This window comes from Giesbergeria giesbergeri, assembly GCF_054779375.1.
Map to the genome: position 1 here is coordinate 1 of NZ_BAAGYJ010000005.1, position 115,343 is coordinate 115,343.

Sequence of the window (115,343 nt, forward strand, 5' to 3'; positions counted from 1 at the left end):
CTCAGTAGCGGTGGCTTTGACCGCAGCATCTTTGGAAGCATGCAGACGGTTGCTGAAACTTTAGAGATACATCTAACCTATCGCTCAAGCGGACAGCTTACAGCTGCCGCTTACCTTAGTTCGTTAGGCAGTGAACCTCACCAGATTGCTCATAACATCTAACTTGAGAAAGAAAAAGTGAAAACGCAAATTGAGAGAATAAAAGAATTGGCATCGACTACTACGTCAGTAGTTAATAAAAATTTTTCAACAGTACAAGATACCGCTAATAGGATAAGTGCCACTACATTAGCCGCTGGAAAATCAGCCCAACAATCGATTAAAGAAATTGTTGAGCATGAAAACACAAAGGCAGCTGTGATCAAGGCCAAGGGGCTTGCTACATCTTCAACGAATGAAGCAAAAAAAACTTACAGCTAGTGTCATGGATAAAGTTAAAGAGGCTAATGAAAATCATAAGGAAATAGCGGACAAAGTAGAGACGGTTTCTATGGGGTTAGGCATTACTTCTGGCGTTGCAGCTGCTGGTGCAGCACTGGCTGCACCAACTGGATTAAGTGCATTAAGCGTTGCTGTCGGATTAACTAGTGCTCCTCTTATAGTAACCGCCGCTCCTGTCATAGCTGTTGCGTCTACTGTCGTTGGTGTTGTTTCTGGGGGCGCATACTTTTATTCCAAGTGGAAAACAAAGAAAATTGAAGATGCCTCAGATGGTAAGTAAATGCCTAACCCATCGCTGAAGCGGACAGATTCCAGCTGCCGCTTGCCTTATTTCGTTAGCGGTATTGATATGGCGACTTGGAAAAAGGTTGTTTTAGGGCTGTTAACTATTGCAATTGTCACGATTGGTGGCTGTATCGTATGACTCCATTAATCTTTTTCTGTCATGTGTGCAACAACCGTAATTGATCAAGCAGCATCACCAAGTGGGAAACTTGAAGCTGTCGTATTTCAGATCGACTGTGGTGCTACCACTGATTTCAGTAGCCAAGTGGCGATTGTTCTGGGGAATGAGAACATTTTGGAGAAAGACGACGCACTACCCAAAAGCTTTTTTGCTGCGAATAGCGATCATGGCAGGAATCCCGAGGGCAAGGCATGTGTGCCAGAGCTTCGACTGAATTGGTTGTTTGACAGCAACTTAGAAATACAATACCATGAGTTCTCTCGCATCATACGTGCAGAAAGATCCCCAAAAGGTGTCGCTGTTGATTACCGCTCATTCCGCACAAGTACATACTTTTTAACGTAGAAGTAACCGGCGCTGCGCGGCTTCATCGCGCAGCGTCCAGCGTCCGAAGGGAGCGAGGTTGACTCCTAGGTTAGCAGTTTTTATCGAGCTTACTGAGCAGGAAGCCTGCAATGGTACCAACCATCTCAATGGCTGCCGTAGCTTCTGTGTTTGTAATCGAAGACAACCATGGACGACCATGCCCAGTACCTTCTTTTTTTCGGAGACGATTTGTAGCGCAAGCCGTTTGAAACATTGCGCGTTCAAGTGCTTTGGTTGGAGACTCGCTCGGTTGTGCTGCCTGCTCAGGAACAGTAAGCCCGAGCGCCATGTAGGTTTGCCCAAGTAAACCTTGAAAGTTGGCTCCGCTTGAATATAACCCCCATTTAGTCTGAAGGATGTGTGCAGCCGTTGCCTCAAGAAGGTCTTTGCCAGTACCGGAGAGTAGTGCTGCGTTTTGGGCACCTTTTTGAGCACGGCGAGCATATGTCTGAAGCGCTAGGGTTAACTCCCGGCCTTTTAGGCTTTCCAGAACTTTTGGCCGAATGTCACCATCTTTAGAGAGTTCATAACCCTCGGCATCAAAAGTAAAAATGGCATTGAGAATAGCCTCTGAACCTACAAAGTTAGCTGACTGTTCTCGAAATCCACCTGATGCTCGAACCTTGGATAGGAGTTGTTCAATGAGTTTTGAACCAGCATTGGGATTGTTGTCGATTGCCCATGACAGGATTGCTGTAACTCTCTTTGCTTTCCCAATTACTTGACCTTGAGCTTTGGGATCTGCCGAAGTTAAGCCGGTTCGTCCAACGTAAAACTCAATATCGAAGTGAGATGGCTCGCGATATTCTCCATTGGATTTCGAATCGTCTACGAGTTGTGCTAACGCAGCGATTATGGTGTCGGTAATTGGTAGTGTCATATTCTTGAGCCGCTAACTGCTTGGCCCCGACCGCCGTTGAGTCGAATGCCTTCGCATACCCGACGTCCAGCAGTCCGATCAGGGCCAACATCTATTGCCATGGACTCGCTTTGCAGAGTGCAGCTCAATCCCCTTCAAGCAAACTCTTCCGCATGGCCTTGTAATCGCCTTGCGGATCAAGGCGAACCGCGTCGGGCATGGCCCAAGTGGTCGGCACCTTGAGATGCTCTGCCACAGGGGGCGAACCCAGCGCGACTGAGCTCCCCCAAAGTGCAGCCACGCAGACTGACACCGACAGTTGCGAGTGCAAGCGCCACACGCAAGAACGAGTCTTTGTCAACGTCATAGGACGATGCGAGAGTCGGATAAGTTGTACGGTACAGCGAGAGCATCAATGCCAACTCAGGACGCAAAGATTTTTTGTGTCCCGTCTGACGCTCCAGTTCCAGCCCTTGCAATGACCAGAGCGGTAATCGCACAAAAACATCCGGAAACACCCGATGCAGTGCGTGACGCAAGTCATCGGCGCTACGTCTTTGCAGACGCAGGGCCATAGCGCGGCGCTCGGCCTCAATCAGCAGCAAATACCACACCTGCGCGTGCAAGCTCTGGTCTGATGGATAGGTACGCAGCAGTTCCAACGCTCGGCGCACCGTTGACGGCAAATCGCGTGAGGTCACTCTTTCCATCTCGACCTGTGCCTCGGAAAGATATGCGCCTTGCAACTTGCGAAGTTGTGGACGCAGGACGTAGCCCTTCAGTCCCTTCTTGGCGCGCGCTGTAACTGATTCGGCGTCGCCCTGTTCACCATGCGACTCGCCAAGGTCGTCCAGTTGCTCGTCGCGCTCGCCCGTTTCGCCCAACATGTCGGCGGCCACACCCAAAACATCAGCTACCATCCAGCCCACGTGCCACAGATCTGTACGCGCCTTGGGCACCATCACAGATGCGACCCGATCATCCTGGTCGTGGTACCAAGCGCTTGCGCCTAGCAACTTTCTAGGAACGCCATCAACAAGCAGATGCAAAGTGAATGTGAAGCTTTCCCCTGACTGAACAGCTGTGGTCTGAAGGGGACGTAGGCATCCTTGCTATCCTGTCCGGTCACGTATTGATGAATAGCCAGCAGGGCGTAGAACAGGCGCACCGCTCTTTGGGTGACGGGTTGGTTCACCTCAGTCGTACCCAGTGCGCAAAGATCGCTCCAGCGTTGCGTATTTTCGCTTACGTCGACGACAAGCCTAACTGCGTCGGACGCGCTTTCCACAAAGCGTAGCACATGCACACGCGGCCCAATAGCACGACACTGGTCAGTCAGGCACGCCATGAACGCGCGCTAGCATTAGCCAAACGGCCGGAATATGCCCTGATCTGATGGGGTCTTGTCGCCTTCCGAGACATCCATATCAACCTCTGATAGCCGAAGCTCAAGGTCTCGGGCTCGTCCCGCTCGATGTCGGGCTCATTGAGTAAGTCAAACGGCCCGGTTACCTCCACCGCTTGCCGAGAAGCGTACCAACGCACTGCGGGAATACCAGACGAAAAGACATTGCCGCTGGCACCTAGTCGGTCATGCCACTGTGTGAGCAATTCGTTGAGCAGGATTTGGTGTACATGCAGATCGGCTGGATGCGGCATGACCTTAAGACGCGGATCTCCTAATACCTTCGGATCAGCCGTGAGCTTGCGAGGAAGATGCACGGCATGGAGTGGTGCGGCTTGGCGTCATGGCTTCGCATCGGCGATAGTGGATCGGAGCCGCGCGAAGGTCGTCTGATCGAACAATCGCTCGTTGCCGCTCAAGGTTTGCCACGCCTCCTCATCGGAGGGCAGTTCACCCCGGTGCGAGCCATGGTAAGCCAAGGCGCGCGCCAATACAGCGCGCGGATTGCCTTCATCGAGATACATGCTGCGGCTGCTGGGACGCGCACTCCCGCCAAGGTCACCCATCACGGCGTGTAGCTCTTGCGCCCAAACCAAAAGGCTTTCTTTGAGGCGTTCCGCAACACTTTCTGGTGAGCGACAGCCGTGCAGTTTGCTGACGGTCAGACCTATCCGGAACAAGGCTCGCTCGCGTGCGAGCGACGCCAGCTGACTCCAGCGTGGCATATAAAGCTGCGATGCATCTTGGCTCCCTAAGGCTGATGCAAGCAGAACCACCTCAGCAGGCAGGTTGTAGCGCTTCAACCAAGCAGCAGCCTCGTCCGGCGTGCTCAAGCCACGCAGACAGGAATCAGGATCCTTGCCCAATACGGGTTCAGTACGCCAGGGCATGCCCACCCACCGTATGTCCACACCAGTGAGCCCCAGCAATCCGCGCGCCAAACGGTCTGCGCCGCCAAAACCGGCGGGGTCGTTGTCGATAAAGATGCAGTACGTGAGGGGAGTCGTTCCTGGCATCTTCTGTGACAGATTCGTCAGTCGCTCGAACTGCCCCTTGCCGAGGCTGATACCCATCAGCGCCACAGCCGGTTGTCCTAGGGATTGCAGTCGTAGCGCATCCAGGAAGCCCTCCACCAGATAGAGTCTTGCTGGCTCGTTGTTCTTCAACGCCTGAGTAACAGCCCTGAATACTTCGGGCTCGTTGAAAAGGTACTCTGACTTCTCAAAGCCCGGCGTGAGTAGGTATTTGGCCATGCCCTCGGGTGGAGCACTTTGCAAGCCGTGTCCAGCCAATCCGACCACCTCAATCCGCTTAGCTTCACCACTGCGGATCGGAATGACGACTCGGCTGTCATGAAAGCAGTCCTGGAACTGGTCGAGCAGGTTCAGCTTGCCTTGCCCGGTCGCGGAGTAAGACCGCAGACGCTTGATCAGACCCAGACTTTCAAATTCGTCAATCAGCTCGGCGCGCTCGCCTACGGGCTCTGCTTGTAAACTCTCGACCAACACGCCTCGGGTAATGCAGCGTAGGCCCTTGGCCATGCAAAAATGCGGGATCGAAACCGCGCTCGTCGCACCAGCTCCGGAACTGTTCTACGTCGTGCCGCGCGTCAAAAATTCGTTGTGCAAACTCCTGAGCCGTTTCGCTTCCAGCGGTGCGTCTGACCCGCCGCGATATCTGGTTACGTATGGGCCTGATGCTGAACTGTCGGGCTAGTCACTGAACGGTCGGCAGAAATTCCAGTCCTTCAACCTGCTTGACCAAGTCAATGGCGCTGCCATGGGTACCGCAGGCAAAGCAGTGGTAGTGCGCCGGGGAACTACCGTCTGCTGGATAGAGACGGTCGGGTATCTTTGTGAAATGGGCTGAGTCCCCGAGTTGTTCGGCCGCGTCGCTTGGTCTCGATCCCGGGTCGTGTAACTAAGTCTTCGAGCGAAGCTTTTGTTAGCAAATCGCCAATATCGTATCGATCCACATGCCCTCCGTACCTTTAGATACATTGGACAAGCTTATTAGGCACATATCACTGAATCGCCTCGAAGACTTTTACGGCCCGCTCTTACTCGCAGCGGTCATTTGTCGGTGGCCGGTCGATCGGCAGCTCACAGCCTCAAGTTGCCCTTTGAGATAGGCGACAGTTTTTATTGATTCAGCGGCCAAGGTCGGGCTTCTCTTCCCGTCAAACCAAGCTCTGTTAGCTCATAAGCTGGAACCAAGGTCTAGCTAGGTGGGAGAAATTGGCGCTTACTGCGCTCGCGCATATCTAACCCCAGCCAACACGAGTCAGTCAAGGTTGGAAACTGCGTCCAAACTGCTTTCAGATAGTCCTCGATATCGACCGCAGGCAACACATGGGCGCGACCACTATCCGAGCATTTTTTGAGGATTTGAACAATGTGAACGCTTGTAATCTGAACTGATGCTGAATATCCTTCTTACCTGTCGAAGCATTTTGGATGCATCCCTTGGCTGCGGGTGTTTCTAGGCGCTACAGGCCTGCATTTTTTGAGAGCTGGGGGCGCTGGATGGGCTTTTTGGGCCCTTTGTCCAGCTCTGCCGCTTCTTGGAAGGTGTAAAACCTTGCCGAGTAGATGGGTAGATGACTAATAAGCAATTTTTAACCGCAACATCTATTTTCCTTAAAGGCTTCAAGGAGCCTTATCTGCGCGCCAACGAACGGCCGTTCATTAAGTTGTTGAACTGGTACACGGGCATCGGCAAGACATACAACGCTGCGGCCTTCGGCATTGAGCTGTTCCTGAAGTGTGATGTTATCCCCGTCTTTATTGCACCGTTGCAATCCTTAGTGACTCAATTCAGTAGTGAGGTGCTCAAACATCAAGAGAATCGGAGCTACGCCGACGAGCTTGAGGAGGCGATCCGAGATCACGGCGCCGGCATTCCGATCTACCGGCTGTATTCCCGCGACTACCACGTCAACGACCGTACTTTCTTTAGTGCCTGCCTTGCGTTGGTGAAGTGGTTGGAGCGTCACCCCTACGTTGTCAATCAGATGGAGCGATCGCCCAAGCATGAGGGCAGTGATAAGAGTGTCCGTGCGCGCATTCAAGAGCTGCGCGTAAAAGCCGCCTCTTGTGAGCAGTCCAATTTTCTTGGAATGTCAACTGCAGACGAGAGCTACGAGGATGCTCGTGCAGCATATATCAAGTCTGCGCAACAGGCTCGTAGCTTGGCGGATCGGTTTGTATGGAAGCTTATTCAGCTGGATGTTCAGAGTAGGCCCGCCAAGCGCGATGAAGATCGCTATATGCAAGCCCCAGAGATCGCTGAACTGGTTTACCGACTCCACCCGCTGCAGGCGTTCCTTGATACTCCCGGCATCATCGTAAGCACAGCTTCCAAAGCGCAGGTGGCGCACAAAGTATTCACCGTTGATGGCAAGGGCGGCTTTCGGCAACGCGACTGGGAAAATCTTCCTCAATTCTTGGAGGAGTTGAACCAGAATGACAGTACTTTGGGACGGCTGGTGTCGAGACGGCCTGATTCTGCAAGGGTGATCACATTTGTCGACGAGGAAGAGGACTCCTATTGGTACCTTTTCGATCAGCGCAAATCGGTGGTTAACTCTGGAGGCCGCAACGATCTGAACCTTGTCATCTCGGAATTTTTTCAGTACTTTGACTTGAAGTGGCCTATGGCCTTCGAGCGTCTGGAGCGAGATGGTCCTCGCCGTGGTTTGGCCAAGAAAGTGTACGAACACCTCGAGGAATTCGCGGCTATCAGCAAGTCTGTCGAAGACGAATTCCGGTTGGAGGTTGAGCGTACACGTGCGTCTTTCATCGCACCGGCGCGAAAGGTGGCGATCCTGCGCGAAAAGCTCGAAAAGCAGTTCCCGAAGACTGTCCAGTGGTTCAACGATGCCGAGCTGTTGGCTGTCCTCACGCAATTGCACGAACGCAACGATGCGCACGCGGGCTTCAAACGTTTTCGTCAGAAGGCCCGGGTACTGGCAAGCATCCGCTCCTACGTTGAGCAAATCGCGCCGCGCGACCAAGGAACCACTTACGACGTATTCGTCAAAATTCACGACTTGGTGGCAAACAAGAAATTCTTCACTATGAGCCGTTCCACCTACGGTGAGGTGTTGGATCAACCTGGCCAGACTTTTTTCACCGAATCGGCCAGCGTGATGGACACCGAATTCTTGCGACAGGTCCAGCTCACGAAGGACACTGCGGAACAGACTATCCGCTTGCAGTATCACGACGGAAAAACGCCTGATGGTGCATACACCCTCTACGATTACCTGCGTCTGGTAGTGTTCATGGCCCGGGTGCTGGCCGTGACCAGTGGCGAAGAGGCCATAGAGATGTCCAAGGTCGACCAAAAGAGGTACCCGAGCCTGGACGAATTCCGCTCCGATGTTCGTCGCCTGTTCAACGGCCAGACCACTTCCGAGGGGCTTGAGACGGAAGTGAGCGATAAAGAGCTACTCACGGACTCCTTCCTCTTTGAGCATACCAAGTCAGTGGTGACGTTGGAGGAAAGTCGCAACCAGGCCGAGGAGTACAACAAGGAGGCCGATGTTTGCCTCACATTGACCATCACGTCACTGCGTGCTACCCCTGAAGAGGACATTGTTCGGGCACTGGGTCGTACCAACGGTGTGTATCTGATGAGCGCCACGGGTGGACTCGATTCCGCGTCTTCGGGTGCGTTCAACACGAAGCATCTGCGCCGTTATCTGGAAGAACGCGGCGGGCTCTTCTCGCAGATGAGCGACGATGAACTAGCAGTGGTTGGAGCCAAGGCTGTTGAGTTTCTGAACAAACGGGATCGGGAGGTAGTTATCCTGAACGATGATGAACCGGCGTCTACTTTTGAAGTGTCGACTGCCTTCAAGGGGCTGTACCAGCAGTTCGACGAGGCGCGCCCCAAGAAGGGCGATTTCGGTTATGCGCAACTCAACCGACACAAGCGCCACGAACTGCAAGGGCTGGTGGCCAGCTTGGACAAGCTAATGGCAACCAGCATTCGCTCTGGCTTGGTGCTGTGCCAGACGACTGAGCATGTGAAGAAGTGTCTGCAGCGGATGGCGAATTCATCGCTGGGCTTGGTTGAGCACATGGACAACACCGGCGACCACTTCATCATTAAGCCGGGAGCGATGCCCACATACAACGGTTATAGCCAAAAGGAGGATATCCACATCGTCTTGTACTCTGCCGAACGCTTTCGCAAAAAGGATCGCTCCAAGACCGGCGCAGTTGATCTGGAAGACGATAAGGGTCAGTTCAGCAAAGAGCTGGAGGATGCCCTCGACATCAGTCGGAAAAAAATCCTGCTCTGGAGCGCCTATGCATCGGCGTCCCGCGGCATCAACTTTCTGACGAAGCAACACGGAACAGAACGTGATTTTGAGCTGTTCTGCCTGTTGAACGATCCCTACTACACCCGGCACACTCGACCAAGCGCCAGCGGTTTTTCCATGGAAATGTTCCAAAGCTTCGCCCAAGTGCTTAGGGATGAGCCCGGATGGGCAGCCATGTCTAAAGGCGAGCTACTGTTCGAGTACTCCCGCAACCGGTGGAAGCGCCTGCGCAAGGAACATGTCATCGACATTACCCGGACCGTATTTCAAGCTTTAGGCCGCGGCGAGCGTCGACCTTCTGTCCAGATGCCAAAGCAACACCTGTACATCAGCTCGGAAGCTGCACGCATGGTGCACCTAGGGTTGCGACATGCGCCAGAGTTGCGCAAACGCGCTTCACCAGCGCAGCGAGCTGTGCTAGCGCAACTGTCGCTCCACCATCAGAAAACTCACGTATTTGAGATGCCCGAAGAGCGAGAGCAGCACCACGTCCAGAGCCTGGAAAAGGCGATAGCCTTCCGGGAGTTCACTGGCTCAATGCCGGGTCGCTTCCGCACAGACGAGAGTACCCGTCGTATGTGGGAGTTGCTTTTTCGGTCGACGATGTTCACTGACCCGGTGAAATACATGGATGACCTGCGCGCTGCTGGTGTCCCAGATGCGTATCTGAACGGTTGCTTCGTTGAGGTGCCGATGGGTGCGGACGTCTATACGTTGCAATTCACTATGGCTATTAGGAGTGACCTGGTTGTTACCGATGCCGAGGACGGTACGGAAGCGTACGACTGGACCAGTATGGTGGTGCCTGAGAGCCTCATTTCGCGCCTAACCGAAAGTACGCGAAAGCTCCTGAAAGAGTGGCGTGGTTTCCGTCTTCCGGACAGGACCAAGCGGTTGCTGCCTCAGCCTTGGTTCGTGACTGAAATCATGAAGGGATACATCGCGGAGCTCGAATTCGAGCAGTACGTCGGCGATCAGTTCGCTGTCTGGGCCCATGAGCTACCCTTAGAGGGTGGGCCTGTCACGTATGTAAAGCCAGAGATGCACCCGTTGTATGCCGAGCTCTACCAGCTCTACGACTATTATTTGCAGCCGGAGCCTGACGTGTGGGTAGCCGTTGATCTCAAGAACTGGACGCGCAACACAGACAGCCTAAAAAAGGACCAGTTGCTGAAACAAGCACAGACCAAACATGCCAAGCTCCAAGCCCTGCTGCCAGGCGTTAACGTGCATGCACTGTACGTTAACCTGCAGGGTGCACACAAGTTTGGAGGCATCCTTCCGGCCAAAGGCACGATTCGCTTCATGTCCATGTACGTAAGAAACACTGGTGATCCAGGGTGGATGCCCAACGCAAACCTACGCGACGCCATTTTGGGGAAGTAATGCCCATTCAAACGCTGGATCCTCAATCCTCCGCACATGCCCGGTTGAATGCGCTGCGCTTCGATGTACCTGTGGCTGAAGCGGCACAGCTTCTCGCTAAATGGCAAGCTGGCCGGCACAGTCTTTTGGTGCCCATCCCTATCCAGATACCTACCTCTGAGGAAGAGGCATCGCGGGGGGCTGCTTACTTCCACGATCAGGCCAAACTGGTGCGAGCCGCGATTGCGCGTGAACTGGGGCTGGAAGGGGAAGTGGCTTCTAAGCTGTCGTTCATGATGGTGGGCAAGGACGCTTGGTATCTCGGCACTCGGCCGAAGCTGGATCTCCAGTCAATGCAGGCAGCCGTCGCTGTTCACCCTGCGAAGTTCATTGGGTTGATGTTGCTCAAGGAGCTGATTGAGTCCGCTGCCTTCGAGGAGGACACTTTCGTGCGCGGCGGCTTTGGCCCGAGTGTCTACCTAGGGAGTACCAGCCAAGCCTCGAAGAAATACCTCCAGCTTGCTGAGGCTAAGTTCGACGTCAACGTAAAGCACGGACTTCTGCTGTGCGATGTGAAGTCAAAGAGGTTTGTTCGCAAGGCTTGGGCGGACGAGCGATCTGCCGCTACGCGCCTAGCCTCAGCAGGCGAGGGCTACTTGGTTGGGATTACACGCATGGTTCCTGACGATTTCTTTGAGATAGATGCGCGAAAAACCCCGATGGAAGGGCTGCGCCTAGACCGCGAAAAAGTCCGTCGCACGCGCTTGTATTACCTGAACCTGCTCACGGAATTCGCCATTGACCTTTTCACCCGGGCCAAGGTGCCCTTCACCCGTGAGACTTTTGTAGCTACGCATTGCATAGACGATGCGTACATTCCATTAGAGTCGCTGGCTAACCTGCAGCGGCCGTTAGTGGTGGTCAACACGACAACCGAGTCAATGACTCCTGATGCTCTCGCGCCGCTGGCTAGGTTTCCAGATTACCTGCCTGAGTACCACGTGGCTGGGAACAAAAAGATCCATTTCCCCGCCCCGAACGTGCGTGTTGCCGACGGTGTCCCGGAGCAACTCAACCCGGAGTTGAACTATTTGTTCCTGAGCGCCGCCGAAGGGGACGATTCGGGAAGCATCCGGCTTGCCAAAGGCGCCGCAGACAGCGATTTCCGCACGGTGCGGCCTGAGATGGCCTACGCAGCCCTTGCAAAGGGGGACGGGCGGGCCGATCCATATACGGAGGCTAAGTTTCGCAACCTCCTATCCCGAGAGACCATCGAGGTTGCCACTCAGGGATTAGACAAAACGCCTAATGCATTTGCGGAGCTACGTCCTGGTAAGACCGTAGACTCCAGTGCGAGGCAGTTGCAAGAGGCGCTGAAACGATGCTTCGTCGAGCTTTCTCTGAAGGAAGTCCTTCTTGGCAAGAAGCCGATTTTGGTGCCCTCCATGCCAGCGGATGCTCCGCGACAGTTGACGCTTTTGGCCACGCGGCGCATTCGTATGCCCGGCCGCCAATACCCCGAACAAATGGTGGCGGCAGTCGACGTGATGATCCGAAACCACAGCTTGTCTGTCACGCGCGTCCGCCGGACACCTTGGGGTAAGGCAGGAGCTGTCCTTCGGTTCGTTGCGGAATTCCCGTTCCTTCAGGAAACGGCCAAAGAGGGCATCAGGAATGGTCAATTCTGGGCCATAGACGCCAAAACCCAAGAGCGGCTTACCGTTTGGGCTGGCGCTTTTGTTCCCAAGATCATTTTGAATGATTCGTATCAATCCATTGAAGTCGCCATTGCTGCGCAGGATGAGTATCGCGCAACACAGATAGAAGAGGGCCGCAGAGGAAAGCTGCTCTCCAAAAGTCGCGACTTCAACCTGCTGCCGTACTACATATCGATGTTCAAGCCCGGACAAGGCCATCATGGCGAGCGCATTGGTCTGAAGATAGCAGTGCAGGACTGTGGGACTTGGTTGAGAATCTTCGTGCCCCCTGAGGGTGGGATCAACGGTTCGGGCGACTCCCTTTCAGGTATGCGCGATGTTATGCACTATGGTTCTGATGGGGCTACCAGCCTGGCTGGTTTGTTGGATCTTCCGTTGGTGCGGCTGTATCTGCATACCATGACGAACGGGGTTCTGGTAGGTGGCGATAACTCGAAGATGAGCGTGCTAGAGAAGCTTGCTCGTCTTGCCTTGGAAAACTGAGAGAACAGCGTGGCATCGGATATTTTCTGCCACCTTTTCGATTAACCTAATTTGCCTTCACAGCTTGATGAGTGGCGGTTTCCAGCATGGGGCAGAGAAGTTACTGTGGCCAGGACTGAGGCTCGTCCCTTAGGTGTCAGCGCCTGTCATCGGACATATCTTAAACTGCCGCTGCGCTATCTGTGCCGGCGAATTTGCTTGTGACTTACACCCGTTGAGGTGGGCACCAGCGTTCAACGCCACGCTGCATAGCTGTCATCTCGATGGCATCACTCAAACGCGCGGACAATGTAGTTCACCATGAACCATGGTGCCCAAGCCGTTCACCCAAAAGGTGTTCGGCTTGCTGATCGGATGCAAGAGGTAGACGATCTCGTAGCACTTCCTAACCTAGGATGAGAATGGGCTGACGTTCCCACAACAATTCTCTGGCAGTGGGGGCGTCGAACTTATTGGGATTCACCCGTGGATTTGTAGGCACCAAATTCCACAGATCGTTGTTCTCCCACAGCGAGGACAGGATGACATGATGGACGGCAAAGCCTTCGCTCAATCACTTACCAGACTCTGCACATTCATGCCACCGAACGGCCTGGAATGCTTGGCGGGCGTGCAAGGTTGCACGTTCGGCCTCCAGCTGCATCAGTAACAGTGGAAGAACCTTTGCGCAGGAAACTCCTTGACGATAGGAAAATCTCCCTGTCGATTCTGCCCATCAAACAATGACCGAGTTCCAAATCCAGTGCCCGAGGAGGCTGAACTCCTGCCACAAGTCGGAGGACATTTGTACCCGACGGGTGGCGGTGTCGTAAGAAAACCCCGATCCACTGCTTGATGATATGTTGCGACCCCAATCAACTGTTCGAAACTCAGTGACAAAGATTACGAATAATTCAGCCTTCAATGAGACATGGGTTCGGATCAGCACGACAAATCTTGGCCTAAGTGATTGATAGTCGTGCTCAAGTGGTTCAGAGCTTAATGACGATTGACATTAACAAAAAAATCAAACGGTCAGATCAACATGTTGGACAGTACCTGTGGAGCCATCTTCTTTCAAGTACACACTGCTCGCACGCACCGTGCCCAAGCTTTGTTGCTGGCTGCCTCGTAGCTCAAATGGTGTACTGGCAGATGGCGTATAGAGAGCCCCCACCCCTGCTTCCGACAAGGTTTGCAAACGCCTGCTGCCATCGGTTTGTGGCGTCCAGACTCGCAATTGGGCAAAGCCAGGGTCGGCCTCGTCAATCCAGTTATTGCCATCACTGTCGAGCTGTGCCAGTTCTGCAAAACCTTGGCCTGTGGCCGGGCCAAACAGCTCACTCCCATCGTCAATACGGCCATTGGCATTGCGGTCTAACGCCAAATAGCCCCGGTTTCCCACCAACATAGGAAGTTGCTCAGTCATACCATCCGCGTCTAAATCGAAAGCAAAACGTTGCTCTTGCAATTGGGCTGCCGTGCCATCAAAGTTAATCACCAAGGGGTCTTGCTGTTGCACAGCTGCGCCACCACCACGCACCACCGTGCTGGATTCCACACGCAAACTCCGTTGCATTTCTAAGCGCACAGCAAACTGGATTTCTTGACCATCGCTGGTACGCACCACACCCGAGGCGGCAAAACGGGTACTTTCGGCTTCTTGATAAACATGGGTGCGTTCGTACACCCACGATGGCCCCGAAGAAGTTACTGCGGCCAGGGCTGGCGTGGCCGAATCTGCCGTGGCAAAACGAATCCGCCCCTGACCAGCAGCCGCTTGGCCCGCTGGCTGTTCAGCATCACCATACACCCGAATGGCACGGCCTGTCAGGCGCTCAAGCAACTCGCGCAGGGCAGCCAGTTGTGGTGGCAGCTGGGTATTGCGCTTGTCTTGGGCAGCAGAAGCTACGGCAGTTTCGGGCGTGGTGTCGGGTGCAGGACGGCGTGGTCGCTCCATCACCACGATCGGGGTGGCCGCCAAGCGTTCGGCAACAGCCGGCAGCTCTGTCCGGCGGGCGATGGGTGGGCCACTGCCAATGCGCAAACGTTCTGCACTGGTTTGGGATTGGCTGGCCCGGTGCTGTGCTTGCAACTGCACCTGCGAGGTCTGTATTTTCATAACCAAGTACCTCCATCAAGGATGTACTGTAGTTATCGACGCAATACAGGCTTCGCTTGAGCAAGTCTGTACTCAGGCCAACAGGGCTTGGGCAAATTCACGGGCGTTGAAGGTCTCCAAGTCCTCGAGCTTTTCACCGACACCAATAAAGTAGACCGGCACAGGGCGCTCTTGGGCAATGGCGGCCAATACGCCACCCTTGGCGGTGCCATCGAGCTTGGTGACCACCAGACCTGTGAGTTGCAACGCATCGTCAAAAGCGCGCACCTGTGCCAACGCATTTTGGCCGGTGTTGCCGTCAATCACCAACAGTACTTCGTGTGGAGCGGTGCTGTCGGCCTTGCAGACAACACGCTTGATTTTTTTTAATTCTTCCATCAGATGCAATTGCGTGGGCAAACGCCCCGCCGTATCCACCAGCACCACATCTTTGTGACGTGCTTTACCGGCCGTTACGGCATCAAAACTCACGGCAGCCGGATCGCCGCCCTCTTGGCTAACGATCTCCACCACATTGCGGTCGGCCCAGACACCCAACTGCTCACGCGCTGCAGCGCGAAAGGTGTCAGCAGCAGCCAACAACACCGAGGCACCCTCCATAGCCAAATGTTTAGTCAGTTTGCCGATAGAGGTGGTTTTGCCCGCACCATTAACCCCTGCCACCATGATGACAGTGGGCGTGTGCTCGCCAATCACCAATGGTTTTTCGAGCGGGGTGAGTAAGTCGGTAAGCGCATCGGCCAGCAATGCCTTGACGGCAGCAGGGTCGGTAGTTTTGGTTTCTTTGACGCGGCGCTTCAGGTCGTCTAGCAGCCATTGCGTGGCTTTGACGCCGGTGTCGGCCAGCAGCAGAGCTTCTTCTAGCTCTTCATACAAGGCATCGTCGATTTTGGTGCCGGTAAAAACGGTGGCAATGCTGCTGCCAGTTTTGCGCAAACCCGCCTTGAGCTTATCTATCCAGCCTTGGCGCTCCGGCTTGGCCGTGGGTTCAGGGGTCGCGGCTGGGGTGGCTACGGCCACCGACAGCATGCTGGCTTCTGGAGCCGTGTCGTCTAGGCCAACGGTTGTGCTGGTTTTGCTGGCAAACGGGTTACGCAACCAACTGCGCTTCGTGACGGCGGCCTCAGGGGGTGCAACTGCCTCAACGGCAGTAGCATCGGTTGCAGGCAAAGAAGAAGCTGGCGCAGGGGCCGCATCGGTGGTGGGCACCACAGGTGCCGGGGGCTTTTTTTTAAAGAAACTGAACATTGCGGGGTTGTTAGAGCCTGTGCGGGCGGTGATAGGACTGAACGGGAGCCAGGTCGCCGCCAAGCAATGATGCCATCGATTGTGCCGGCCTAGATGCTATCCAGAGCTTCAATAGCTTTCTATGAGATGGATAAACCTTTTTTCACAGGCGGCACAGCCTGTCCATCTGTGGTGGGTATGCACTGAAATTGGGGCATGCAGGGTGTGGCCTGCCGCATCCCCCAAGGAACTCAGCGAGAATCAAACCGTCAGAACGCAACCGAGCCTGCCAAGAGCCGAGGGCCAAGGCGCATCGGGCACCGCTGAACCAAGGAGTTTTTTGTGGCGATTTTTGTTGGGTATCGACAAGGCTGGGCATTCAAACCAGCCTTGGTGTTGTGTGGCCTGTGGGCCTGCACGGGCGCTGGTGCGCAAACGGTAGTTGCTGGCCCCCCCCTCTCTGCTGCAATAGCAGAGTCTGCCAAAACGGCCACGACGGCATCGGGCGTACAACAGTTCACGCTGCGCAACGGCATGACACTGATTGTGCAAGCAGACCGACGTGCGCCCACAGCACTGCACATGGTCTGGCTGCGTGTGGGCGCAATGGACGAAGTCGATGGCACATCGGGTGTGGCCCATGTCCTAGAACACATGATGTTCAAGGGCAGTGCCAAAGTTGCACCAGGGGATTTTTCGCGCCGCGTGGCCGCCTTGGGTGGGCAGGAAAATGCGTTCACCAGCCGCGACTACACCGGCTATTACCAACAAATCCCTTCCGACAAGTTGGCTGCCGTCATGCAACTGGAAGCCGACCGCTTTGCCCACAACCAATGGCCAGACAAAGAATTTCGCAAAGAAGTGGAGGTGGTCAAAGAGGAGCGGCGCTTGCGCACCGAAGACAAGCCCCGAGCCTTGTTGATGGAGCAGCTCTATGCCACAGCCTTCCATGCTTCACCCTACCGGCGGCCTATTATTGGTTGGATGAGCGATCTGGAATCCCTCACCGCCAATGACGTGCGCCAGTTTCATCGCCAATGGTATGTACCGGCCAATGCAGCCGTGGTGGTGGTGGGCGACGTAGACGTGCAGCAAGTGCGCCAACTGGCCGAAAAAACTTATGGCCGCATCCCACCTCGGGCTATACCAGCGCGCAAGCCACGCACCGAACCGGCACAACAAGGTCTGCGTCGCATTGAAGTCAAAGCCCCTGCCGAACAAGGCTATGTGGCACTGGGTTTCAAAGTTCCCTCACTGCGCCAGCTCCAGACCATGACCGATAGCGACCGCGATGCCCTGGCGCTGATCGTGCTGTCGGCACTGCTCAGTGGCTACGATGGGGCACGGCTAGAACGCGCCCTCAGCCAAGGGCCACAACGTGTGGCCGATGCCACCCACAGTGGCGCGGATGTCATGGGCCGTGGCCCTGGTATGTTCTTGTTGATGGGCGTCCCCAGCCAAGGCAAGAGCGCCCAGCAGGTAGAAGAGGCTTTACGGGCCGAAATCACCCGCGTCGCTCGCGATGGTGTCAACCGTGCTGAACTGGAACGTGTCAAGACACAATGGATGGCCAGCACCATCTACGAACGCGACTCACTGCAAAGCCGAGCGCAAGATTTGGGCAGTTCTTGGGTGCAAGGGCTTCCTCTGGATGCAGAAGACCAACTACTGGCCTTATTACGCACTGTCACGCCAGAGCAAGTGCAAGCAGTGGCACATCGTTATTTTGGCGATGAGCAACTGACGGTGGCTACCTTGGTTCCACAACCTTTGTCCATCCAACCCCAACGTACGCCCGGCCCGGCACTGGGCGCCCGCCATTGAACGCTGCACCCCAACTATCCACCATGCTGATCTTGAGAAAATATGTAGCCCGCGCCTGCACCATGGGCGCTGGCTTGGTCTTGTCTGCGCAGTCTGCTTGGGCACTGCTCCCAATACAACACTGGCGTGAGGCCAATGGAGCCCAAGTCTGGTTGGTCGAGAGTCCGGCCATTCCAATGGTCGATGTGCAAATCCGTTTTGATGCAGGCAGTCGCCGCGATCCTGCCACTCAGGCAGGGCTGGCCCAAGCAACGGCGGGCATGGTCAGCAAAGGCATACGGGCCGTAGGTGATGCCCCTGCCCTGGATGAAAACGCCCTGGGTGAGGCTTGGGCTGATCTGGGAGCAGGTCTGAGCATCAGCGCCAACGAAGACGCCCTCAGCTTTGCCCTGCGCTCCTTGACCCACCCCGACTTACTAGACAAGGCCGCCCATCTGGCAGCCCGCCAGTTGGCCGAACCCTCTTGGCCTGAAGACATCTGGCAACGCGAACGCCAGCGGTGGAGTGCGGCACTGCGCGAAGCCCGCACCCGACCCGCCACCATCGCCAACGAAACCTTAGAGCAAGCTGTCTACAGTAGCCACCCCTACGGCTACCGTGTCACTGATGAAACATTAGGCCATATTCAAGTGGCTGACATGGCGCAATTTCACACTCATTACGTGCAAGCTTGCCGCGCCCGCGTACACATCGTAGGGGCATTGACCAAGCCCCAAGCCCAAACATTGGTGCAAACCCTGCTGGCACGTTTGCCTACCCCAGCACAGTGCGATCCCCTGCCTGCCGTAGCAGAAGTAGCCCCATTGGCTGGCCCTTCACAGCACAACATCCCCTTTGCCTCCGCCCAAGCCCATGTGCTGATGGGCCAGCCCGGCTTTGCCCGGCGTGATCCGGACTTTCTGGCACTGCTTGTGGGCAACCATATTCTGGGCGGTGGCGGCTTTGTGTCGCGCCTGATGGAAGAAGTGCGCGAAAAACGAGGCTTAAGCTACAGCGTCTATAGCCAGTTTGCGCCCGGCCTGCACGCTGGTGCCTTTACCATAGGGCTGCAAACACGCCCAGACCAAGCCCACCAAGCTCTGGAAGTAGCACGCCAAGTGCTGGCCCGTTTTGTGGCCGAAGGCCCAACCAAAGAAGAGCTGCGTGCAGCCAAAGACAATTTGATTGGTGGATTTGCGCTGCGCATCGACAGCAACCAAAAACTATTGGCCAATGTGGTCAACATTGCCACCCATGACCTGCCCCTGAACTACTTGGAAGATTGGCGCGCACGGGTGCAAGCTATCACCATCAGCGACATTCAATCTGCCATGCAGCGCAAATTGCAACCCGAGCGCATGGCCACTGTGGTGGTAGGAGGCCAGCCATGAGCCGCCGACGCCTCACTCCAGCACAAGCCCAAGCAGCCCTGCATGCCGCCGCTCCCCCTTCCGTGCCAGTGGCCTCTATAGGCAAGACTGCTCCCACTCCGCAGCAACGCACCAAACCAGCCCCTACCGGAGCGGGTGAAGTGCGAATTATTGGAGGCCAATGGCGGCGCACTCGACTGCCTGTAGCCATCAAGCCTGGCTTGCGCCCCACGCCAGATCGGGTGCGCGAAACATTGTTCAACTGGTTGGGTCAAGACTTGAGTGGCTGGCGCTGTTTGGATGCGTTTGCTGGCACGGGCGCACTGGGGCTAGAAGCTGCTTCGCGTGGTGCTGCCTCAGTACAACTGATCGAACAAGATGCCACGCTGGTAGCGCAGCTTCAAATACTGTGCCAACGCCTGCAAGCCAGCACCGTACAGTTGCGGCGGGGCGATGGCGTGGCCCAATTGCGGCAATGTCCCCCTGCCAGCCTGGATCTGGTGCTGCTTGACCCCCCCTTTGACAGCGACTTCTTCCAGCCCGCCCTGCAAGCGGCCGTACCCGCCCTGACAGCACAGGGTTTTATTTACTTAGAAGCACCCACGGCCTGGAATGATGCGGCCCTAGCGCCACTGGGGTTGGTTCTGCACCGGCATCTGCGCGCCGGGGCAGTCCATGCGCATTTGCTGACACAACGTCAACCGTAATCCATCCACCATCACAAGAGACGCCCCCTATGGCAAACGATATCTTGGCTATCTACCCCGGCACCTTTGATCCCATCACCTTGGGCCATGAAGACATGTTGCACCGCGCTGCACGCCTGTTTAGCCGCGTCACGGTGGCGGTGGCAATTGCCCACCATAAAAAAACCCTGTTTACGCTGGACGAGCGCCTGCACATGGTGCGCGAGGCTGTGAAAGACTACCCACACATTCAGGTAGAGCCTTTTGAAGGACTCGTCACAGAATTTGCCACCGCCCGGGGAGCACAAGTGATGGTGCGCGGTCTGCGCTCAGGCACCGATTTTGATTATGAATTCCAACTGGCAGGTATGAACCGTGCCTTGCGCCCCGAGGTAGAAAGCATTTTTCTGACCCCCAGCACCCCCTATCAACATATCAGCAGCACTTTGGTGCGCGAAATTGCCATGCTCGGTGGCGATGTAACCCAGTTTGTGGCTCCAACCATCCACCAGCAACTGATGCAAAAATTACGCCCCACAACATAAGCCAGACTGCATCTGGGCTCTTGGGTCACTGCCACCACACCAGCCGTTAAAAATCGGGTGACCACAGCCGATTTTCATGCACCCGCATGAAGGCGTCGACGACCTCTGAAGAAAATTTGATGCCCCGCCCCTTCTGAATTTCATCAATAGCTGATTGAATACCGAGGGGCTTTCTATAAGGTCTGGCGGTTGCCATAGACTCAATCACATCCGCCACGGCAATAATCATGGCTTCTGTAATGATCTCATCACCTTTAAGGCCATGCGGATAACCTGAGCCATCTAAACGCTCGTGGTGCTGCATGACAATGCTGGCAATCGGCCAAGGAAAATGGATACTTTTTAATATCTCAAATCCGGCCACAGAATGCAATTTGATCAGCTCAAACTCTGGTGGGTCCAGTCGACCGGGTTTGGTCAATATCTCGGCAGGGATACGAATTTTGCCTATATCGTGTACGGAGGCGGCAATATGCAATCCCTCCAGAGAAAAGTCTGACAGCTCCAGCTCTTTGCCAATCAATACCGACAAACTAGCCACCCGCTGCTGGTGTCCAGAAGTGTAAGGGTCGCGCACCTCAATGGTGGCAGCAATGGCTGTGACCGACTCAATCAGACTGGAGTGCATTTGCTCATGGTGGGCAGAACGCTGCTTGAGCAACATTTCGCGTTCCGCACTGAGTTTGCGCTCCTCTTCTATCAACGCCTTGGATTGGCGCTCCACCTCCTCTTGCAACTGGCAGTTGAGCTGGGTCAGTTTGACCTGGGTAGAGCGGAGCAACTTGTTCTGTTCGAGTGCATTGTGGTACGTGGATAGCAGCAAATTAAGCATTTGCTGCGGGCCTGCATGAACCTGAAAACGTTTGCCATCCGAGGTGGCTTCCAATGCCAACTTTTCTTCTCGGAATGCCTGGCTTGGCCTGAGCAGTGCATCTTGGATGCGTGCCAGCAGCATGGCATTGTCAAAGGGTTTGGTAACGTAGTTATCCGCCCCAGCATTAAGCCCTTGGATGATGTCCTTGACTCCCGTCATGGCCGTGAGCAGTATCACCGGCAGCGAGCGCAAACTGGCGTCTTTGCGTATGTTCTGACACAGCTCAAAACCATCCATCACGGGCATGGTGACGTCACTGACCAGCAAATCTGGACGCTCTATCCGGGCCATCTGCAAAGCCTGAGAGCCATCATGGGCCACACTCACCTTGTAGCCTGCATCGAGCAACAAAGAGCGCAACATCTCGGCCTGTATCTTGCTGTCTTCGGCGATCAGAACACGGGGCATACAGGCTTTCTTTCCATGAGAAAAATGCAGCGCCCAGCCTCCCACTGCGCTTGCGCAGCCGTCTGTCGCCATTCATGCCAACTGGATAGATAGGAGCCCTCTCGCTCCCTGTATCCAGAGAAAATTCAAGAAGAACCCCATGCGAAGCGCCTGACACACTACTCCTGTTCTTGCACTCAGGCAAGCCGCAAGGCGGCAAAAATAGCATGAGATTCCAAACACACTCAGTTTTTCCTGAGGAAATCAGAACAACATCATCTTATTCTTATCTAATAATATGCATTTATCATGACAAATGATGAATGTCAATAAATATCTTTGTTTCAATTTGATACAATTTTTGCGCTTGATTTTAAGAAAATTCTGTGTAAAAGTTTTACCAAATTTTGGGTTATTTTTATTCCGCGAGAATACTCGTTCATCAATTCGTTCATTAGGGCATGGGCAAAGTTATTTTTTGACAAACCATAGCGGCATCGCGCAAGTCACCTCCAACGGATCTTCATGCCTTTCATCAATAACCCAACCAAAATTTCATGACAATGTTGGCGCGGGCTATTAACCCAGAAAGGCTTGACCATGTTTCAGAATATGAGGGTTGGCTACCGTCTGTCCATAGGATTTTTTCTTGTGGTACTGATGATGGTCTTCATTGCAGGCACGGGCATAATCCGCATTGGTAATTTAGACAAAGAAATCAACGAAGTCGTCAACGATCGCTTTCCCAAAACCGTACAGGCCAATGAGATCAGTGACGCTATCTACATCAATGCCAACAGTCTACGGGATGCTTATATTCATGGTGATGCAGGGCTACAAAGAGAACTCGGCATTATCCATGAGCAGCGCAAAATAGTTGCAGACCGTTTAGGAGATTTGGAAAAAACCATCCAAAGCAGTGAAGGAAAAGCAGCTCTCAAGCAACTCACTGCCCGCCGCTCTGTTTATTTGGTACAGCAAGATCGCTATCTTGATGCGCTAAAGTCTGGCAAGAGAGAAGAAGCACTGGCCCTGCTGTCTGGTGATTTGCGCACCACACAAACCCAATACATTGAATCCGTTGTTTACCTCAATAAATACCAGACAGATTTAATGCAAAAATCTGGGGAGGATGCCAATGCTTTGGCTCGTTCCTCGGAGTATTTGTTATCTGGTGTGGCAATGTTCTCCGTGCTGTGCAGCATTGTTTTTGCTTGGTGGATTACCCACAGCATCACTGGCCCCACACAGCGCCTGATCAGAAGCACCCAAAAAATGGCGGTGGGTGATTTCTCTACCGACACCGACATCCACAGCAAAGACGAACTGGGCCAGCTTGCAGACTCGATGCGCACCATGCAAGTAGCTATCCAGACGATGGTGGCCGATGCCAACACGCTTTCGCGCGCCGCCATTGAAGGCAAACTCTCTACCCGTGCAGATGCCAGCAAACACCAAGGCGATTTCCGAAAGATTGTGCAGGGCGTTAACGAAACGCTAGATGCCGTGATTGGCCCCCTCAATGTGGCTGCCAAGTATGTAGACGGTATCTCCCGTGGTGCGATACCACCCAAAATCACCGATGCTTACCACGGCGACTTCAACACCATCAAAAACAACCTCAACACCTGCATCGATGCCATCAATGCGCTGGTGGCCGATGCCAACATGCTCTCGCGGGCAGCGGTAGAAGGCAAACTGGCAACCCGCGCTGATGCCAGCCAGCACCAAGGCGATTTCCGCAAAATTGTGCAAGGTGTCAATGAAACGCTAGATGCCGTGATTGGCCCCCTCAATGTGGCCGCCAAGTATGTAGACGATATCTCGCATGGCACCATTCCAGCCCCCATCACCGCAACCTATAACGGTGACTTCAACACCATCAAAAACAACCTCAATACCTGTATCAGTGCCATCAATGCGCTGGTGGCCGATGCCAACATGCTCTCGCGGGCAGCGGTAGAAGGCAAACTGGCAACCCGCGCTGATGCCAGCCAACACCAAGGTGATTTCCGCAAGATTGTTCAGGGGGTCAATGACACCCTGGATGCAGTTATCAACCCGATCAATGAGGCCATGTCGGTGCTCTCCTCGTTTGAGCAAGGCGATCTGACACTGCGGGTCACGGGCGATTACCAAGGACGCCTGCGTGAGTTGCGTGACATGGTCAACAACTCGATCAGCAAGATCGCAAATGTGATTACAGAAGTGCTCGTGGCCGCAGAAACCATCGCCGAGGCGGCTGCACAGGTCAACAGCACCTCACAGGCGTTGTCACAAGCATCGAGTGAGCAAGCAGCCAGCGTCGAAGAGACCAGCGCATCGATGGAAGAGATGCACGCCTCCATCACCATGAATAGCGAGAATGCCAAGATTACCGACAGCATGGCTAGCCAAGCGGCCCGCCAAGCGATAGAAGGCGGCGAGTCGGTGGCAGCTACCGTAGCCGCCATGAAGCAGATCGCCAAGAAGATCAGCATCATTGACGATATTGCCTACCAAACCAATCTGCTGGCCTTGAACGCAGCCATTGAAGCGGCCAGAGCTGGACAACATGGCAAAGGATTTGCGGTGGTGGCCGCTGAAGTGCGCAAATTGGCCGAACGCTCTCAGGTTGCAGCCCAAGAAATCGCTACCGTGGCGGGCTCCAGTGTCGACTTGGCTGTCAAGGCAGGCAATCTGCTCAGTGAGATTGTGCCCAGTATCAAGAAAACATCGGATTTGGTGCAAGAGATCACTGCGGCCTCAGAGGAACAATCCTCCGGGGCCGGTCAGATCAATGCAGCCGTGATGCAATTGAGTCAAACCACCCAACAAAATGCTTCTAGCTCCGAAGAACTGGCAACCAATGCCGAAGAAATGAGCTCGCAAATCGAACAACTGCAACAAACGATAGCATTTTTCAAGATAGAGCATCATGGCCATTTTGGTAACAACAAGAAAATCCCACCTGTCAAAAGCTCTCGGTTAATGCCTAGAAAAATTGGCAATACCTTTTCTTCTAAAGACACCGAACCTTTGATTCGAGAGGTGGCCCATATAGACATTGATGAAAGTAAGTTCACCAACTTTATACGTGGACAGCAACACATCTGATAGCCATGCTCGCCTGAATCATGTTTCAGGCCCTGTTCACGCCATGAAAGGAGTTTGGATGCAGTTGCGGGATTTGCCATCCTTATTGCCCCCCCCTTGACTGAACCATCAGGAATTTTTCCTGAACTTGGTTGCAGTGCCTCCTCTATGGCTCCAGCAGAGAATTGAGGAGATCATTATGGAGTTCCATCATGTATGCGCAAACTCTGACCGATCAGGAATTTTCTAGCTATCAACGTTTCATCTTTGAGGCGGCAGGCATCATGCTATCTGCCGCCAAGAAGGCATTGGTGGTGTGCCGTCTAGCCAAACGTTTGCATTTGTACCAACTGAGTAGCTTTACCGAATATTTCAAACTGCTGACCAGCGGCAGCAACCCTGCGGAAGTGCAGGTGGCTGTGGACTTGTTGACCACCAACGAGACCTACTTTTTTCGGGAAGAAAGGCACTTTGACTTTTTGCGCGAACGGGCTCTGGCTGCCCGTGGGCGTGCATCCACCTTTCGGGTCTGGAGTGCGGCCAGCTCCAGTGGTGAGGAGGCCTACAGCATTGCCATGATTTTGGCAGACTGCCTGGGAGAAAATGCTGCTTGGGAGGTTTTCGGTTCAGATATCTCTACCCAAGTGCTGCAAAGTGCCAAACGCGGCCAGTATGCGCTGGCCCGGTCTAGGCACATCCCCGATGACTACTTGGAGCGGTTTTGTCGCATCGGCACCGATGAATACAAAGGCACTTTTCTGATCGACCGCAAGCTGCGCAACCGGGTCAGTTTTCTGCAACTTAACCTCAATGAATCGCTGCCCAACATCGGGCAGTTTGATGTGGTCTTTTTGCGCAATGTGCTGATCTACTTTAATCGAGAGACCAAGCGCAGCGTAGTGGAGCGTGTGACGTCCAAGGTCAAACCCGATGGTTATTTCTTTGTCGGACACTCCGAAAGCCTCTGTGAGGCCCGAGGCACCATGCAATTGCTGGCACCATCGGTCTACAGAAAAGCATGTTGATGATCGGTGCCACACACCCGACATTCTGGGTTGCGTGGCACTTGTAGGCTGCGCCATTGCATAGAGCGGGCATTCAACATCAGAAGTTGCCCAGCCAGTGAAGTGCCCACCCCAGACAACAACTTGATGGCCTCTGCTGCCTGCATGGCCCCAATGATGCCCACCAAAGGTGCCAATACCCCCATCGTGGCGCAGCGCAGGTCTTCAAACCCAGCATCGGGCGCAAATAGGCAGGCATAGCATGGTGATGTGGCTTGGCGGGTTTCGACCACCATCAGTTGCCCATCCCAGCGGCTGGCCGCACCAGCCACCAATGGCACTTGTTGGCGCACGCAGGCAGCATTGATCGCATGGCGGGTGGCATAGTTGTCACTGCAATCGAGCACAACATGGGCATGCTGTGCCCATTGCTGCAGCCCATCGGCATCGGCTCGGGCTTGTAGCGCAGTCACCTGTATTTCTGGATTGATTTCGCGCAAGGCCTGGGCCATTGAAAGCACCTTGGGCTGGCCCACCCTGGCAGTGGTGTGGGCTACTTGGCGTTGCAAGTTGGTCAGGTCAACGGTATCGTCATCCACCAAGGTGATGTGCCCCACTCCCGCTGAGGCCAGATAGAGCGCCACAGGCGAACCCAAGCCCCCCGCACCAATTACCAAGGCATGGGCGTCTAACAGCCGCTGCTGGCCTTCTATGCCCACATCATCGAGCAGGATATGGCGGGAATAGCGCAAAAGCTGGTCATCGGTCATGGCGAATTCATTGCAAAAGAAGACAGACACTGCCAAAGAAAAAGGCCGCTCCATTGGTATGGCAGTCGGCCCATTGGAAAATGCAAGCCCAGTGCTGCACTACGGCACAGCACCCGTGCGGCTTACGGAGTTTCTTTTTTCTCGTCCTTACGCTCGCTTTGCGTCTTGCTCACCAGTACGGGCTGGCCCTTGAGTCGGTTGAGTGCCTGTGCCAACTGGAAGTCTTTGTCGGAGCCAAACTCGGGCAGCTTGCGCTCAGCCACAGGCTTTTTGGCCTCCTCTTCCAGACGCTTGCGGGCTTCCTCGCGGGCCTGCTCGCGTGTCTCATCCTTCTTCTCTTCGCCTTGGCCGTTACCCAAGTGTTTCTCCAAATCGGCCTCACGCATACGCAAGGCGGCAAACACATCGCCTTCGGCAGTCTCGTCCAGCATCACATCTGGGACGATGCCCTTGGCTTGGATGGTTTTGCCACTGGGGGTGTAGTAGCGGGCAGTGGTCAGTTTAATGCCGGTGTCTGGGCCGAGCGGGCGCACCGTTTGTACCGAGCCCTTGCCAAAGGTCTGGCTGCCCATGACGGTGGCTCGCTTGTGGTCTTGTAGTGCCCCTGCAACAATCTCACTGGCGGACGCAGAGCCTTCATTGACCAGCACCACCAAAGGCACGGTCTTGAGGGCCACAGGCAGGCGTTTGAGTGGGTCGCCACTGCCACGGCGGGCATAGAAATCGGGCGATGCCTTGTAAGTGGCTTTGCTTTCAGCCAACTGGCCATTGGTAGAGACCACCGTCACATCTGCTGGCAAAAATGCTGCCGAAATAGCCACGGCAGCATCCAACAAGCCACCAGGGTCATTGCGCAAGTCCAACACCAAACCTTTGAGCTTGGGATCTTGTTTGTACAGCTCTTCGACCTTGCGCACAAAATCATCGACCGTGCGCTCTTGAAACTGGCTCAGGCGAATCCAACCGTAGCCCGGCTCCACCATTTTGGCCTTGACCGATTGGGTTTTGATTTCTTCACGGGTGATAGTGACCGGGAAGGTGCGCCCTTCATCTTTGCGCAGAATCATCAAAGTGACCTTGGTGCGCGGCTCGCCGCGCATCTTCTTGACGGCATCGCTCAAAGACAACCCCTTCACGGCGGTGTCGTCAATCTTGGTAATCAGGTCATTGGTCTTGATGCCCGCCCTGAAAGCGGGAGAGCCCTCAATGGGCGAGACCACTTTGATCAGGCCGTCTTCTTGGGTAATCTCAATACCCACCCCGACAAACTTGCCTGTGGTGCCCTCCCGAAATTCAGCAAACGATTTTTTATCGAAATACTGCGAATGTGGGTCTAAGCTGGAGACCATGCCGGAGATGGCATCCGTGATCAGCTTTTTGTCGTCTACCGGCTCGACATAGTCGGTCTTGACCAGACCGAAGACGGCGGACAGCTGCTGGATTTCTTCCAGCGGCAGTGGCGACATGGCGCCGCGCGCCACCGTTTGTAGCGACACCGTGGTCAGCGCCCCGGCGACCACGCCTATCGACACCCACCCTGCAATTTTGAGTTTGTGGCCCATAGAACACACCTTTACCGTTTCAATCATTCCCTTGGAGGGGCCGCACCTGCACCAGTTCCCAGTGCAGGCACTTTGCTTACATGCTTTGTGGATGGGTTGTCACTGTCAAAGCAACCGAGTTACGCCTTGCCTTGCGAAGCCACAGCAGCAGCTGCCCTGGCAGCCGCCTCCGCATCACCCAAATAGTAGTGGCGGATGGGCTTGAGGTTGTCATCGAGCTCATATACCAGCGGAATGCCGTTGGGAATGTTCAGGCCCACAATGTCTTGTTCGGAGATATTGTCCAAATACTTGACCAAAGCGCGGATCGAGTTGCCGTGGGCGGCCACCACTACCCGTTGCCCACTTTGGATGGCTGGGGCCATCACTTCATTCCAGAAAGGCAACACACGGGCCACGGTGTCTTGGAGGCATTCTGTCAGGGGCACCTGTTCGGGCGTGAGTCCTGCATAGCGACGGTCATCGCGCTGACCACGCGGATCATTGGCCTCCAGTGCCGGGGGTGGAGTGTCATAGCTGCGGCGCCAAATCAGCACCTGCTCATCACCATACTGCTGTGCCATGTCGGCTTTGTTCAAGCCTTGCAAAGCGCCATAATGGCGTTCATTCAGACGCCAGCTTTTTTGTACTGGCAACCAAGTGCAATCCATTTCGTCCAAGGCGTACCACAAGGTGTGGATGGCGCGCTTCAAGACGCTGGTGTAGGCCAGATCAAACTCATAGCCTTCGGCCTTGAGCAATTTGCCAGCCGACATGGCCTGCGAGACGCCCGTGGGGGTCAGATCGACATCAGTCCAGCCGGTAAAGCGGTTTTCCAGGTTCCAGGTGGATTCGCCGTGGCGGATCAGAACGAGTTTGTGCATGGTTTCCCTAGAGAGAACGGGTCAAAACCGCACATTCTAAAATTGCTACTGTTTGCCAACCCAAGGAATAACGTGAATTTCATCGTCGAGAACTGGTATTTGATTCTTCTGGCTGTGGTCTCTGGCGCCATGTTGCTGCTGCCTGCCCTTCAGGCAGGCGCGGGCGGCTTGAGCACCGCGGCAGCCGTGCAGCTCATCAACCGCGAAAAGGGCGTGCTGATTGATGTGTGCGGGGCCGACGAATACGCCACCGGCCATGCAGCCGGTGCCAAGAACGTGCCACTGGCCGAATTGGAAAGTCGTCTGCCCGCTGTGGTCAAAAACAAGAACGTGCCACTGGTGTTGGTTTGTGCCCGTGGCAGCCGCGCGCAACGTGCAGCCGTGGTGGCACAAAAACTGGGCTACACCAATGCCCAAGTGCTTGCAGGCGGGCTCAAAGCTTGGCAAGAAGCAGGGCTGCCAATAGACAAATCCTGAACCCTCTGCACCAGCCATTGAAAGGACAAGCCATGCAAGCTGTAAAGATGTACACAACCGCCGTCTGCCCTTATTGCATTCGTGCCAAGCAATTGCTCAAGAGCCGAGGGGTTGAGCAAATTGAAGAAATTCGTATCGATCAAGATCCGACCGCTCGCCAGCAGATGATGGAAATCACTGGTCGGCGCACAGTGCCGCAAATTTTCATTGGCAGCACCCATGTGGGTGGTTGTGACGACCTGATGGCCCTAGACAGCCAGGGCGGCCTGCTCCCCCTGTTGGGCACTGCATAATCCCCTTACCCGTGTGCCCGCTGTGGGAGCCACTCCCGCGCGGGCCTTTTCATGCTGTATGCATTCAGGAAAGACCTCTGTCATGACCGACCAAGCTGCTACCCCCGTATTCCAAATCCAACGCGTTTACCTCAAGGATGCCTCGCTGGAGCAACCTAATTCGCCTGCCATTCTGTTGGAACAAGAGCAGCCCAGTGTAGATATCCAGTTGGGTGTGGAAGCCACTCCTGTGGCCGAGGGCATTTTTGAAGTAGCCGTCACGGCCACGGTGCAAACCAAGGTCAAAGATCGCACGGTGTTTCTGGTGGAAGCCAAGCAGGCCGGTATTTTTGAAATCCGCAATATCCCCGAAGACCAAATGGGCCCCATCATGGGTATTGCCTGCCCGCAAATCGTCTATCCCTATCTGCGTGGCAATGTGGCTGACCTGATCACCCGCGCCGGATTCCCCCCGGTACATCTGGCAGAAATCAACTTCCAAGCCATGTATGAGCAGCAACAGGCCCAAGTGGAAGGCCAAGCTCCTTCTACCCTGCTGCCACAGTAATCTCCTGTCTAAGGGGCGCCTGCGGCACACCCGCCGTGGCGTCCGCCTGTTTTCATGAAAATCGTCGTCCTTGGTGCTGGCGCTTGGGGCACTGCCGTGGCCATCAGCGCCGCCCACCATCCAACAGGCCATGCTGTCACTTTGTGGACACGCGATGCCCACCAATGCGCAGAGATGCAGGCAACGCGCTGCAATGCCCGCTATCTGCCCGATGTTGCCCTACCCCACACCTTGCAAGTGGCTGCTGGGCCCGTACAAGCCCAAATAGTGGGCGCAGATCTGGTGATCGTGGCCACGCCCATGGCAGCTCTGCGCAGCCTGTTGACCCAATTGCGCCACTGTCAGGCTCCGCTGGCTTGGTTGTGCAAGGGCTTTGAGGCGGTGCCTGCTGGCTCGAGCGCGTTTGGATTACTCGCCCATGAAGTGCGGGCTGAGGTGGCCCCAGATTTGGTTGCGGGGGCACTCAGTGGCCCCAGCTTTGCCCAAGAGGTGGCCAGGGGCCAGCCCACTGCACTGGTGGCGGCAAGTGAGCATGCCCGTGTGCGTGAAGCCCTGGTGCAGGCGTTGCACAGCCCTAGCCTGCGTGTTTATGCCAACGACGACATTGTGGGCGTAGAGGTGGGTGGGGCCGTCAAAAATGTGCTGGCCATTGCCACCGGCCTGTGTGATGGCTTGGCACTCGGACTCAATGCCCGTGCTGCACTGATCACGCGGGGGTTAACCGAAATGACCCGCCTTGGTCTGGCACTGGGCGCGCGGGCTGAGACTTTCATGGGGCTGTCTGGGCTGGGCGATCTGGTTTTGACGGCCACTGGCGATCTGTCCCGCAACCGCCGGGTAGGCCAGTTGTTGGCGCAAGGGCAAAGTTTGCAGCAAGCAGTCAACTCCTTGGGCCATGTGGCTGAAGGCGTTTATAGCGCCCGCACCGTGGTGCAGCGTGCCCTGCATCTGGGGGTAGAAATGCCCATCAGTGAAGGGGTGGTGGCGCTGCTTGATGGTCAGTTACGCCCCTTGGATGCAGTCTCCATCCTGATGGAACGCGATCCCAAACAAGAGTGCGCCTAGATCGCTCGGTCATACGGCGCCAATACGCCACTCTTGCACCCTCGTTGAACTGTCCACCATTGCTGCGTGGATGCTGCTATGCTGTGTTTCAGGCTGCCGCGCTATAAGGTAGACGGGGCAACCTGATCTCACAGAGCCATTCAAGGAGACCTAGATGCAAGAAGCACAAAATGCCAACCCAGCAGGCACTTGCCCAGTGGTGCATGGCGCTAATACGGCGGCAGGCAAGTCGAACATGGACTGGTGGCCCGAGGCGTTGAACCTAGATATCCTGCACCAACACGATGCCAAAACCAACCCTCTCCAAGGCATCAACTACCGCGAAGAAGTCAAGCAACTGGATGTGGCTGCACTCAAGCAGGACTTGACGGCTCTCATGACCAGCAGCCAAAACTGGTGGCCTGCCGACTGGGGCCATTATGGTGGCTTGATGATCCGCATGGCTTGGCACTCTGCCGGAACCTACCGCATTGCCGATGGCCGTGGTGGCGCTGGCACTGGCAACCAGCGTTTTGCGCCTCTGAACTCTTGGCCCGACAACGCCAATCTTGACAAGGCCCGCCGCCTGCTCTGGCCCATCAAGAAAAAGTATGGCAACAAACTCAGTTGGGCAGACCTGATCATCTTGGCTGGTAACGTGGCCTATGAGTCGATGGGCCTCAAAACTTTTGGTTTTGCCTTTGGCCGCGAAGACATTTGGCACCCTGAAAAAGACATCTACTGGGGATCAGAGAAACAATGGCTGGCCCCCAGTGGCAGCCAAGGCAGCCGCTACTCCGGTGAACGCGACCTAGACAACCCATTGGCGGCAGTGATGATGGGGCTGATTTATGTCAATCCCGAAGGTGTGGATGGCAAACCAGACCCGCTCAAGACAGCCCATGATGTGCGCGTGACCTTTGCCCGCATGGCCATGAACGATGAGGAAACCGTGGCTCTGACTGCGGGCGGGCATACAGTAGGCAAAGCCCACGGCAATGGCAGTGCCGCCAATTTGGGGCCAGCCCCCGAGGCGGCCGATATAGCCGAGCAAGGCTTGGGCTGGAACAACCACAGCACCCGCGGCGTAGGCCGCGACACTGTAACCAGCGGTCTGGAGGGTGCCTGGACTACCCATCCCACCCAGTGGGACAACGGCTACTTTGAGTTGTTGCTCAACTACGACTGGGAACTCAAGAAAAGCCCTGCTGGCGCTTGGCAATGGGAGCCGATCAACATTCGGGAAGAAGACAAGCCAGTGGATGCGGAAGATCCGTCCATCCGCCACAACCCCATCATGACCGATGCCGACATGGCCATGAAGATGGACCCCGAATATCGCAAGATTTCGGAGCGGTTCCGCCAAGATCCGGCTTATTTCTCAGAAACCTTTGCCCGTGCTTGGTTCAAGCTCACCCACCGTGACATGGGCCCCAAGAGCCGCTACATTGGCCCCGAAGTGCCACCAGAAGACCTGATCTGGCAAGACCCCGTGCCTGCAGGGCGCAAGGACTACGATCTTGCAGCAGTCAAGGCCAAGATTGAGGCCAGTGGTCTGAGCATCAGCGAGATGGTCAGCACAGCTTGGGATAGCGCCCGTACCTTCCGCCGCTCAGACAAGCGAGGCGGTGCCAACGGTGCCCGCATTCGCCTAGCACCACAAAAAGACTGGGAAGGTAACGAACCAGCCCGTTTGTCTAAAGTTTTGGCTGTGCTGGAGGGTATTGCCACAGAAACTGGTGCCAGTCTGGCCGATGTGATCGTGCTGGCGGGTAATGTGGGCATAGAGCAAGCCGCCAAGGCTGCAGGCCATGAAGTGAGCGTGCCATTCGCCCCAGGCCGTGGCGATGCCACAGCTGCCATGACCGATGCGCAATCCTTTGATGTACTGGAGCCCGTGGCCGATGGTTTCCGCAACTGGCAAAAGAAGCACTATGTGGTCAAGCCAGAGGAGCTGCTGCTAGACAGGGCGCAACTCATGGGCCTGACAGCCCATGAAATGACCGTGCTGTTAGGGGGGCTGCGGGTGCTAGGCACCAACCACGGTGGCAGCGCCCATGGTGTGTTCACCGACCGGGTGGGTGTGCTCACCAACGACTTCTTTGTCCACCTGACCGATATGGCTTACACCTGGGTGCCCACCGGACGCAACTCGTACGACATCCGCGACCGCCAAACGGGAGCCACCCGATGGACGGCCACCCGTGTGGACTTGGTGTTTGGCTCCAACTCCATTCTGCGCTCTTACGCCGAGGTTTATGCCCAAGACGACAACCGGCAGAAATTTGTGCAGGATTTTGTTGCTGCTTGGACTAAGGTCATGAACGCCGATCGCTTTGATCTGGCTTAAAGGTCAAGGTGCTTGGGTATTGCCAATACCCAAGCGGCGAGTCTGGGAGATTTAGAACTCCCAGGCCACGCCTAGGTTGGCAATACTGCGTCCGTTGCCACGGCCTGCCGCCGCTGACAATTTGACGCCCTCGGCAATCTCATAGCGCACCCCTATCTGGCGGTCGGGTTTGCTGTGTTCTTCGCCAAAGGTCTCTAGTGTCAGTGCCCACTGGCTGCCCAAAGGCACATCCAGCCCCACGCCCCAAGTGTCTACATGCCCATCGTGGCGCGTCCAAGCCCGCCCCAAATTGACATGCAGACGAGGCCCAGCATCAAAGGCCCAGGTAGCCAAACCCGACAGTGCATGCACATGGGCAGCCTGTTCACCATCGGCCCGTTCACGGGCATATTCGTATTTCAGGCCCGCTGACAAGCCTTGCTCGGCCTGTAATGGCACCCATTTCAGGGCTGCTCCCACAGCTCGCAATGTGGTGCTGGGTGCTACTGAACGGTCGCGGGCATGTGCAAAGGCAACTTCTGCCTCCAAATTGTCTATGGGGCCAAAACCTACGGCAGCTTCCCAACCGCGTTGTCCGGCATCTTTGCTCCAGCCCATCTCGACTTTGGCACCACCACGCTCCATCGTGCCCGCATCATCTACCGCCATAGGCCGCTCTGCCCACACAGGCATAGACAACCCGACCAAGCAACTACTGAGAACGATGGTAGGCCAACGCAAACGGACAAAACGCATGACAAAAACTCCAAAATGGCAAAAAGAAAGACCCCATTGCTTTCACGGGGGCCGGATAGAGAATCAATTGAGAATTATTATCAATTTATAGCACCATCCCTGCCCCCATGCCAAGCCACTGAGCGCCACACCAAGGAGGGTGTTGGTAGCAAGCCTCAGCGCGGCAGCTGGCCTTGCACCCCCTCAACCAGCCAATGCATTTGCAAAATTTGCCCATCGGACAACGTTTGGCCGGGAGCGATCACTTCACGCCCTTGGTTGTCGCGCACAGGCTGTTTGCCAGCCCGGAATGGGTGGCGCGTGCCATCGGCCAGCTCTTTTTGCGCCGCCAGCACCTCCTGTTGCACACGCTGTGGCACCTTGGTACCAAAGTGACCAACACGGATCATGCCTTCGCGCACGCCACCCCAGACATTGCCCGCTTTCCAAGCGCCGTCCAGCACGGCCCGCACACGCCGGGTGTAGTAATCTCCCCATTGGTGGGTAACAGCCACAATTTGGGCATCTGGCCCCACTTGGCGCATGTCCGAGTGGTAGGCTACCGCCATCTTGCCACGCTCTTGGGCAGCAGCCATCACCGCGGTAGAACCCGTATGGAAAGCCAGCACATCTGCCCCTTGGTTGAACAGTGCCATCGCTGCATCACGCTCTTTGGGTGGATCAAACCAAGCATGGAGCCACACCACTTTCAGGGTGGCCTTGGGATGAACGGCCTGCATGCCCAGCGCAAACGCATTGATGCCCTGCAACACCTCCGGAATCGGAAAGCCCGCCACAAACCCAGCCGTGCCAGTGCGGCTCATGCGTCCAGCCACCATGCCTGCCAGATAGCGGCCCTCGTAATAGCGTGCATTGGCTGTGGCTACATTGGCTGCCTGCTTGTAGCCCGTGATGGATTCAAACTTCACCCCCGGAAAATCCTGTGCCACCTTGAGTGTGGGCTCCATGTAGCCAAAACTGGGGGTAAAGATGATCTGGTGCCCCTGCTGTGCCAAATCACGAATCACGCGCTCTGCATCGGCTCCTTCGGGCACGTTAGCCACAAAAGTGGTTTGCACCCGACTACCCAGTGCCGCCTCTACGGCCTTGCGGCCCTCATCGTGCTGGCGCGTCCAGCCCGCTTCGGTCACTGGGGTGACATAGACAAAACCGGCCTTGATAGCGGATGCAGGCGCTGCTTCGTCGGCAGCATGGGCAGGAAAAAAAAGGGAAGAAGATACGCAAGCAGCCACGAACGTGGCCGCGAGGTTTTTGTACATGGTGTTCCTCTACATGGCCCGGGCATCACGAAAAAACAAAAGACTGCCGGGGCAGCAGTCTTTGGCGCTATCTTAGCGAATTACTATGTGGGCGTCATCACTACACAAGGAGACTTGCCATGCCCCTGTTTGTCGATACTTCCCCACCAGGTCAATGTATTTTCTGTCGCTTGGTGGCGGGTGAGATCCCTGCGGCCCGTGTCTATGAAGACACGCTCACTATCGCTTTTATGGACATTGGCCAAGTCAACCCCGGCCATGTGCTGGTAGCCACCAAGCGCCATGCAGCCACCTTGCTAGACATTACCCCGCAAGAGGCGGCAGCCGTCATGCAAACTGCGCAGCGCGTCGCCAGTGCCATTCAAGCCACATTCGACCCGCCCGGTATCACTCTCTTGCAGGCCAATGGGCGTGAAGGCGATCAGACGGTGTTCCATTTTCACCTGCATGTGGTGCCCCGCCACGCCCAAGACGGCATCGCCCTGAGCTGGCCCCGCAAAAACCCCGATGCCACCACTTTGCAGGATTACGCCGCCCAATTGACGCGGGCCATTGCTCCCACCCCTTGAACGGTGGCCACTCCAGCTCAATAGTCGTGTTCAACAAACCGTTCAAACACCTCTTTGAGCCGGTGCTGCCACTGGCGCTTGTCGGCCTCGGGGACAAAGCTGGCCTCAAAGCTGTTGCTAGCCAACTGGTAGGCATGGCGGGCCGTCATGCCCGTGGCAGCAAACACCTGCACCAGGTTGTCATTGAGATAACCGCCAAAATAGGCCGGATCGTCTGAGTTGACGGTGGCGCACAAGCCTGCATCGAGCAATTGGGGCAGGTTGTGGTCTTTGAGTTCAGGAAATACGCACAGCTTTTGATTGGACAACGGGCACACTGTCAGTGGCGTGCGGCTTTGTGCCAGCCGCTGCACCAGCATTGCATCGCGCAGTGCTTGCACGCCATGATCGATGCGCTCGGCCCCCAGCACATCCAACGCACTCCAAATATAGGCTGGCGGCCCTTCTTCCCCGGCATGGGCCACCACATGCAGCCCCAGTTCACGACAACGGGCAAAAACGCGGGCAAACTTTTCTGGCGGATGGCCGACTTCGCTGCTGTCCAAGCCCACGCCTATCCACTTGTCTTGCCAAGGCAGCGCCTGCTCTAGGGTGGCAAAAGCATCTTCCTCGCTCAAGTGGCGTAAGAAACACAGAATCAGCGTGGCACTGATGCCCGACTCGGCCCGTGCATCTTGACAAGCACGGTGCAAACCGTGGATCACCGCTTCCATCGGCACGCCGCGTGCAGTGTGGGTTTGGGGATCGAAAAAGATTTCGGCATGTACCACGTTGTCTTGCACCGCACGGGCCAGATAAGCACGGGCCATGTCGTAAAAGTCTTGCTCATGCAGCAACACGCTGGCCCCAGCGTAATAAATGTCTAAAAAGCTCTGCAAGTTGCTAAAGGCATAGGCACTGCGCAAGGCCTCTACGCTGGCATAGGGCAGGGTGATGCCATTGCGCTGCGCCAAGGCAAAGATCAACTCTGGCTCCAGCGAGCCTTCGATGTGGATATGCAGCTCGGCCTTGGGCATAGCACGCAACAGGTCGGGCAGACGGGCGGCGGATACGGGGGGAACTTTAAACATCGTGAACTTCTCCTTCATGCCAGAAAAAAAGGCCGCCCTACGGCGGCCCTTGCAAGCGTCGCTATGCCAGCTTACTTCGAATCGTTGCTGCCAGGCACCTTGCCTTCTACGCCCTGCACATAAAAATTCACACTGCCCAAAAATTTGTCATCGGCGACGACATCTTTCGCCAAAATTTCCTTGCCATCTTGGCCCAGAATCGGGCCTTTCCAGATGGAAAGAGTGCCTTCTTTCAGGCCACGCTTGATCTCGTCGACCTTGGCTTTGACGTCCGCAGGCACATCGTCTGCCACCGATACCAGATCAATCGCGCCTTCCTTCACGCCCCACCAAGCCTGTCCGGTGCTCCAAGTGCCTTCCAGCACGTCTTTAACGGCCTTGACGTAATACGGCCCCCAGTTAATGACAGCCGACCCCAAGTGGGCCTTGGGGCCATAGGCGGTCATGTCCGAGTCCCAGCCAAACGCCCGCTTGCCTTTTTCTTCAGCTGTTTTGAGCACTGCAGCAGAGTCGGTGTTCTGGAACAAAATGTCAGCACCACCGTTGATGAGCGAGGTGGCTGCCTCTGTCTCTTTAGGTGGGCTGAACCATTCATTCACCCACACTACCTTGGTCTTGATCTTGGGGTTGACCGACTGCGCACCCAGCGTAAAGCTGTTGATGTTGCGCAGCACTTCGGGGATAGGCACCGAACCCACCACACCCAAGGTGTTGGTTTTGGTCATGGCCCCGGCAATCACCCCTGCCATGTAAGCACCCTCGTAGGTACGGCTGTCGTACGTACGCACATTTGCGGCAGTTTTGTAGCCGGTAGCGTGCTCAAACTTCACATGGGCAAAGTCAGGGGCCAGTTTCTGAATCGACTCCATGTAGCCAAAGGTGGTGCCAAAAATCAGTTGGTTGCCCTGGCCTGCCATGTCGCGCAATACCCGCTCGGCATCTGCCGACTCGGGCACGCTCTCGACAAAACTGGTCACGATCTTGTCACCAAATTCTTTTTCCAGTGCCTTGCGCCCATTGTCGTGGGCATAAGTCCAACCACCATCACCCACCGGGCCAATGTAGGCAAAGGCGATTTTCAGCGGTTCAGGCTTGGGGGCCGGTGCTTGTGCTGCGGGTGCAGGCGCAGGGGTAGGTGCTGGCTCCTCTTTTTTGCCGCAGCCTACCAAGGTGGCAGCTGTTAGGGCAGAAAGCGCAGCCACTTGCAACAGGGCGCGGCGTTTGTACAAATCGGTCATGTAGATTCCTCAAGACAAGGGCAATGGCGCAAAAAGCGGCCATTATCAGCCGGGGTGGAAGGGCTTTCCAAGCGATGCAGGCATGTTGGCACGTATCCAGACCGGATTGCGTGAAATCAATGCCAGCACCACAATCGTGGCTACATAAGGCAACATGCTCAGCAACTGGCTAGCCACCTGCACACCTGTGGCCTGCAAGTGAAACTGCAACATGGTCACCCCACCAAACAGATAGGCACCCAGCAGCACCCGTACTGGCCGCCAGGTAGCAAAGGTGGTGAGTGCCAGTGCGATCCAGCCGCGCCCAGCCACCATGCCTTCTACCCACAGCGGCGTGTAGACAGTGGCAATATAGCCACCCGCCAAACCACACAGGGCGCCCCCCACCACCACAGCCAACAGACGGATGCGGCGCACTGGATAACCCAGTGCATGGGCCGACTCGGGGGATTCCCCCACAGCCCGCAGCACCAGTCCCGCTCGTGTACGGTACAAAAACCACACCAGCCCCGCCGTGAGTGCCATGGTCAGATACACCAGTGGATGCTGGCGAAACAACGCGGCGCCAAGCAGTGGGATGTCACCCAGCCAAGGCAGCGCATACTGGGGCAGCTCTGGCAGCTTGGCCTGCACATAGCCAATGCCCGCAAAGGCTGAAAAGCCCACCCCAAACAGGCTCAGAGCCAACCCCGTGGCATATTGATTGGTGCCCAGCCAAATCACCAGCAGGCCCAGCAAGGCCGCCAGCGCAGCCCCCGCAGCCATCGCGGCGGCAAACCCTAGCCACGGATTGCCGGTATGCACCACCGTGGCAAAGCCCGCCAGTGCTGCACACAGCATCATCCCTTCCGCGCCCAGATTGACGATGCCCGCGCGCTCATTGATCAACAGCCCCAATGCGGCCAGCGCCAGCACCGTGCCTGCACTGAGCGTAGACCCCAGCAGCAATGCGTATGACTCCATCTCACAGCCCTCCTTTCAGGGCAGCCGGTGTACGCACCCAGCGCACCCGGTAAGCCACCAGCGTGTCGCAGGCCAGCAGCGTAAACAGCAGCAAACCCTGAAACACGCCAGTGATCGATTTGGGGAGGCCCAGACGCGATTGCGCCAGTTCACCACCGATATAAAACATGCTCATCAGCACCGCCGACAACACCATGCCCACTGGATGCAGCCTGCCCACAAAAGCCACAATAATGGCGGCAAAGCCATAGCCCGCAGGCACATAGGGCGTGAGCTGGCCGATAGGCCCAGCCACCTCCAATGCCCCGGCCAACCCAGCGGCCCCACCAGATACCAGCAACGCCGTCCACAACGCCCGCCGCGATGAATACCCGGCATAGCGTGCCGCTGCCGGAGCCATACCACCGACCTGTTGGGCAAACCCGGCACGGGTACGAAACAAGAACACCCACAACGCAGCCGCCCCGACCAGCGCCAGCAATAACCCTATATGGGCGCGCGAACCAGCCATAAGGCGTGGAATTTGCGTTACCCGCTCAAAGGTGCGGGTTTGCGGAAAGTTGTAACCCATCGGATCTTTCCATGGGCCAAACACCAGCCAACCCAACACCAAGGTAGCGACATAGACCAGCATCAAACTGACGAGGATTTCATTGGCATAAAAACGGTCGCGCAGCCATGCCACCACCGCCGCCCAAGCCATGCCACCCAGCACCCCTGCCAGCAGCAAGGTGGGCACAATCCAGCTGCCAGTGTCGGGGCGGGCCAGCAGGGCAGTGCCGCCTGCTGCAATGGCCCCCATCACAAACTGCCCTTCGGCCCCGATGTTCCACACGTTGGAGCGAAAACACACCGCCAAGCCCAAGGCAATGAGCAACAATGGTGTGGCCTTGACCATCAGTTCACCCAAGGCATACGAAGATTTGAGCGGCTCCCAGAAAAACATCTGCAACCCCCGCACGGGGTCTTTGTCCAGTGCCACAAACAGCACCATGCCAATCAGCACAGTGATGCACAAGGCCAGCACTGGCGACCCATAGCGCCACCACTGCGAAGGTTGTGGACGGGCTTCAAGCTTGAACATGGTGATCCTTTCCGGCCTGCAATGCCTCCTGTTGTCCCAAATGGGCTTGCACATCACCATGCCACAGGCCACTCATCCATTCCCCAATACGCTCCACCGTCGCCTGCTCACGCTGTAAGCTGGGCGAGAGATGGCCTTTAGCCAGCACATACAGGCGGTCGCTCAACTCGAGCAGCTCATCAAGCTCCTCACTCAGCACCAGCACGGCACAACCAGCATCGCGCAGGGCCAAAATGGCGGCCCGAATCTGCTGTGCGGCCCCCACATCCACCCCCCAGGTGGGCTGGGCCACAATCAATAGCCGAGGCTGGGCATCTATCTCTCGACCCACAATAAACTTCTGCAAGTTGCCACCCGATAGCGATTGCGCTGGGGCGTCTGGCCCTGCCGCCTTGACACCAAAGCGTGCAATGATGGTGCGTGCCTGTTCTCGCAGGCGGCCCATGTGCAGCCAGCCGCCCAGACCCACAGCATCAGCGCGCGTCAACAGCAGGTTGTGCGCCAGCCCCATACTGGGCACGGTGCCCCGCCCCAAACGCTCTTCAGGCACAAAATGCAAGCCTAAGGCCCGCCGCGCCTGCGGCCCCAGATGCGCTACCTCTTGGCCCAGTACCTGCACCATCGCCGCAGCGGCGCGGGTGTCCTCACCAGATAGCGCCTGCAACAGCTCCTGTTGACCATTGCCCGACACTCCGGCAATGCCTACCACCTCTGCGGCCCGCACCTCCAAATCCACATCCATCAAGTCCACACCAAAGGACTGTGAACGAGGCAGGTTCAGCCCCACCAGTGCCAGCACCACCGCACCAGCCTGCACTGGGCGGTGCGTCAATGGTGGCGTGTCGCTACCAATCATCAGGCGCGACAAGGCAGCATTGGATTGCCCGCGCGGATCACATACCCCTGCCACTTCTCCGGCCCGCAGCACAGTACAAGCACTACAGAGGCTACGGATTTCATGCAGTTTGTGACTGATGTAAAGAATGCTGCACCCTTGCGCCGCCAACTGGCGCAACACCACAAACAGCTTTTCTACTGCCTGCGGTGTGAGTACCGAAGTCGGCTCATCCAAAATCAGCAGCCGGGGCTGGGTTAGCAAGGCCCGAATGATCTCTACCCGCTGCATCTCACCCACACTCAAGGTGTGCACCGGACGCAACGGATCTACATCCAGCCCATATTGCGCCGAAGTGCTTCGGATGCGCTCGACTACCTCGGGCAGTGCGATCTGTTGATCCAACCCCAACCAGACATTCTCAGCCACCGACAAGGTATCAAACAGGCTGAAATGCTGAAACACCATAGCAATGCCCAGCGCACGGGCCTCTTGCGGGTTGCGCACCTGCACGGCCTGCCCGTCAAAGTGCAAACTGCCTTCATCGGGCTGCACCGCACCGTAAATAATTTTCATCAGCGTGGATTTGCCTGCGCCGTTCTCACCCAATACAGCATGAATCTCGCCCGGCTGTACGGTCAGGGCCACATCTTTGTTGGCAACCACACCTGGATAGCGTTTGGTAATGCCCGCCAACTGCAACCGGGGTGGCGGAGTACAGACAGGGGCGGTAGAAAATGCAGAAAAGCTCATATAGCCATTGTCTCTCAGTGCTTTTCCAGCTTTTACCCGGGGCCATTTTGTTGTAATAGCACTGTCACCCAACCGGGCTATGGTCTGTGCATCCTCTCTAACGTTCAGGACACCAGCACATGCCTTCTACCGCTTCCATAGCCTGTGAAAGAGTGCTCACGCCGCTGTCTCCGGCCTTACGTCTGGGCCAAGGTCTGCTGGCCAAGCTGGTGCGATCTGGACAACTGCATTGCGTCTTTCAGCCCTTGGCGGATCTGCGCTCTGGCACCATCCATGCCCACGAGGCGCTGATTCGTGGCCCCGAAGGCACCACCTGGCACACCCCCGATGCCCTGCTCGACATTGCCCGACGTGAGCATGTACTGCAAGACTTTGAAATTTTTTGTGCCTACACCGCGTTGCAAGAGTGGGGGGCCACCGGTGCGGACGGACGCGTCTTTGTCAACATCAGTGCCGATGCTCTAGTGCAGGCGCTGGCGCTGTGTGGCACGCAAGGGCTGGCAGGCATGGTACGCAGTTGGGGCGTCAAACCCCGCATGGTGGTGCTGGAAATTACCGAACACGAACGGGTGGGCGACATGGCCCGATTGCGTCAAGCGGTGCAGAGCGTCCATGCGGCAGGGATGCGGCTGGCACTAGACGATTTTGGCGATGGGCGCTCTAGCCTACGGGTCTGGTCTGAGGTCAAACCCGATTTCGTCAAAATTGATAAATACTTTGTGCGTGACATCAGCGCCCAGCCACAAAACCTCCAAATGGTGCAGGCCATCAAAGGCATCGCCCAAGTTTTTGGAACTACCCTGATCGCCGAAGGCATAGAAACGGCCGCCGATTTGCGCGCTATCCGTGATTTGGATATTGCCTACGGTCAAGGCTGGCTGCTGGGGCGTCCGGCCCGCCAAGCAGCACAGACCCTGCCCACCTTGGCCCAAGAAGTCTTGCAAGACCACAGCGTGGCCGTCTTGCCCCATACCGCCCAAACCCCGGCCCCTCCGGGGGTACTGCGCCATATCTCGGTGGTGGCGGCCCCCACCCTGATGCCGGACATGGACAACGATGCTGTGGCAACCTGCTTTCAGCAGCATAGCCACCTGCATGCCCTGGCCATTGTGGAAGACGAACGCCCTATTGCGCTCATCAACCGCCAAACGTTCATGACCGACTACGCAACGCTGTATTTTCGTGAACTGCACGGTCGCAAATCTTGTCTGGCTTTTGCCAATCTGCAACCCAGGGTGGTGGAGCGCGACTGCGATGTCGGGCAACTGTTGGGCATTTTGACTTCCCAAGACCAACGCTACCTGAGCGATGGCTTCATCGTCACCGACAATGGCCGCTATGTGGGTCTGGGTACGGGGGAGCAACTGGTGCGTGCAGTCACAGAAGCACGGGTGGAAGCGGCCCGCCACGCCAACCCACTCACCTTCTTGCCGGGCAACATTCCCATCAGCCAACACATCCAGCGTTTGTTAGACCACAACGTCTCTTTTGTGGCCTGCTATGCCGATCTGAACCACTTCAAGCCCTTCAACGACCAATATGGCTACTGGCGTGGCGATGAAATGATCCGGCTGCTGGCGCGGGTCAGCACCAGCCATGCCGATGCCGAACGCGACTTTGTTGGCCATGTGGGCGGCGATGATTTCTTGCTGGTGTTTCAAAGCACGGACTGGCTGGCCCGCTGCCATGCCATCGTGAGTGAGTTCGCGCAGGAGGCGCGCAAACTCTTCGACCCCACCGCTCAGGCTGCAGGAGGCATCCATGCAGAAGATCGGCATGGCGTGCTGCGTTTCTTTCCCTGCACCACGGTCTCGATTGGGGCCACCTGCATTGCCCCCGGCCAACTCACCCAAGCAGAAGATGTGGCCAATCTGGCTGCGGTGGCCAAACACGAGGCCAAGCGCAGCACCCTGCCTGTAGTGGTGCATGGCGGCAGCACCCACCGCCCCCATCCACACCTGATAGCCGTGCCGCGCAGCCCCGAGCCATCCAGACAAGCACTGGTGGCCTGAGCAGTTACTGGGCCAGTGCAGATTCTGCCGCTGGCGGCGCTTTCCACCCACCCCCCACCGCCTTGTAGAGGGCAATCTGGTTTTGCCGTTGGGCCAACTGGGTTTGTGTCAGTGCCTGCTGGCTGGCAAACAGCGTGCGCTGGGCATCTAACACTTCCAGATGACTAGCCACACCATTGCGATAGCGCAGATCGGCCAATCGGAACCGTTCGGCTTCTGCCTGAACCTGTTCTTGCTGTGCCTGTAGCTGTGGCCCTAGGGTGGCATAACCCGCTAGCGCATCGGCCACTTCCCGAAACGCTGTCTGAATGGCCTTCTCATACTGTGCCAACGCCAAATCTCGGCTGGCCTGTGCTGCTTCCAGATTGGCCTGATTGCGCCCGGAGTCAAAAATGGGCAGCATGGCTTGGGGTGCCAGAGTCCAGCCCCAAGAGCCACTTTGGAACAGCCCCGACAGCGCACTGCTGGCCGTGCCCGCACTGGCCGTGAGTGCGATGCGCGGAAAAAATGCGGCGCGTGCAGCACCAATGTTGGCATGGGCCGCCACCAGTTGTTGCTCTGCCTGCCGAATGTCTGGACGGTGTTCCAACAAGTCTGAAGGCAGTCCCACGGGCACCTCACGCAATGCCGACCGGGCCTCTGTGCTCGAACGCAACTCCAGCAAAGTATCGGGCAGCGTTTGGCCTACCAGTTGCGTGAGTGCATTCACATCCAAGGCCCGCAGGCGCTGTTGCTGAGCCAAGGTAGCCCGTGCCGAAGCCAGCAAAGACTCGGCCTGTCGCAGATCCAGTGCAGAAGCTACACCCTGTTCAAAACGCAAACGCACCAGCCGCAGCGAATCCTCACGCGTTACCAATGTGCGCTGTGTCAGGGCCAGCAATTCATTGTTGGTTTGCAAACTCAGCCAAGTGCTGCTCACCGAAGCCACAAGGCTGGTCTGCACCGCATTGCGGGCCTCCTGTGTGGCGAGAAATTGGGCCAATGCGGCATCCTTGAGACTCGCAATACGCCCAAAGAAATCAATCTCCCACGAGGCCAGAGACAACCCAGCACTATAGGCACTGCTGATGTCGCCACTGCCATCGGTCTTGGGTTGGCGATTGCCCGTCACTCCTGCCTGGATGGTTGGCAACTGGTCGGCCTTGCGAATCTGGTACTGCGCCCGTGCTTGCTCCAAATTGGCCAATGCCGCCCGCAAGTCCCGGTTGTTCTGCAATGCCATTGCCACCAGTTCACGCAACCGCGCATCGTCAATAAAGTCTTGCCAGAGCACATTTGCCGCCGTGTGGGCATGACCCGCCTGCACAGCGTCGGTTGTCATGGGCCATTGCGGGGCCACTGGTGCCTCCGGGCGAACATACGCCGGTGTCATAGAACAACCGGCCAACAAGGCCGCGGCCATCCAAGTCAAAGTCAGCCGGGTATTACGCATGGGGGGTGCCTTCATGGTGGTGGGCCTCAATCCCGGCTGCCCGGGCATGTTCAACATACATCTTGCGCTGGCGCTCGCTGCCCTTGAACAAACTGCGCACTGCCACGAAAAAGATGGGCACAAAAAACACCGCCAGCAAAGTGCCAACGACCATCCCCGAAATCACCCCCGTACCAATGGCACGCTGGCTGGCCGAGCTGGCCCCCGATGCAATGGCCAAGGGCACCACCCCCAAAATGAAGGCCAGCGAGGTCATGATGATCGGACGGAAACGCAGATGGGCGGCCTCCAGCGCGGCCTCTACCACGCTGTGCCCCTGGGCTTGCAGGTCTTTGGCAAATTCGATAATCAAAATGGCGTTTTTGGCCGACAAACCAATAATAGTGATCAGGCCGACTTGGAAATAAACATCGTTGGTCATGCCCCGTGTGCTGATGCCCAACAGCACCCCCAGCACCCCCAGCGGCACCACCAAAATCACAGCCAACGGAATCGACCAGCTCTCATACAAAGCTGCCAAGGCCAAGAACACCGCCAAAATGGCAAAACCATACAGCACGATGGCTTGCGAGCCTGCCAGCTTCTCTTCGCGCGACTGGCCTGTCCATTCAAAGCCAAAACCCGGTGGCAACTGGCTAGCCAAGCGTTCCATCTCAACCATTGCATCCCCGGTGCTATAGCCCGGCGCAGCGCCCCCCGAAATACGCATGGCCGGATAGCCGTTGTAGCGCACCGTCTGCATGGCCCCCGATGCCCAGCGGGTAGTGGCAAATGCCGACAGTGGCACTGCCTTGCCAACATTGTTCACGGCTGTCAGCTTCAGAATGTCTTCTGGCTGCATTCGCTCCTTGGCTTCAGCCTGTACCACCACACGTTGTAAGCGCCCAGCATTGGGAAAATCATTCACATAGGCCGACCCCAAGGCGGTAGAGATACTGCTGTTGATGGCCGCAAAGCCCACCCCTTGGGCGTTGGCCTTGTCGCGGTCAATGTCTACTTGCAACTGTGGTGCGTCTTCCAACCCATCAGGGCGCACCCCCGACAGCACTTTGCTCTGACGGGCCATGCCCAAAATCTGGTTGCGTGCTGCCACCAAGGCATCGTGCCCATTGCCACCGCGATCCTGCAAGCGGAAGGTAAAGCCCGAACTGCTGCCCAATTCTGGAATAGGTGGTGGATTCAGCGGGAAGATAAAGGCATCGCGTATCCCCATCAACGCCCCCATGGCACGACCGGCAACCGCTTCGGCGGTGTGCGCCTCTCCGGGGCGCTCTGCCCAGTCTTTGAGCGTCACAAACGACAAGCCTGCATTTTGGCCCTGACCCGAAAAGCTAAAGCCCATCACCGCCACCATGCTCTGAACTTCAGGCTGCGCCAGCATGAAATCCTCTACCTTCTCCACCACAGCGCGGGTACGCTCCTGCGTGGCACCCGGTGGCAATTGGATATTGACCAACAAATTGCCTTGGTCTTCATTGGGCAAGAAGGAGGTTGGCAAACGCAAATACAACACCCCCACCGCTGCGACCAATGCCAAATAAACCACCATCATCCGGCCCGCACGGTGCAGCAACTTCGCCACCCAACCTTCGTAACCCTTGGCACTGCGGGCAAAACCCCGGTTAAAAGCGCCAAAAAATCCGGTCTTGGCATGTGCATGGCCTGCCTGCACCGGCTTGAGCAGCGTGGCACACAGGGCAGGAGTCAAAGACAGCGCCATAAAAGCCGAGAAAGCAATCGATACCGCCATCACAGCCGAGAACTGGCGATAGATGTTGCCTACCGAACCAGCAAAGAAAGCCAGTGGCACAAACACCGAAATCAGCACCACAGTGATACCGATGATGGCCCCAGAGATTTGCCCCATCGCTTTGCGCGTGGCTTCTAGCGGCGACAGCCCCTCCTCGCTCATGATGCGCTCGACGTTTTCCACCACCACAATGGCATCGTCCACCACAATACCGATCACCAGCACCATGCCAAACATGGTCAGCACATTGATCGAGAAGCCCAGCGCCAGCAAGGCACCAAAGGTGCCCAACAAGGCCACCGGCACCACAATGGTCGGAATGATGGTGTAGCGGAAGTTCTGCAAAAACAGAAACATCACCAAGAACACCAGCGCAATCGCTTCCAACAACGTTTTGGCTACTTGTTGAATAGAAATTTTGACAAAACCCGAGCTGTCATAAGGAATCGTCCACACCACACCGGGCGGAAAATATTTTTCCAGCTCTGCCAAACGCACCTTGACAGCCTCGGCGGCAGCCAAGGCATTGCCCGATGGCGACAGCTGCACCCCCATGCCCGAAGCAGGCTTACCATTGAGCCGTGCGCTGGTCGCATAGGACTGCGACCCCAGCTCAATGCGCGCCACGTCTTGGAGGCGCACCGTCGAGCCGTCGGCATTGGCCCGCAGCACAATCCGACCAAACTCTTCTACGTTGCTGAGTTGACCGGGCACCACCACCGTGGCAGAAATCGTCTGTCCCACCACATGGGGCAACTCGCCCAAGCTGCCCGCAGACACTTGCGCATTCTGTGCCTGAATGGCCGCAGCCACCTCCGCTGCCGACAGGTGGTATCCCTGCAACTTGGTAGGATCAACCCAGACACGCATGGCACGCTCGGCACCAAACAATTGCACTTGGCCAATGCCGGGCAGGCGCTGCAACTCGGGCACCACATTGCGCGAAGCGTAATCGCTCAGGGCTGAGACATCAATCTTCGGGTCGTTGGATGAAAGCATCGCAAACAACAGGAAGTTCGAGCGCGCCTTGTCCACGCGTACGCCTTGTTGGTTGACCACTGCAGGCAACCGGGGCGTAGCCCGTGACAAGCGGTTCTGCACTTCCACTTGGGCCAGATCCGCATTGGTGCCGGGTTCAAAACTCAGGGTGATGGTGCCAGAGCCATTGGCCTGGCTGACGGTCTCGATATACGCCAAACCGGGGGCGCCATTCATCTCGCGCTCAATCACCGCCAGCACGCTGTCTTCCAGCGTCTGTGCCGACGCACCGGGATAGGCCGCATTGATCACAATGGTCGGCGGGGCCACTGCGGGGTACTGGGCAACCGGCAGTTTGGTGATGGAGACAGCCCCCAACACCATAATGAACAAAGCAATCACCCAAGCAAAGATGGGGCGATCAATAAAAAATTTAGCCATGAATGAGGCTCCTTACTGCTTGGCCGTGCTGGCCGCTTCCGCCGCTGCTGCGCCAGCAGGTGCAGCGGGCTGGGGCACGCTGCCCGGCGCCTGCCACCGCACAGCCTTTACAGGCGTGCCCGGTGGCAGCATCTGCAACTTCTGGAAGCCGTCCACCATCACCTGTTCACCCGCCTGAAGCCCCTCCAACACAATCCACTGGTTATTGCGTGCAGCCCCTACCTTCACGGTGCGTGGCACCAGCTTGCCCTCAGCGGTCACCACCGTCACTTTGTCTCCTTGCTGGGTGCGGGTCACGGCCTGTTGCGGCAAAGTAATGGCATCAGCCACCTGGGCCTGCTCCAAGCGCACACGCACATACAGCCCCGGCAGCAATTCGACTTTGGGGTTAGGCACTTCGGCACGCAAAGTGATTTGTCCTGTAGTGGCATCTACTGTCAGATCCGAAAACAACAACTTGCCCGACAAAGGGTATTCACTGCCATCGTCCAACACCACTCGGATGCTGGCCGCTTCTTTCCCCGCCGCCCGCTTGAGTTGTCCCGCCTCCAAAGCCCGACGCAACTTCATCACCTCTGCAGCCGACTGGGTAAAGTTCACATATACCGGATGAATTTGCTGAATCACGGCCAGAGGCGTGCTCTCTCCCTGCCCAACCAACGCGCCTTCGGTCACCAATGCCCGGCCAATGCGGCCCGCAATCGGTGCTGTCACACTGGCGTGGCTCAGATTGATTTGCGCCGTCTGCACGGCTGCTTTTCCTGCAGCCACATCGGCCTGTGCCTGCTGTTCAGCCGCCACTGCATTGGCATATTCCTGCCGACTCACGGCATGGGCATCCACCAAAGGCTGATAACGTTGGGCCAATGCCGATGCTTGGGTCAGATTGGCCTGCGCCCGAGCCAACTGGGCCTGTGCGGTCTGCAAGGCCGCCTGATAAGGTGCCGGATCAATGACAAACAGCGGCTGCCCCTGCTTCACCTCACTGCCTTCTACAAATAGCCGTTTTTGCACAATGCCTGCAGCACGCGCCCGCACCTGAGCCACCCGTGACGCCTCCAAACGCCCTGGCAACTCCGTGACCAACCCCACATCACCCAATGCCGCCGTCACCACCCCAACTTCTGGGGCTGGCATCTTGCCCCCAGGGCCAGCCGCTGCCGCTGGTGCTTCTGTCTTGCCACAGCCAGCCAACAATAGCACCGCCACTGCACTGGCTACCACCGCACCTGCATCAAAGAATGGCCGCTTTGACAAAACAGCAGGTGACAAAGCAGTCTGGGAAAGACGCAACAAAGCAGGCATGGCAGGAATCCTTTGGCGGAAAAAGGCAGTGCGCACAGAAAAACGGCATCTTTGGAAAGACACCGCGCACACTGCTCCATCTTGAAGACAGGATGGTGAAAGAAGAGATGCAGTATACATACATTCGAGAATGTATGTATAGTACAAGCTTTGCCCCTGACAGTGGAGATGATTTATGGCGCGACGCACCAAGGCCGAGGCGCAGGCCACGCGCAACGGGTTACTAGATGCTGCAGAGCAGTTGTTCCAAGCGCGAGGTGTCTCACGCACCTCACTGAACGATATTGCGACCGCTGCCGGTACAACGCGCGGGGCTATCTATTGGCATTTCAAGGACAAGGCTGACCTGTTCAATGCCATGATGGAGCGGGTCACGCTGCCATTGGAAGAGATTCACGCACAGGCCAGTCTGGTCACCGATGGCGATGCCCTCACCCAACTGCGTACTGCTTTATTGGGTGCATTGCACATCATTGCCACCGATGCTTCTACCCGACGGGTACTGGAAATTGCCATCCACAAAATGGAATTAACCAACGAGCTTGTGGCCGTGCAAGAACGCTGTTTGCGCATCTACCGTCAGTGTGTAGAACACAACCAATTGGCCTTGACCTCAGCCGTACAAGCGAGGGGGCAAGCATTGGCTATTCCTTTGCACACAGCAGCCACAGGCTTGCAGGCGCTGGTCGAAGGGCTGGTACAGCACTGGCTGCTGAACCCGCAGGCCTTTGATTTAGAGCAGACCGGCCAACAAACGATGGATGTGTATCTGGCAGGGCTGACCTTGTCCATGCGCCCCCCACTGCAAGAAAAAACCCCCGGCCAATCTTGCTGATCGGCAGGGGGCTGCTGTGAGTAGCTCAGGCCTCAGTGGCGGGATGCTGCGCCTGCCGCGCCCCCACGAAACACCTTGAAAAACTCCGAAGAATTGGGATCTAGCAGCAGCACATCGCTCTTCTTACTGAAGCTGGCTTTGTAGGCATCTAGGCTGCGGTAAAACTGGGCAAACTGCGGATCGCGGCCAAAGGCTTCGGCATAGATGCGGGCCGCCTCGGCATCGCCCTCGCCCTTCACCTTCTGCGCATCACGGTAAGCGTTGGCAATGGTGATTTCACGCTGGCGGTCGGCGTCGGCACGGATCTTTTCGCCCTCAGCCGCCCCCGTGGAGCGCAACTCGTTGGCCACACGCTTGCGTTCAGCTTCCATACGGCGATACACCGACTCGGTGATGGACTCCACATAATCGACACGGGTGATACGCACATCCACCACGTCCACGCCCCAGGGCTTGCTACCACGCACCGACTCCAGCACCTCACGCTTAACATCGGCCATCAACTGCTCGCGCTTGGAAGACAGCAACTCCTTGACGGTACGCTTGTTGATTTCTTCTTGGAAGGCATTGCGCACCACCCGATTGAGTTGGGTCGCACCAGCATTCTCATCCAACCCCACATTGCGGATGTATTCAGACGGCTCACTGATACGCCAACGCACATACCAGTCGATCACTACCCGTTGCTTTTCTGCGGTCAGCATGGGTTCGGTATCTGTGCTGTCCAGTGTCAACAAACGCTTGTCAATGTACGACACGTTTTGGAACGGTGGCGGCAGCTTGAAATTCAGACCAGGCTCGGTAATGACTTCTTTGATTTGTCCCAGTGCGTAGACAACGCCAAATTGGCGCTGATCCACCACAAACAACATAGAACTGGCCAATGCCAGCAGAGCAAAAACCGAGGAAGCAAAAAATCCAACACGATTCACATCGTTCTCCTAGCGTGCTTCACGGTCACGTGTACGGCCGCTGTCGCGTGTGCGAGCATCCACCGACATATTTCCCGAGGGTGTGGACACCGGGGGCGTGGCAGTGGAAGCGGGTACACCCACCACATCTGAGGCAGACGCAGTGCCACCTTGCAGAATTTTCTCTAGCGGCAAATACAGCAGATTGCCACCTTGGCGCGAATCGACCATCACCTTGGTGACATTGCTGTAGATTTGCTGCATAGACTCGATATACAGGCGATCACGGGTCACTTGGGGCGCCTTCTGGTATTCGGCCAACACAGAGCTAAAGCGTTGTGCATCCCCCTGTGCTTGCGCCACAATCCGGGCCTTGTAGGCTTCGGCCTCTTCCTTGAGCCGCGAGGCAGAACCCACAGCACGCGGCACTACGTCATTGGCGTAAGCCTGTGCTTCATTCTTGGCCCGTTCGCGCTCTTGCCCTGCTTTGAGCACGTCATCAAACGCCGACTGCACCTGCTCGGGTGGCCGTACGCCGCCTTGCTGCAAATTAATACCCACCACCTCTACACCAACCTTGTAACGGTCTAGGATGGTTTGCATCAAGGTGCGTACACGGGGGGCAATTTGGTCGCGCTCTTCTGCCAGTGCCGTATCCATACGCATCTTGCTCACCACCTCGCGCACAGCAGTTTCTGCCGCCTGGGTCACAGCATCGGCTGGGTTTTTGCTTTCAAACAACCAAGCTCTGGCATCGTTGAGTCGGTATTGCACGGCAAACTTGATCTCAACGATATTTTCATCTTCGGTCAACATGGCCGACTCACGCAGACCTGTAGACTTGATGATGCTGTCGCGCCCAACATCGGTAGAACGAATCTGCGTCACAAACACCAACTCGTGGCGTTGAACCGGATAAGGCAAACGCCAGTTGAAACCAGCCCCCACCGTGCTGTGGTACTTGCCAAACTGGGTAATCACCGCCTGTTGGCCTTCCTGAACAATGAAGAACCCTGTGCCCAACCAGATCAGCACAGCAATGGTGGCAATCACACCAACACCCAGACCAGCGCCCTTCATGTCTGGCGGCACATTGCCACCATTGCCATTACCGGCACCACCACCCGGCTTCTCACCAAAGAGCCCCGCCAGTTTGCGGTTGAGATCGCGCCACAACTCGTCCAAGTCTGGGGGTTGTTGCCCCGTTTGGTTGCTTGAATCACGTCCTCGTGGCGCAGGGGGGCGCTCAGAAGGGGGGCGCGGGGTGGGGGGAGGCTGTTTGTCATCACCAGAGTTGTTGTCACCACGCCCCCAGCGCGGATCGTTGAGATTGAACATCCCACGCAGGCGCTGCAACACAGGTGCCCAGCCACGAAGAGAAGATGGTTGGTTCATGCAAAAATTCTCTGATTCTGATTTCAGTTAGCTTAAAACAACAACGCCTAACCCGGATCTTGGGACTGCAAGAAAGGGACATCGGCCTGTGTGGGCATCTCTGTCAAAGCCACAATCGTTGCTGCCAATTGGCTGCGCAGACCTGCCAACCCAACACCTGTGCGGGCGCTCACAAACACACGGGGAATCAAGCGGCCATCAAGCTCATAAACATCCTGCAACAGTGCAGGTTGTTGGCCCTCGGGCAACGCATCGATCTTGTTGAACACCAGCAATTGTGGAACATCGATTGCACCGATTTCTTCCAGCACCTGTTGCACCTGTTGGATCTGTTCAGGAAATTTTGGATTGGCAGCATCAATCACATGCAACAGCAAATCCGCATCCACTGCTTCTTGCAACGTGGCTTGAAAGGCATCGATCAGGCCATGTGGCAAGTCTCGGATGAATCCCACCGTATCGGACAAAGAGACCGAACGTTGAAGTTCGCCAATATAGAACTGGCGTGTGGTGGTATCGAGCGTGGCAAAAAGCTGGTCTGCGGCAAAAGCCCTGGCTTTCACCAGTGCGTTGAACAAGGTAGATTTACCGGCATTGGTGTAACCCACCAGCGAGACATTGAAGGTGTCACGCCGCTCGCGTTGACGCCGTTGGGTCGAGCGTTGGCGTTTGACCTTGGACAGCCGCTCTTTGAGCCGTTTGATCGCTTCGCCAATCATGCGGCGATCCAATTCAATCTGGGCCTCACCAGGCCCACCACGGGCACCAATCCCTCCCCGTTGCCGCTCCAGATGTGACCAACGGCGCACCAAACGGGTACTGAGGTAGTTGAGCCGAGCCAATTCAACCTGCAATTTACCTTCGTGACTTCTGGCCCGTTGGGCAAAAATCTCCAAAATCAGAAAGGTACGGTCATTGACCGGCAATTCGAGGTGGCGCTCCAGATTTCTTTGCTGTGCGGGGCTGAGTGCCTGATCAAACAGGACTTCAACCGCTCCATGCATCTGTGCCAGCAAACGTATCTCATCTGCTTTGCCGCTACCCACAAACAAGGCTGCATCTGGCGCCTTGCGTTTGCAAACTACCGATGCCACAGGCCGCATTCCTGCGGTCTGCGCCAACAGGCCCAACTCTTCTAGCTGGGCATCAAAATCCACAGTCCCAAAATCTACCCCCACCAAGAGTACGGGTGTAGATTTTTCTTGGCTCGCGTTATCTGATTTCAAATCAATTTTTAGTTGAAGTCTACGGCTAATGCTTAGGAATTTTCAGGATCTGTATTTTCAGCAATTGAAAAATTCACCGCACGCCCTGGGACTATGGTAGATATAGCATGTTTGTAAACCATTTGCGTGACTGTGTTACGCAAAAGCACCACATACTGATCAAAAGACTCGATCTGACCTTGCAACTTAATACCATTGACCAAATAAATGGAAACCGGCACATGCTCACGCCGCAGGGCGTTCAGAAATGGATCTTGCAGAATTTGACCTTTGTTGCTCACGATATTCTCCGTGTTAAAAATAGAAGTAGATGGTAAAAAGGATTGAAGCAACTATCGGCAATGAATTTTATTTTCAGGCACCAAAACTCAGCATTAACAACCAAGACGATGATTAATCATCCTGATTGGCATAAGGGTTTTTAGAGGTTTTCATCTCTATGCGCAACGGGGTGCCAACCAAGTTGAACTCTTTGCGGAAGCGCCCTTCCAAAAATCTTTTGTAAGCCTCTGTGACATGCTCCAAAGAATTACCGTGGATCACAATCACGGGTGGATTCATGCCCCCCTGATGGGCATAACGAAGCTTAGGACGGAACATGCCCGAGCGTTTGGGACTCTGAAACTGCACCGCCTCTAGTAACAAACGTGTCAATACGGGCGTAGGCATCTTGCAGACAGCAGCCTGATGGGCCTGCAAAATAGCGGGCCACAAGGCGGCCAATCCTTGCCTCTTGGCCGCAGAAATAAAATGCAAGGCAGCAAACTTGAGAAACCCCAACTTGCTTTCTATGGCGCGCTCGACCAACTGACGTTGGTACTCGTCCACAGCATCCCATTTGTTCACCGCAACCACAACAGCACGGCCACTTTCTAGAATGTATCCAGCAATATGGGCATCTTGGTCTGTAATGCCTTGGGTGGCATCAAGCAAGAGCAACACCACATTGGCAGAATCAATGGCCTGCAAGGTCTTGACGACAGAAAACTTTTCAATGGCTTCAAATACCCGGCCTTTACGACGCAACCCTGCCGTATCGACCAATTCAAATTTTTGACCATCGCGCTCAAAGGGCACCGAAATGGCATCTCTGGTGGTACCTGGCATATCAAATGCCACCAAGCGTTCCTCACCCAGCCAAGCATTGATCAAGGTAGATTTGCCAACATTGGGGCGCCCCGCCACGGCCAATTTGATGCTGGCATCAGGCTCTGCACCCACATCATCCGTGTCGTCCAATCCCAAGTCGTTGAGTGCCAGCTCAATCAATCCGCGGATGCCCTGCCCATGTGCCGCAGAAATGGCATGAACCTCACCCAACCCCAGCTCATAAAACTCTGAGAGCTGCATCCCCTCACGCATCCCTTCGGCCTTATTGGCTACCAGGACGCATTGCTTACCCAAACGCCGCAAATATTGTGCAATATCGTGGTCTTGACCAGAAAGACCCGCACGGGCATCGACCACAAACACCACCACATCGGCCTCTGCGACCGCTTGTTGTGTCTGACGGGCCATTTCGCGATAGATACCAGAGGAGGCGTCAGGCTCAAAACCACCGGTATCGATCACAATATACTCGTGCTTGCCCTGCTTCCCACTTCCGTAATGGCGGTCACGCGTTAAACCAGCAAAGTCTGCGACGATCGCATCCCGAGACTTTGTCATGCGGTTGAAGAGGGTAGATTTCCCCACGTTGGGACGACCTACCAAAGCGATGACTGGTTTCATTGATAATTTTATTTATTCTGGACGAAAGCCGTATATTTTTCCTGCGGCCGTTGTGACCACCAAGGTGTTTCCGGCAATCATGGGTTGCGCCAAAATACCGGAATCGTCGGTTTTTACACGGTTGAGCAGGCTTCCGTCAGTTTTGGACAGGAAATACAAGTTCCCCGTGCTGTCACCAACAATCACCGAGCGCCCCAACAGCAAAGGTGGAGACAGCTTGCGATACTTCAACTGGTCTGTAGACCATAGCTGCGAACCATTGCTGCGGTTCCAAGCTACCACCATACCATTGCTTTCCACGCCATAAACGGCTTGCTGATCTCCATCAACGCCATGAATACCGTGGGACTTTTGCGTCCACAGCATTTTACCGTTGCCGGCATTGACACAGGCCACTACCGATTGAAAAGACCTTGCACATAACACACCATTGGTTTTGCTGACTGGCCCCACCAAGTCCACCAGACGCTCAATCTCATTGGTGCCTCTGGGAATCGACAAGGGAGACTCCCACAACACACTGCCCGTGTCTGGCTGAATACCGGCCAATCTGCCATAAACCCCTACCAGCAAGGTATTGTTCATGGCGGTCAAGACACCGGCTTGTTGCAGCACCAGACTCTCGTTGGTGGTAGAAGGCGTTTGCGTCCACAGCCGATGGCCCGCATTGGCATCAAATGCCATGATGCTCCTGTCTGTGCTGAGCAGGAACACGCGCCCCCCAGCCACCAATGGGGCGGTAAAGACGGGTGCCGTCAAGCGTTGACGCCATTTTTCCTGACCAGCTACCAACAAAACCAGTTCGTTATTGGCTGACACCACAGCCACCACGTCACCGTCTACCCCTGCTCCGGCGGTGAGTGCCTCTTGCAAAGAGGCTTTCCACAACGCATGGCCTGTGTTGGCGTCGATAGCGGTCACTTCCCCATCAGAGGAAGCTACTGTGAGCACATGGGCCTTGGCTTGCATGGACATCTGTGCCTTGAAGGCTGTGCCCACTTTGGCCGTCCATGTTTGCTGTATGTTCAAGAGCGGCGCATGGACTTCTATATCCTTGGGCTTGTTCTCTGGGCTAGAGCCCAGAAAAGAGCAAGCGCCAAGCATCAAACTGGCCAGTACCACCCCCAACCAACGGGGTGAATGCCGTAGAGGCTTCAGGTTTGGATCTGTTTTCACCCTGCTACCCCCTTACCAGCAGACGCTGCCGAAGAACCCGACGGATTGACACCCAACGCATTGAGCTTGAACTCCACTAGCCGCCTGTACTCTGGATTAGCACCAGATTTCTCGTGGGCCAGCAGATACTGCTGAACGGCATCGGTCGGCTTTTGTTGCAGCATTTGAATATCACCTTTGCGGTCTGCCACAATGGCTTCAAACTCTGGTGGAAAAGCTACGGCCAGTTGCTGCAACGCTTCATCATAAGCGCCTTTTTCCATCAACAAGCTGGCGAGGCGCAGACGTGCAATTGATTTGTATCCTTCATCAGCACCGCTTTGTGCCACCCACGAAAGCGCGTCCTCAGGTTTGACTGGCCCTGGTTTTTCTTGGGCTGCTTTGGAAGCCAACAAACCCGCCTGCACCGCCTGATGGGTGCTGGCATATTTTTCACGGATGTCATTGAAGGCTTGCCCCACCCTCGACTCATTTTTGGCCAAGACAGACGTGCTCAATTCTTCCAGCAAAGCCGCGGCCTGCATGGACTGTCGGTTTTGCCAGAATTGATAGCCATTCCAGATGGCTATCGATCCAAAAATAAGCAACAGTGCCGAACTGATCAGGGTACCCCAAGTGTTCCAGAAGTGCTTGAGCTGGTCTATTTGCTCTTGTTCTTCAAGATCGAGATGATTGGCCATAAAGTGAACCCCGATTTAATGGGTGGATTTAAAGACGGCTGCCCACTCATGGACATGGGCAATGGCGTATTCCTGCTGTTGGCCTTGACCATCGCGCAGAGCCTTGACGATCACATGGCCACGAGAGACCTCATCTTCGCCAAAGATCAAGGCATACCGGGCGCCACTGGCATCGGCCTTCTTAAATTGCGATTTCATGCTGCCCATCCCCTCACCAGGCTGGGTGGGACTGTGCATTTGTACTGAAGTTCCCAGTGCGCGCAATTGCTGCAATAACGCGAATGCAGCTGGCAATACGGCAGCACTGGGCAAAATAGCGTAGGCATCAGGGGCCACAGGCTGTGGCGCGGCTCCTTGCTCCTTGAGCAGTTCCAGCACCCGCTCAACCCCCAAAGCCCAACCCACCGCTGGAGCGGGCTTGCCACCAATTTGTTCAATCAAACCATCGTAGCGGCCACCACCACAAATGGTACCTTGGGAGCCCAGCTGCTCGGTGATGAACTCAAACACCGTCAGGTTGTAATAGTCCATGCCCCGCACCAAACGCGGGTTGATCTGCCAAGCCACGCCAGCGGCAGTGAGAATAGATTGCACCGTGTGCAAATGGGCCAACGAGGCTTCACCCAAAAAATCAAGCAGGCGTGGCGCGGCTTCAACCAACGCCTTCATGGCTGGGTTTTTGGTGTCGAGAATGCGCAGGGGGTTGCTATGTAAACGCCGGCTGGCATCTTCATCGAGCTGATCGGCATGGGCCTCGAAATAGGTAATGAGCGCGGCACGGTGGGCCTTGCGTTCTTCAGGCTGACCTAGGCTGTTGAGTTCTAGGCGAACGTTGGTCAAGCCCAGTTCTTTCCAGAGTGCATCGGCCAGCAGGATCAATTCAGCATCCACTTCGGCACCCGGAAACCCCAAGGCCTCCGCACCCATCTGATGAAACTGTCGATAGCGTCCCCGCTGAGGCCGCTCGTGGCGGAACATCGGCCCCATGTAGTACAGGCGCTTGCCACCTTCATACAGCATCGAGTGCTCGACCACCGCCCGCACCACGCCAGCAGTGCTTTCAGGGCGCAAGGTGAGCTGCTCACCATTGAGGCGGTCTTCAAAAGAGTACATCTCTTTTTCGACGATATCTGTGACTTCGCCCAAGCCCCGGATAAAAAGGCCAGTGTTCTCTAGGATGGGGGTGCGGATATTTTGGTAGGCAAAGCGCGCCATCAGTTGGCGCACCTTGTCTTCTAGCCACTCCCATTGTGCAGAATGGGGTGGCAAGATGTCATTCATGCCCTTGATGGCTTTGATTTTTCCAGCTTTGGTCACAGTCTTGTTGTTCTCGGTACTCACACGCATCCCTCATCCATAAAAACCAGAATCCACCACATTAGGCACCGAACCGCTGCGCCACATAGTTGTCCACGATTTGGTGAAATTCGGCAATGATCTGGCCACCGCGCAGAGTGGTCACTTTTTTGCCATCAATAAACACTGGGGCCGCAGGCGCTTCGCCAGTACCGGGCAGGCTGATACCAATATCGGCGTGTTTGCTTTCACCAGGGCCATTAACGATGCAACCCATTACCGCCACCTTGAGGGTTTCGACCCCTGGGTATTGGGTGCGCCAAGTGGGCATTTGCTGACGCAGGTAGTCGTCAATTTGCTTGGCTAACTCTTGAAACGTAGTACTGGTGGTACGGCCACAACCGGGGCATGCCGTGACGCTGGGGTTGAACGTGCGCAAACCCAAGGCCTGCAAAATCTCAGACGCCACCACCACCTCTTGGGTACGCGACTCGCCGGGCTGAGGGGTGAGAGAGACACGAATGGTGTCGCCAATGCCTTCTTGCAATAACACCGACAGCGCCGCCGCAGAGGCTACCGTGCCTTTGGTGCCCATGCCAGCCTCGGTCAGGCCCAGATGCAAGGGATAGTTGCAACGGCGGGCCAACTCCCGGTAAACCGAGATCAGATCTTGTACGCCACTGACTTTACACGACAAGATGATTTGCTCACCGGGCAGGCCCATGGCTTCAGCCCACTGAGCCGATTGAATGGCCGAGGTAATGAGTGCCTCGTACATGATTTGCTTGGCATCACGGGGGGTGGCACGCAGGGCGTTATCGTCCATCAACCGAGCCAGCAGTTCTTGGTCTAAGCTGCCCCAATTGACACCGATACGCACCGGCTTTTGCCAACGCATGGCGGCCTCGATCATCTGACCAAACTGGCGGTCGCGCTTCTCCCCCTTGCCCACATTACCGGGGTTGATACGGTATTTGGATAAAGCCTGCGCACAGGCTGGGTAGTCCGTGAGCAGGGTATGGCCGTTGTAGTGGAAATCACCCACCAACGGCACGTCAATACCCATGCGGTCGAGCTGCTCGCGCACATACGGCACCGCTGCGGCAGCTTCAGGGGTATTGACCGTGATACGCACAAGCTCAGAGCCTGCCTGTGCCAACTCTTTGACCTGAATGGCTGTGGCAATGGCATCGACAGTGTCGGTGTTGGTCATGGACTGGATGCACACGGGGGCATCGCCACCGATACGCACCTCACGCGTCCCCCACACCACCTTGGCTTGGCGGCTGCGGCGGGCTAGGGGGGCTGCCACGGCAATGGCTTCTGTGGTGTCTTGGGGAGTTTGCATTACTTCACCTCAAATTTGGCGACATTTTCCCGAGACAGTGCGGCAATTTCAAAACGCGCACCACGCACATAAACATCGGTCATATCGGCCCGGCCCACGGTCACCCACAGGGGAGGTGAATGGGTGACGGTCACACTCTCGCCACTGGCCAGCGTGCGCTGCAATACCGTTGCACCTTTGGCATCGCGGACATGAATCCAAGAGGATGCACGGGCGCTCAACACCAAGACACCCTCAGCAGAGACAGCAGGGGCTGTCTGTGGGGAAGAAGATGCTGCCACTGTGGCAGGAGAGGGCGACAGAGGAAGCTGCTGCGGGGTGGCAGGCTGGGGCTGACTTAGTGCCAGTGTGGGAGTGGTGGTGGGCGGTGCCACAACCACGCTGGGCGTTGTTGGCACAGTGGGTGGTGGGGTGGGGATGTGATCGGTTTTTTCTGCGTCCAGCCTAGCAGCAGGCGCAGGCGCTGGGGCAGATAGCTCTTCTTCGGGTATTTCTGGCTCAGTTTCTGAACGCTGGGGCAGGAAAAACACCAGCAAAGCACCCAGCAGCAGAGCAAAAATAGCCAGCGTGATCGACTTACCCCCCAGCACGGTAAACAGTGAGCGGCTGCGCTCGTCACGCAAACGGGTATTGATACCTTCACTGTTATGTGCCAACCGAGGCAAGGCACCTGGAGGCATGGCTGCCAAAACTTCTGCGGCGTCTATTTTGAGCGTTCTACAGACGCTGGCTGCAAATGCACGAACGAAATTGGCATCTGGAAACACAGCAAAGTTATCTGCCTCCAGCGCCTCTAATTTAGCCACAGGCACTTTGAGCGAGGCGGCCAGCGTCTCGACATGCAGTCCTTGGGCTTGACGCGCTTGGCGCAACAAACTACCGGGGGATACCGAAGGCGGTGCTGCAAATGGCACTGTGGCCTCAGTGGGGGCGCTTGACAACTCACTCATCAAAGCGCCCCTTATCGTACAAGGCGAGTTCGGAGGAGTCTGGGAACCGTTTGCGCAACTGGTCTGCCAATTGTTGCATGGCCACCACATTACGCAAGGCCCGCTCTACCTTGATACCCAACCACAGTGTTTCGGCATTCGACATTTCGCTATTGTTCAAACGACGGATGTAAAACTGGGCCCGCACCAACTCATTGCGCCGCAAAAGCAAACTGGACAGGTGGTAGGCCACCACTGGGTTGCCTGCATCGAGTTCATAGGAGCGCATCAAGGCCTGCTCGGCGGCCACCTCGTCACCCGCCCTGGCATGGCAAAGCCCCTGCGCCATCAAGGTCTTGCTACGGGCAGCATAGGTAGGATGGGCCAACACCTGCATAAAGATGTCGTTGGCCTGCGGATATTTTTTTTGTGAACAGAGCAACCATGCCCGGTTGTGCAGAAGATTCGGGTCGGTGGGACGCAAATCCAGCGCCCGCTGGAAGCTGGTGTCGGCCTGTGCATACTCATTGAGCCGCATGTAAATCAGACCGAGCAGGTTGTAAGCGTCGGCATAACCAGGGTCGGTGACCAATGCTTGTTTAACTTCGTCCAGAGCTACCGAGGTTTGACCCGCCTCGAAATAATTGGCAGCCAACTCCAAACGAATACGGGCCCGGCGACGTGCTTCACCCTCCTCAGAGGGCGACAAAACGTCACTGTTTGCCACCGGAGGATGCCCAGTAGCGCAGCCAGACAGGCCACCGAGACACCAAAGCAATATCCCGATTCCTGCCCAATAACGGCCTTTCTTGGTCAGACCTGGGGGCATTTCAGTGCTTCTCCTGCCCGGAGGCGATGGGTGTCAGCACAATAGTACGCCGCTGCGCCATGCGTTCGGTAGCACGGGTACGATCTTGCACTTCACCTGCCAGTTGTCCGCAGGCGGCATCAATATCGTCGCCACGTGTTTTGCGCACGGTGGTCACAATGCCCGCATCATTGAGCAATTTGGCAAACGCCAATACCTGTGGCTGTGCAGAACGGTGCAAACCTGAAGCAGGAAAGGGATTGAAAGGGATAAGGTTGAACTTGCACCAAGCCTTGCCATTGGCATAAGAGCGCACAAGCCGGATCAGTTGCTGGGCGTGTTCTGGCTGGTCATTGACGCCATCCAGCATACAGTATTCAAAGGTAATGAAATCGCGCGGCGCATGGGCCAGATAACGCACACAGGCTTGCATCAACTCATCAAGGGGATATTTGCGGTTGAGCGGCACCAGGTGGTCGCGCAAAGTGTCGTTGGGCGCATGCAGGGAGACAGCCAAGGCCACGGGGCAATCCACTGCCAGTCGATCTATCATGGGCACGATGCCAGAGGTGGACACCGTCAGGCGGCGGCGCGACAGCCCATAGCCGTGGTCGTCCAGCATGGCACGCAAAGCAGGCAACAAGGCGCTATAGTTCTGTAAAGGCTCGCCCATGCCCATCATCACCACATTGGAAATCACCCGTTCTGAGACGCCAAGGCGAGCGCGCAGGGTGTGCTCGGCAAACCAGAGCTGGGCCAATATTTCTGCAGTGCTCAGGTTGCGGCTAAAACCTTGGTGTCCGGTAGAGCAAAAGCGGCAGCCCACAGCGCAACCCGCCTGTGAAGAAACACACAGGGTGCCCCGGTCATCTTCGGGGATAAAGACGGTTTCAACTGCATTACCGGCACCCACATCAAACAGCCATTTGACAGTGCCGTCCGCAGATTGGTGCTCGCTAACCACTGGCAAGGTGCTGATATGCGCGCAGGTGGCCAACTTTTCGCGCAGCGACTTAGCCAAATCACTCATTTGGCTGAAATCGCTGGCACCCCGCTGGTGAATCCAGCGGAACAATTGGGTAGCTCGAAAACGCTTCTCACCCAGCCGCTCACAAAAAGCGGTCAGGCCTTCAAGATCAAAATCCAGCAGATTGGTGCTCATGTCTTTGCAAAAACGCTTTCGTGCTTGTTGCCCCCATTCATGGGCTGACGCTGCATCCCGAGGGTGTGCGGTGCCAAGCCCGGCATGGGGTACGCCATCTCAGCGCGAGTAAACGTTCAGGCCAGCGAAGAAGAAAGCGATTTCTACAGCGGCTGTTTCGGGGGCGTCAGAGCCATGCACAGCGTTGGCATCGATGCTGTCGGCAAAGTCAGCACGGATGGTGCCAGCGTCTGCCTTCTTGGGGTCGGTTGCGCCCATCAGTTCGCGGTTTTTCAAGATAGCGTTTTCGCCTTCCAGAGCTTGAATCATCACGGGGCCGGAGATCATGAAATCGACCAGATCCTTGAAGAAGGGACGCTCTTTGTGCACAGCGTAGAACTGTTCGGCTTCGAGGCGCGACAGGTGGGCCATACGGGCAGCAACCACCTTGAGGCCAGCGGCTTCAAAACGGGCGTAGATTTGACCGATGACGTTCTTAGCAACTGCGTCGGGCTTGATGATGGAGAGAGTGCGCTCGATAGCCATAAGATTTCCTGATGAAACAAAGGTGGATAAAAGGGCTGCCTCTGATGAAACAGAGACAAAGCTTTTGATTCTAACTCGCTGTGTTGACGCCCACGCTTACCGGCGGCCTCGCCCGCCCGTGCCACGGCTGTTGCGGCGCTGCTCTTGGCGGTAACGAGACAGGCTGTCGGTGCCGATGTAGCCGACCGAAGTTTTCATGGGATCGGGCTGCTGGGCGGTTGTGCCTGTCTGGCGGGTGTTGCTGCGCTTTTCCACGGCACCTCGGGGCAATGGTGCCGCTGTGCCAGTACGTACATTGGTGCCGCGTGTGGTGGGTGTGGGGCCACGGCGCATAGGAGCAGAACCGGGTTGGGCCTTCTGGGCCAGTGTGTTCAGGCCCGTAGCTTGCAACAGCGCATTGATATCACGCTCATCCAGCTCCAACCAAGCACCACGCTTGAGACCGCGTGGCAGCACCATCGCCCCATAACGAATACGGATCAGACGGCTGACAGCATGGCCCACGGCTTCAAACATGCGGCGCACTTCACGGTTGCGACCTTCAGAGATGGTGACGCGGTACCAGCAGTTGGAGCCTTCTCCCCCGCCTTCTTCAATGGAGCCAAAGGAGGCCATGCCATCATCCAGCTGCACGCCATCGAGCAAGCGTTGCCGCTCCTCTTTACTCAAAGCCCCCAACACCCGTACGGCATATTCGCGCTCCAAGCCAAAACGCGGGTGCATCAACTGGTTAGCCAACTCGCCGGAGCTGGTGAACAGCAATAAGCCCTCGGTATTTAAATCCAGACGGCCCACCGACTGCCACTTGCCCTGCATCAGGCGTGGCAATTTACGAAACACCGTTGGGCGGTTTTGTGGGTCGTCTTGGGTCACGACCTCGCCCACTGGCTTATGGTAGGCAATCACCCGTGGTGGTGGTGGATCAATGCGGAAACGAATGGGCTTGCCATTGAGCTTGACCACATCTCCGTACTGCACCCGTTGTCCGATATGGGCAGGTTCGTTGTTGACAGAGATGCGCCCCTCCAAGATCAACTGCTCCATCTCTAGACGCGAACCCATTCCGGCCTGGGCCAACACCTTGTGCAATTTGGGTGTCTCTACCTGTGGCAACAACACCCGTTTAGGCGGCAATGCCTCGGCGCTGGTTTCGTCGGCATCGAACTGACCAGACACCACGTCAGCAAAATCGTATCCACTTACCTTGGGCGCTGCAGAAGACGCTGCTGTGGGGCGCTTTTGGGGCAGGGCCGTGCGCGCACCAGACTCCTTTGCGGCCCCATTGTTGCTTGGGCGCGAGCGGGAAGGACGATTTTTGGCGGCAGGACGTTTGGCACTGCCTTGGGGGCGGTGGGGCGGCTCGGCAGGCTGAGCGGAATCGCCGGAGAGAAGCTCTGGATTCATGGATATTTTGCGCAATGCCAAAGCATTGCCCGATAGGGACAAAAAAGAATGGCGCCCTTATGCCTTATGGCCTCTGGACTTGCGGCGATGCAGGCGTCGTCGTGGGCAAACCATCGTCCTGCAGGGACTCCAAGGTTTGCAAAACTGGCAAGGAACCGGATGGTTCAAGCGAACCCTCCAGAACCGGCAACTGGCTCAAGGACTGTAGCCCCAGATCATCCAGAAACTGGCGGGTGGTAGCCAACAGTGCCGGACGGCCCACCGATTCACGGTGGCCGATAGTTTCTACCCAGCCACGATCTTCCAATTGCTTGATGATCAGACTGTTGACCGTCACACCGCGGATATCCTCGATATCACCACGCGTTACGGGCTGGCGATAAGCAATGATAGCCAAAGTTTCTAAGGTAGCACGAGAATAGCGGCTGGGCTTCTCGGGCTGTAGGCGGTCGAGAAACTCCCGCATCTGCGGTTTGCTCTGAAAACGCCAGCCTGATGCCACCTGTACCAGTTCCATGCCCCGCAGTTGCCAGTCCTGCTGCAATTCCAGCAACAAAGACTTGAGGGTGTCAGCCCCTAAGGCACCATCAAACAGCGCCCGCAACTCACGCAACGGCATGGGCTGTGTGGTACACAGCAGCACCGTTTCGATAATTCGTTTGGCGTCCACCGTATTCATCGGTTCAGTGGCTCAAAAAAGGTGGCCCCATATCACACACGGGCTATTAGACGAGAATGAACAGGCTTGCGCCGTACAGGCAGAAAAACAGACAACAGGCGCAGTGGGCCTCAAACAGCAACCAGCCTCTTTGGAAGAAACATCAGCAGGTGTTAGGGGGGATTGTAGCCCAGCCCCCACAACAAGAGGGCTTGTTGCATGTCAGCAGGCAGTGGCGCACGCAAATCCAATGCTTGTGCTGTGATGGGATGGGTAAAGGCCAGACGGAAAGCATGCAAAGCTTGGCGCTGCATGCCCGCTACTTCGCTGCCGCCATACAAAGTGTCGGCCACCAACGGGTGCCCAATATGGGCCATGTGAACACGGATCTGGTGGGTGCGTCCAGTGTGCAAGGTGCATTGCACCAAACAGCCCACATCACCGTGGGCCAACAATTGCACATCGGTTTTTGCTGTTTTGCCTGCATGGGCAGCCAAATCAACCACGGCCATGCGCAATCGGTTGCGTGGATCACGGCCTATGGGGGCATTGACGCTGCGCTGCACGGCGCCCTGCCAAGGCCGGTGGGCCAGTGCCAAATATTGACGGCTGACCTGACGGGCCGCAATCATTTGCACCAGTGCATCCATGGTGCGGCGGTTGCGGGCCACCACCATCAACCCGCTGGTATCTTTATCCAGCCGGTGGACAATGCCCGCGCGTGGCAACAGGCTGGCTTGGGTATCACGGGCCAGCAAACCATTGAGCAAAGTGCCTGTCCAGTTGCCGGGCGCGGGATGCACCACCAGCCCTGCTGGTTTGTGCAACACCAGCAAATCGGCATCTTCGTACACAACGTCCAACGCCATTGGCTCGGGACGAAAGGCCTGGCTTTGCAACGTGGCACGCATTTCCAGCACAACCAGATCACCCGCCTTGATACGCTGGGATGCTTTGCTGGCAATCTGCCCATTGAGCCGCACGGCCCCCTGCTCCAACAGTTGTTGCAGGTAGCTGCGGGAAAATTCGGGAACGGTATCGGCCAAGGCACGGTCAAGACGCTGACCATGCTGTGCCAGTCCCATAGACAACGTACGCAGCTCAACTTCAGAGGTAACTTCGGCGTCCAGATCAAGGTCGGGGCCATCACCAGATGCGCCCAGCACCCCTGCCTCTGGAGGCAAGGACAGTATTGGTGTCATGTAGAAAACTCTGGCCTGCTCAACGGGATGGCAGATAGCGTGAGGGGTCTACAGGCTTGCCTTGGCGCCGGATTTCAAAGTGCAGTTTGACACGGTCAGCATCCGTGTTGCCCATTTCAGCAATTTTTTGGCCTTTGCGCACCGACTGGTCTTCCTTGACCAGCAGAGTTTGGTTGTGGGCATAGGCCGTCAGGAAGGTGTTGTTGTGTTTGAGGATGATCAGATTGCCATAACCGCGCAAACCGGCCCCTGAATATACGACGCGACCATCGGCAGCGGCCAGCACAGGATCGCCTGCTTTGCCACCGATGTCGTAGCCTTTGTTGCGCGCCTCATCAAAACCGGCCAGCAAAGGGCCACTGGCAGGCCAGATGAAGCCTACATCATCGTCGCCACCAGATGCCGCAGGGGCCGGCTTACTGGCAGACGGTGTGGCGGCAGGGGGCTTGGTGGTGGCGGCAGCAGCAGGGGCCACCACCGTTGTAACCACAGGGCGGCTCACCACGCTGGTGCCCGCTGTTTCAGGGGCAACTGGCGGCACAACGCGCAACACCTGTCCAACCTCAATCAGGTTGGCGTTCTCTAAATTGTTCCAACGGGCCAAATCTTTCCAACTTTGGCCCGTTTCCAAACCAATGCGGATCAGGGTGTCACCGGGTTTGACGGTGTAGTACCCCTGTTTGCCTGCGTTTTCTGCGCCAGGCAAAGGCTTATCGGCAACCACCACCGCACCGGGTTGACTGACAGTCATCCCCGCCGAGGTTCCGCGGTCTTCGACGGGTGCCTTGCTGAGCCGCGTGCCACAGCCAGAGAGCACCAGCCCGACCAGCACCATAGAACCCCAGACTTTCAGGCCACGCGATACCAACATATAAATCAATCCCTTTAGGCAATCCCCGATTTTAGAGGGACAAAATGTACCGACTCCAAGACGCTTTGCTTCAGGCCTTGGGCTGTCTTGTCGATCACCAACAGCACCTGCTTGCCACCCGACACCACGGTTGGGGCAACTAAACGGCCACCCACAGCCAGTTGCTCGCACCAGCCAGGGGGCAGGGTCTCACCACCTGCAGCAGCAATGATGCCTGCATAAGGTGCCCCTTTGGGATAGCCCAACATGCCATCGCCCAGCATCAGATGCACATTCATCAGTTGCAAGGGGCGCAAATTGATACGTGCGCGCTCATGCAGCCCACGCAAACGCTCCATAGAATAGACCTCACGGGCCAAGCGACTGAGTACGGCGGCTTGGTAGCCACAGCCCGTACCGATTTCCAGCACCCTGCCTAAGCCCCCCCCCGTTTTGGCAATTTCTGCCCCCAGCAACAATTCTGCCATTCGGGCCACAATGCTGGGCTTGGAGATGGTCTGGCCCAGTCCGATAGGCAAGCTGGTGTCTTCATAAGCTTGGTTGACCAACGCACTGTCTACAAAGCGGTGGCGCTCCACAGCGCCCATGGCTTGCAAGACTTGCGCCGAGGTAATGCCAGCAGCCGCCAATCTTTGCACCATTCGGGTGCGTACTGCCGCTGAGTCCATGCCCACCCCCACAGGGGTGGCCAATGGCATGGCAACACCCGCCTTGCGTGCAGCAGGCGTGGGCAGCGCCGCCGGGGTGTTGCTGGAGAGCTGGGGAATGCGGGCAGGAAACCCGGGCCGACGTTGCTGCATCAGTGCCCCTTGTCTGCCGACGTGGCAGGGCCATCCGATTCGTTGCCTGACTCCACAAAAACCATGCGCTGCGCCCAGTCTTGCAGGTGCAGATAGTCGGTCAGGTCGATTCGTAATGGTGTTATAGACACATGGCCTTGTGCCGTGGCATGAAAGTCCGTACCCTCACCATTGTCTTTGGCTGGGCCAGCGCCACCAATCCAATACATGGTGTCACCACGGGGGCTTTGTTGGGTGATGACACGCTCGGCTGCATGGCGTCTGCCAAGACGGCACCATTGCACAGGGCGCAAGGCCTGTAAAGGCAGATTGGGAATATTGACATTGAGCAGCCAAGGATCAGAACCAATGCGCTGCTGTGCTTGCAATTGCAACACGATCTCGCGGGCGCGGTGGGCTGCCGCTTGCAGCTCGCCCCAGCCCTTGTCTACCTGTGAAAAAGCGATGGCCGGAATACCAAACAAATACCCCTCCATGGCTGCACCGACCGTGCCGGAATAAATGGTGTCATCGCCCATGTTGGCCCCATTGTTGATACCCGAAACCACCAGATCGGGCCGATAACCCAACAACCCCGTCAGGGCAATGTGGACACAATCGGCAGGAGTACCATTGACGTAGCGAAAACCATTGGCTGCTGTGTGGACATACAAAGGCGAATGCAGCGTTAGGGCATTGGATTTAGCACTGTTGTTGTGCTCAGGAGCGACCACCTCCACATCAGCCACGGTAGACAATGCCGCATGCAGCGCCACAATGCCGGGGGCCAAGTGGCCGTCGTCGTTGGAAATGAGGATCTTCATGAGTGAACTGAACCAGAGTGCAGCCAATTGTAGGCGGCTCTGTGTGGTAGGGTGACGGCTTGCAACAGCAGTGCTTTGCAAGTGGGCAGCTGTCTGTCACACTCGCCGCTCTTGCTGATCCCTCCTTTCTTTGTACCGGTGCCCTTCCATGGCGCAACGACCACCCTCGGATATCGCACGCGAAACCCTTAAGCAACTGGCGGTGCGCCGCTTGCCACCCACGCCCGAAAACTATCAGGCGCTTTATGACGAAATTGCGGGCCATCGCTCGCCAGCACCTTTTCCCGAAGGGCCACTGCGCCACATTTTGCGCATCATTCCGGGCCAGACGCCCGCACAAAAGCGGCTACTGGATCAGTTTGAGGCGGCTGTGGCGCTGCACGACTGGTCTGCATTGCAGAACGTGCTGGTGGGCTATGCCAAGCTGGGACTGCATCCACAAGAAATCAGCGTAGCAGAGCCTCCCGCCCCGGCTGGCCCCACCACGTTGGCCGTGGTGTTACCCAACGAATTGGCAGAACAAATTGCCCGCATGGTCGAATACACCCTGCCTGCGCTTGACAGCGAAGATGTGCGCGTACACATGCTGGGGGAGCAGTTGGTTCAATTTCTGCGCCAACCCCAACCTCCGGTCAGCACCGCACAATTGATGCTGGCCAACTTCAGCTATCGGCTCTCTTTTGCCACAGAAGACCAAGCTGCTATTCGCAGCACCCTGCTGGAGTTGCTGCACATGGTGTTTGAAAACATTGCTGCATTGAGTGCCGATGACCAATGGCTCAGTGGTCAGGCCGAGGCGCTGATGGCTGCAACAGCGCAGACATTGTCACTGCGCCGTTTGGATGATGTGCGCTTACGACTCAAAGACGTGATCTTCAAGCAGACCGAAGCCAAAGGCCGCATGGTTGAGGCGCAAGAGCAAATGAAGGAGTTGCTCGCCATTTTCATTGACCGGCTGGCCGCCCTGAGTCGCTCCAGTGGCAACTACCAAGAACAGATAGAGCGATGCGCCGACTTGCTGGGCAAGGCGACCACTCTGCACCAAATCACGCCTGTGCTCAAAGAGGTAATGGCTGCCACCCGTGCGATGGCACTGGACAGCAGAGTAGCCCACGGTGAGTTGTCTGACCTGCGCCAGCGCACTGAAGAAAAGCAAGCCGAGATGGCTAGACTGCAGCAGGAGCTAGACCGTGTCAGCGCCCAAGCCCGCCATGACCCCCTGACCGGATCGCTCAACCGCAAGGGCTTGGACGAGGTAATGGAGCGTGAGTTGGCACGGGCGCGTCGTCAAGGCACGCCCCTGTGTCTTGCGCTACTGGATGTAGACAACTTTAAGCAAATCAACGACCGTTTAGGCCATGATATCGGTGATGCGGCACTGGTACATCTGGCAGATGTGGTGCGCGAAATCATGCGGCCCCAGGATATGCTGGGCCGCTATGGCGGTGAGGAGTTTGTCTTGGTGTTGCCAGATACCTCTTTACCCCAAGGCGTAGAAGCCATGCAACGCTTGCAACGCGAGCTGAGCACCCGGTTTTTTATGCAAGGCCCAGAGAAAGTGCTGATTACTTTCAGTGCCGGAGTGGCAGAAATTGAGCTGGATGAAACCAGCACAGAAGCACTGCGCCGTGCCGATCAGGGTATGTACTTAGCCAAGCGATCAGGTAAGAACCGGGTCATGGCCGCCTGAAATACCAGCCGACTGGGGACAAGATTTGCACAAAATACACTTCCGCACGGTATCTGCCTATAGCAATCTCTGACCAAGACCATGTGGCTAGAGATAGGTGCAGTGCAAGCACTAGGCCCGCAATAGCAGACCAGAGGGGTTGTTATATATCTTGCTGCATTTGGGTGGATGGCACAAAGATTCAACTTCAATAATATAATTCACCACTTTCTACTTCTTATTTCATAGACCCATCATGTCCAATTACAAAGAACTCCTGAAGCAGCGTGAAATTCTTGAGGCACAAATCAAGCAGGCCCGCCAGGCTGAATTGGCCGAGGCAGTGGAGAAGGTGCGTGCTCTGGTCAATGAATTCCAATTGACCGAACAAGATGTTTTCCCCCCTGCGCGTTCGCGTGGTGCTAGCACCAGTGCAGGCACCAAGGTAGCCCCTAAATACCGCGACCCAGCTACCGGCCAAACTTGGACTGGCCGTGGCAAGGCACCAAAGTGGATTCAAGGTCAAAATCGCGAACAATTCGCTATTTAAACCAGCCTCCAAGATGTCCGCCACGGCGGACATTCTTCATTCTGCCTGTGTGCAACAGCACATGGGTATTTTTCTCTAAGCTCCAAAGATAGCCTCATCTGAATGCGGGCTGGTTTGTCTTTGATTGTCTTGACCTTGTCTTGACAAAAGTTTACTGAGCATCGATTGCTTACCGGTGTATAGGCACACAGTGGGTCTGAATGAGACCGTGGCGGTTGTTCTTTTTACGCAATACCCCCACATGGCCCAAGGAATATTAACCCCGAGTATTGGCAGCGATATTGCCGTCTTGGTTCTGATAGATGGTGGTTATCGTTCAAACACACGGGCCAGTGCAGGCACAATTCCGACATGAAAAAACAGGTTTTGATTGCCGGAGGCGGTATCGGTGGAATGGCCGCCGCTTTGGGGGCAGCCCGTGCGGGTTGGGATGTTCGTCTGTATGAGCGGGCCGCCGCATTCACTGAAGTGGGGGCAGGCGTACAGCTTGGCCCTAATGTGGTTCGGTGTTTACAAAATTGGGGACTGCAACAAAGCCTACAAGCTGTAGCGGCATTTCCAGCACAACTGCATGTGCGCAGTGCCCTGAGTGGTCAAACACTGGCATCGCTCAGATTGGGTGTAGAAATGGTGCAACGCTACGGTGCTGCTTATGCCACTATCCACCGTGCTGATCTGCATCATTTACTGTGGCAGGCGGTACAGCCGTGTGCTGAAGTGCAACTGAACCAAGGCATTACCATCGACCACTATGCAGAGTCCGATGGCGTGGTGCTTATTCGTACCACCGATGGCAAAGAAATTGAAGGTGACGCCTTGATTGGTGCTGATGGTGTCTGGGGCCGTATTCGCACACAGCTGCTGGGCGACGGCCCACCGCGCAGCACAGGCCATCTAGCCTACCGTGCATTGGCACGACAAGCCTCGCTGCCTAAACGCCTGCGCACACAAGAAGTAACCGCTTGGCTAGGGCCACGCCTGCACGTGGTGCAATACCCCGTACGACGGGGCGATTGGCAAAATTTGGTGGTGATTGTGCATGGCCCAGCCCCTGAGGATATGGCGCATTGGGATCATGCAGCAAATGCCGCTGATCTGGCCCATGCCCTCACGGGAACTTGCAGCGCATTACAAGACATTGTCCGAGCCGTGCCCGCATCAGGACAAGGCTGGCGGCTTTGGCCCTTGTCGGACCGGCCTCCGTTGCGCCATGCCAGTCAGATGGCACAGGGTTTGGTGGCCTTGCTAGGCGATGCAGCCCACCCCATGCGCCCTTATCTGGCCCAAGGCGCAGGTATGGCCATTGAAGACGCCACACAACTGCAAAACGCCCTGTCTATGCACGACTTGGAAGTGCCATTGCGGCTGCGCCGGTATGCCCTGAATCGTTGGCAACGCAATGCACGGGTGCAGGCACGCTCACAACGCAATGGCAACATCTTTCATGCCACCGGGCCCATGCGCTGGGGACGTGATTTGTCACTGCGACTGTTGGGCGAACGGATATTGGATGTTCCTTGGTTGTACCGAGGTCATCAACCCGGTCAGATGGCCTGATTGCATTTTCCGACAATAACAGTCGGATATTAGACGGCCAGCCCCCCCTCTGCAACCCAGGAGGGGATAACAAAAAACCCCACTGCTTATGAAGCAATGGGGTTTTTGACTGGTGCCCGGGGCCGGAATCGAACCGGCACTCCTTTCGGAACAGGATTTTGAGTCCAGCGCGTCTACCAATTTCACCACCCGGGCGGGTAATTTGTGTAGGTCTGAATTATGGCACATTTATGCGCATGAAATATCCAACTATTGAAGATGCAGTGGGTCAGACCCCACTGGTAGCTCTGCAACGCATTGAAGCGCAGGCCAACAAGGCGCGTGGCAATGTGGTGTTGGGCAAGCTCGAAGGCAACAATCCAGCAGGTTCGGTGAAGGATCGGCCCGCACTGTCGATGATTCGACGTGCTGAAGAACGCGGCTCCATTCGCCCTGGAGACACCCTGATTGAGGCCACTTCGGGCAACACGGGCATAGCTCTCGCAATGGCTGCTGCCATCAAGGGTTATCGCATGGTGTTGATCATGCCTGAAGACCTGTCGATTGAACGTGCCCAGACCATGAAGGCTTTTGGTGCCGAGTTGGTTCTGACCCCCAAAAGTGGCGGTATGGAGTATGCGCGAGATCTGGCCAACAGCATGGTGCAGCAGGGCAAAGGCGTCGTGCTGGATCAATTTGCCAATGCGGACAATCCGCGCATCCACTACGAAACGACCGGCCCAGAACTGTGGGAGCAGACAGCGGGGCGCATCACCCACTTTGTATCGGCGATGGGCACCACTGGCACCATCACGGGTGTGTCGCGGTTTTTGAAGGAAAAGAACCCTGGCATCACGATCATTGGGGCACAACCTCAAGATGGCTCACGCATTCCAGGTATCCGCAAATGGCCGCAGGCTTATCTACCCGCAATTTACGAACCATCCGCTGTCGATGAGCTGGTCTTGGTCAGCCAAGACGATGCCGAAGAAATGTGCCGCCGTTTGGCGCGCGAGGAAGGCATTTTTGCTGGCATCTCGGCAGCGGGTGCTTGCTGGGTAGCACAACAAATTGCTGCACGGCACCACAATGCCACTATCGTGTTTGTAGTGTGTGACCGAGGTGATCGCTACCTCTCCACCGGCGTCTTTCCTGCTTAAAACCACATTTATCATCCATGCACATCAGTAAAGAAGTTGATGCACGCGGTCTCAATTGCCCGCTCCCCATTCTCAAGGCCAAAAAGGCACTGGCCGACATGGAGAGTGGCCAGCTCCTGAAGGTGGTAGCCACCGACACCGGCTCCTTGCGTGATTTCAAGGCGTTTGCCAAACAGACCGGCAATGAATTGATTGATCAGCAAACGGTAGGCCCGGAGTTCGTCCACATTCTGCGGCGCCGTTAAACGTTGGGGACTCCGCCGTAGGTTGGAGTCTGCCACTGGGCATGGTCAATGCGCTCGATGCGTTGCCCTTGCACACCTTGCAGCTGTGCCGTGGTAATGCGTTCGGGCACCAACTCGGCCAACGGCAACAGCACAAAAGCGCGCTCGTGCCAGCGGGGGTGCGGCACGGTGAGCGTGCTGGTGGCGATTTGCAGATCACCAAACCACAGAATGTCTAGATCAAGGGTGCGAGGAGCGTTGCGGTAGGGGCGCTGGCGCCCTGCATCAAGCTCTAAGGCCTGCAACACTTCTAACAGGGCTTGGGGTGCCAGGGAGGTGCTTAACTCAGCCACTGCATTGAGGTAGTCAGGCCCTGCTGCATCGACAGGGGCGCTACGGTACAGTGATGAGGTGCGTTGCACCCTGATGCCAGGCTGGGCGTGGAGTTGCTCCACAGCTTGGCATAGCGCACTGGCGGCGTTGCCCAAGTTGGCTCCTAGGCCTACCCAGGCCAAAGTGGCTGCATCGTGCTTCATAAGAGATACGACAGACCTGTTTAATCTGTATTGGAGGGGCTTGCCGTATCTCCAGTGCCGGGTTTGCGTCGACGGCGGCGGCGCTTTTTGGCAGCAGCTGCTACTGGCTCACCAGTGCTGCTGGCGGGCTCTGGGGCGGCAGGCGCTATGCCATGGTCGGTGGTGACTTTGGGCGCAACGCGCCGTACCACAGGTTGCTGCGCACGTTGACGGGCCTTTTGTTCCTCACGGGCCTGTTCCAACAGATCGTAGCGCCGCTGCTCATCGGCAGTGCTGTATTCCTGCCACCACTCGGCCAAAGCCTCATCGACTTCACCCACTTCAGCACGCAGCCAGAGAAAATCAAACCCCGCCCGAAAGCGCAGTTGCGCGACCATGCTGTCGGGCACCCGGCCTGTGCGCTTTTCAAAGCGTGGCTGCATCACCCAGATCTCGCGCATATCGGCAGCCAGTTTGCCCCGGCCTGAAATATCGCCAATGCGTTGGTCGAGCGTGTCGTCAATCGCCTCATAGAGTGCAGGCAATGGCAATTCTCCAGATTGCATACGGCGATTCCAGCCCGCACGGACATCTTCCCACAGCACACAGGCTAGCAGGAAACTGGGCGCCACGGGCTTGCCTTCACGCACACGCCGGTCGGTATCGCTCAGAGCAGCGTGGACAAAATCGGTATCTGCTCGCTCCACCACCACATCCAACAGCGGATAAATGCCCTGCGACAGCCCAAGTTTGTGCAACTGGTCAATGGTGGCAAGGGCATGGCCTGTCTGTAACAGCTTGAGCACTTCATCGAACATGCGGCTTTGTGGTACGTCTGCCAACAACGCTTGGGACTGCACCAAGGGTGCTGCTGTCTTGAGTTCCAGCGCAAAACCTAGATCGCCGAGTTTGGCCGCAAAACGCACAGCGCGAATGATGCGCACTGGGTCTTCACGGTAGCGTGTGGCAGGATCGCCAATCATGCGCAGCAGCTTCTTTTTGGCATCTTCAATGCCGTGGTGGTAGTCGACGACGATCTGGGTTTCAGGGTCGTAGTACATGGCGTTGAGAGTGAAGTCGCGCCGGGTGGCATCTTCATCCTGCGGCCCCCAAACGTTATCGCGCAACACACGGCCACTGGCATCAACCGCATGTTGCACGCCCGCGAGCGCACGACGGCTGGTTTTCTCATTGCCACTGACCTGTTCTGCGGCACTGTTGTCCAAAAAGGCGCGGAAGGTGGACACCTCAATCACATCGCTCTCTTTGCCGTGGCCATACACCACATGCACGATGCGAAAACGCTTGCCAATGATGAAAGCACGGCGAAACAGCCCTTTTACCTGCTCTGGTGTGGCATTGGTAGCCACGTCAAAGTCCTTGGGATTAAGCCCCAGCAGCAAGTCACGCACAGCCCCCCCAACGATATAGGCTTCAAAACCTGCATCTTTGAGCGTGCGCACCACATCGACCGCCCGGTGATCTACCAAGGAAGGATCAATACCATGCACTTCTGCGGGTACTTCTGTGCGTTTGCCAAACCGGGGCTTGGCCCGACGAGGGCCGGGCGTGGCCTTGGCGATCAGTTTGTCGATGAATTGCTTGATCATGGTTGGGCCGCAAAAAGGTCGAGGGTGCGCCAGCCACGTTCTTGCGCCAAAGCGCGCAGGCGGGCATCAGGATTGGTGGCCACGGGTTCGTTGACCTGTTCCAGCAGCGGCACGTCGTTGGTGGAATCGCTATAGAAGGTGCTGTGCACATCATCCCAACCGAGCTGCTGCCCGGCCAGCCACTGCGCCATGCGGCGCACCTTGCCTTCGCGCATATTGGGCTCGCCTCGGATTTCGCCAGTAAACCACCCATCGGCGCCACGCTCTAACTCGGTGGCCAAAAGCTCTTGCACCCCCAAGGCTTGCGCAATGGGGCGGGTGACAAACTCGTTGGTAGCCGTGATGATGAGCACCCGATCACCCGCTTGCTGGTGCTGGCGCAACAGTTCTAGCGCAGCTGGGCGAATGGCCGGGGTAATGACTTCCTGCATAAAGCGGGCATGGGCAGCGTCAGCCTCCTGGGGGCCGTGGCGGCGTACGGCTTCGATCGCAAAACGCACATAGTCATGGATGTCGAGCGTGCCCGCTTGGTAGTGGGCGTAGAACTCCGCATTGCGGCGGCTGAATTCTTGGGGGTCTGTCCAACCGATACGGGTAGTGAACTCACCCCATTCGTAATCGGAATCCAGGGGCAACAAGGTATGGTCTAGGTCGAACAGGGCCAGTCGGGGGCGGTGTGCCGGGGAATCAAAGGTCATGCGGTTTGCAGCAGATGGAAGGTATGAAGATAAAAAAGAAACTCTGCCCATTACTCGGTATCGAGCATGTCTTTGAGCAGCGGTATGGTGATAGCCCGTTGGGTGCGCAGGGCATGGTGGTCTAGTTTGTCTAACAGTTGCATCAGACTGCCCAGGTCGCGTGAGAAGCGCCGCAACATGTAGTCCACTACATCGCCTCCCAACGTCACGCCCCGCGCTGCAGCCTCTTGGCGCAGCACCATGTGGCGCTCTGTTTCGTCTAGCAAATGCAACTGAAATACATCTCCCCAGCCTAAGCGACTGCGCAAATCGGCACGCAGGGGCAAATCTGAAGGAGGCAAGTTGCCAGCCGCCAGTACCCAACGCGGCACACCGTTGGCAGGGCTCATGGCATTGATGAACCAGTTAAAAGCCACAGCCTGTTGCGACGTGCTGTAGAGATGCACATCATCCAAGATCACGGCCGTCCAACGCTCATCAAAGGCGGGGGCGTATTTGCTGCGGGCATCGCGCCAACCCACGCTGGCGCCCTGCTCGCGCAGCGCCTCGCGCACTGCCTTGAGTAAATGAGATTTACCACTGCCGGGCTCACCCCACAAATAGGTAGGCACAGGTGAATGCGCATCACTGGTGCTGGTATGCACCGATTGCAACACATGCTCCAGTGCCGCCGCATTGGGGCCCGGAAAAAAACGCTCCAGCGTAGGCATGGGCGCCAAACCGATGTCTAGGGCAAGCTGTTTCACGGCTACAGCCCCTGCATAGGCAGGATGGCACATGAAGGGGTGACAAATCGTGGCATGGGTCAGCGGGCAAAGTGACGGGAGCAGTGTAGAGGCCAGCAGGGCTGGCAAGCTGTGGTTGGCGGCGGTTAGGGGTTGCTAGTGCCGTTGACCGCACGACTCCTGGGGCAACTTTGGACAGCGCCGAACGCGCAGCCCGTAGAATCTGCGCAAATTCTAGTCTGTCAGCACGCTAGTCCGTGCCACGCCCGCCATGAGCTCCTCTGCATCCCATCCTACTCCCCTTTCGTACAAAGATGCTGGCGTCGATATCGATGCTGGTGACGCGCTGGTCGAGCGCATCAAGCCACTGGCAAAAAAGACCATGCGCGAAGGCGTGCTGGCCGGCATCGGTGGCTTTGGTGCTCTGTTTGAAGTCCCCAAACGTTACCAAGAGCCAGTGCTGGTCTCTGGCACCGATGGTGTCGGCACCAAGCTTAAATTGGCATTTGAGTGGAACATGCACAACACCGTTGGCATCGACTTGGTGGCCATGAGCGTCAACGATGTGCTGGTGCAAGGGGCTGAGCCCTTGTTCTTCTTGGATTATTTTGCCTGCGGCAAGCTGGATGTGGATACCGCTGCTGCCGTAGTCGGAGGCATTGCCAAGGGTTGCGAGTTGTCTGGCTGCGCCCTGATCGGTGGTGAAACCGCCGAAATGCCCGGCATGTACCCCCCCGGTGAATACGATTTGGCCGGTTTTGCGGTGGGTGCAGTCGAAAAATCCAAAATTCTCACCGGCCAAAATGTGCAACCCGGCGATGTGGTGCTAGGACTGGCCTCTGCCGGTGTGCACTCCAATGGCTTTAGCTTGGTACGCAAGTGCATCGAACGCGCTGGTGCCAATGCGCCCGCCACGCTGGACGGCAAATCATTCAAGCAGGCCATCATGGAGCCAACGCGCCTGTATGTGAAAAACGTGCTGGCCGCACTGGCACAACACCCCATCAAGGCACTGGCCCATATCACTGGTGGTGGTTTGCTGGAAAACATTCCGCGTGTACTGCCTGAAGGCACCGCAGCGCATCTGCAAAAAGGCAGCTGGCCACAAACCGAGCTGTTTGCTTGGTTGCAAGCCACCGCAGGCATTGACGATATCGAGATGAACCGCACCTTCAACAACGGCATTGGCATGGTGGTGGTGGTGGCCGCAGAGCACGCCGAAGCCACGGCTGCTACTCTGCGCGCAGCAGGTGAGCAGGTCTACACCATTGGCGCCATTGCGCCGCGTGGCGAAGGCGCTGCCGTCGTCGTGCGCTAAGCCAAGGTTACACAACCCTTATGGAGTGGCCGCCCCCCACGGCCGCGCGTTCCTCTGCGCCGCCCCCTGTTCCTGCCTTGCTGCCATCTGCAGGTGCTGTGCCGCCGCTATCGGCACAAACTTGCAGCCCTCCTGGGGTAGTGCTCAGTAGCTACCTGCTGATGGCCGCGGCGCTGCTGTTGATCATGTGGCGTGGCTTGTTGCCGGGGCTTTTGTGTGTCTGCTTGGGTTTTTTGCTCACACGCTGGTTAGCCCCCCGTTTTGCCATGTTGGCGCGCCCCGTGCCGGGGCATATTGGTGTGCCCCGCTGGGCGCAAGTGGTGGCGGCTACACTGGTCATGTTGTCCCCACTGGCCTTGTTGGGACTTGGCTTGTCGCACTCGCGAGGCTATCTGGTGGAAGCACCACAGCAATACCGCGAACTGCTGGACTATATGGCCCGCACGGTGCTTGAACTGCGCGAGAAGCTCCCCCCTGACATCGCGCAGCAATTGCCTGATGGGGCACAAGAAATCCAGCGCAGTATTGCCAGCTATTTGGGAGCCAAGGCTGGAGCGTTGGCACTGGCAGGTCGGGTTTGGTTGAGTGGTTTGCTGTTTGCCTATGTAGGCATCTTGATTGGTGCGTTGGCTGCGGTGCGCCACGTTGGGGGAGTGCGGGGGCCCTTGGCCCAAGAGTTGGTGTTGCGCATCGCACTGTTTGGTGAGGCTTTTCGGCAAATTGTGGCGGCACAGTTCTGGATTGCCGCCTTCAACACCCTGCTCACCGCACTTTTTTTACTGATCGTATTGCCTTTGTGGGATATGGCACTGCCCTATACGCCAGTCCTGATCACCATTACCTTTGTGGCAGGGCTGGTGCCGATTGTGGGCAACTTGCTGTGCAATGCCATCATCACAGTGGTGGGACTGTCGGTGTCGCCAGTGGCGGCTCTGGCCTGTCTGGGTTTTCTGATTTTGATACACAAGGCCGAATATGTGATTAACGCCAAAGTGGTGGGCCAGCGCACGCACATGGGCGTTTGGGAACTGCTGAGCGTGATGTTTGTGGCTGAGGCTGTGTTTGGCCCCGCTGGTTTGGTGGCTGCCCCTTTGTTTTACGCCTACCTGAAAAAAGAACTCAGCGTGGCCGGGCTGGTGTAAGGGCTAGCGCCTGGGCTCAGCGGCGCAAAGTTTGGCGCAGGTTCAAACCCGCCAGCCGCAAGCAGCCAAAATACAGCACCACGGCCCCCACCAGCAGCAAGGCCAGCAGGCCTGCCCGCTCTAAGCTGTGGCTGCGCAGAGCAATCCAATCAAAATGGCTGCTGGCCCAAAGTAAAAAAGCGGCCAGCAAGGTACTGGCTGCACCCACTTGCAAGCTGTAGCGCCCCCAACCCGGTTGGGGGCAATAGCTGCCTCGGCGCAACAAGCCGATCAACAACCACAACGCATTCACCAAAGCGCCCAAACCAATCGACAAGGCCAAACCGGTATGGGCCAACAGTGGCACCAAAGCCAAATTGAGCAATTGGGTAATCAACAGCACAACCACTGCAATCTTGACAGGGGTGCGGATGTCTTGGCTAGCGTAATACCCCGGAGCCAATACTTTGATGGCAACCAACCCCAACAGCCCAGCGCCATAGCCAGTCAGGGCCAAGGCAATTTGCTGCACATCGCTGTCTTTGAGAGCACCATAGTGGAACAAAGTAGCCACCAGCGGCTGGGCAAAAGCCAGCAAACCAATCGCACAAGGTACTGCTAACAACACCACAATACGCAAGCCCCAATCCAACATGGCCGAATAGTGCTGCGTATCACCTGCCGCTTTGGCAGCAGCCAGTTGTGGCGTAAGCACTACGCCCAAGGCCACACCCAACAGGGCGGTGGGAAACTCCATCAGCCGATCGGCATAGAACAACCAAGTAACACTGCCAGGGGCCAGATACGAGGCAATTTGTGTGTTAATCATCAAGGAGATTTGCGCCACACTCACGCCCAGCAGGGCAGGAGCCATCAAGCGCAAAATGCGGCGCACGCCCTCATCTTGCCCGGCTTGGCGCAAGGCACGCCAAGTGATGCCAATGCGCGGCAACAAGCCCAAGCGGTACAACACCGGCACTTGCACGGCCAGCTGCAACACGCCACCCAGCATCACGCCAGCGGCCATCGCATAAATGGGCTCTATGCCCTGCGCCTTGAGCAGTGGTGCCCCCAACCAGGCGGCCAAAATCATGCATAAATTGAGCAACACAGGCGTGGCCGCTGGCACGGCAAACCGCTTCCAGGTGTTGAGCACCCCGGCAGAAAGCGCCACCAGCGACATACAACCAATGTAGGGGAACATCCAGCGCGTCATGTCTACGGCAGCATCAAAACCCTCGCCGGTTTGGCGCAAGCCACTGGCCAGCAGCCACACCAAAATCGGCGCACCCACCACCCCTAGAATGCAAACCAACACCAACACCCACGCCAGCACGGTGGCGACATGGTCAATGAGTTGGCGCGTAGCCTCTTCGCCATGTTGCGTTTTGGCCGTAGCCAACACCGGCACAAAGGCTTGGCTGAACGCCCCCTCGGCAAACAAACGTCTGAACAAATTGGGGATGCGAAAAGCAACATTAAAGGCATCGGTGAGCGCGCTAGCGCCAAACATCGAGGCCATGATGAGATCGCGTGCCAACCCCGTGATGCGCGAGGCCAGGGTTAGCAGAGAAACGGTAGAGGCGGCTTTGAACAGTGACACAGCGCCAGTGTATGCGCTGGCGGGGTGATTGGAATGGCTGGGTTACAATCGCGGGCTTTGCTGGCATCATCCTCGAACACAAGGAATACACACAATGGCATCCGCTAAACCCAAGAAAAAGAACCCCCGTCTGGCATCCGGTCGCAAGCGCGTCCGCCAAGACACCAAACTGAACGCCGCCAATACCTCGCTGCGTTCTAAGTACCGTACCGCTGTCAAGAACGTCGAAAAGGCTGTTCTGGCTGGCGACAAAACCAAGGCTGCCGAACTGTTTGCCAAGATGCAATCTGTGGTGGACAACGTGGCCGACAAGGGCATCTTCCACAAGAACAAGGCCGCTCGCGACAAGAGCCGTCTGTCTGCCAAGGTCAAGGCCCTGGCACTGGCCGCCTGAGCCTCATCAGGCAAATCGCACAGATGGGCACAGCCCATCTGCCGTTTGCACTGGGTGCGCTGTTAGCAAAATGAAAAAACCGCCTTTGGGCGGTTTTTTTATGGGCGCTTAGAAGAGCCAGAGGGGGGATCGGGCAACAGGCAAGCCTCTGCCACCTGCAACTCGTTGTCGCGGGCAAAGTTCATGACAAAGTCCCAGGCCATAGGCTCGTGGTCACGCAGGGCGCGATTGACAATGACGCATTTGACGCCGTGGATCACCGTAGGTACGCACCAAGGTGAGTAACTGAGGTGACTACCAGGTTGGGCACCGCCGGGACGAAACTGGCTCATGACTCCGGCGAGGCGTTCAGCCCAGTCGCTGGGGCGAAAAGTTCTTCCGCTGTGGGTGATGCCCTGAATGAAAACCTCTTGGGTGGAAGGAGAAGCCATCTGGGTAAAGGAAGGATAGTGAAACGGTCGGTGCAGGATCGCTGCGGGCAACGCCGTGGTGCGTGATTCTAACTCTTATATAAGAGATAAGAGTTTCCACGGGTTATGGCAGATTGCACGCAACAGCCGTGCCAGACATTTTGCGCCACTAGAATCAGCGTTCTTTGGGGCCGCAAAGGCTTGTGGCCCGTTATCTGCCCTGTCTGGAGATTTCTGCATGACCGCTTTCATTGAGGCCACTTCGCCCCACGTCATGAACACCTATGGCCGTGTGCCCATTGCGCTCTCGCACGGTCAGGGCTGCCACGTTTGGGACGTGAACGAAAAGCTCTATCTGGACGCCCTGGCGGGCATTGCCGTCAATACTTTGGGGCATAACCATCCCAAGCTGGTGTCTGCCTTGCAAGACCAGCTCACCCGCCTCATTCACACGTCCAACTACTACCACGTGCCGCACCAAGAGGCACTGGCTGCCAAGCTGGTGGAGTTGACGGGCATGAGCAATGCCTTTTTCTGTAATTCAGGGCTGGAGGCCAACGAGGCCGCGCTCAAAATTGCCCGCAAATACGGACACGACAAGGGTATTGAACGTGCCGAGGTGGTGGTTTATGAAAAAGCCTTTCATGGCCGCTCCATTGCCACCCTGTCGGCTACCGGCAATCCCAAAATCCAGGCGGGTTTTGCACCACTGGTCGAGGGTTTTGTGCGTGTACCCAAAGACGACATCGAAGCCTTGAAGCAGGCCACCGATGGCAACCCCAACATCACAGCGGTATTTTTGGAAACCATTCAAGGCGAGGGTGGTCTGCACCCAATGCGCTTAGAGTACCTGCAACAGGTGCGCCAGCTTTGCGATGAGCGCGGCTGGTTGCTGATGATTGACGAAGTGCAAACTGGCGTGGGCCGCACGGGCAAGTGGTTTGCCCACCAATGGGCGGGCATTGTGCCCGATGTGATGACGCTGGCCAAAGGCCTGGGTTCTGGTGTGCCGGTGGGTGCAGTGGTGGCTGGCCCCAAGGCCGCCCAAGTATTGCAGCCAGGCAACCACGGCAGCACCTTTGGCGGCAACCCACTGGCAATGCGTGCCGGGCTCGAAACCCTGCGCATCATCGAAGAAGATGATTTACTGAAAAATGCCACCCAAGTAGGCGCCTATCTCCAAGAAAGCCTGCAACAGGCGCTGGGCCATGTAGAGGGTGTGAACGATGTGCGGGGCATGGGCCTGATGATTGGCATTGAGCTGGCCAAACCCTGCGGTGCCTTGGTAGGGGTGGCTGCAGATTCGGGGCTGCTCATCAGCGTCACGGCCGACAGCGTGATTCGTCTCGTGCCTCCACTGATCCTGACTGAAGGTGAAGCCGATCTGATCGTTGCCCTCCTGACCCCCTTGGTCAAAGCCTTCTTGGCTGCTTGAGAACCCGATGAAACATTACCTGCAATTCAACGACCTGGACACTGACGAGTACGCCTATCTGTTTGAGCGTGCCGCCCTGATCAAACACAAGTTCAAAGCCTACGAAAAGCACCGCCCACTGGTGGATCGCACGCTGGCGATGATTTTTGAAAAGGCCAGCACCCGCACCCGTGTCAGTTTTGAGGCGGGCATGTACCAGATGGGTGGCAGCGTGGTGCATTTGACCACTGGCGACAGCCAATTGGGCCGGGCCGAGCCGATTGAGGATTCGGCGCGTGTCATTAGCCGCATGGTCGATCTGGTGATGATTCGTACTTTTGAGCAGACCAAAATTGAACGCTTTGCCGCACATTCGCGGGTGCCAGTGATCAATGGCCTGACCAACGAGTTTCACCCCTGCCAGATCTTGGCAGACATCTTCACCTTTATTGAGCACCGGGGCAGCATTGCTGGTAAAACCGTGGCCTGGGTGGGCGATGGCAACAATATGGCCAATACGTGGTTACAAGCAGCCCAGTTGTTGGGCTTCAAAGTGCATGTGAGCACGCCGCGTGGCTACGAAGTAGATGAGCAACTGGCGGTGGGAGCCAACGGGGCCAGCGCAGGCAGTTACGAATTTTTTAGCAACCCGCTCGATGCCTGCCGAGGTGCTGACTTGGTCACCACCGATGTTTGGACGAGTATGGGCTATGAGGCCGAAAACGAGGCACGCAAGACAGCCTTTGCCGATTGGTGCGTCAATGCCGAGATGATGGCACTGGCCCAGCCCGACGCCCTGTTTATGCACTGCTTGCCCGCACACCGCGGCGAAGAAGTGACCGCAGAGGTGATTGACGGCCCACAATCTGTGGTGTGGGATGAGGCAGAAAACCGTATGCATGTGCAAAAGGCGTTGATGGAGTATTTGCTGTTGGGACGCCAGAGCGAATGAGCCATCCCTGCCTAAGCTGTGGTGCCTGCTGCGCGAGTTTTCGCGTAGATTTCTCGGTACACGAATTGCAGGAGCGTGGAGGTACGGTGCCCGATGGGCTGGTCGTGGAGGTGAACGCCAGCCTGTGCCGCATGCGTGGCACCGACCATTTGCAGGTGCGCTGCGCAGCACTGACCGGCAAGATCGGCCAGCAAGTGGCTTGCGGTATTTACGAGTGGCGGCCTTCGCCCTGCCGCGAGTTTGCCGCTGGCGACTATGCCTGCGACAAGGCCCGCCAACGCCACGGCCTGCCCCCTCTGGCAGGCCCAGCGCCCTGACGCACATGGCAGCGTTCCCATTGGAGCCAGATGTGCGCCAACTCTGGGACATTTCGGCCCCAGTGCACCCTGGCAGTCCGGTGTATCCAGGGGATGTGCCTTATTCCCAGCAATGGTGTGCCACGCTTTCTGCGGATTGCCCGGTCAATCTCAGTGCCATGACCTTGTCCCCCCATGTGGGCACCCATGCCGATGCACCTTTGCACTATGCCGCCAACGGGGTGGCAGTGGGTCTGCTGGCGCTGGAGCCTTTTATTGGGCCGTGCCGTGTTATCCATGCCATGCACTGTGGGCCGTTGATCGAGTGGCACCATCTGGCCCATGCGCTCACGGCCCTACCGCCGCGCGTGTTGGTGCGCACTTACCCTCAGGCCCCTACACAGTGGGACGCCGCCCTGACGGCTTTTGCCCCTGAAACACTGGAGCGTTTGGCCGATGCAGGGGTGGTGCTGGTAGGCACCGACAGCGCCAGCATCGATCCAGCAGACAGCACCCAGCTACCTGGCCATCAGGTTTTGTATCGACGCCAACTGCGGGTGCTGGAAAATTTGGTGCTGGATGCTGTATCTGAAGGCGACTATGAACTCATCGCCTTGCCTTTGCGGCTGATAGGTGCCGATGCTTCACCTGTACGGGCTGTGTTGCGCAGCTTGCCCCAAAATAGAGCATGAAACCATTTTTTGGTGCAGATTGGCACCATGATTGTGCGTTTTATGCAGTGCGGGTGTGGCGTGGGTGTTGCTTTTTGGTGGAGTGGTGGATGCGGGGTGGTGCATGGTATGCGGTGTGCTCAAGCTGCGAAGAAAATGCGAGAAATGTTCAAACCGTGTACCGACGATGGTCTCGGCACTGCCACACCATTTCTGCAATGACCACCTGCTCACCATGACAGAGAAAAATCATGAACACGCTTCCATCTGATCGTTCTGTATGGCACTGGTGCAAGGGTTGCGGGTTGCTGGCGTCTTTGCTGTTGTTGCTGGCCTGGGCAGCGGTGACAGCATCTGGGGCGCGGGCAGCCCCCAAAGAAGTGCATGTGGGGGTGTACAACAACCCTCCCAAGATCATGGCTGCTGCCAATAGCCAACCCAGTGGGATTTTGGGTGATCTGTTGCAAGAAATCGCACGCAAAGAGGGTTGGCTGTTGCGGCCTGTGCATTGCACTTGGGAGGCTTGCTTGGCGGCCCTGGAGTCTGGTGATATTGATTTGATGCCAGATGTGGCCTACAGCGAACAACGGGCCACCTCGTTGGACTTTCACCAAACCCCCGCTTTGCACAGTTGGTCACAGATTTACCGGCGCGACGGCGTGGTGCTGCATTCAATGCTCGATCTGCAAGGCAAGCGCCTGACCGTGCTGGCAGGGTCTGTGCAAGAAGAGTACCTTCGCACCTTGCTCGCCAGCTTTGGCGTGCAGACACACCTGATTCCAGCGCAAAATTTTGAGCAGGCATTCTCCAAGGTGGCTGCCGGTGAAGCCGATGCGGCTGCCGTCAATTATCACTTTGGCGATCAAGCCGCCCACCAGTTTCGGCTACAGCCGACCAGCCTGATTTTTTTGCCCTCTAAGCTCTACTACGCCACCCGCAAGGGCCGCAATGCCGACCTGCTGGCCGCACTAGACACCCACTTGGCCGCTTGGCAGGCCAATCCTGATTCGTTCTATTTTCAGAATCTCAAGCACTGGAGTGGTCAAAAAACACCATCGACCATACCCGTAGCCTTCTGGTGGGGACTGAGTGCTGTGGCGGCGCTTTTGCTATTGGCCTTGGCGGGCGTACTGCTGTTGCGCCGCGAGGTAGCCCGCCAAACATACAACCTGCGTGCCAGTGAAGAAAAGCTCTCTACTATTCTCAACAGCATTGAAGCCCATGTTTTTATCAAAGACCCGCAATTGCGCTACCAATATGCCAACCGCAAACTGTGTGAGTTTTTGGGCCTGTCTGTAGAGCAGATTCTGGGCAAAACCGATGAGGCCTTTTTTGATCCGGCCACCGCAGCCCGGATTCGAGAAGTTGATGAGTTGGTGCTGGAGTCGGGCCAGCGGCTGGTGAAGGAGGAATTTGGGCACAAATTGGGGCAGTCCAAAAAACATACGTTCTTGTCCGTGAAGCTGCCATTGGGTCTGCCAGGGCAGGAGGGATACACCCTGTGTGGTATTTCAACCGAAATCACCGAACAGCGGCAATTTATCGAAGAAATCCATCAATTGGCTTTTTACGATCCCCTCACCCACCTGCCCAACCGCAAGCAATTGATGGAACGCTTGCAACAATGGTTGAATGAGCCACATACGCACCAAGGCAGCCATGCGCTGCTGCTGATCAACCTCGACAACTTCAAAGATCTGAACGACACCCACGGGCACAGTGCAGGAGATCAGTTGTTGCAACAAGTTGCCCAGCGCCTGACCGCTTGCGCCCGCCCCGGTGACATGGTGGCCCGCTTGGGCAGTGACGAATTTGCCCTGCTGATGGGCGAACACAAACCCCAAGTGGCCAGCACCCAACACCAGATTGAATACGCTGCCACACATATTCTGAAAGCCCTGTCAGAGACCCCCTACCCTATTGGCACCTTGGAATACCGTGCGTCGGCAGGCATTGGCATTGCAGTGCTCGACAGCCGCCAGCTCTCGGTAGAAGCCATTCTGAAACATGCCGATCTGGCATTGTTTCAGGCCAAAGCCCAAGGACGCAACAATCTGCGCTTTTTCAAGCCTGATATGGAAGTGGTGGTGGCCGCCCGCGCTGCACTGGAAGCCGATCTGCGCGAAGGCTTGGCCCGCGAACAGTTTTTGCTCTATTACCAGCCCCAGGTGGACAGCCAGCACCGCATGTTTGGTGTAGAGGCGTTGGTGCGCTGGCAGCATCCGCAGCGTGGGCTGGTCGCCCCTGGCAGCTTTATTGGTTTGGCAGAAGCCTCGGGGCTGATCGAACCACTGGGGCTGTGGATTTTGCGCACAGCCTGTATGCAAATCAGGCGCTGGAGCAACCATTCAGACACAGCGCATCTGCAAATTGCTGTCAACATCAGCGCCCACCAATTACACCATCCCCGGTTTGTAGAGCAGGTGGTCGGTATTTTGCAAGAGACCGGCGCCAACCCCAACCGACTTGAGCTGGAGTTGACCGAAAGCCAACTGGTAGAGGACATGGAGGGTGCTATCGCCAAAATGCAAACCCTCAAGGGCCAGGGCGTACAGCTGTCGCTGGATGATTTTGGCACCGGGTATTCTTCGCTCAACCACCTCAAACGCCTGCCCTTAGACCAGCTCAAAATTGACCAATCATTCGTGCGCGATTTGTTGATCGATGCCAATGACCTGTCCATCGTCAAGGCCATTGTGGGTATGGGGCACAGTCTGCACCTGTCGGTGTTGGCCGAAGGGGTGGAAACCCAAGAGCAACGCAATATGTTGGAGCAGCTCGGTTGTGTGCTCTACCAAGGTTACTGGTTTGGCCGCCCCATGCCGGTAGAACAATTGCAGGATTGGCGCAGCCCTACTGTCTCAGGCGGCTAAGCCTTAGGGCCGCAGTTTGCTTAATCGGCCAAGAACCGAGCATAACGGGCCATGTCAACATTGCCCCCACTGATGAGGATGCCTACACGCTTGCCCTGAATATCCAAGCCACCGTGGCGGGCGCCTGCAATGGCCAACGCACCCGTGGGTTCGACCACGATTTTCATTCGTTCAGCAAAGAAGCGCAGGGCGTGCAGGAGCTGTAAATCACTGACCGTGACGATGTCTTGGACATGGGGTTGGAGCAAGCTAAAAACGATTTTGCCCAAGCTCTCGGCTCTGGCCCCATCGGCAATGGTGTGCGGAGGCGCAATTTGCACAATCTGCCCGCTACGCAAAGATTGTTGGGCATCGTTGCCCGCCTCAGGCTCTACCCCCACCAAAATGCAGGACGAGGCGCGGGCCTGAGCAGCGAGCACACTGCCTGCCAACAGACCGCCGCCACCTACGGCAACAAATAGGTAGTCCAGATCTGGAACCTCTTCCAACAGCTCTAAAGCCGCGGTGCCCTGCCCGGCAATCACCTGTTGGTGCTCAGACGGTGGCACCAACGTCATGCCACGTTCTTGGGCAAACTGGCGGCTGAGGGCTTCGCGGTCGGTGGTGTAGCGGTCGTAGGTCACCACTTGGGCACCATAGTGGCGCGTGGCAGCCATTTTGGAAGTAGAGGCATCTTCGGGCATAAACACCACTGCCGGAATGTCCAACAGGCGTGCGGCCAAGGCCACCGCTTGGGCATGGTTGCCCGCTGAGAAGGCCAGCACCCCATGCCGACGCTGCTCGGCATTGAGTTGGGACAAGGCATTGAAAGCGCCGCGAAATTTAAATGATCCTGTGCGCTGCAAACTTTCGCACTTAAAGAACAACTGTGCTCCTAACAAGCGGTCGGCAGTGCTGGAACGCAATACTGGCGTATGGTGTGCCACGCCTTTCAGGCGTGCAGCCGCTTGGATGACATCATCAGGGGTGGGAGCAGTCAGAGGCATTGCAGAATTCTCCATTGCATGGCAGTTCACCCCGGCGGGGCAGATCACATGGCAGGATGGATTATCCTGCAATGAATTGGCCCCATTGCCCATGCAAGCGACTCTTTCAGCTATGGTTTTATGGCCACCAGCATCGGGTGGCAACTCTGGTCAAGCCTTTCAATCACCACCGCAACCACCACCGCCATCCCCATCGCCTCCACCGTCACTGCCCCCATCAGAAGATTCGGCACCACCAAAATCATCGGCCCCCCCATCGTAGCTGGCATCCATAAAGTCAGTACCGCAATAGACGGCACCGCCACTGCCACCCATCTCGTTTTTGCGAGCAATGTCGGTGCAATCGGGCAGATAGAAAAAGCCATTGGCAATACCCAACTGCGCATCCAGCGCAAACAGCAGTGGCAAGCGGGTGGGGGCACGCGGGTCAATATCCTCTTGCCTGCAAGCCCAATACCAAGCCCGGCGCAACCCATCGTTGTGCTTGGCACGCCGTCCTAAGGTCTCGGCGGGCGTATGGTGCAAAAAAACCCCCAACGCACTCTGGCACCAGCCTTGGTAGGCACGGGTATGCAAGATGAACTCGTGCCACAACACATCTACCGCCCGCGATGGCATGGCCACAAACTTTTTGCGGCTGTGCAAACAAGCCAGAAAAAACTGCCGCAGCCCCTGCTCCACCAACTCCGCATCTTTCTGCGCCAGATGCGGATAGGCGTCACGCAACTTGCGTTTGAGAAACTGTGGCAAAGCCGCCTCGCGCACAAAACGTTCGCGTGCTGCCCGCACAATATAGGCCAGCAATGCCCACACCACCATCGTGGCAAACAGGTATAACGCCCATTGTGGCTGTGCAGGCCACCAACCCACCAGCACTCCGGCAGCCGCCCCTAACCAGACCAACGTGCACACCAGCACGCCACGCCGATAGTGATGAATCAGCCGTTGCGTCCACCAGCCCATGGTGCATGCTCCAGTTTTTTCGCTGGCTGCCAAACTGCTCCTATTGGACAGTTGTTTGCCATCAACAAAAGATCGGCCATAGCAAAGAGATAGGCAAAAGTAGAATCGGAGGGTTAGATTAAATCAGGATAGCAAAAGGACTTCCCATGGCCGGACACAGCAAATGGGCGAATATTCAGCACCGCAAGGGCCGCCAGGACGAAAAGCGCGGAAAAATCTGGACCCGCATCATCCGTGAAATTACCGTCGCTGCCCGCGCCGGGGGTGGCGACTTGAGCGCCAACCCGCGTCTGCGCTTGGCTGTAGAAAAAGCCAAGGCAGCCAATATGCCCGCCGACCGCGTCAAATACAACATTGACAAAGCCACCGGCAACCAAGAGGGCGTCAACTACGAAGAAATCCGCTACGAAGGCTACGGCATCGGTGGTGCGGCCATCATCGTTGACACCATGACCGACAACCGCGTGCGCACGGTGGCTGAAGTGCGCCATGCTTTTAGCAAATACGGCGGCAACATGGGCACCGAAGGCTCGGTGGCTTTTCAGTTTAAAAACGTGGGTCAAATCATTTTTGCCCCCGGCACCAACGAAGACAAAGTCATGGAAGTGGCTCTGGATGCAGGGGCAGAGGACGTTGTGACCGACGACGACGGCGCCATCGAGGTGCTGACCTCGCCTGCCGAGTTTGAAGCTGTAAAAAACGCACTAGAAGCGGCGGGCCTCACGCCCGATGCGGCCGATGTCACCATGCGCCCCGACATCACCATCACCCTAGAAGGCGAAGACGCCGCCCGTATGCAAAAACTCCTCGACATCCTTGAAGACCTGGACGATGTCCAAGAGGTCTACCACAACGCTGCATTATGAAAGTTCTTGTCATTGGCGGCGGTGGCCGCGAACACGCCATCGCTTGGAAACTCAGCCAGTCGCCCAAAGTCACGCGCGTTTTTGTCGCGCCTGGCAACGGCGGCACCGCCCTAAATCCCAAGTTTGAAAACCTACCCATCACCGATGTGGTGCAACTGCGTGAATGGGCGCAAGCTGAAAAAATTGGCCTGACCGTGGTCGGCCCCGAAGCGCCGCTGGCCGCTGGTGTGGTCGATGAGTTCCGGGCGCATGGCCTGCGCATTTTTGGCCCCACCAAAGCCGCAGCCCAACTCGAAAGCTCTAAAGCCTTTTCCAAGGCATTTATGCGCCGCCACGGCATCCCCACCGCCGATTACGACACCTTCACCGATCCCGCCGCCGCCCATGCGTTTGTCGATCGATTGGGTGCGCCTATCGTCATCAAGGCCGATGGCTTGGCCGCTGGCAAAGGCGTGGTGGTCGCCATGAACCTGCAAGAAGCCCACGATGCCGTGGACTTTATGCTCGTAGACAACAAATACGGCGTCACGCACAACGCCGGTGGTGCCCGTGTAGTGATCGAGGAATTCCTCGAAGGCGAAGAAGCCAGCTTTATTGTGCTGTGCGATGGCAAAAATGTGGCCGCTCTGGCCACCAGCCAAGACCACAAGCGCCTCAAAGACGGCGACGAAGGCCCCAACACCGGCGGCATGGGTGCCTACTCGCCCGCGCCAGTGGTCACTGCCGATGTGCATGCCCGCGCTATGCGCGAGATCATCATGCCCACCATCCGAGGCATGGAAAAAGATGGCATCCCATTCACCGGCTTTCTGTATGCTGGCTTGATGATTGATGCCCAAGGTCGTCCCAAAACGCTGGAGTTCAACTGCCGCATGGGCGACCCTGAAACCCAACCCATCCTGATGCGCCTCAAGAGCGACATGCTGGATTTGCTCAATGCTGCCGTGGATGGGCGCCTAGACCAGGTAGATCTGCAATGGGATCGCCGCCCAGCATTGGGCGTGGTCATGGCTGCGCACAACTACCCCGAAGACCCGCGCAAGGGCGATGCCATCACGGGCCTGCCTGCCGACCACGACGATGCCATGGTGTTCCATGCTGGCACCACCATGCAAGAGGGCGTCGTGCGCACCAGTGGTGGCCGTGTGCTGTGCGTGACCGTGCTGGCCGACAGTCTGCGCTTGGCCCAAAACCGGGCCTACGACGTGGCCCGTGGCATTCACTTTGACGGCATGCAGTACCGCCGCGACATCGGCCACCGCGCCATCAAAAACCCATGAGTCCAGCCATCAGCCCAACGTTCAACCCCGACAGCACGGTAGCACAGGTGCGCGGCTATTTGGTGGGCCTACAAGCACGCATCATGGATGCGCTTGAGGCCATTGAAGGCCCGCAAGGTGTGCGCTCCGTCATTGACCCTTGGCACAAACCCGAAGGCGAACGCTTGCAGGGCGATGGCATCACCCGCATCATCGAAGGGGGCCGTGTGTTTGAGCGTGCGGGCTGCGGCTTCAGCCATGTGCGCGGGCCACAGTTGCCACCCTCGGCCACGCAGCACCGCCCCGAACTGGCCGGTGCCCCCTTCGAGGCGATGGGGGTGTCGCTGGTGTTTCACCCGCGCAACCCCTATGTGCCCACCGTACACATGAACGTGCGCATGATTGCTGCGGGCCAACCGGGCCAGCCCCCTGTGTGCTGGTTTGGTGGCGGCATGGATCTCACGCCCTGCTATGCCTTTGAAGAAGACGCGGTGCATTTCCACCGCAGTTGCCACAATGCGTTGGCCCCGTTTGGCGAAGACAAATACCCACGCTTCAAACAATGGTGTGATGAGTATTTTTTCCTCAAGCACCGCAACGAGCAACGCGGCGTGGGTGGCATCTTCTTTGATGACTTTGCCGAACTCGGGTTTGAGCAAAGTCTGGCTATGACGCAATCCGTGGGTGACGCCTTTTTAGGCGCCTACCTACCCATTGTGGAGCAGCGCCAGCACCTGCCCTATGGTGAACGCGAACGCGAATTCCAGTTGTACCGCCGGGGGCGCTACGTTGAATTCAACCTCGTCTGGGACCGTGGTACCCATTTTGGCCTACAGTCGGGCGGACGCACCGAGTCCATCTTGCTGTCGATGCCACCACACGCATCGTGGGCCTACCAACGCCAAGATGCACCGGGCACCCCCGAGGCTGAATTGACGCAGCATTACTTGGTGCGCCGTCACTGGCTGTAAACCGTGCCCCATGGCCGACCAATGCTGCGCTTTGGTGCCACCCTTGGTGCCAAGCGGCTGCCCTGACTCTGCCCACGTCTTTTTCCTGACACCGCCGCCGCGGGGCCACTGGCCTGATCTGCGGCGGCGCGCTATATTGGGCCTTCCCGATTTTTTTCTTTATTCCAAACATACAACCTGATGACCACCAATACCACCTCGGCCCCCGCTGCCAAAAAAGACGTGACCAAACTCCAGCGCGCCATCGTCGATGGCCTTGAAGACGTCAAGGCACAGGACATCCAGGTTTTCAACACCGAGCATCTGTCACCACTGTTTGAGCGTGTGATCGTGGCATCGGGCACCTCCAACCGCCAAACCAAGGCACTGGCCGCCAGCGTGCGCGATGCCGTGCGCGAAGCAGGCTTTACCAAGCCCCGCACCGAAGGCGAAGACAATGGCGAATGGATCATTGTGGACTGTGGGGCTGCCGTGGTTCACATCATGCAACCCACCATCCGCCAATACTACCGATTGGAAGAGCTGTGGGGTGAAAAACCCGTGCGCCTCAAACTCGGTGCAGCCAAGCCAGTAGCCCCCGCAGCCAAGGTGCCTGCCAAAACGGCCGCCCGCCGGGCAGCCAAAGCACAAGCGGCCACCCCAGAAGACACCCCTGCCACCAAGAAACCCGCCGCGCGCAAAACCAGCCGCAGTGTCGCTGCCACTGCCGAGTCGCCCGTGGCAGCCAAAAAGCCCGCTGCCCGCAAGACAGCCGCTCCCAAGAGCACCTCGGCCAACGCAGCCAGCCCCAGCACGGTGACCAAGGCGCCCGCCAAAAAAGCCCCCAAGAGCACCACTACAGCACCTGCTACTCCCAAGCCAGTCAAGACCGTGGTAGTCAAGCCCCGCGCCGACAAAAAAGCGGCCCCGGCCAAAACCACCGCCGCCAAGAAAGCCCCTGCCCGCAAGGCCGCACCCCGCAGCAAGCCGGAATAAGGAGTCTTGAGCCATGCGCCTGCTGATTGTTGCAGTAGGCCAGCGCGTGCCCGACTGGGCACAAACTGCCTACGACGACTACGCCAAACGCTTTCCGCCAGAGCTTAAGGTGGAACTCAAAGCCGTCAAGACCGAGCCGCGTGGCTCCAAAACGCTAGAAACCCTTTATGCCGCCGAACGCGAACGCATCGAAGCGGCTATTCCACGCGGCACCCGTGTGGTGGCGTTGGACGAACGCGGCACCAACCTGACCACCAAGGCCTTGGCCGAACGGCTCAAAGGCTGGCAGCTGTCGGGCGATGATGTGGCACTGGTGATTGGTGGCCCCGATGGCCTAGACCCAGCCTTTCGGCAAGCGGCGCATGAGCGCATTCGCTTGTCTGATCTGACGTTGCCACATGCCATGGTGCGGGTGCTACTGATTGAGCAGCTCTACCGGGCTTGGTCAGTCAATGCGGGGCATCCTTACCACCGAGAATAGCCCGTTTATCGCCATTTCGCTGGAGCATTGCCATGCCTGCTTTTATTTACTTGGCCTCGCAAAGCCCACGCCGCAGCCAATTGCTAGAGCAACTGGGCATTCAGCACCAATTGCTGCTGGCCCACTCCCCAGACCATCCTGATGAGGCCGAAGATGCCGAGGCATTAGAGGCAGTGCTGCCCGGTGAATCCCCCACGGCCTATGTGCAGCGCGTAACGGCCCTGAAGCTCGATGCCGCCGTGGCCCGCCATGCGCGCCGGGGACTGCCACCGGCCCCCATTTTGTGTGCCGACACCACCGTGGCACGGGGCCGTACCATTTTTGGTAAGCCAGAAGATGCCACACATGCCACGCACATGCTGACACAACTGGCAGGCAGCACCCACCGCGTGCTCACCGCCGTGGCTTTGCAGCACGGTGTACGGCGCTGGAGCACTCTATCGGTGTCTCGCGTGACTTTTGCCGCCATGAGTGCAGAACAGATTGCTGCCTACGTGGCCAGCGGTGAACCTTTGGGCAAGGCAGGAGCCTATGGCATTCAGGGCCGAGCAGCAGCCCATGTACAACACCTGAGCGGCAGTTACTCAGGCATCATGGGCCTGCCACTGTTCGAAACCGCGCAATTGCTGCGTGGTGCCGGATTTTCCCTCTGATCCTTCTCTTTGCCGAGCGCCTGCGGGCGCCCATCTGCCATGCCCAGCCTGCAACAAGACATCCTCATCAACTGGTCACCCCAAGAAACCCGCGTTGCCATTATCGAGAACGGTGCCGTGCAAGAACTGCACTTGGAGCGCCCGCTGGAGCGGGGCTTGGTTGGCAACGTTTACTTGGGCAAAGTAGTACGGGTGCTGCCCGGCATGCAATCGGCTTTTATCGACATTGGGCTGGAACGTGCCGCCTTTTTGCACGTAGCCGACGTTTGGCAACGCCAACCCGATGGAGAACCACCCAGTTTGGCCCGCAAAGGCGAACCACTGGTGCCCATTGAAAAACAAGTTTTTGAAGGCCAGTCACTGATCGTGCAGGTCATTAAAGACCCAATGGGCACCAAGGGTGCCCGCCTGTCCACCCAAATCAGCATTGCCGGACGCTTGCTGGTATTTTTGCCACAAGACGACCACGTCGGCGTTTCACAAAAAATACCCGCTGCCGAGCGCGATGCCTTGCGCAGCCGTTTGCAAGCCTTGGTGGGCACCAAAGAAACCGGCGGTGGCGGCGGTTTTATTCTGCGCACCAACGGCGAAGATGCCAGCGACACCGAACTGGCCGAAGACATTGCCTACCTGCGCAAAACTTGGGCGCGCACCAAAGAAGCCTCGCTCAAGTTGCCCCCCAAATCACTGCTGCTGCAAGACCTAGACCTGTTGCAACGTGTGCTACGCGACTTGGTTGGTGAACACACACACACCATCCGGCTTGACTCTATGGAGCAGTTCCAGCGCCTGCGCGCCTTCGGCCAAGAATTTATGCCTGCGGCCACGGCCAAGTTACAGCATTACAAAGGCGAACGCCCAATCTTTGACCTGTATTCGATTGATGAAGAGATTGCCAGGGCGTTGGGCCGCCGGGTGGATCTCAAGTCGGGCGGCTATTTGATCATTGACCAAACCGAAGCCCTCACCACCGTGGATGTGAACACAGGTGGCTTTGTGGGTGCGCGCAATTTTGACGACACCATCTTCAAGACCAATCTGGAGGCAGCGGGTGCTATTGCCCGCCAACTGCGCCTGCGCAACTTGGGTGGCATCATCATTGTCGATTTTATTGACATGGTGCGCGAAGACCACCAACATGCCGTGCTGGCCGAATTTAAGAAGCAACTAGGCCGCGACCGGGTCAAGACCACTGCCGGGGGCTTCTCGCAATTGGGGCTGGTAGAGATGACACGCAAACGCACCCGAGACTCGCTGGCACACATGCTGTGCGAGCCTTGTCCTTCATGCCAGGGACGGGGAGCCATCAAAACTGCCCGCAGCGTGGCCTACGATATTCTGCGCGAGGCCCGCCAGTTCCATCCACGCGAGTTTCGCGTGGTCGCAGCACCGCAGGTCGTGGAGCTACTACTGGACGAAGAAAGCCAACATCTGGCCGGACTGAGCGACTTCATCGGCAAACCCATTTCGCTGCAAGCAGAAAACGCCATCGGACAAGAACAATACGACATTGTGCTGCTGTGATGCAACCGCAGGCATAAGATGGTGGCCCCGACCTGCCACGACTGTCCTTGCTCCCATGACCAGCCTGCACATTCCCACCATGTTTGTCATGCTCTTCGTGGGCGTGATGGCAATGGCACTGTCGATTGCTTCCGTAGCCTACCGCCGCCAACCAGATTTACAGGTTTTCTCTTGGGGCTTGCTAGCGCAAAGCGTGGGTTATGCCCTCTTCTTTTGGCGCGATCAGGTGTCACCGCTGTTATCAGTGGTCTTGGGCAATATGGCCATCAATGCCGCAATGGCGTTGTATGTTTTGGCGCTGTACCGCTTTCAGGGGCGCAAGGCTCCGCGGGGCTTGGTGGCGATTCCGGTGGTCATCGTGGGGCTGGGCACCTGGTGGCTGGTGGATGCCTACCAAGCTCGCCGGATTCTGTTGTCCTTCATTACCTTGCTACAGTTTGTCCACATGTCGGTGCTGTTGTGGCAGGGGCGTCAGCAGATTGTGGGGCGGGGCAAATACATCTTGGGGTTTGCCGCCGTACTCACCTCCTTGACCATGCTCTATCGGATAGTGGTGACCTTGGCCGGATTAGATTCCGCACAAAAAATCACCGACTCCACTTTGACAGTGATCCTGAGCTTTATGCTGTCGCTACTGGACACGCTGCTGCTGTCGGTGGGGATGCTGGTGATGGCGCAAGAGCGGTCAGAACAGGCCCGTGTAGAAAGTGAGCACCGCTACCGCAAGCTGATTGAGTCGGCCAATGAAGGCATCTGCGTGCTAGAAAACGGCGTGTTGCGCTTTGTCAATCCCAAATTTATAGATTTGTTTGGCTATAGCCGTGACGAACTGCTGGGGCAGTCCATCTTGAGCTTCATCCACCCTGACGACCGCCCACTGGTGTACCAAAACCACCAAAAACGGCTACAGGGCCATGCCGATGACCTGAAATACCCGGCCCGTGTGCTCACCAAAAACCGGGGTGTGCGTTGGATGGAAATCAGTGGTGTGGCCATTGATTGGTGTGACCAACCCTCCACGCTGAACTTCTGCTCCGACATTACCGAACGGCAGCAAATGGACGAACGCATCCGGGCACTGGCCTTCCATGATGCGCTCACGCACCTGCCCAACCGCCGCTTGCTGCACGAGCAGCTGGATCTGGCCATGACAAATAACCAAGGCACCGGCCAGCACAGTGCGGTGGTGTTTATGGACTTGGACAACTTTAAACCGCTGAACGACCGCTATGGTCACCATATAGGCGATCTGCTGCTGATAGAAGTCGCGCAGCGCCTGCGCCAGACCATTCGGGGCAGCGATACCGCAGCCCGTTTGGGTGGCGACGAATTTGTGGTGGTGCTCAATGGTCTGAGCAACCATTGGCCTACCGCCACCGAACAGGCCCGCCATGTGGCAGAAAAGGTGATCCAAGCTCTGTCAGAACCCTACCAGTTGCAAGACACGGATGCACAAGGCCAGCCCACGGTGATTGAACATCGCTGCACGGCCAGTGCAGGTGTGACTTTTTTCTCAGGACATGACACCAGCGCCGAACAGCTGCTAGATCAGGCAGATGCAGCGATGTACCGCGCCAAAGATGCTGGGCGCAATCGCATGGAGTTTTTTCAGCCTCCCCCTGCCGTCATCCCTTAACGGCTGGCACGAAAACATCCCCGCAAACGCTCCAGCGCAGCCCGCAAGGTTTCGTCCCGTTTGGCAAAGCAAAAGCGCACCACGCGCTGGTCAAAGCCATCACCATAAAACGCCGACAGCGGAATAGCCGCCACGCCCACTTCGCGCACCAGCCACTGGCAAAAATCGGCTTCGTTCAAATCACTGACTGCAGAAATATCTACACACTGAAAGTAACTGCCCGTGCTGGGCAACAGGCGCAGGCGGGAGCCTTCAAGCCCTTGACGGAATAAATCACGCTTAGCCTGGTAAACCCTGGGCAATTGCAGATAGGGGGCCGGGTCGCTCATGTAGGCGGCCAAGCCATACTGCATCGGGGTGTTGACGCTAAACACATTGAACTGGTGCACCTTGCGAAACTCAGCCATCAATGCCGCCGGGGCCGCCACCGTGCCCACCTTCCAGCCCGTGACATGGAAGGTTTTGCCAAAACTGGACACCAAAAAAGCCCGTGCCGCCAACCCCGCAAAGAGGGCGGCACTTTCATGCTCGGCACCATCAAACACCATGTGTTCATACACTTCATCACTGATGAGCAGCACATTGGTGGGGGCCAACAACTCTTGCAGCCGTAGCATATCCTGCCGACTCCACACAGTGGCGCTGGGGTTGTGTGGGCTGTTGATGATGAGTGCGCGCGTGCGTGGCGTGATAGCAGCACCGATACGGTCAAAATCAGGGCGAAAACTACCGGGTGTCAAGGGCACGCGCACGGCCACACCACCAGCCAAGGCAATATTGGGCACATAGCTGTCGTAGCAGGGATCAAGCACGATCACTTCATCGCCCGGATGCACCACGGCCAAAATAGCGGTCAAAATGGCTTGTGTAGCCCCAGCAGTGATGGTGATTTCAGTATCGGGGTGGTAGCTGCGCCCATGCAATGCCTCTATTTTGGCGGCCACTGCCTGTCGTAGCAGGGGCACCCCCGCCATCGGCGCATATTGGTTGTGTCCAGCCCGCATCGCTTGGCCGACAGCCTCCAGCAAGGTGGGATCGCAATCAAAATCTGGAAATCCTTGCCCCAAATTAACGGCCCCATGCTCGGCAGCCAATGCCGACATGACCGTGAAAATGGTGGTGCCTACTTGGGGCAGGCGACTGGTTAGTACAGGAGTAGGGTCAGCGGCAAAAGTGGAAGTCATGGCACACCCTGGCAGCCTTAGAGTTCGTAGTCGTTCACATGCCCAGTCATGGCACGGGCCACCAAATCGCGGCTCAATCGGTCGCTGATGAGTTCAGCGAACTTATAAACAAAGTTGCGCAAATACGCCCCCCGCTTAAAAGCCACCCGTGCCACACTCTGACCAAACAGATGGCCCACGGGGCGCACCACCAAGTCGCCTACTGGGTCGTCACGCATGGCCATTTCGGCCACAATGCCAATGCCCAACCCCAAACGCACATAGGTTTTGATCACGTCCGAGTCAATCGCTTCTAAGGCGATGCGCGGTTGCAAGCGACGCGCAGCAAAAGCGGCATCAATCTTGCCGCGCCCAGTGAAGGACGGGTGGTAAGTAATGAGCGGCTCGTGGGCAATGTCTTCTACGGCAATGCGCTCTTTTTGTGCCAACGGATGGCCCGGCGGCAACACCAACACATGCTGCCACTCGTAGCATGGCAGTGTGACCAATTCGGGGTAGTCGGCCAGCGATTCGGTCGCCATACCAATCTCGGCTACTTCGTCAATCACCATGCGCGCTACTTGATCGGGCGTTGTTTGGTGCAGGCTCACATTGACTTTGGGATAGGCTTCGCGCAAACGCGCCACCGGCACGGGCAACACATAACGCGCTTGGGTGTGGGTAGTAGCAATGCTCAGGGTGCCATTGTCTTGGGCGCTGAACTGCTCACCAATGCGTTTGAGGTTGCTGACCTCGCGCATGATGAGCTCAATACTGCGCAACACATGCTGGCCCGGCTCGGTAATGCGCTTCAGACGCTTGCCATGGCGGGCAAAAATTTCTACGCCCAGCTCCTCTTCCAACTCAATGATGGCCTTGGAGACCCCCGGCTGCGAAGTGTGCAACGCCTTGGCGGCTTCGGTCAGGTTGAGATTGCGGCGGGCTGCTTCTTGCACGAAGCGGAATTGATGCAGGTTCATGCTTTATTTTTCATAAAGATTTTCTTCATTATGTCTTATCCATCTAAAGCACTCACCATCCCCGTGGCCGTATGCCCCCCGCACCCACCCTACAGGGAGGGTGGGTGCGCGCCAGCAATATCGGCCATCAGCGCCGTCATGCGGGGGTCTTCACCAATGGCGGCTTGCACTGTCAAATCAATCGTCGGGTGGGCCACACGCAAGGCATCGACCAAATGGGGCAGGTCTTCACGGGCGTGTTTACCTGTGCCCAAAAACATCGGTACGACCGTAATGGAACGAACGCCCTGATCGCACAAATGCTGCACAGCCTGCGTCAGATCTGGCTGGCACAACTCCAGATACGCACAACAGGCCAGCACCTGTGGCTGGGTCGCAGCCATGCGCTCCCGCACTGCCTCGATGGGAAGACGCCACAAGGGGTCGCGCGAGCCGTGGGCAAACAAAATCACACCGTGGGAAGGAGGGGGAGACAGGGCCATCAGAACATCCAGAAAACTACACCTTCAACGGCGCAGCACCAACCAGCCAAAAGCCGCCAATGACAGCAAGGAATACAACACCCCAGGCACCGCAGCCGCCACCCAAGGCGCCCAATGCTGCAAACTGCCCACAAAACCAAACACATTGTTGAGCAAAAAGAAACTAATGCCTGCCATCACACCACCAAACACATAGCTGGCAATGCCTCCAGAGCGGAAATGCAGGTACGCAAAAGGCAGCGCCAGCACAACCATCACCAAGCAGCTCAGGGGATAAAACACCTTGCGCCAGAACTCAATCTCGTAGCGTTGGGCTGCTTGCCCGTTGGCCTCCAAGTGGTGGATGTACTGGAACAGATCGAGAGTAGCCATGCGATCGGGTTTGAGCACAGCAGCAGCCACCATGTCGGCACTGATCTGCGTGGGCCAATGCCATTGGGGCAATTGCAGGGTCTCAACACGCGCAGGGGCCATTGCATCTGTGGCGGCGTAGTAGGCTGTGTGCTGGGCCTGCTGCAACATCCAGCCACCTTCAGCAGCAAACTGTGCTCCGGCAGCCTGTGTGCGCGACACCATGCGGCCTTGGTGATCAAAACCAAACACCCGCAAACCCAGCATGTGGCCATCTGGGCCAATGGCACGCACATTCACCACAAAGGAGTATTCTCCTTGGGTTTCGCGCAGCCAAGCCCCGGTTGCGCCCGTCGTTAACACACCTTGGTAGCGGGCCTTGACCAACTGTGCAGCCCGGTCGGCCAAGGGGGCCAAATAGTCTCCCACCGCAAAGGTCAGCAAGACAAAAAAGCCGCCCAGTGTCAGTAAGGTGCGCAAAGCCCGCCAAGGCCCAAGCCCACTGGTACGCATGATGGTGAACTCTGAGCTTTGCGCCAGCCTGGCCATGACAAAAATGGTGCCAATCAACACCGTGATAGGCAGCAGCTCATACAGGTGGTTGGGCAATGCCAACGTCACAAACAGCAAGGCATGGGGCAACTGGTAGCCGCCAGTAGGACTGCGGCCTACCCAGCGCAACTCATCGACCAGATCGAAAAAGAAGAACAGTGCCAAAAAACCCAGTGTGACAAAACCCACCGCTGCCAGCACTTCGCGATGGATCAAACGACGGATGGTTTTCATGCAGCACTCCGACGGCGCCACCAATAGCGCGGACTCCAATGGTGATGGCGCACCGCCAGCAATATCGCCGCCAACACCAGCGTGCTGCCATGCAGCAACCCCAGGAAAGACACGAGCGTGATACGGCCCGACCCCACCCAACTTTGGCCCAACGTGAGCAAGTTGTAATACACAATGAAAGTAAACAAGGCCAACAGCAGGTTGCCGCTGCGGCTGGCGCGGGGATTGACACTGGCCAATGCCAGCGCCAGCAACACAAAATTGAAGGCGGCCAAGGCCAACCCCAGACGCCAGCCCACCTCGGCCAAATCGGTGGAAGCGCCTTGGGCCAACAGTTGTGGGGTGCTGCGCGTCTTGACAGGGCGGGCATTGTTGGAATCAATGGCCGCAGTGCCAATGCGGGTGCCGTATTCGGCAAACTCACTGACCTTGGTGCCAGGCTGATCGACAGCGGTCTCGACCCGCTGGCCCTTGCTCAAAATGACCAGTCGCTCGCCATCGCGCACTTCCACCCTGGCGCTGTGGGCCGAAGTAACAGCCTCGCTGCGGGCCTCCGTGGCGGCAATGAAAACCTTGCTGGCCACATCGCCCGCCGTGCTGTCGCGGTCAATAAAAAACACACGGGTGCCATTGGCCGACTCTTGGAACTCGCCCGGAGCAATCCGGTCAATGTCGCTGCGTTGCTCGTACTGAAGCTTGAGGGTTTCAATCTGCTGATTAGCCCAAGGCCAAACCAGTAATGCGAGCAAGGCAATAGCCAGTAACACCGGCCAGGCAAAGCGCAACAGCGGCCCCAGAAAACTGAGCAATCCCCGGCCACTGGCAAACCAGATCACCATTTCGCTGTCGCGGTACATGCGCGTCAGCGTGCTAACAATCGCAACAAACAGGCACAGGCTCAACAGAGTGGGCAATTGGCCCAGCACCGTAAAACCCATGACCAGCATCACATCCGAAGGACTGACATTGCCGCGTGCCGCCTGACCCAAAGTGCGGATCAGCATCATGGTCATCACCACCGTGACCAACACCACCAAGGTGGCGCCGAAGCTGCGGGCCAGCTCCTTGCGGATGGATGAATCGAATAACATTGGTTGAAAATAAAAGGTGAATTATGAACTTCGACTTGAAAGCCCTTACGCTGTCCACAGCCGCCACCGAAAAATGCGATCTGCTGATCGTGCTGGTGCCCGATGGTTTTACCGCAGGCAGCGATGCACTGTCCACACTGGTGGCTGGGGCCATCAAGGCGGGTGACCTGCAAACCAAAGCAGGCAAAATTCTGCCTTGTTACCAAGTGCCCACGGTGGCGGCCCGCCGGGTGGTGCTGGCAGGCATAGGTGACGGCCTAGCAGCCAGTGTGCGCCAAGGCGTACAAGCACTGGCAGGCACACTCAGCACTGGCGCCCCCAAACGCGCTGTGGTCTGCTTTGCTGGCCCCGTGGAGGCCAGCGCAGTGGCGGCTGCCGTGGCAGCGGTGTCGCAAGCCAGCTATGTTTACACTGCGACCAAGCCCAAAGCCGAAGCCCGCAGCCTGCAACGGGTGCTCATTGGTGTGGCCAACCCCGCCTCAGTGGCCGAGGCCTTTCACCAGAGTGTAGCCATAGCCACGGGCGTAGAACTGGCCCGCGAATGGGGCAACCGCCCCGGCAACCACGCTACCCCCACAATGCTGGCTAACGCAGCCAAAGAGCTGGCCAAACAACCCAACATCCAATGCAAGATCATGGGGCCAGCCGAGGTGAACAAACTGGGCATGGGCGCCTTTATGGCGGTGGCCCAAGGCACACATGAAGAATTGCGCTTTATTGAACTGCGCTACAACGGCGCTGCCAAGTCCCAAGCCCCCATCGTACTGGTAGGTAAGGGCATTACCTTTGACAGTGGCGGCATCTCGCTCAAGCCCGGCGCCGAAATGGATGAGATGAAGTTTGACATGTGCGGTGCTGCCAGCGTGTTGGGCGTGTTTCAGGCGCTGGGTGAACTGCAACCCGAGATCAATGTGGTGGGGCTGATTCCTGCCTGTGAGAACCTGCCCGATGCCCGAGCCGTCAAACCCGGTGATGTGGTCACGAGCATGAGCGGCCAGACCATCGAAATCCTCAACACCGATGCCGAGGGCCGACTGATTTTGTGCGATGCCCTCACTTATGCGGCCCGCTTCAAGCCGACTGCCATCATCGATATTGCCACGCTCACAGGTGCCTGTGTCATTGCCCTGGGCAGCGTACGCAGTGGCTTGTTTGCCACCAATGATGCGCTGGCCCAGTCTTTGCAAACTGCTGGCGAGGCTGCACAAGATCTGTGCTGGCGCTTGCCATTGGACGATGATTACGCCGAAGGGCTGAAGTCCAATTTTGCCGATATGGCCAATGTGGCAGGGCGCCCCGGTGGCTCCATTACCGCAGCCAAGTTTCTGCAAAAATTTGTAGGCAGTACCCCGTGGGCACATCTGGACATTGCTGGCACCGCTTGGAAGGGTGGCGCCGCCAAGGGCGCTACAGGCCGCCCGGTAGGTCTGTTGGTTCAATACCTATTGCAGCAAACCAGCACCCCCAAGGCAGCAGCACCTGCCAAGCCCGCACGCCCCTCGCGCGCCAAGGCCAGCACACCCCGCGCTGCTTGAACCTGCAAACGACGATGACGCAGATTGCCTTTCATTTCAATGCCCCCGACAAACTGGCCTACGCCTGCCGAGTGGCCCGCAAGGCACTGCGTCATGAACAACGGCTGGTGATTACAGCCCCCCCCGATATTCTGGCGGAGCTCGATCCCATGCTATGGCAGTGGGCACCTGAGGAGTTCATTGCCCATTGCGGTGCCGAGGCCAGTGAAGAGCTGCTCGACGCTTCGCCGGTGCTGTTGCTGCCCGACCCACGCCAAGCACGACACCACCAGGTGCTGCTGAATTTGGGCACGACAGTGCCCGCCGGTTTTGAACAGTTCGAGCGTCTGATCGAGGTCGTCAGCATGGGGGACGATACCGACCGCCAACACGCCCGCGCCCGCTGGCGCGACTACAGCAGCCAAGGCTATGCCATCGTGCGCCACGATCTGGCCCCAGAAGGTCGCAATCCAAGGTGATTTTTAGATGAGCCGACACCCCAAGGCACCACCCCGTTTTATTCCTACCCTGACCGAAGTGGTGCCGATCCCTCGTGACAAACCACCTCTCGCGTCTGCACCAGTGGCAACACCTCCTGTGGCTACCGCCACAGACTTGCCTCCAGCCAGCCCTCCGCCCTGGATGCTCGATATCCCCACACTGGCCGATAGCATTGATGCGGCATTGGCCTCGCAGATCACATCACCCACGCCATTGCACCCTGCCACACCAGTGCCGCCCGCACTGCCCGGCACCCTGTCAGCAGAGCAGGAAGCCCGCCTAGTCCAACGCCTCCTGCAACGGGTGGAAAGCACGTTAGAACACCGCTTGCATGAAGCCATCAACCATATTGTGCAAGAACAGGCCGCCTTGATCTTGCCCAAACTGCGTACCGAAGTCCGTAGTTTGGTACGACAGACGGTGGGCGAGGCCGTCGCCCAAGAGTGGATCAATGCCCGCACCCCAGGCCGCCAAGAGCCGGTCAACGGCGCATCTGTAACGCCCCTGGATTGACGATATTGGTGGGTGTGCCTTTGATGTAGTGCAGCACATTGTGAAAGGCTGCACCAAAAGACTGTTCATAGCTGTCTTGTTCCACATAACCAATGTGGGGCGTGCAGACACAGTTTTCTAACCGCAGCAAGGCATGGCCTTGCAGAATGGGTTCGCTCTCAAACACGTCAATGGCCGCCATACCAGGGCGCCCACGGTTGAGTGCGGCAATCAAAGCGTCGGGCGCAATCAGTTCGGCGCGTGATGTATTGACCAACAAAGCCGTAGGCTTCATGCAGGAGAGGTCTTCTAAAGTAATACTTGCTTGGGTCTCTGCACAAAGCGGTAGGTGCAACGAGACCACATCACATTCGGCAAAAAATGCCTTACGGTTGCTTGCCACGGCAAAACCATCCTGCTGCGCCCGTGCCAGTGAAGTGTCACGCCCCCAGATACAGACCTGCATACCAAAAGCCCGACCATACCCAGCAACCAACTGGCCCACCTGACCATAACCCCAGATGCCCAGCGTTTTGCCGCGCAGTACAGCTCCCAACCCAAAATTGGCAGGCATGGAGCCAGCCTTCAGACCCGACTGTTGCCAGGCACCGTGCTTCAGATTGGAAACATACTGTGGCAACCGCCGCATGGCCGCCATCAACAGCGCCCAAGTGAGTTCGGCGGTGACAACGGGAAAGCTCACCCCCTCGGCCACGGCCACACCCTGCTCGGTACAAGCCAGCACATCCACATGGCTACCTACTCGCCCCACCTGAGCAATCATGCGCAACCGGGGCAACTTGTCGATCAACTGGCGGGTGATTTGCGTACGATCGTGAATCAGGACGATGATGTCGGCATCTTTAAGACGCACAGACAACTGCCCTAATCCCTTGACCGTATTGGTGTAAACCTTGATGGTGTAAGCGTTGAGATAGGAAACGCATTGCAGCTTGCGGACAGCGTCCTGATAGTCGTCCAAAATGACAATGTTCACTGTCATGCGCATCCTTCTCCCGTATAGGGAATGACAAACCAATCGATAAAACGGCACAGCAGGTGGTTGCCGCTGGGATGCTGGAGTTTACGCAAGGTGAGAAGGTGCCAATGGCCCATCGTGGCAGTGGTACTAGGTGACGATACGTTTACACAACTTGTCTTGGGAGACCGCCAAGCCGCCGGTAGTAGTCAGGCGTTGTTGCGTAAATCAAGTTTGAGATGCATTGCCACAGCCACAGCCACAGCCACAGCCATTGTCTGAGGACGACCCAGCTCAGTGAATCTGTTCAATATCGTTGTCCAGATGTGCAACTCGTTGGCTGGGTGCTCGAAGGTGCGTGACATCACACGCTTACCCAGTCGCTTGATGCAGTGCATCTTGGTCTCCACCCAACTTCGCTGGCGGTAGCTACTCCAGACTTGCCATGCTGAGCTACCAACACCTGCCGATGTGGACGACAACCGTCTTGACTGGTCAAGTAACGGCCTGGCCAAACGAGTTGTTTGTCACTACAGCGAGGCTTGCTAGAACAAGCCCGCGACGGACGATCGAACACCGCATTTTTGTTTCCGATGTCGAGTTGGTAATCAATTTTTCTTGGGTACGTCCCGTGCGGCAGGACCGTCATAAGTCCACAAATACTCGCGTGGGATTGGCCCCTTGTTCCGCCCGCCTTGGCCCGTCTGTTCCCAAGCATGCGACAAAATCCCAACCGAGCGGGAAAGGCAGAACAGGCCGCGCGCTAGTGGTGCAAGGAATCCCAGCTCTGCATAGATCACGGCCGTCGCGCCGTCTATGTTCATAGGAATGCGTCGGCCGCCTTTACGTGCCGCGAGTTCGTCCTCGACGCCGCGGGCGATGGTGGCGAAGCGCCCGCTGACGATGCCATCGCGCGCAGCAGCATCGACCAGTGCTAGAAGCGGCGCTGCGCGCGGGTCTACCGGGTGGAAGCGATGTCCAAAGCCAGACACAAACTTGCCGTGTTCAGCGATGGCTGCATCCAGCCCTGCACGCACAGCATCGGTCAGCAACGCCCCTGCGTCTTGTCGGGTGGCAATGTCGAGGTACATGCTGACGGCCTGCTCCCCTGCACCACCGTGAACGTCACCGAGCACGTTTACCGCCGAGGCCATGGCGTTGTTCAGGCCCACGCCGCATGTAGCTGCCATGCGCGCAATTGCGATGCTTGGTGCTTGGGGGCCGTGATCCACGGCAGACATAAGCGCAGCATCCAGCAGTCGGCCTTGGCCTTCACTGGGCAGTTCTCCGCGTGTCATGAGCCAGATCATTTGCGCGAAGCTAGTGCGGCCGATCAGATCCTCGATGGCATAGCCGCTGTAGCGGATCATGCCGGGCTTCATTTCGATGATGGAAGTGCGCCACCAGTCGGGCACACGTGGGTCTTCGATGGTCATACGACCTTCTCCTGAAAGTGTTCCTCAATCTCACGATCCGAATAGCCAAGTTCGGCCAGGATCGCTGCGGTGTGCTCACCGAGCTGGGGTGGGGGGGTATCGACCGTAGGGGTCTCGCCGTTGAGCTTGAATCCCGTGCGAACTACCCGAATATCCCGACCTACGCCCGGTACGCTCTCAAATGTTCCGACCATGCCACGTTTAGCGATCTGCGGGTGCTCCAGCGCCTGCGGTACCGTGTATACCGGCCCTGCTGGCACGCCGACCTCGTTCAGAAGCAACCACCAGTCGTCGGCTGATTTCGCGGCAAGCCCGTCCTCAATCAAGGCCTTGAGTTCGGCACGGTGCTGCAGGCGGCCTTGCCGCTCGATGAAGCGTGGATCGGTTTTCCACTCTGGATGGCCCAGAACGTCGCATACCGCCTCAAACTGTTCCTGCTTGTTCGCTGCGATGTTCAGCAGGCCCTTCCCTGTACGAAAAGTGCCGGACGGACTGGCCGTAACGTTGTCATTGCCCAGCGGCTTGGGTTCGCGGCCAGCGATCAGGTGGTTGGACACAGCCCAGCCCATCGTGGCCATTGCAGCTTCAAGCATAGACACATCGATGAAGACACCTCCAGTACGGTGACGGTTAGCGAGGGCTGCCGCGACTGCGAAAGCAGCCGTAATACCACCGATGGTGTCTGCGACTGGATAGCCCACACGATATGGAGCATTCTCCGGGGCGCCTGTGATGCTCATAACGCCAGACATGCCTTGGATGATCTGGTCGTAGGCCGGGAGGTCGCGCAAGGGCCCATCTTGGCCGAAGCCAGAGATTGCGCAGTAGATGAGCGTGGAGTTCTCCTTCAGCAAATCCTCGTAGCCCACGCCCAAACGCTGCATCACCCCGGGCCGATAATTTTCGACCAGCACATCGGCGGTGCGCACGAGGCGACGCAAGGCCTCCTTGCCTTTAGGGTGCTTTAGGTTTAGTGTGATCGAACGCTTGCCAGGGTTTTGTGCCAGGAATGACACACCCATCATGGCTTGGTTCAGTTCTTGGTCTGCACCCAATTGCCGCGCCAGATCACCAGTGTTGCACGCCTCCACCTTGATGACATCAGCGCCCATGTGAGCCAGTTGGTGGCAAGCGAACGGCCCGGCCAACACGTTGGTCAGATCCAGCACACGGATGCCGCGTAGAGGTTTGATGGACATGGCAACTCCTTATTCGGGCTTGATGTTCCCCGCCTTGACGACAGCGGCCCAGCGTTTCATTTCAGCTGTAGCTTGCTGCGATGCCTTCGCAGGTGTGTTGGCAACGGGGGTCAAGCCTTGTTCAGCGAGTCGTCGCTTGCCGTCTTCGGAATTCAGGGATGACATGAAGGCATGGTTCAGCTTGTCGATGACTGGTTGGGGAGTGCCTGCAGGCGCGGCAAAGCCAACCCAGAAGTCCATCACGAAGCTGGGCAGATTGGCTTCTTTGGCCGAGGGGACGTCGGGTAGTAGCGGCGAACGGTGATCGCTGGTTACAACCAACGCCCGCAGCTTGCCGGATTTGATGTGCGGCAATGCGGTTGGAAGCGATGTGACCAGCGCCTGCACTTGACCTGCCATCAAGTCCGTCAGCACTGCTCCGGCTCCCTTGTAGGGGACATGCATCAGGTCAACACCCGCTGCGCTCTTGAACAGCTCGCCGCCCAGGTGGGTGTTGGTACCATTCCCGCCCGAGCCGTAGTTCATGCTGCCTGGCTTTGCTTTGGCCAATGCGATGAATTCCTGCACCGTCTTGGCTGGCAGGTTAGGAGTAACGACCAAGACGTGTGGTGCAGACGCAGCAGTGATGATGTGCGAGAAACCTTTCTGTGCATCAAAGGGCATCTTTGGCAAGAGCCCAGGAGCGATGGTGAAGGACATTTCTGTGGTGAGGAGTGTGTAGCCGTCCGGGGCTGCGCGTGCCACTGTTCCCCAACCGATAAGACCGCCCCCGCCGACCTTGTTGTCCACGACGAAAGGCTGACCCAGGCCATTGCCAACCTGGTTGGCGGCTAGGCGCGCCACGATGTCAGTGGTGCCACCGACTGAATATGGAACGACGATGGTGATGGGGCGCACAGGGTAATTCTGCGCGAAGACAGTTTGAGCGATGGCAAGAGTGCAGACTACAGCAGCGGTGGTCGAAAGAAAGCGGGTGAAGTTCATGGCCGGTCTCCAAAAAATGGCTTAATCGAGCTTGATGTTGCCGGTGCGCACGACTGTGCTCCAGCGCTGTTGTTCGGTTTTCAGAAGGGAGGCAGCCTCCTGAGACGAGCCACCCAAGGGGGTGCTGCCTTCTGCCAGCAACGTGGCCATGGTGTCGGTACGCGCTAACGCCTTCGCTACCTCGGCTTGCAATCGCGACACGATGGCGGGTGGCGTTCCAGCCGGTGCCACCAGCATCTTCCAGTCATTGGTGTCGAATCCTGCATAGCCGCTCTCGGCCACAGTGGGAACGTCGGGTAGTGCTGGCATGCGCTTGCTTGAACTGACGGCCAACGCCCGCAGCTTGCCGCCCTTGATGAACGAGATTACGGTCTGCGGTGTGGCGAAGTAGTAGTCCACCTGGCCGCCCAGCAAATCGTTAGCGGCGGGGCCCGCCCCCTTGTAGGGAATGTGTCGCGTGACGATTCCGGCCTTTTTGGCAAAGACCTCGCCTGTAAGATGGCCTACGGTGCCGTTGCCGGCAGACGCCATGGTGAGCGAATCGGGTCTGGTTTTGGCCGTGCTGACCAAGTCCTTGAGTGTTTTATAGGGTGAGTCACCCTTGACCACCAGTAGCACAGCTTGGCCCGCCACCGTGGCGATGGGTGTGAATGCCTTGCTCGCGTCGTAAGGCATCTTGGCGTACAGCGAAGGATTGATTGCCAAGTTGGCTGTTTGCCCTATGCCCAACGTATACCCGTCCGGCACCGCTTTTGCTACGGCGTCCATGCCGATGTTGCCACCGGCACCGGCTTTGTTCTCAACGATCAACGTCCAGTTTGTGCCGATCCGAATCTTGTCTAGCACCATGCGGGTCACAGCATCCGTGCCACCACCTGGTGGGAATGGAACTATGACTTTGATGGGTTGGTTGGGATATGCCGACTGCGCCTGAGCGGTCACAGCGAACGCAAAGGCGCAAGCGCCGATTAGACGGGGAAGAAAGGACATGATGTCTCCTGGGGCGTGTATGTGGGAAAAGTTGTCAGGCAAGCCGATACACGCGGCGCGCGGTGCCTTGGAAAAGCTCTTGTCGTTCGGCGGCCGACAATTCCTGAGTCAGTCGTTTGAAGGCATTCCAGCCGTTTACGTAGCTGTAGGAGCCTTTGTCAACGGGGAAATTGCTCTCAAACATGCAGCGTTTGGGGCCGAACACCTCAATGCAGGTCAGCATCCATGGCCGCCAGGTGGTAGCAAGCAACTCCGAGGATGGTGGCAGTGCCTTGTGCTCAAAGCCGAAGCCGTTGATACGCATACCCAGGCCGCCGAGCTTGACGAACACGTTGGGCCGGCGGGCGAGTTCATGCATTCCCGCACGCCAACCAGAAAAGACTTCTGCCTCGCGGCCGGCATAGGAGCCAATGCGCACGACACCGCCGCAGTGGTCTACGATGATCGGGAGATTTGGTAATGCGTCTGCGACGTCGCATAGCTCGCCAAGCTGGGGCCAAAACAACCAAGCGTCATAGCTCAGTCCGCGCGCCGAAAGTTCTGCTAAGCCTACGCGATAGCCGGCATCGGCGAGGAGGCCTTTGGGGGCAGCGGTCAGTGGGTTGGCCAGCGAGCTGTCTGTATCCCAGGTTGCCAAGTGCCGGACGCCCCGAAATCGCCCCTCACCTGCCGCCTCATGCGCTTCTAATACCTCGCGCACTGCCGCCCCTCTGCGCAGATCGACATAGCCAACGATCCCATGAGCAATGAATGGCGTACTTGGCTGCGGCAAGGTGGACTGCACCACAAACGCAGTTTCGCCCACAGGCCTCAGGTGCTCCGGACCATCGGCCCGATAGCGCGTAAGCGCCTGCATGTAGACCGAGGCCTGCACTGCATGACCAGACATGGCGTCCGCAAGATACTCTTCGCGTAAATAAGTCCAGCCAGGGCGGTCGTAAAAGTGGTGATGCGCATCCACGATGGCAAGGTCTGGCTCTAGCACCGGCTCCAGCCCCTTTGCCAGCCAGTCAGGTCGCACGCTCAGATAGTTCCCGCTCATGTCGTACCCCTCATCCGACCACTGAAATAAACGGGATGACGCCGAACAGCAGCATGGCCAGCACCAAGCCGAAGAACCATAACAACGACGTTTTTGGTCGCCTCCGTATCTGATGTCCTCATGATGTTGAAGTAGAGGATGCTGAAAGTCAGCATCTTTCCGATCGCATCAGGCGAGGCGGCAACCAAACCAAATGCGATGGGCACCAACGCCAGAGCTACCAGGGCCAACATACGCCGCCGGGTCATGATCAAAACCATGAAGGTGATGATGACCATGCCGTATCTGAGAGCGCGCAACATCACTGTTTCCACCACTTTCTTATGAGGTGCGGCGTGCCGCCGCATTCAACTTTTGTTAATTATGTTCTGTTAGATAGAACTATATTCTGTGTGGAAGAACTGTAAGGTCATGAAAAAGGCAGGGGCTATAGGGGAAACCCTTGTTATTTCGTTATATGTCACTATGTTCTACTAGGCAGAACAACCTCTACGACAATGACTCCCGATTTACCAAACCTCAAGTCCTCAAATGACGGCATCGCAGAGAATTCGAGTGGCGTCGCCGTTCTTGATCGTGCTTTTGCCTTGCTAGAGGCATTCCAGCTGACCGATGAGCGGCTGACTCTCACGGAGCTCTCCCGCCGTACAGGTCTGTACAAGAGCACCGTACTGCGCCTTCTGGCGGCACTGGAGCATGGCGGTTTCATGCGAAAACTAGAGGATGGGCAATACACCATCGGCCCGCAGCCGATGCGCTTGGCTGCGATCTACCAACGGTCTTTCCGGGTTGATTCGATCATTGAGCCTTTACTTGCCGAGTTGAGCGCCAAGCTTGGCGAGACTGCCTCGTTCTACGTGCGCGCGGGTGCGCGACGCTTGGTGGTTAGCCGCGTCGAACCTGCACGTGCAGTACGCGTGTCGATTCGGATCGGCGAGGACTTTGATGTGAGTAAGGGTGCGTCGGGCAAAGTGCTCTTGGCATTTACGGAAACAGACAGCAGTTTCGAACTGATAAGAGAGCGCCTGTGGGCAACTTCATACGGCGAACGCGATCCCGAAACGGCTTCTGCCTCCGTACCGGTCTTTGGGGCCTTGGGAGACCTGAAAGGGGCGCTGACCATTTCAGGCCCATTGTCCCGCTTAGGAGAGCCGTCTGCCATGGAGGTAGCTGTGGCAGCACTGCTTGAAATGGCGCGCCGTGCAACAGCTGAGTTCGGGGGGAACCCCAGCCGCTACACAAGCGCCTTGCAGAGTGCTTCAGTAGACGGTGCGTAGGCGGTTGCCGCCGCACGGCACATGTTCAAGCAGCGATAGAGAACTGGAATCACCCCAGCTTCCGCTGGCGGGAAGTACCCGATGGGTTCAAGCAGGCGGTGGTGATTGAATCATGATACCCATTCGAGCGTTGTGACTTCGACAGCTTCTTTGGTTTTCTATTGAGACCATGCTGTGCATCCATTGCCTGCAACTGTGGTGGAACCTGTGAGTGATCCTGCCATGGAAGAAGAGCTGCACGAGCGGCCGCTGTGCCGCTGCTTTGCGGATCTTGATGGCGCAGCCCGCATGCCTGACGAAACCATCATCTTGCACTTTCGCCACCTGCTGGAGAAACACCTGCTGGCGACCATCAACATCGGTTTGGCCCAGCAAGATCTGATGCTCAAGACCGGCCCCATCGTGGATGCCAGCAGCATTGCTGCG

General features: G+C 57.0%; 101 protein-coding genes, 1 tRNA gene and 5 pseudogenes (1 of these 107 running past the window's edge). 45 read left to right on the top strand and 62 right to left on the bottom strand.

The genetic code is table 11. The annotated features are described in order from the left end of the window. The first annotated feature begins 177 nt into the window (after positions 1 to 177). Positions 178 to 420 carry a hypothetical protein gene (locus tag ACYVB2_RS09890; protein ID WP_382432167.1) on the top strand — a complete coding sequence of 81 codons (243 nt, stop codon included), beginning with the start codon at positions 178 to 180 and terminating at the stop codon, positions 418 to 420. Further along, complete coding sequence (locus ACYVB2_RS09895) at positions 395 to 721, top strand: hypothetical protein (RefSeq protein WP_382432169.1); 327 nt, start codon at positions 395 to 397, stop codon at positions 719 to 721. Before ACYVB2_RS09890 ends, ACYVB2_RS09895 begins: the two co-directional genes overlap by 26 nt. 601 nt (positions 722 to 1,322) lie before the next feature. On the opposite strand, the gene ACYVB2_RS09900 is transcribed toward ACYVB2_RS09895, so the two are convergent. The 4 genes from ACYVB2_RS09900 to ACYVB2_RS09915 all read right to left on the bottom strand — a co-directional run bounded on the left by ACYVB2_RS09900 (position 1,323) and on the right by ACYVB2_RS09915 (position 5,388). Then, positions 1,323 to 2,153 carry an abortive infection family protein gene (locus ACYVB2_RS09900; protein ID WP_382432171.1) on the bottom strand — a complete coding sequence of 277 codons (831 nt, stop codon included), beginning with the start codon at positions 2,151 to 2,153 and terminating at the stop codon, positions 1,323 to 1,325. A 176-nt stretch (positions 2,154 to 2,329) separates the two neighbouring features. Then, complete coding sequence (locus ACYVB2_RS09905) at positions 2,330 to 3,052, bottom strand: hypothetical protein (protein ID WP_382432173.1); 723 nt, start codon at positions 3,050 to 3,052, stop codon at positions 2,330 to 2,332. A gap of 826 nt (positions 3,053 to 3,878) precedes the next feature. Continuing rightward, a complete protein-coding gene (locus tag ACYVB2_RS09910) occupies positions 3,879 to 5,078 on the bottom strand; it encodes a toprim domain-containing protein (protein ID WP_382432175.1) in 1,200 nt (399 codons plus the stop codon). Between the two features lie 175 nt (positions 5,079 to 5,253). After that, a complete protein-coding gene (locus tag ACYVB2_RS09915; RefSeq protein WP_382432501.1) occupies positions 5,254 to 5,388 on the bottom strand; it encodes a CHC2 zinc finger domain-containing protein in 135 nt (44 codons plus the stop codon). A 748-nt stretch (positions 5,389 to 6,136) separates the two neighbouring features. Between ACYVB2_RS09915 and ACYVB2_RS09920 the strand changes: the two genes are divergently transcribed. Both ACYVB2_RS09920 and ACYVB2_RS09925 read left to right on the top strand, forming a co-directional pair. After that, entirely contained in the window at positions 6,137 to 10,255 is a 4,119-nt protein-coding gene (locus ACYVB2_RS09920) for a hypothetical protein (RefSeq protein ID WP_382432177.1), read from the top strand. After that, on the top strand, positions 10,255 to 12,435 hold the full coding sequence (locus tag ACYVB2_RS09925; protein ID WP_382432179.1) for a hypothetical protein: 2,181 nt from the start codon (positions 10,255 to 10,257) through the stop codon (positions 12,433 to 12,435). Before ACYVB2_RS09920 ends, ACYVB2_RS09925 begins: the two co-directional genes overlap by 1 nt. A gap of 1,006 nt (positions 12,436 to 13,441) precedes the next feature. Here the strand turns inward: ACYVB2_RS09925 and ACYVB2_RS09930 are convergent. Beyond that, positions 13,442 to 14,536 carry a hypothetical protein gene (locus ACYVB2_RS09930; protein ID WP_382432181.1) on the bottom strand — a complete coding sequence of 365 codons (1,095 nt, stop codon included), beginning with the start codon at positions 14,534 to 14,536 and terminating at the stop codon, positions 13,442 to 13,444. 72 nt (positions 14,537 to 14,608) lie between these two features. Then, positions 14,609 to 15,784, bottom strand: coding sequence for a signal recognition particle-docking protein FtsY (gene ftsY, locus ACYVB2_RS09935; RefSeq protein ID WP_382432183.1), 1,176 nt, complete (start codon positions 15,782 to 15,784; stop codon positions 14,609 to 14,611). Positions 15,785 to 16,105: 321 nt separating this feature from the next. On the opposite strand from ftsY, the gene ACYVB2_RS09940 reads away from it, so the two are divergent. Genes ACYVB2_RS09940 through coaD form a run of 4 tightly spaced genes read left to right on the top strand, consistent with a single transcriptional unit; the run spans position 16,106 to position 20,167 of the window. After that, positions 16,106 to 17,587, top strand: a complete 1,482-nt coding sequence (locus ACYVB2_RS09940) for a M16 family metallopeptidase (protein ID WP_382432184.1) — start codon at positions 16,106 to 16,108, stop codon at positions 17,585 to 17,587. Between the two features lie 23 nt (positions 17,588 to 17,610). Further along, complete coding sequence (locus ACYVB2_RS09945; RefSeq protein WP_382432186.1) at positions 17,611 to 18,957, top strand: M16 family metallopeptidase; 1,347 nt, start codon at positions 17,611 to 17,613, stop codon at positions 18,955 to 18,957. Beyond that, positions 18,954 to 19,643, top strand: coding sequence for a 16S rRNA (guanine(966)-N(2))-methyltransferase RsmD (gene rsmD / locus ACYVB2_RS09950; protein ID WP_382432188.1), 690 nt, complete (start codon positions 18,954 to 18,956; stop codon positions 19,641 to 19,643). The genes ACYVB2_RS09945 and rsmD overlap by 4 nt, the downstream gene beginning before the upstream one ends. A gap of 29 nt (positions 19,644 to 19,672) precedes the next feature. Beyond that, positions 19,673 to 20,167, top strand: coding sequence for a pantetheine-phosphate adenylyltransferase (gene coaD, locus ACYVB2_RS09955; protein WP_382432190.1), 495 nt, complete (start codon positions 19,673 to 19,675; stop codon positions 20,165 to 20,167). Between the two features lie 46 nt (positions 20,168 to 20,213). Here coaD and ACYVB2_RS09960 read toward each other — a convergent pair whose 3' ends face one another. After that, positions 20,214 to 21,449, bottom strand: a complete 1,236-nt coding sequence (locus ACYVB2_RS09960; protein ID WP_382432192.1) for an HD domain-containing phosphohydrolase — start codon at positions 21,447 to 21,449, stop codon at positions 20,214 to 20,216. Positions 21,450 to 22,040: 591 nt separating this feature from the next. Between ACYVB2_RS09960 and ACYVB2_RS09965 the strand changes: the two are divergent. The 3 genes and pseudogenes from ACYVB2_RS09965 to ACYVB2_RS09975 all read left to right on the top strand — a co-directional run. Then, positions 22,041 to 23,339: pseudogene (locus ACYVB2_RS09965) on the top strand (MCP four helix bundle domain-containing protein); the annotation flags it as partial. Positions 23,340 to 23,342: 3 nt separating this feature from the next. Continuing rightward, positions 23,343 to 24,524, top strand: a pseudogene (locus ACYVB2_RS09970) (methyl-accepting chemotaxis protein); the annotation flags it as partial. 191 nt (positions 24,525 to 24,715) lie between these two features. Continuing rightward, positions 24,716 to 25,528 (top strand): CheR family methyltransferase, encoded by an 813-nt coding sequence (locus tag ACYVB2_RS09975; RefSeq protein ID WP_382432194.1) that lies wholly within the window; start codon positions 24,716 to 24,718, stop codon positions 25,526 to 25,528. On the opposite strand, the gene ACYVB2_RS09980 is transcribed toward ACYVB2_RS09975, so the two are convergent. From ACYVB2_RS09980 to gpmA, 3 genes are all read right to left on the bottom strand, one after another. Further along, a complete protein-coding gene (locus ACYVB2_RS09980; RefSeq protein WP_382432196.1) occupies positions 25,510 to 26,277 on the bottom strand; it encodes a HesA/MoeB/ThiF family protein in 768 nt (255 codons plus the stop codon). The two genes, ACYVB2_RS09975 and ACYVB2_RS09980, sit on opposite strands and share 19 nt — an antisense overlap. A 122-nt stretch (positions 26,278 to 26,399) precedes the next feature. Next, entirely contained in the window at positions 26,400 to 27,839 is a 1,440-nt protein-coding gene (locus ACYVB2_RS09985; protein WP_382432198.1) for a S41 family peptidase, read from the bottom strand. Positions 27,840 to 27,958: 119 nt separating this feature from the next. Next, positions 27,959 to 28,702: a 2,3-diphosphoglycerate-dependent phosphoglycerate mutase gene (gpmA, locus tag ACYVB2_RS09990; RefSeq protein WP_382432200.1), complete on the bottom strand. Its 744-nt coding sequence runs from the start codon at positions 28,700 to 28,702 to the stop codon at positions 27,959 to 27,961. 72 nt (positions 28,703 to 28,774) lie between these two features. Here gpmA and ACYVB2_RS09995 point away from each other — a divergent pair, with 72 nt between their 5' ends. The 5 genes from ACYVB2_RS09995 (at position 28,775) to katG (ending at position 33,413) form a co-directional block, all read left to right on the top strand. After that, positions 28,775 to 29,179: a rhodanese-like domain-containing protein gene (locus tag ACYVB2_RS09995; protein WP_382432202.1), complete on the top strand. Its 405-nt coding sequence runs from the start codon at positions 28,775 to 28,777 to the stop codon at positions 29,177 to 29,179. 32 nt (positions 29,180 to 29,211) lie between these two features. Beyond that, on the top strand, positions 29,212 to 29,472 hold the full coding sequence (grxC, locus tag ACYVB2_RS10000) for a glutaredoxin 3 (protein WP_382432204.1): 261 nt from the start codon (positions 29,212 to 29,214) through the stop codon (positions 29,470 to 29,472). An 82-nt stretch (positions 29,473 to 29,554) separates the two neighbouring features. Then, on the top strand, positions 29,555 to 30,019 hold the full coding sequence (secB, locus tag ACYVB2_RS10005; RefSeq protein WP_382432206.1) for a protein-export chaperone SecB: 465 nt from the start codon (positions 29,555 to 29,557) through the stop codon (positions 30,017 to 30,019). A gap of 54 nt (positions 30,020 to 30,073) precedes the next feature. Then, positions 30,074 to 31,084: an NAD(P)H-dependent glycerol-3-phosphate dehydrogenase gene (locus ACYVB2_RS10010; RefSeq protein ID WP_382432208.1), complete on the top strand. Its 1,011-nt coding sequence runs from the start codon at positions 30,074 to 30,076 to the stop codon at positions 31,082 to 31,084. Positions 31,085 to 31,238: 154 nt separating this feature from the next. Further along, the gene (gene katG, locus ACYVB2_RS10015) at positions 31,239 to 33,413 is read left to right on the top strand and encodes a catalase/peroxidase HPI (RefSeq protein WP_382432210.1); all 2,175 of its coding nucleotides are present in this window, start codon (positions 31,239 to 31,241) and stop codon (positions 33,411 to 33,413) included. 51 nt (positions 33,414 to 33,464) lie between these two features. Here the strand turns inward: katG and ACYVB2_RS10020 are convergent, their stop codons facing one another. Together ACYVB2_RS10020 and ACYVB2_RS10025 are read right to left on the bottom strand one after the other, a co-directional pair. Further along, positions 33,465 to 34,148, bottom strand: coding sequence for a hypothetical protein (locus ACYVB2_RS10020; protein WP_382432212.1), 684 nt, complete (start codon positions 34,146 to 34,148; stop codon positions 33,465 to 33,467). A 155-nt stretch (positions 34,149 to 34,303) separates the two neighbouring features. Further along, positions 34,304 to 35,407: a BMP family ABC transporter substrate-binding protein gene (locus tag ACYVB2_RS10025; protein WP_382432214.1), complete on the bottom strand. Its 1,104-nt coding sequence runs from the start codon at positions 35,405 to 35,407 to the stop codon at positions 34,304 to 34,306. A 119-nt stretch (positions 35,408 to 35,526) separates the two neighbouring features. Here ACYVB2_RS10025 and ACYVB2_RS10030 point away from each other — a divergent pair, with 119 nt between their 5' ends. After that, positions 35,527 to 35,976, top strand: a complete 450-nt coding sequence (locus ACYVB2_RS10030) for an HIT family protein (protein WP_382432215.1) — start codon at positions 35,527 to 35,529, stop codon at positions 35,974 to 35,976. 17 nt (positions 35,977 to 35,993) lie between these two features. Here the strand turns inward: ACYVB2_RS10030 and ACYVB2_RS10035 are convergent, their stop codons facing one another. The 5 genes from ACYVB2_RS10035 to ACYVB2_RS10055 form a co-directional block, all read right to left on the bottom strand. Beyond that, the gene (locus ACYVB2_RS10035) at positions 35,994 to 37,046 is read right to left on the bottom strand and encodes an adenosine deaminase (RefSeq protein WP_382432217.1); all 1,053 of its coding nucleotides are present in this window, start codon (positions 37,044 to 37,046) and stop codon (positions 35,994 to 35,996) included. Positions 37,047 to 37,117: 71 nt separating this feature from the next. Then, positions 37,118 to 38,284 (bottom strand): BMP family ABC transporter substrate-binding protein, encoded by a 1,167-nt coding sequence (locus ACYVB2_RS10040; protein ID WP_382432219.1) that lies wholly within the window; start codon positions 38,282 to 38,284, stop codon positions 37,118 to 37,120. Positions 38,285 to 38,329: 45 nt separating this feature from the next. Next, positions 38,330 to 39,247 (bottom strand): ABC transporter permease, encoded by a 918-nt coding sequence (locus tag ACYVB2_RS10045; protein WP_382432221.1) that lies wholly within the window; start codon positions 39,245 to 39,247, stop codon positions 38,330 to 38,332. A 1-nt stretch (position 39,248) separates the two neighbouring features. Continuing rightward, positions 39,249 to 40,331: an ABC transporter permease gene (locus ACYVB2_RS10050; protein ID WP_382432223.1), complete on the bottom strand. Its 1,083-nt coding sequence runs from the start codon at positions 40,329 to 40,331 to the stop codon at positions 39,249 to 39,251. Beyond that, positions 40,318 to 41,919 carry an ABC transporter ATP-binding protein gene (locus tag ACYVB2_RS10055; RefSeq protein ID WP_382432225.1) on the bottom strand — a complete coding sequence of 534 codons (1,602 nt, stop codon included), beginning with the start codon at positions 41,917 to 41,919 and terminating at the stop codon, positions 40,318 to 40,320. The genes ACYVB2_RS10050 and ACYVB2_RS10055 overlap by 14 nt, the downstream gene beginning before the upstream one ends. Before the next feature lie 119 nt (positions 41,920 to 42,038). On the opposite strand from ACYVB2_RS10055, the gene ACYVB2_RS10060 reads away from it, so the two are divergent. Further along, entirely contained in the window at positions 42,039 to 43,931 is a 1,893-nt protein-coding gene (locus tag ACYVB2_RS10060; RefSeq protein WP_382432227.1) for a GGDEF domain-containing protein, read from the top strand. Positions 43,932 to 43,935: 4 nt separating this feature from the next. Here the strand turns inward: ACYVB2_RS10060 and ACYVB2_RS10065 are convergent, their stop codons facing one another. Genes ACYVB2_RS10065 through ACYVB2_RS10075 form a run of 3 tightly spaced genes read right to left on the bottom strand, consistent with a single transcriptional unit; the run spans position 43,936 to position 49,837 of the window. Continuing rightward, positions 43,936 to 45,363, bottom strand: coding sequence for an efflux transporter outer membrane subunit (locus ACYVB2_RS10065; RefSeq protein ID WP_460536425.1), 1,428 nt, complete (start codon positions 45,361 to 45,363; stop codon positions 43,936 to 43,938). Continuing rightward, positions 45,356 to 48,532, bottom strand: coding sequence for an efflux RND transporter permease subunit (locus ACYVB2_RS10070; RefSeq protein WP_382432231.1), 3,177 nt, complete (start codon positions 48,530 to 48,532; stop codon positions 45,356 to 45,358). The genes ACYVB2_RS10065 and ACYVB2_RS10070 overlap by 8 nt, the downstream gene beginning before the upstream one ends. 12 nt (positions 48,533 to 48,544) lie before the next feature. After that, positions 48,545 to 49,837 carry an efflux RND transporter periplasmic adaptor subunit gene (locus tag ACYVB2_RS10075; protein ID WP_382432233.1) on the bottom strand — a complete coding sequence of 431 codons (1,293 nt, stop codon included), beginning with the start codon at positions 49,835 to 49,837 and terminating at the stop codon, positions 48,545 to 48,547. 175 nt (positions 49,838 to 50,012) lie between these two features. Between ACYVB2_RS10075 and ACYVB2_RS10080 the strand changes: the two genes are divergently transcribed. Beyond that, a complete protein-coding gene (locus ACYVB2_RS10080; RefSeq protein WP_382432235.1) occupies positions 50,013 to 50,672 on the top strand; it encodes a TetR family transcriptional regulator in 660 nt (219 codons plus the stop codon). Positions 50,673 to 50,704: 32 nt separating this feature from the next. Here the strand turns inward: ACYVB2_RS10080 and hflC are convergent, their stop codons facing one another. The 19 genes from hflC to surE all read right to left on the bottom strand — a co-directional run bounded on the left by hflC (position 50,705) and on the right by surE (position 69,597). Continuing rightward, positions 50,705 to 51,604, bottom strand: coding sequence for a protease modulator HflC (gene hflC, locus ACYVB2_RS10085; RefSeq protein ID WP_382432237.1), 900 nt, complete (start codon positions 51,602 to 51,604; stop codon positions 50,705 to 50,707). 9 nt (positions 51,605 to 51,613) lie between these two features. Next, positions 51,614 to 52,978, bottom strand: a complete 1,365-nt coding sequence (gene hflK / locus ACYVB2_RS10090) for an FtsH protease activity modulator HflK (protein ID WP_382432239.1) — start codon at positions 52,976 to 52,978, stop codon at positions 51,614 to 51,616. A 47-nt stretch (positions 52,979 to 53,025) separates the two neighbouring features. Continuing rightward, positions 53,026 to 54,204, bottom strand: a complete 1,179-nt coding sequence (hflX, locus tag ACYVB2_RS10095; protein WP_382432241.1) for a GTPase HflX — start codon at positions 54,202 to 54,204, stop codon at positions 53,026 to 53,028. Between the two features lie 32 nt (positions 54,205 to 54,236). Further along, positions 54,237 to 54,485, bottom strand: a complete 249-nt coding sequence (gene hfq / locus ACYVB2_RS10100) for an RNA chaperone Hfq (RefSeq protein WP_382432243.1) — start codon at positions 54,483 to 54,485, stop codon at positions 54,237 to 54,239. A 112-nt stretch (positions 54,486 to 54,597) separates the two neighbouring features. Beyond that, entirely contained in the window at positions 54,598 to 55,935 is a 1,338-nt protein-coding gene (gene der, locus ACYVB2_RS10105) for a ribosome biogenesis GTPase Der (RefSeq protein ID WP_382432246.1), read from the bottom strand. A 12-nt stretch (positions 55,936 to 55,947) separates the two neighbouring features. Further along, entirely contained in the window at positions 55,948 to 57,111 is a 1,164-nt protein-coding gene (gene bamB, locus ACYVB2_RS10110; protein ID WP_382432248.1) for an outer membrane protein assembly factor BamB, read from the bottom strand. Further along, positions 57,108 to 57,791: a YfgM family protein gene (locus ACYVB2_RS10115; RefSeq protein ID WP_382432250.1), complete on the bottom strand. Its 684-nt coding sequence runs from the start codon at positions 57,789 to 57,791 to the stop codon at positions 57,108 to 57,110. Before ACYVB2_RS10115 ends, bamB begins: the two co-directional genes overlap by 4 nt. A 15-nt stretch (positions 57,792 to 57,806) precedes the next feature. Beyond that, positions 57,807 to 59,072 (bottom strand): histidine--tRNA ligase, encoded by a 1,266-nt coding sequence (gene hisS / locus ACYVB2_RS10120; RefSeq protein ID WP_382432504.1) that lies wholly within the window; start codon positions 59,070 to 59,072, stop codon positions 57,807 to 57,809. 97 nt (positions 59,073 to 59,169) lie between these two features. Next, positions 59,170 to 60,435, bottom strand: coding sequence for a flavodoxin-dependent (E)-4-hydroxy-3-methylbut-2-enyl-diphosphate synthase (gene ispG, locus ACYVB2_RS10125; RefSeq protein WP_382432252.1), 1,266 nt, complete (start codon positions 60,433 to 60,435; stop codon positions 59,170 to 59,172). Further along, complete coding sequence (locus ACYVB2_RS10130) at positions 60,435 to 61,385, bottom strand: helix-turn-helix domain-containing protein (RefSeq protein ID WP_382432254.1); 951 nt, start codon at positions 61,383 to 61,385, stop codon at positions 60,435 to 60,437. Before ACYVB2_RS10130 ends, ispG begins: the two co-directional genes overlap by 1 nt. Continuing rightward, positions 61,378 to 62,193, bottom strand: coding sequence for a type IV pilus biogenesis/stability protein PilW (gene pilW, locus ACYVB2_RS10135; RefSeq protein WP_382432256.1), 816 nt, complete (start codon positions 62,191 to 62,193; stop codon positions 61,378 to 61,380). The genes ACYVB2_RS10130 and pilW overlap by 8 nt, the downstream gene beginning before the upstream one ends. 1 nt (position 62,194) lies before the next feature. Beyond that, positions 62,195 to 63,334 carry a dual-specificity RNA methyltransferase RlmN gene (gene rlmN / locus ACYVB2_RS10140; RefSeq protein WP_382432258.1) on the bottom strand — a complete coding sequence of 380 codons (1,140 nt, stop codon included), beginning with the start codon at positions 63,332 to 63,334 and terminating at the stop codon, positions 62,195 to 62,197. Positions 63,335 to 63,433: 99 nt separating this feature from the next. Continuing rightward, entirely contained in the window at positions 63,434 to 63,859 is a 426-nt protein-coding gene (gene ndk, locus ACYVB2_RS10145) for a nucleoside-diphosphate kinase (protein WP_382432260.1), read from the bottom strand. Between the two features lie 96 nt (positions 63,860 to 63,955). After that, positions 63,956 to 65,263, bottom strand: a complete 1,308-nt coding sequence (locus tag ACYVB2_RS10150) for a pseudouridine synthase (RefSeq protein ID WP_382432262.1) — start codon at positions 65,261 to 65,263, stop codon at positions 63,956 to 63,958. A 64-nt stretch (positions 65,264 to 65,327) separates the two neighbouring features. After that, on the bottom strand, positions 65,328 to 65,942 hold the full coding sequence (gene scpB, locus ACYVB2_RS10155; protein ID WP_382432264.1) for an SMC-Scp complex subunit ScpB: 615 nt from the start codon (positions 65,940 to 65,942) through the stop codon (positions 65,328 to 65,330). Positions 65,943 to 66,094: 152 nt separating this feature from the next. Next, positions 66,095 to 67,123, bottom strand: a complete 1,029-nt coding sequence (locus tag ACYVB2_RS10160; RefSeq protein ID WP_382432266.1) for an RluA family pseudouridine synthase — start codon at positions 67,121 to 67,123, stop codon at positions 66,095 to 66,097. Between the two features lie 19 nt (positions 67,124 to 67,142). Further along, positions 67,143 to 67,994, bottom strand: coding sequence for a peptidoglycan DD-metalloendopeptidase family protein (locus ACYVB2_RS10165; RefSeq protein WP_460536439.1), 852 nt, complete (start codon positions 67,992 to 67,994; stop codon positions 67,143 to 67,145). Positions 67,995 to 68,008: 14 nt separating this feature from the next. Then, positions 68,009 to 68,692: a protein-L-isoaspartate(D-aspartate) O-methyltransferase gene (locus tag ACYVB2_RS10170; protein WP_382432505.1), complete on the bottom strand. Its 684-nt coding sequence runs from the start codon at positions 68,690 to 68,692 to the stop codon at positions 68,009 to 68,011. A 101-nt stretch (positions 68,693 to 68,793) separates the two neighbouring features. Next, on the bottom strand, positions 68,794 to 69,597 hold the full coding sequence (gene surE / locus ACYVB2_RS10175) for a 5'/3'-nucleotidase SurE (protein WP_382432269.1): 804 nt from the start codon (positions 69,595 to 69,597) through the stop codon (positions 68,794 to 68,796). A gap of 148 nt (positions 69,598 to 69,745) precedes the next feature. On the opposite strand from surE, the gene ACYVB2_RS10180 reads away from it, so the two are divergent. The 3 genes from ACYVB2_RS10180 to ACYVB2_RS10190 all read left to right on the top strand — a co-directional run bounded on the left by ACYVB2_RS10180 (position 69,746) and on the right by ACYVB2_RS10190 (position 73,373). Beyond that, positions 69,746 to 71,287, top strand: coding sequence for a GGDEF domain-containing protein (locus tag ACYVB2_RS10180; protein WP_382432270.1), 1,542 nt, complete (start codon positions 69,746 to 69,748; stop codon positions 71,285 to 71,287). Positions 71,288 to 71,522: 235 nt separating this feature from the next. After that, positions 71,523 to 71,816, top strand: a complete 294-nt coding sequence (locus tag ACYVB2_RS10185) for an H-NS histone family protein (protein ID WP_382432272.1) — start codon at positions 71,523 to 71,525, stop codon at positions 71,814 to 71,816. 351 nt (positions 71,817 to 72,167) lie between these two features. Beyond that, a complete protein-coding gene (locus ACYVB2_RS10190) occupies positions 72,168 to 73,373 on the top strand; it encodes an FAD-dependent monooxygenase (RefSeq protein WP_382432274.1) in 1,206 nt (401 codons plus the stop codon). Positions 73,374 to 73,483: 110 nt separating this feature from the next. Here the strand turns inward: ACYVB2_RS10190 and ACYVB2_RS10195 are convergent. After that, positions 73,484 to 73,568 (bottom strand) — tRNA-Leu (locus ACYVB2_RS10195). A 41-nt stretch (positions 73,569 to 73,609) separates the two neighbouring features. On the opposite strand from ACYVB2_RS10195, the gene cysM reads away from it, so the two are divergent. Both cysM and ACYVB2_RS10205 read left to right on the top strand, forming a co-directional pair. After that, positions 73,610 to 74,512: a cysteine synthase CysM gene (gene cysM, locus ACYVB2_RS10200; RefSeq protein ID WP_382432276.1), complete on the top strand. Its 903-nt coding sequence runs from the start codon at positions 73,610 to 73,612 to the stop codon at positions 74,510 to 74,512. 17 nt (positions 74,513 to 74,529) lie between these two features. Next, complete coding sequence (locus ACYVB2_RS10205) at positions 74,530 to 74,757, top strand: sulfurtransferase TusA family protein (RefSeq protein ID WP_382432278.1); 228 nt, start codon at positions 74,530 to 74,532, stop codon at positions 74,755 to 74,757. Here the strand turns inward: ACYVB2_RS10205 and folK are convergent. The 4 genes from folK to hda are packed head-to-tail and all read right to left on the bottom strand — an operon-like array spanning position 74,754 to position 78,305. Further along, complete coding sequence (folK, locus tag ACYVB2_RS10210; protein WP_382432279.1) at positions 74,754 to 75,272, bottom strand: 2-amino-4-hydroxy-6-hydroxymethyldihydropteridine diphosphokinase; 519 nt, start codon at positions 75,270 to 75,272, stop codon at positions 74,754 to 74,756. The genes ACYVB2_RS10205 and folK overlap by 4 nt on opposite strands. A gap of 20 nt (positions 75,273 to 75,292) precedes the next feature. Next, positions 75,293 to 76,861 carry a polynucleotide adenylyltransferase PcnB gene (pcnB, locus tag ACYVB2_RS10215; protein WP_382432281.1) on the bottom strand — a complete coding sequence of 523 codons (1,569 nt, stop codon included), beginning with the start codon at positions 76,859 to 76,861 and terminating at the stop codon, positions 75,293 to 75,295. Continuing rightward, positions 76,858 to 77,559, bottom strand: coding sequence for a histidinol-phosphatase (locus ACYVB2_RS10220; protein ID WP_382432283.1), 702 nt, complete (start codon positions 77,557 to 77,559; stop codon positions 76,858 to 76,860). The genes pcnB and ACYVB2_RS10220 overlap by 4 nt, the downstream gene beginning before the upstream one ends. Positions 77,560 to 77,609: 50 nt before the next feature. Beyond that, entirely contained in the window at positions 77,610 to 78,305 is a 696-nt protein-coding gene (gene hda / locus ACYVB2_RS10225; protein ID WP_382432285.1) for a DnaA regulatory inactivator Hda, read from the bottom strand. 250 nt (positions 78,306 to 78,555) lie between these two features. Between hda and purM the strand changes: the two genes are divergently transcribed. Beyond that, positions 78,556 to 79,602, top strand: coding sequence for a phosphoribosylformylglycinamidine cyclo-ligase (purM, locus tag ACYVB2_RS10230; protein WP_382432287.1), 1,047 nt, complete (start codon positions 78,556 to 78,558; stop codon positions 79,600 to 79,602). Between the two features lie 20 nt (positions 79,603 to 79,622). Beyond that, a complete protein-coding gene (locus ACYVB2_RS10235; protein WP_382432289.1) occupies positions 79,623 to 80,744 on the top strand; it encodes an AI-2E family transporter in 1,122 nt (373 codons plus the stop codon). Between the two features lie 16 nt (positions 80,745 to 80,760). On the opposite strand, the gene murJ is transcribed toward ACYVB2_RS10235, so the two are convergent. After that, on the bottom strand, positions 80,761 to 82,326 hold the full coding sequence (gene murJ / locus ACYVB2_RS10240) for a murein biosynthesis integral membrane protein MurJ (RefSeq protein WP_382432291.1): 1,566 nt from the start codon (positions 82,324 to 82,326) through the stop codon (positions 80,761 to 80,763). A 94-nt stretch (positions 82,327 to 82,420) separates the two neighbouring features. Here murJ and rpsT point away from each other — a divergent pair, with 94 nt between their 5' ends. Beyond that, positions 82,421 to 82,720, top strand: coding sequence for a 30S ribosomal protein S20 (gene rpsT, locus ACYVB2_RS10245; RefSeq protein ID WP_091454156.1), 300 nt, complete (start codon positions 82,421 to 82,423; stop codon positions 82,718 to 82,720). Positions 82,721 to 82,818: 98 nt separating this feature from the next. On the opposite strand, the gene ACYVB2_RS10250 is transcribed toward rpsT, so the two are convergent. Beyond that, a complete protein-coding gene (locus tag ACYVB2_RS10250; protein WP_382432293.1) occupies positions 82,819 to 83,151 on the bottom strand; it encodes a DUF3579 domain-containing protein in 333 nt (110 codons plus the stop codon). Between the two features lie 217 nt (positions 83,152 to 83,368). Here ACYVB2_RS10250 and ACYVB2_RS10255 point away from each other — a divergent pair, with 217 nt between their 5' ends. From ACYVB2_RS10255 to ACYVB2_RS10275, 5 genes are all read left to right on the top strand, one after another. Continuing rightward, the gene (locus ACYVB2_RS10255; protein WP_382432295.1) at positions 83,369 to 84,565 is read left to right on the top strand and encodes an aspartate aminotransferase family protein; all 1,197 of its coding nucleotides are present in this window, start codon (positions 83,369 to 83,371) and stop codon (positions 84,563 to 84,565) included. A 7-nt stretch (positions 84,566 to 84,572) separates the two neighbouring features. Beyond that, positions 84,573 to 85,496 carry an ornithine carbamoyltransferase gene (argF, locus tag ACYVB2_RS10260; RefSeq protein ID WP_382432297.1) on the top strand — a complete coding sequence of 308 codons (924 nt, stop codon included), beginning with the start codon at positions 84,573 to 84,575 and terminating at the stop codon, positions 85,494 to 85,496. Next, positions 85,493 to 85,813 (top strand): YkgJ family cysteine cluster protein, encoded by a 321-nt coding sequence (locus tag ACYVB2_RS10265; RefSeq protein WP_382432299.1) that lies wholly within the window; start codon positions 85,493 to 85,495, stop codon positions 85,811 to 85,813. The genes argF and ACYVB2_RS10265 overlap by 4 nt, the downstream gene beginning before the upstream one ends. Positions 85,814 to 85,818: 5 nt before the next feature. Then, positions 85,819 to 86,484: an arylformamidase gene (gene kynB / locus ACYVB2_RS10270; protein ID WP_382432301.1), complete on the top strand. Its 666-nt coding sequence runs from the start codon at positions 85,819 to 85,821 to the stop codon at positions 86,482 to 86,484. 230 nt (positions 86,485 to 86,714) lie between these two features. Then, positions 86,715 to 89,336, top strand: coding sequence for an EAL domain-containing protein (locus tag ACYVB2_RS10275; protein ID WP_382432303.1), 2,622 nt, complete (start codon positions 86,715 to 86,717; stop codon positions 89,334 to 89,336). A 20-nt stretch (positions 89,337 to 89,356) separates the two neighbouring features. Here ACYVB2_RS10275 and ACYVB2_RS10280 read toward each other — a convergent pair whose 3' ends face one another. Further along, positions 89,357 to 90,322: a threo-3-hydroxy-L-aspartate ammonia-lyase gene (locus tag ACYVB2_RS10280; protein ID WP_382432305.1), complete on the bottom strand. Its 966-nt coding sequence runs from the start codon at positions 90,320 to 90,322 to the stop codon at positions 89,357 to 89,359. A 159-nt stretch (positions 90,323 to 90,481) separates the two neighbouring features. Further along, positions 90,482 to 91,285 (bottom strand): glycine-rich domain-containing protein, encoded by an 804-nt coding sequence (locus tag ACYVB2_RS10285; protein WP_382432307.1) that lies wholly within the window; start codon positions 91,283 to 91,285, stop codon positions 90,482 to 90,484. A gap of 146 nt (positions 91,286 to 91,431) precedes the next feature. On the opposite strand from ACYVB2_RS10285, the gene ACYVB2_RS10290 reads away from it, so the two are divergent. The 8 genes from ACYVB2_RS10290 to ACYVB2_RS10325 all read left to right on the top strand — a co-directional run bounded on the left by ACYVB2_RS10290 (position 91,432) and on the right by ACYVB2_RS10325 (position 99,650). Next, the gene (locus tag ACYVB2_RS10290) at positions 91,432 to 92,151 is read left to right on the top strand and encodes a YebC/PmpR family DNA-binding transcriptional regulator (RefSeq protein WP_382432309.1); all 720 of its coding nucleotides are present in this window, start codon (positions 91,432 to 91,434) and stop codon (positions 92,149 to 92,151) included. After that, positions 92,148 to 93,431: a phosphoribosylamine--glycine ligase gene (gene purD / locus ACYVB2_RS10295; RefSeq protein ID WP_382432311.1), complete on the top strand. Its 1,284-nt coding sequence runs from the start codon at positions 92,148 to 92,150 to the stop codon at positions 93,429 to 93,431. Before ACYVB2_RS10290 ends, purD begins: the two co-directional genes overlap by 4 nt. Next, on the top strand, positions 93,428 to 94,381 hold the full coding sequence (gene hemF / locus ACYVB2_RS10300; protein ID WP_460536458.1) for an oxygen-dependent coproporphyrinogen oxidase: 954 nt from the start codon (positions 93,428 to 93,430) through the stop codon (positions 94,379 to 94,381). The genes purD and hemF overlap by 4 nt, the downstream gene beginning before the upstream one ends. 180 nt (positions 94,382 to 94,561) lie before the next feature. Beyond that, positions 94,562 to 95,356 (top strand): ribosome silencing factor, encoded by a 795-nt coding sequence (gene rsfS, locus ACYVB2_RS10305; protein WP_382432315.1) that lies wholly within the window; start codon positions 94,562 to 94,564, stop codon positions 95,354 to 95,356. A gap of 13 nt (positions 95,357 to 95,369) precedes the next feature. After that, positions 95,370 to 95,837, top strand: coding sequence for a 23S rRNA (pseudouridine(1915)-N(3))-methyltransferase RlmH (rlmH, locus tag ACYVB2_RS10310; protein WP_091457947.1), 468 nt, complete (start codon positions 95,370 to 95,372; stop codon positions 95,835 to 95,837). A 32-nt stretch (positions 95,838 to 95,869) separates the two neighbouring features. After that, on the top strand, positions 95,870 to 96,490 hold the full coding sequence (locus ACYVB2_RS10315; protein ID WP_382432317.1) for a Maf family protein: 621 nt from the start codon (positions 95,870 to 95,872) through the stop codon (positions 96,488 to 96,490). A 48-nt stretch (positions 96,491 to 96,538) separates the two neighbouring features. After that, positions 96,539 to 98,014 carry a ribonuclease G gene (gene rng / locus ACYVB2_RS10320; protein ID WP_382432506.1) on the top strand — a complete coding sequence of 492 codons (1,476 nt, stop codon included), beginning with the start codon at positions 96,539 to 96,541 and terminating at the stop codon, positions 98,012 to 98,014. Between the two features lie 55 nt (positions 98,015 to 98,069). Continuing rightward, positions 98,070 to 99,650: a diguanylate cyclase domain-containing protein gene (locus ACYVB2_RS10325; protein WP_382432319.1), complete on the top strand. Its 1,581-nt coding sequence runs from the start codon at positions 98,070 to 98,072 to the stop codon at positions 99,648 to 99,650. On the opposite strand, the gene ACYVB2_RS10330 is transcribed toward ACYVB2_RS10325, so the two are convergent. The 5 genes from ACYVB2_RS10330 to lptF form a co-directional block, all read right to left on the bottom strand. Further along, positions 99,647 to 100,834, bottom strand: coding sequence for a pyridoxal phosphate-dependent aminotransferase (locus ACYVB2_RS10330; RefSeq protein WP_382432321.1), 1,188 nt, complete (start codon positions 100,832 to 100,834; stop codon positions 99,647 to 99,649). The two genes, ACYVB2_RS10325 and ACYVB2_RS10330, sit on opposite strands and share 4 nt — an antisense overlap. A 17-nt stretch (positions 100,835 to 100,851) precedes the next feature. Beyond that, positions 100,852 to 101,793 (bottom strand): CysB family HTH-type transcriptional regulator, encoded by a 942-nt coding sequence (locus tag ACYVB2_RS10335; RefSeq protein WP_382432323.1) that lies wholly within the window; start codon positions 101,791 to 101,793, stop codon positions 100,852 to 100,854. A gap of 89 nt (positions 101,794 to 101,882) precedes the next feature. Then, positions 101,883 to 102,275, bottom strand: a complete 393-nt coding sequence (locus tag ACYVB2_RS10340) for a sirohydrochlorin chelatase (protein ID WP_382432325.1) — start codon at positions 102,273 to 102,275, stop codon at positions 101,883 to 101,885. Positions 102,276 to 102,299: 24 nt separating this feature from the next. After that, entirely contained in the window at positions 102,300 to 103,412 is a 1,113-nt protein-coding gene (gene lptG / locus ACYVB2_RS10345) for an LPS export ABC transporter permease LptG (RefSeq protein ID WP_382432326.1), read from the bottom strand. Continuing rightward, positions 103,409 to 104,503 (bottom strand): LPS export ABC transporter permease LptF, encoded by a 1,095-nt coding sequence (lptF, locus tag ACYVB2_RS10350; RefSeq protein ID WP_382432328.1) that lies wholly within the window; start codon positions 104,501 to 104,503, stop codon positions 103,409 to 103,411. Before lptF ends, lptG begins: the two co-directional genes overlap by 4 nt. Before the next feature lie 23 nt (positions 104,504 to 104,526). Here lptF and ACYVB2_RS10355 point away from each other — a divergent pair, with 23 nt between their 5' ends. The 3 genes from ACYVB2_RS10355 to ACYVB2_RS10365 are packed head-to-tail and all read left to right on the top strand — an operon-like array spanning position 104,527 to position 107,031. Then, a complete protein-coding gene (locus ACYVB2_RS10355) occupies positions 104,527 to 106,038 on the top strand; it encodes a leucyl aminopeptidase (RefSeq protein WP_382432330.1) in 1,512 nt (503 codons plus the stop codon). Positions 106,039 to 106,052: 14 nt separating this feature from the next. After that, positions 106,053 to 106,496, top strand: coding sequence for a DNA polymerase III subunit chi (locus ACYVB2_RS10360; RefSeq protein ID WP_382432332.1), 444 nt, complete (start codon positions 106,053 to 106,055; stop codon positions 106,494 to 106,496). Between the two features lie 7 nt (positions 106,497 to 106,503). After that, entirely contained in the window at positions 106,504 to 107,031 is a 528-nt protein-coding gene (locus tag ACYVB2_RS10365) for a hypothetical protein (RefSeq protein ID WP_382432334.1), read from the top strand. Here the strand turns inward: ACYVB2_RS10365 and ACYVB2_RS10370 are convergent. The 8 genes and pseudogenes from ACYVB2_RS10370 to ACYVB2_RS10405 all read right to left on the bottom strand — a co-directional run bounded on the left by ACYVB2_RS10370 (position 107,000) and on the right by ACYVB2_RS10405 (position 113,942). Next, a complete protein-coding gene (locus ACYVB2_RS10370) occupies positions 107,000 to 108,007 on the bottom strand; it encodes a D-2-hydroxyacid dehydrogenase family protein (RefSeq protein WP_382432508.1) in 1,008 nt (335 codons plus the stop codon). The two genes, ACYVB2_RS10365 and ACYVB2_RS10370, sit on opposite strands and share 32 nt — an antisense overlap. Before the next feature lie 191 nt (positions 108,008 to 108,198). Continuing rightward, positions 108,199 to 108,435: pseudogene (locus ACYVB2_RS10375) on the bottom strand (hypothetical protein); the annotation flags it as partial. Between the two features lie 162 nt (positions 108,436 to 108,597). After that, positions 108,598 to 109,425, bottom strand: coding sequence for a citryl-CoA lyase (locus ACYVB2_RS10380; protein ID WP_382432336.1), 828 nt, complete (start codon positions 109,423 to 109,425; stop codon positions 108,598 to 108,600). Beyond that, positions 109,422 to 110,624, bottom strand: coding sequence for a CaiB/BaiF CoA transferase family protein (locus tag ACYVB2_RS10385; protein ID WP_382432338.1), 1,203 nt, complete (start codon positions 110,622 to 110,624; stop codon positions 109,422 to 109,424). Before ACYVB2_RS10385 ends, ACYVB2_RS10380 begins: the two co-directional genes overlap by 4 nt. 9 nt (positions 110,625 to 110,633) lie before the next feature. Next, entirely contained in the window at positions 110,634 to 111,608 is a 975-nt protein-coding gene (locus ACYVB2_RS10390) for a Bug family tripartite tricarboxylate transporter substrate binding protein (RefSeq protein ID WP_382432340.1), read from the bottom strand. Between the two features lie 21 nt (positions 111,609 to 111,629). Continuing rightward, positions 111,630 to 112,598 (bottom strand): Bug family tripartite tricarboxylate transporter substrate binding protein, encoded by a 969-nt coding sequence (locus ACYVB2_RS10395; RefSeq protein ID WP_382432342.1) that lies wholly within the window; start codon positions 112,596 to 112,598, stop codon positions 111,630 to 111,632. Between the two features lie 34 nt (positions 112,599 to 112,632). Further along, on the bottom strand, positions 112,633 to 113,640 hold the full coding sequence (locus ACYVB2_RS10400) for an amidohydrolase family protein (protein WP_382432344.1): 1,008 nt from the start codon (positions 113,638 to 113,640) through the stop codon (positions 112,633 to 112,635). Next, positions 113,637 to 113,942, bottom strand: coding sequence for a hypothetical protein (locus ACYVB2_RS10405; protein ID WP_382432346.1), 306 nt, complete (start codon positions 113,940 to 113,942; stop codon positions 113,637 to 113,639). The genes ACYVB2_RS10400 and ACYVB2_RS10405 overlap by 4 nt, the downstream gene beginning before the upstream one ends. A gap of 195 nt (positions 113,943 to 114,137) precedes the next feature. Here ACYVB2_RS10405 and ACYVB2_RS10410 point away from each other — a divergent pair, with 195 nt between their 5' ends. Continuing rightward, positions 114,138 to 114,917 carry an IclR family transcriptional regulator gene (locus ACYVB2_RS10410; protein ID WP_382432347.1) on the top strand — a complete coding sequence of 260 codons (780 nt, stop codon included), beginning with the start codon at positions 114,138 to 114,140 and terminating at the stop codon, positions 114,915 to 114,917. Here ACYVB2_RS10410 and ACYVB2_RS10415 read toward each other — a convergent pair. After that, positions 114,875 to 115,075 (bottom strand): annotated as a pseudogene (locus ACYVB2_RS10415) (hypothetical protein); the annotation flags it as partial. The gene ACYVB2_RS10410 and the pseudogene ACYVB2_RS10415 overlap by 43 nt on opposite strands. Here ACYVB2_RS10415 and ACYVB2_RS10420 point away from each other — a divergent pair. Next, positions 115,072 to 115,343: pseudogene (locus ACYVB2_RS10420) on the top strand (transposase) (its annotated part continues 57 nt past the right edge of the window); the annotation flags it as partial. The pseudogenes ACYVB2_RS10415 and ACYVB2_RS10420 sit on opposite strands and share 4 nt — an antisense overlap.

Bases quoted from the DNA above. Each gene is read 5' to 3' on its own strand.
- gpmA (WP_382432200.1), bottom strand. From the start codon at position 28,702: ATGCACAAACTCGTTCTGATCCGCCACGGCGAATCCACCTGGAACCTG.
- ACYVB2_RS10065 (WP_460536425.1), bottom strand. From the start codon at position 45,363: ATGCGTAATACCCGGCTGACTTTGACTTGGATGGCCGCGGCCTTGTTG.
- ACYVB2_RS09910 (WP_382432175.1), bottom strand. From the start codon at position 5,078: ATGGCCAAGGGCCTACGCTGCATTACCCGAGGCGTGTTGGTCGAGAGT.
- pilW (WP_382432256.1), bottom strand. From the start codon at position 62,193: ATGCCCCCAGGTCTGACCAAGAAAGGCCGTTATTGGGCAGGAATCGGG.
- ACYVB2_RS10315 (WP_382432317.1), top strand. From the start codon at position 95,870: ATGCCTGCTTTTATTTACTTGGCCTCGCAAAGCCCACGCCGCAGCCAA.
- ACYVB2_RS09975 (WP_382432194.1), top strand. From the start codon at position 24,716: ATGTATGCGCAAACTCTGACCGATCAGGAATTTTCTAGCTATCAACGT.
- ACYVB2_RS09900 (WP_382432171.1), bottom strand. From the start codon at position 2,153: ATGACACTACCAATTACCGACACCATAATCGCTGCGTTAGCACAACTC.
- ACYVB2_RS10385 (WP_382432338.1), bottom strand. From the start codon at position 110,624: ATGTCCATCAAACCTCTACGCGGCATCCGTGTGCTGGATCTGACCAAC.
- ACYVB2_RS09980 (WP_382432196.1), bottom strand. From the start codon at position 26,277: ATGACCGATGACCAGCTTTTGCGCTATTCCCGCCATATCCTGCTCGAT.
- ACYVB2_RS10060 (WP_382432227.1), top strand. From the start codon at position 42,039: ATGCCTTCTACCGCTTCCATAGCCTGTGAAAGAGTGCTCACGCCGCTG.
- ACYVB2_RS09905 (WP_382432173.1), bottom strand. From the start codon at position 3,052: ATGGTAGCTGATGTTTTGGGTGTGGCCGCCGACATGTTGGGCGAAACG.
- lptF (WP_382432328.1), bottom strand. From the start codon at position 104,503: ATGTTATTCGATTCATCCATCCGCAAGGAGCTGGCCCGCAGCTTCGGC.
- der (WP_382432246.1), bottom strand. From the start codon at position 55,935: ATGAAACCAGTCATCGCTTTGGTAGGTCGTCCCAACGTGGGGAAATCT.
- rlmH (WP_091457947.1), top strand. From the start codon at position 95,370: ATGCGCCTGCTGATTGTTGCAGTAGGCCAGCGCGTGCCCGACTGGGCA.
- ACYVB2_RS10180 (WP_382432270.1), top strand. From the start codon at position 69,746: ATGGCGCAACGACCACCCTCGGATATCGCACGCGAAACCCTTAAGCAA.
- ACYVB2_RS10410 (WP_382432347.1), top strand. From the start codon at position 114,138: ATGACTCCCGATTTACCAAACCTCAAGTCCTCAAATGACGGCATCGCA.
- ACYVB2_RS10380 (WP_382432336.1), bottom strand. From the start codon at position 109,425: ATGACCATCGAAGACCCACGTGTGCCCGACTGGTGGCGCACTTCCATC.
- ACYVB2_RS10340 (WP_382432325.1), bottom strand. From the start codon at position 102,275: ATGGCCCTGTCTCCCCCTCCTTCCCACGGTGTGATTTTGTTTGCCCAC.
- ACYVB2_RS10235 (WP_382432289.1), top strand. From the start codon at position 79,623: ATGGAGTGGCCGCCCCCCACGGCCGCGCGTTCCTCTGCGCCGCCCCCT.
- hisS (WP_382432504.1), bottom strand. From the start codon at position 59,072: ATGAATGACATCTTGCCACCCCATTCTGCACAATGGGAGTGGCTAGAA.
- ACYVB2_RS10290 (WP_382432309.1), top strand. From the start codon at position 91,432: ATGGCCGGACACAGCAAATGGGCGAATATTCAGCACCGCAAGGGCCGC.
- ACYVB2_RS10080 (WP_382432235.1), top strand. From the start codon at position 50,013: ATGGCGCGACGCACCAAGGCCGAGGCGCAGGCCACGCGCAACGGGTTA.
- surE (WP_382432269.1), bottom strand. From the start codon at position 69,597: ATGAAGATCCTCATTTCCAACGACGACGGCCACTTGGCCCCCGGCATT.
- ACYVB2_RS09925 (WP_382432179.1), top strand. From the start codon at position 10,255: ATGCCCATTCAAACGCTGGATCCTCAATCCTCCGCACATGCCCGGTTG.
- ACYVB2_RS10170 (WP_382432505.1), bottom strand. From the start codon at position 68,692: ATGCCATTGGCCACCCCTGTGGGGGTGGGCATGGACTCAGCGGCAGTA.
- ACYVB2_RS10185 (WP_382432272.1), top strand. From the start codon at position 71,523: ATGTCCAATTACAAAGAACTCCTGAAGCAGCGTGAAATTCTTGAGGCA.
- ACYVB2_RS10205 (WP_382432278.1), top strand. From the start codon at position 74,530: ATGCACATCAGTAAAGAAGTTGATGCACGCGGTCTCAATTGCCCGCTC.
- scpB (WP_382432264.1), bottom strand. From the start codon at position 65,942: ATGAATACGGTGGACGCCAAACGAATTATCGAAACGGTGCTGCTGTGT.
- ACYVB2_RS10025 (WP_382432214.1), bottom strand. From the start codon at position 35,407: ATGTACAAAAACCTCGCGGCCACGTTCGTGGCTGCTTGCGTATCTTCT.
- ACYVB2_RS10275 (WP_382432303.1), top strand. From the start codon at position 86,715: ATGAACACGCTTCCATCTGATCGTTCTGTATGGCACTGGTGCAAGGGT.
- rsmD (WP_382432188.1), top strand. From the start codon at position 18,954: ATGAGCCGCCGACGCCTCACTCCAGCACAAGCCCAAGCAGCCCTGCAT.
- cysM (WP_382432276.1), top strand. From the start codon at position 73,610: ATGAAATATCCAACTATTGAAGATGCAGTGGGTCAGACCCCACTGGTA.
- ACYVB2_RS09945 (WP_382432186.1), top strand. From the start codon at position 17,611: ATGCTGATCTTGAGAAAATATGTAGCCCGCGCCTGCACCATGGGCGCT.
- ACYVB2_RS10160 (WP_382432266.1), bottom strand. From the start codon at position 67,123: ATGACACCAATACTGTCCTTGCCTCCAGAGGCAGGGGTGCTGGGCGCA.
- ACYVB2_RS10055 (WP_382432225.1), bottom strand. From the start codon at position 41,919: ATGAGCTTTTCTGCATTTTCTACCGCCCCTGTCTGTACTCCGCCACCC.
- ACYVB2_RS10335 (WP_382432323.1), bottom strand. From the start codon at position 101,793: ATGAACCTGCATCAATTCCGCTTCGTGCAAGAAGCAGCCCGCCGCAAT.
- ispG (WP_382432252.1), bottom strand. From the start codon at position 60,435: ATGCAAACTCCCCAAGACACCACAGAAGCCATTGCCGTGGCAGCCCCC.
- ndk (WP_382432260.1), bottom strand. From the start codon at position 63,859: ATGGCTATCGAGCGCACTCTCTCCATCATCAAGCCCGACGCAGTTGCT.
- ACYVB2_RS09895 (WP_382432169.1), top strand. From the start codon at position 395: ATGAAGCAAAAAAAACTTACAGCTAGTGTCATGGATAAAGTTAAAGAG.
- ACYVB2_RS10360 (WP_382432332.1), top strand. From the start codon at position 106,053: ATGACGCAGATTGCCTTTCATTTCAATGCCCCCGACAAACTGGCCTAC.
- purM (WP_382432287.1), top strand. From the start codon at position 78,556: ATGAGCTCCTCTGCATCCCATCCTACTCCCCTTTCGTACAAAGATGCT.
- purD (WP_382432311.1), top strand. From the start codon at position 92,148: ATGAAAGTTCTTGTCATTGGCGGCGGTGGCCGCGAACACGCCATCGCT.
- ACYVB2_RS10220 (WP_382432283.1), bottom strand. From the start codon at position 77,559: ATGACCTTTGATTCCCCGGCACACCGCCCCCGACTGGCCCTGTTCGAC.
- ACYVB2_RS09960 (WP_382432192.1), bottom strand. From the start codon at position 21,449: ATGCCCCGTGTTCTGATCGCCGAAGACAGCAAGATACAGGCCGAGATG.
- ACYVB2_RS10405 (WP_382432346.1), bottom strand. From the start codon at position 113,942: ATGTTGCGCGCTCTCAGATACGGCATGGTCATCATCACCTTCATGGTT.
- ACYVB2_RS10040 (WP_382432219.1), bottom strand. From the start codon at position 38,284: ATGACCGATTTGTACAAACGCCGCGCCCTGTTGCAAGTGGCTGCGCTT.
- ACYVB2_RS10390 (WP_382432340.1), bottom strand. From the start codon at position 111,608: ATGAACTTCACCCGCTTTCTTTCGACCACCGCTGCTGTAGTCTGCACT.
- ACYVB2_RS10190 (WP_382432274.1), top strand. From the start codon at position 72,168: ATGAAAAAACAGGTTTTGATTGCCGGAGGCGGTATCGGTGGAATGGCC.
- coaD (WP_382432190.1), top strand. From the start codon at position 19,673: ATGGCAAACGATATCTTGGCTATCTACCCCGGCACCTTTGATCCCATC.
- ACYVB2_RS10285 (WP_382432307.1), bottom strand. From the start codon at position 91,285: ATGGGCTGGTGGACGCAACGGCTGATTCATCACTATCGGCGTGGCGTG.
- ACYVB2_RS10325 (WP_382432319.1), top strand. From the start codon at position 98,070: ATGACCAGCCTGCACATTCCCACCATGTTTGTCATGCTCTTCGTGGGC.
- ACYVB2_RS10150 (WP_382432262.1), bottom strand. From the start codon at position 65,263: ATGAATCCAGAGCTTCTCTCCGGCGATTCCGCTCAGCCTGCCGAGCCG.
- ACYVB2_RS10365 (WP_382432334.1), top strand. From the start codon at position 106,504: ATGAGCCGACACCCCAAGGCACCACCCCGTTTTATTCCTACCCTGACC.
- ACYVB2_RS10070 (WP_382432231.1), bottom strand. From the start codon at position 48,532: ATGGCTAAATTTTTTATTGATCGCCCCATCTTTGCTTGGGTGATTGCT.
- ACYVB2_RS10035 (WP_382432217.1), bottom strand. From the start codon at position 37,046: ATGTTTAAAGTTCCCCCCGTATCCGCCGCCCGTCTGCCCGACCTGTTG.
- ACYVB2_RS10045 (WP_382432221.1), bottom strand. From the start codon at position 39,247: ATGGAGTCATACGCATTGCTGCTGGGGTCTACGCTCAGTGCAGGCACG.
- ACYVB2_RS10250 (WP_382432293.1), bottom strand. From the start codon at position 83,151: ATGGCTTCTCCTTCCACCCAAGAGGTTTTCATTCAGGGCATCACCCAC.
- kynB (WP_382432301.1), top strand. From the start codon at position 85,819: ATGGCAGCGTTCCCATTGGAGCCAGATGTGCGCCAACTCTGGGACATT.
- folK (WP_382432279.1), bottom strand. From the start codon at position 75,272: ATGAAGCACGATGCAGCCACTTTGGCCTGGGTAGGCCTAGGAGCCAAC.
- rpsT (WP_091454156.1), top strand. From the start codon at position 82,421: ATGGCATCCGCTAAACCCAAGAAAAAGAACCCCCGTCTGGCATCCGGT.
- ACYVB2_RS10010 (WP_382432208.1), top strand. From the start codon at position 30,074: ATGAAAATCGTCGTCCTTGGTGCTGGCGCTTGGGGCACTGCCGTGGCC.
- ftsY (WP_382432183.1), bottom strand. From the start codon at position 15,784: ATGTTCAGTTTCTTTAAAAAAAAGCCCCCGGCACCTGTGGTGCCCACC.
- ACYVB2_RS10115 (WP_382432250.1), bottom strand. From the start codon at position 57,791: ATGGCCAATCATCTCGATCTTGAAGAACAAGAGCAAATAGACCAGCTC.
- ACYVB2_RS09930 (WP_382432181.1), bottom strand. From the start codon at position 14,536: ATGAAAATACAGACCTCGCAGGTGCAGTTGCAAGCACAGCACCGGGCC.
- katG (WP_382432210.1), top strand. From the start codon at position 31,239: ATGCAAGAAGCACAAAATGCCAACCCAGCAGGCACTTGCCCAGTGGTG.
- ACYVB2_RS10265 (WP_382432299.1), top strand. From the start codon at position 85,493: ATGAGCCATCCCTGCCTAAGCTGTGGTGCCTGCTGCGCGAGTTTTCGC.
- ACYVB2_RS10255 (WP_382432295.1), top strand. From the start codon at position 83,369: ATGACCGCTTTCATTGAGGCCACTTCGCCCCACGTCATGAACACCTAT.
- grxC (WP_382432204.1), top strand. From the start codon at position 29,212: ATGCAAGCTGTAAAGATGTACACAACCGCCGTCTGCCCTTATTGCATT.
- rsfS (WP_382432315.1), top strand. From the start codon at position 94,562: ATGACCACCAATACCACCTCGGCCCCCGCTGCCAAAAAAGACGTGACC.
- ACYVB2_RS10400 (WP_382432344.1), bottom strand. From the start codon at position 113,640: ATGAGCGGGAACTATCTGAGCGTGCGACCTGACTGGCTGGCAAAGGGG.
- pcnB (WP_382432281.1), bottom strand. From the start codon at position 76,861: ATGATCAAGCAATTCATCGACAAACTGATCGCCAAGGCCACGCCCGGC.
- ACYVB2_RS10050 (WP_382432223.1), bottom strand. From the start codon at position 40,331: ATGTTCAAGCTTGAAGCCCGTCCACAACCTTCGCAGTGGTGGCGCTAT.
- ACYVB2_RS10330 (WP_382432321.1), bottom strand. From the start codon at position 100,834: ATGACTTCCACTTTTGCCGCTGACCCTACTCCTGTACTAACCAGTCGC.
- lptG (WP_382432326.1), bottom strand. From the start codon at position 103,412: ATGAAAACCATCCGTCGTTTGATCCATCGCGAAGTGCTGGCAGCGGTG.
- argF (WP_382432297.1), top strand. From the start codon at position 84,573: ATGAAACATTACCTGCAATTCAACGACCTGGACACTGACGAGTACGCC.
- ACYVB2_RS10355 (WP_382432330.1), top strand. From the start codon at position 104,527: ATGAACTTCGACTTGAAAGCCCTTACGCTGTCCACAGCCGCCACCGAA.
- ACYVB2_RS09985 (WP_382432198.1), bottom strand. From the start codon at position 27,839: ATGGGCCACAAACTCAAAATTGCAGGGTGGGTGTCGATAGGCGTGGTC.
- ACYVB2_RS10020 (WP_382432212.1), bottom strand. From the start codon at position 34,148: ATGCGTTTTGTCCGTTTGCGTTGGCCTACCATCGTTCTCAGTAGTTGC.
- secB (WP_382432206.1), top strand. From the start codon at position 29,555: ATGACCGACCAAGCTGCTACCCCCGTATTCCAAATCCAACGCGTTTAC.
- ACYVB2_RS10130 (WP_382432254.1), bottom strand. From the start codon at position 61,385: ATGAGTGAGTTGTCAAGCGCCCCCACTGAGGCCACAGTGCCATTTGCA.
- hemF (WP_460536458.1), top strand. From the start codon at position 93,428: ATGAGTCCAGCCATCAGCCCAACGTTCAACCCCGACAGCACGGTAGCA.
- ACYVB2_RS10165 (WP_460536439.1), bottom strand. From the start codon at position 67,994: ATGTTGGTATCGCGTGGCCTGAAAGTCTGGGGTTCTATGGTGCTGGTC.
- ACYVB2_RS10280 (WP_382432305.1), bottom strand. From the start codon at position 90,322: ATGCCTCTGACTGCTCCCACCCCTGATGATGTCATCCAAGCGGCTGCA.
- hflK (WP_382432239.1), bottom strand. From the start codon at position 52,978: ATGAACCAACCATCTTCTCTTCGTGGCTGGGCACCTGTGTTGCAGCGC.
- rlmN (WP_382432258.1), bottom strand. From the start codon at position 63,334: ATGAGCACCAATCTGCTGGATTTTGATCTTGAAGGCCTGACCGCTTTT.
- ACYVB2_RS10395 (WP_382432342.1), bottom strand. From the start codon at position 112,598: ATGTCCTTTCTTCCCCGTCTAATCGGCGCTTGCGCCTTTGCGTTCGCT.
- ACYVB2_RS10075 (WP_382432233.1), bottom strand. From the start codon at position 49,837: ATGCCTGCTTTGTTGCGTCTTTCCCAGACTGCTTTGTCACCTGCTGTT.
- ACYVB2_RS10030 (WP_382432215.1), top strand. From the start codon at position 35,527: ATGCCCCTGTTTGTCGATACTTCCCCACCAGGTCAATGTATTTTCTGT.
- ACYVB2_RS09920 (WP_382432177.1), top strand. From the start codon at position 6,137: ATGACTAATAAGCAATTTTTAACCGCAACATCTATTTTCCTTAAAGGC.